The organism is Vibrio parahaemolyticus, from assembly GCF_900460535.1.
GTDB classification, from domain to species: domain Bacteria; phylum Pseudomonadota; class Gammaproteobacteria; order Enterobacterales; family Vibrionaceae; genus Vibrio; species Vibrio parahaemolyticus.
The window spans coordinates 2422196-2537538 of the sequence record NZ_UHIL01000001.1; the positions used below are offsets into that span (position 1 = coordinate 2422196).

106 protein-coding genes and 1 tRNA gene (2 of these 107 running past the window's edge) are annotated in these 115343 nt (G+C 45.3%); 41 read left to right on the top strand and 66 right to left on the bottom strand.

Annotated elements, in window-relative coordinates:
• Positions 1-509, bottom strand: the 5' portion of a protein-coding gene (motY, locus tag DYB02_RS12470) for a flagellar protein MotY (RefSeq protein WP_005494483.1). The gene continues 373 nt to the left of window position 1, outside the view; the window shows 509 of its 882 coding nt (coding positions 1-509); it begins with the start codon at positions 507-509; its stop codon lies off the left edge, out of view.
• A 348-nt stretch (positions 510-857) separates the two neighbouring features.
• On the opposite strand from motY, the gene rnt reads away from it, so the two are divergent.
• Positions 858-1502, top strand: coding sequence for a ribonuclease T (gene rnt, locus DYB02_RS12485; RefSeq protein WP_005490636.1), 645 nt, complete (start codon positions 858-860; stop codon positions 1500-1502).
• A 28-nt stretch (positions 1503-1530) separates the two neighbouring features.
• Positions 1531-2856, top strand: coding sequence for a Na+/H+ antiporter family protein (locus DYB02_RS12490; RefSeq protein WP_005490613.1), 1326 nt, complete (start codon positions 1531-1533; stop codon positions 2854-2856).
• Positions 2857-2950: 94 nt separating this feature from the next.
• On the opposite strand, the gene DYB02_RS12495 is transcribed toward DYB02_RS12490, so the two are convergent.
• Entirely contained in the window at positions 2951-3580 is a 630-nt protein-coding gene (locus DYB02_RS12495) for a DsbA family protein (RefSeq protein WP_005494474.1), read from the bottom strand.
• Positions 3581-3655: 75 nt separating this feature from the next.
• Entirely contained in the window at positions 3656-3991 is a 336-nt protein-coding gene (locus DYB02_RS12500) for a Grx4 family monothiol glutaredoxin (protein WP_005494473.1), read from the bottom strand.
• A gap of 317 nt (positions 3992-4308) precedes the next feature.
• Here DYB02_RS12500 and sodB point away from each other — a divergent pair, with 317 nt between their 5' ends.
• The 3 genes from sodB to DYB02_RS12515 all read left to right on the top strand — a co-directional run bounded on the left by sodB (position 4309) and on the right by DYB02_RS12515 (position 6429).
• Positions 4309-4893 (top strand): superoxide dismutase [Fe], encoded by a 585-nt coding sequence (gene sodB, locus DYB02_RS12505; protein WP_005485383.1) that lies wholly within the window; start codon positions 4309-4311, stop codon positions 4891-4893.
• A 154-nt stretch (positions 4894-5047) separates the two neighbouring features.
• Positions 5048-5551 carry a VC2046/SO_2500 family protein gene (locus DYB02_RS12510; protein ID WP_005494471.1) on the top strand — a complete coding sequence of 168 codons (504 nt, stop codon included), beginning with the start codon at positions 5048-5050 and terminating at the stop codon, positions 5549-5551.
• A gap of 134 nt (positions 5552-5685) precedes the next feature.
• Entirely contained in the window at positions 5686-6429 is a 744-nt protein-coding gene (locus tag DYB02_RS12515; protein WP_025501844.1) for an SDR family oxidoreductase, read from the top strand.
• 149 nt (positions 6430-6578) lie between these two features.
• Here DYB02_RS12515 and adhE read toward each other — a convergent pair whose 3' ends face one another.
• Complete coding sequence (gene adhE / locus DYB02_RS12520) at positions 6579-9281, bottom strand: bifunctional acetaldehyde-CoA/alcohol dehydrogenase (RefSeq protein ID WP_005461748.1); 2703 nt, start codon at positions 9279-9281, stop codon at positions 6579-6581.
• Between the two features lie 803 nt (positions 9282-10084).
• Between adhE and DYB02_RS12525 the strand changes: the two genes are divergently transcribed.
• Entirely contained in the window at positions 10085-10723 is a 639-nt protein-coding gene (locus tag DYB02_RS12525; protein WP_005461786.1) for a YchE family NAAT transporter, read from the top strand.
• 35 nt (positions 10724-10758) lie between these two features.
• Positions 10759-11616 carry an ion transporter gene (locus DYB02_RS12530; RefSeq protein WP_005461750.1) on the top strand — a complete coding sequence of 286 codons (858 nt, stop codon included), beginning with the start codon at positions 10759-10761 and terminating at the stop codon, positions 11614-11616.
• Positions 11617-11678: 62 nt separating this feature from the next.
• Here DYB02_RS12530 and asd read toward each other — a convergent pair whose 3' ends face one another.
• Entirely contained in the window at positions 11679-12794 is a 1116-nt protein-coding gene (gene asd, locus DYB02_RS12535) for an aspartate-semialdehyde dehydrogenase (protein ID WP_021484870.1), read from the bottom strand.
• 434 nt (positions 12795-13228) lie between these two features.
• On the opposite strand from asd, the gene nhaC reads away from it, so the two are divergent.
• Entirely contained in the window at positions 13229-14662 is a 1434-nt protein-coding gene (gene nhaC / locus DYB02_RS12540; protein ID WP_005494466.1) for a Na+/H+ antiporter NhaC, read from the top strand.
• Between the two features lie 87 nt (positions 14663-14749).
• Here the strand turns inward: nhaC and DYB02_RS12545 are convergent, their stop codons facing one another.
• The 3 genes from DYB02_RS12545 to yejK all read right to left on the bottom strand — a co-directional run bounded on the left by DYB02_RS12545 (position 14750) and on the right by yejK (position 18418).
• Positions 14750-15913, bottom strand: coding sequence for a hypothetical protein (locus tag DYB02_RS12545; RefSeq protein WP_025502101.1), 1164 nt, complete (start codon positions 15911-15913; stop codon positions 14750-14752).
• 108 nt (positions 15914-16021) lie between these two features.
• A complete protein-coding gene (locus tag DYB02_RS12550) occupies positions 16022-17212 on the bottom strand; it encodes an Hpt domain-containing protein (protein WP_370446056.1) in 1191 nt (396 codons plus the stop codon).
• Positions 17213-17419: 207 nt separating this feature from the next.
• Positions 17420-18418, bottom strand: coding sequence for a nucleoid-associated protein YejK (yejK, locus tag DYB02_RS12555; RefSeq protein WP_005461746.1), 999 nt, complete (start codon positions 18416-18418; stop codon positions 17420-17422).
• An 85-nt stretch (positions 18419-18503) separates the two neighbouring features.
• Here yejK and DYB02_RS12560 point away from each other — a divergent pair, with 85 nt between their 5' ends.
• From DYB02_RS12560 to DYB02_RS12570, 3 genes are all read left to right on the top strand, one after another.
• On the top strand, positions 18504-18731 hold the full coding sequence (locus DYB02_RS12560) for a YejL family protein (RefSeq protein ID WP_005461743.1): 228 nt from the start codon (positions 18504-18506) through the stop codon (positions 18729-18731).
• 23 nt (positions 18732-18754) lie between these two features.
• Positions 18755-20563 carry a DUF3413 domain-containing protein gene (locus tag DYB02_RS12565; protein WP_015297072.1) on the top strand — a complete coding sequence of 603 codons (1809 nt, stop codon included), beginning with the start codon at positions 18755-18757 and terminating at the stop codon, positions 20561-20563.
• A 153-nt stretch (positions 20564-20716) separates the two neighbouring features.
• Positions 20717-20807 (top strand) — tRNA-Ser (locus DYB02_RS12570).
• Positions 20808-20975: 168 nt separating this feature from the next.
• On the opposite strand, the gene DYB02_RS12575 is transcribed toward DYB02_RS12570, so the two are convergent.
• Positions 20976-21884 (bottom strand): histone deacetylase family protein, encoded by a 909-nt coding sequence (locus DYB02_RS12575; RefSeq protein WP_029806858.1) that lies wholly within the window; start codon positions 21882-21884, stop codon positions 20976-20978.
• 270 nt (positions 21885-22154) lie between these two features.
• On the opposite strand from DYB02_RS12575, the gene DYB02_RS12580 reads away from it, so the two are divergent.
• Positions 22155-22844: an SDR family oxidoreductase gene (locus DYB02_RS12580; protein WP_029806860.1), complete on the top strand. Its 690-nt coding sequence runs from the start codon at positions 22155-22157 to the stop codon at positions 22842-22844.
• A 121-nt stretch (positions 22845-22965) separates the two neighbouring features.
• Positions 22966-23172 carry a hypothetical protein gene (locus DYB02_RS12590; RefSeq protein WP_005461782.1) on the top strand — a complete coding sequence of 69 codons (207 nt, stop codon included), beginning with the start codon at positions 22966-22968 and terminating at the stop codon, positions 23170-23172.
• A 50-nt stretch (positions 23173-23222) separates the two neighbouring features.
• Here DYB02_RS12590 and DYB02_RS12595 read toward each other — a convergent pair whose 3' ends face one another.
• The 3 genes from DYB02_RS12595 to DYB02_RS12605 all read right to left on the bottom strand — a co-directional run bounded on the left by DYB02_RS12595 (position 23223) and on the right by DYB02_RS12605 (position 28033).
• Positions 23223-25187, bottom strand: coding sequence for a DNA topoisomerase III (locus DYB02_RS12595; RefSeq protein ID WP_029805727.1), 1965 nt, complete (start codon positions 25185-25187; stop codon positions 23223-23225).
• A 105-nt stretch (positions 25188-25292) separates the two neighbouring features.
• Positions 25293-25841: an NAD(P)H nitroreductase gene (locus DYB02_RS12600; RefSeq protein ID WP_005461733.1), complete on the bottom strand. Its 549-nt coding sequence runs from the start codon at positions 25839-25841 to the stop codon at positions 25293-25295.
• Positions 25842-26020: 179 nt separating this feature from the next.
• Entirely contained in the window at positions 26021-28033 is a 2013-nt protein-coding gene (locus DYB02_RS12605) for an NADPH-dependent 2,4-dienoyl-CoA reductase (protein ID WP_029805725.1), read from the bottom strand.
• A 225-nt stretch (positions 28034-28258) separates the two neighbouring features.
• On the opposite strand from DYB02_RS12605, the gene sppA reads away from it, so the two are divergent.
• Together sppA and ansA are read left to right on the top strand one after the other, a co-directional pair.
• Positions 28259-30109, top strand: a complete 1851-nt coding sequence (sppA, locus tag DYB02_RS12610; RefSeq protein ID WP_005461788.1) for a signal peptide peptidase SppA — start codon at positions 28259-28261, stop codon at positions 30107-30109.
• A 164-nt stretch (positions 30110-30273) separates the two neighbouring features.
• Complete coding sequence (gene ansA, locus DYB02_RS12615; RefSeq protein WP_005479567.1) at positions 30274-31287, top strand: asparaginase; 1014 nt, start codon at positions 30274-30276, stop codon at positions 31285-31287.
• Positions 31288-31373: 86 nt separating this feature from the next.
• On the opposite strand, the gene DYB02_RS12620 is transcribed toward ansA, so the two are convergent.
• Complete coding sequence (locus tag DYB02_RS12620; protein ID WP_017447818.1) at positions 31374-31658, bottom strand: YeaC family protein; 285 nt, start codon at positions 31656-31658, stop codon at positions 31374-31376.
• Between the two features lie 101 nt (positions 31659-31759).
• Here DYB02_RS12620 and DYB02_RS12625 point away from each other — a divergent pair, with 101 nt between their 5' ends.
• Positions 31760-32581, top strand: coding sequence for a DUF2989 domain-containing protein (locus DYB02_RS12625; protein WP_029805723.1), 822 nt, complete (start codon positions 31760-31762; stop codon positions 32579-32581).
• Positions 32582-32687: 106 nt separating this feature from the next.
• Here the strand turns inward: DYB02_RS12625 and msrB are convergent, their stop codons facing one another.
• The gene (gene msrB / locus DYB02_RS12630; protein WP_011106032.1) at positions 32688-33131 is read right to left on the bottom strand and encodes a peptide-methionine (R)-S-oxide reductase MsrB; all 444 of its coding nucleotides are present in this window, start codon (positions 33129-33131) and stop codon (positions 32688-32690) included.
• 303 nt (positions 33132-33434) lie between these two features.
• On the opposite strand from msrB, the gene gap reads away from it, so the two are divergent.
• The 10 genes from gap (at position 33435) to DYB02_RS12685 (ending at position 43613) form a co-directional block, all read left to right on the top strand.
• Complete coding sequence (gene gap, locus DYB02_RS12635; RefSeq protein WP_005479552.1) at positions 33435-34430, top strand: type I glyceraldehyde-3-phosphate dehydrogenase; 996 nt, start codon at positions 33435-33437, stop codon at positions 34428-34430.
• A 157-nt stretch (positions 34431-34587) separates the two neighbouring features.
• On the top strand, positions 34588-35472 hold the full coding sequence (locus DYB02_RS12640; RefSeq protein WP_029804651.1) for a D-hexose-6-phosphate mutarotase: 885 nt from the start codon (positions 34588-34590) through the stop codon (positions 35470-35472).
• 192 nt (positions 35473-35664) lie between these two features.
• A complete protein-coding gene (locus DYB02_RS12645; protein ID WP_029804650.1) occupies positions 35665-37701 on the top strand; it encodes a methyl-accepting chemotaxis protein in 2037 nt (678 codons plus the stop codon).
• 147 nt (positions 37702-37848) lie between these two features.
• On the top strand, positions 37849-38688 hold the full coding sequence (rlmA, locus tag DYB02_RS12650; RefSeq protein ID WP_015297080.1) for a 23S rRNA (guanine(745)-N(1))-methyltransferase: 840 nt from the start codon (positions 37849-37851) through the stop codon (positions 38686-38688).
• 84 nt (positions 38689-38772) lie between these two features.
• Entirely contained in the window at positions 38773-39720 is a 948-nt protein-coding gene (locus DYB02_RS12655) for a ChaN family lipoprotein (RefSeq protein WP_029804648.1), read from the top strand.
• 242 nt (positions 39721-39962) lie between these two features.
• Entirely contained in the window at positions 39963-40322 is a 360-nt protein-coding gene (locus DYB02_RS12660) for a hypothetical protein (protein ID WP_021449877.1), read from the top strand.
• A 386-nt stretch (positions 40323-40708) separates the two neighbouring features.
• Positions 40709-42286: an alkaline phosphatase gene (locus DYB02_RS12670; protein ID WP_025541071.1), complete on the top strand. Its 1578-nt coding sequence runs from the start codon at positions 40709-40711 to the stop codon at positions 42284-42286.
• 136 nt (positions 42287-42422) lie between these two features.
• A complete protein-coding gene (locus tag DYB02_RS12675) occupies positions 42423-42722 on the top strand; it encodes a ribbon-helix-helix domain-containing protein (RefSeq protein WP_005460130.1) in 300 nt (99 codons plus the stop codon).
• A 152-nt stretch (positions 42723-42874) separates the two neighbouring features.
• Positions 42875-43270 (top strand): VOC family protein, encoded by a 396-nt coding sequence (locus DYB02_RS12680; protein WP_005460098.1) that lies wholly within the window; start codon positions 42875-42877, stop codon positions 43268-43270.
• Between the two features lie 58 nt (positions 43271-43328).
• Positions 43329-43613 carry a putative quinol monooxygenase gene (locus DYB02_RS12685; protein ID WP_005460110.1) on the top strand — a complete coding sequence of 95 codons (285 nt, stop codon included), beginning with the start codon at positions 43329-43331 and terminating at the stop codon, positions 43611-43613.
• Positions 43614-43683: 70 nt separating this feature from the next.
• Here the strand turns inward: DYB02_RS12685 and DYB02_RS12690 are convergent, their stop codons facing one another.
• Positions 43684-45363, bottom strand: a complete 1680-nt coding sequence (locus DYB02_RS12690; protein ID WP_005479510.1) for a mechanosensitive ion channel family protein — start codon at positions 45361-45363, stop codon at positions 43684-43686.
• A gap of 238 nt (positions 45364-45601) precedes the next feature.
• Positions 45602-46042: a YcgN family cysteine cluster protein gene (locus DYB02_RS12695; RefSeq protein ID WP_005460092.1), complete on the bottom strand. Its 441-nt coding sequence runs from the start codon at positions 46040-46042 to the stop codon at positions 45602-45604.
• 187 nt (positions 46043-46229) lie between these two features.
• Between DYB02_RS12695 and DYB02_RS12700 the strand changes: the two genes are divergently transcribed.
• Both DYB02_RS12700 and DYB02_RS12705 read left to right on the top strand, forming a co-directional pair.
• Positions 46230-46478 (top strand): GlsB/YeaQ/YmgE family stress response membrane protein, encoded by a 249-nt coding sequence (locus DYB02_RS12700; RefSeq protein WP_005397239.1) that lies wholly within the window; start codon positions 46230-46232, stop codon positions 46476-46478.
• A gap of 127 nt (positions 46479-46605) precedes the next feature.
• A complete protein-coding gene (locus DYB02_RS12705) occupies positions 46606-46854 on the top strand; it encodes a YkgJ family cysteine cluster protein (RefSeq protein ID WP_017447809.1) in 249 nt (82 codons plus the stop codon).
• An 18-nt stretch (positions 46855-46872) separates the two neighbouring features.
• On the opposite strand, the gene DYB02_RS12710 is transcribed toward DYB02_RS12705, so the two are convergent.
• Genes DYB02_RS12710 through DYB02_RS12720 form a run of 3 tightly spaced genes read right to left on the bottom strand, consistent with a single transcriptional unit; the run spans position 46873 to position 49234 of the window.
• Entirely contained in the window at positions 46873-47532 is a 660-nt protein-coding gene (locus DYB02_RS12710; protein WP_005397228.1) for a helix-turn-helix transcriptional regulator, read from the bottom strand.
• A 28-nt stretch (positions 47533-47560) separates the two neighbouring features.
• Positions 47561-48838 carry an L-cysteine desulfidase family protein gene (locus DYB02_RS12715; protein ID WP_025499567.1) on the bottom strand — a complete coding sequence of 426 codons (1278 nt, stop codon included), beginning with the start codon at positions 48836-48838 and terminating at the stop codon, positions 47561-47563.
• Between the two features lie 15 nt (positions 48839-48853).
• Positions 48854-49234: a RidA family protein gene (locus DYB02_RS12720; protein WP_005479566.1), complete on the bottom strand. Its 381-nt coding sequence runs from the start codon at positions 49232-49234 to the stop codon at positions 48854-48856.
• Positions 49235-49551: 317 nt separating this feature from the next.
• On the opposite strand from DYB02_RS12720, the gene DYB02_RS12725 reads away from it, so the two are divergent.
• Positions 49552-50811, top strand: coding sequence for an SLC5/6 family protein (locus tag DYB02_RS12725; RefSeq protein ID WP_005494432.1), 1260 nt, complete (start codon positions 49552-49554; stop codon positions 50809-50811).
• A gap of 206 nt (positions 50812-51017) precedes the next feature.
• Positions 51018-51716, top strand: a complete 699-nt coding sequence (aqpZ, locus tag DYB02_RS12730) for an aquaporin Z (protein ID WP_005460095.1) — start codon at positions 51018-51020, stop codon at positions 51714-51716.
• 51 nt (positions 51717-51767) lie between these two features.
• Here the strand turns inward: aqpZ and recR are convergent, their stop codons facing one another.
• The 7 genes from recR to DYB02_RS12765 form a co-directional block, all read right to left on the bottom strand.
• On the bottom strand, positions 51768-52367 hold the full coding sequence (recR, locus tag DYB02_RS12735) for a recombination mediator RecR (RefSeq protein WP_005460088.1): 600 nt from the start codon (positions 52365-52367) through the stop codon (positions 51768-51770).
• Between the two features lie 29 nt (positions 52368-52396).
• Positions 52397-52726 (bottom strand): YbaB/EbfC family nucleoid-associated protein, encoded by a 330-nt coding sequence (locus DYB02_RS12740; RefSeq protein ID WP_005460082.1) that lies wholly within the window; start codon positions 52724-52726, stop codon positions 52397-52399.
• 82 nt (positions 52727-52808) lie between these two features.
• Positions 52809-54944 carry a DNA polymerase III subunit gamma/tau gene (gene dnaX / locus DYB02_RS12745; RefSeq protein WP_029806158.1) on the bottom strand — a complete coding sequence of 712 codons (2136 nt, stop codon included), beginning with the start codon at positions 54942-54944 and terminating at the stop codon, positions 52809-52811.
• Between the two features lie 8 nt (positions 54945-54952).
• The gene (gene apt, locus DYB02_RS12750; protein ID WP_005460112.1) at positions 54953-55498 is read right to left on the bottom strand and encodes an adenine phosphoribosyltransferase; all 546 of its coding nucleotides are present in this window, start codon (positions 55496-55498) and stop codon (positions 54953-54955) included.
• 165 nt (positions 55499-55663) lie between these two features.
• A complete protein-coding gene (locus DYB02_RS12755) occupies positions 55664-56068 on the bottom strand; it encodes a YbaN family protein (protein ID WP_005494429.1) in 405 nt (134 codons plus the stop codon).
• A gap of 15 nt (positions 56069-56083) precedes the next feature.
• Positions 56084-56215 carry a hypothetical protein gene (locus tag DYB02_RS25945; protein WP_005380608.1) on the bottom strand — a complete coding sequence of 44 codons (132 nt, stop codon included), beginning with the start codon at positions 56213-56215 and terminating at the stop codon, positions 56084-56086.
• Between the two features lie 242 nt (positions 56216-56457).
• A complete protein-coding gene (locus tag DYB02_RS12765; RefSeq protein WP_029806160.1) occupies positions 56458-57564 on the bottom strand; it encodes a response regulator in 1107 nt (368 codons plus the stop codon).
• Positions 57565-57838: 274 nt separating this feature from the next.
• Between DYB02_RS12765 and DYB02_RS12770 the strand changes: the two genes are divergently transcribed.
• Positions 57839-58714: a LysR family transcriptional regulator gene (locus DYB02_RS12770; protein WP_005460107.1), complete on the top strand. Its 876-nt coding sequence runs from the start codon at positions 57839-57841 to the stop codon at positions 58712-58714.
• A 102-nt stretch (positions 58715-58816) separates the two neighbouring features.
• Positions 58817-60001 carry an ISL3 family transposase gene (locus DYB02_RS12775; protein ID WP_029847389.1) on the top strand — a complete coding sequence of 395 codons (1185 nt, stop codon included), beginning with the start codon at positions 58817-58819 and terminating at the stop codon, positions 59999-60001.
• A gap of 61 nt (positions 60002-60062) precedes the next feature.
• On the opposite strand, the gene purF is transcribed toward DYB02_RS12775, so the two are convergent.
• The 10 genes from purF to fabB all read right to left on the bottom strand — a co-directional run bounded on the left by purF (position 60063) and on the right by fabB (position 74316).
• Positions 60063-61577, bottom strand: coding sequence for an amidophosphoribosyltransferase (purF, locus tag DYB02_RS12780; RefSeq protein WP_005484378.1), 1515 nt, complete (start codon positions 61575-61577; stop codon positions 60063-60065).
• A gap of 36 nt (positions 61578-61613) precedes the next feature.
• The gene (locus tag DYB02_RS12785) at positions 61614-62105 is read right to left on the bottom strand and encodes a CvpA family protein (RefSeq protein WP_005484550.1); all 492 of its coding nucleotides are present in this window, start codon (positions 62103-62105) and stop codon (positions 61614-61616) included.
• A gap of 61 nt (positions 62106-62166) precedes the next feature.
• On the bottom strand, positions 62167-62775 hold the full coding sequence (locus tag DYB02_RS12790; protein ID WP_015297091.1) for an SPOR domain-containing protein: 609 nt from the start codon (positions 62773-62775) through the stop codon (positions 62167-62169).
• A gap of 14 nt (positions 62776-62789) precedes the next feature.
• A complete protein-coding gene (folC, locus tag DYB02_RS12795) occupies positions 62790-64052 on the bottom strand; it encodes a bifunctional tetrahydrofolate synthase/dihydrofolate synthase (protein ID WP_025558284.1) in 1263 nt (420 codons plus the stop codon).
• Between the two features lie 45 nt (positions 64053-64097).
• A complete protein-coding gene (gene accD, locus DYB02_RS12800; RefSeq protein WP_029806101.1) occupies positions 64098-65024 on the bottom strand; it encodes an acetyl-CoA carboxylase, carboxyltransferase subunit beta in 927 nt (308 codons plus the stop codon).
• Between the two features lie 184 nt (positions 65025-65208).
• Entirely contained in the window at positions 65209-66003 is a 795-nt protein-coding gene (truA, locus tag DYB02_RS12805; protein ID WP_005479529.1) for a tRNA pseudouridine(38-40) synthase TruA, read from the bottom strand.
• 89 nt (positions 66004-66092) lie between these two features.
• Positions 66093-70364 carry a FimV/HubP family polar landmark protein gene (locus DYB02_RS12810; RefSeq protein ID WP_047022970.1) on the bottom strand — a complete coding sequence of 1424 codons (4272 nt, stop codon included), beginning with the start codon at positions 70362-70364 and terminating at the stop codon, positions 66093-66095.
• A 198-nt stretch (positions 70365-70562) separates the two neighbouring features.
• Entirely contained in the window at positions 70563-71576 is a 1014-nt protein-coding gene (locus DYB02_RS12815) for an aspartate-semialdehyde dehydrogenase (RefSeq protein ID WP_021453374.1), read from the bottom strand.
• Positions 71573-72706, bottom strand: a complete 1134-nt coding sequence (locus DYB02_RS12820) for a 4-phosphoerythronate dehydrogenase (protein WP_021453433.1) — start codon at positions 72704-72706, stop codon at positions 71573-71575. Before DYB02_RS12820 ends, DYB02_RS12815 begins: the two co-directional genes overlap by 4 nt.
• A 398-nt stretch (positions 72707-73104) precedes the next feature.
• Positions 73105-74316, bottom strand: coding sequence for a beta-ketoacyl-ACP synthase I (fabB, locus tag DYB02_RS12830; protein WP_005460738.1), 1212 nt, complete (start codon positions 74314-74316; stop codon positions 73105-73107).
• A gap of 128 nt (positions 74317-74444) precedes the next feature.
• Here fabB and mnmC point away from each other — a divergent pair, with 128 nt between their 5' ends.
• Positions 74445-76463, top strand: coding sequence for a bifunctional tRNA (5-methylaminomethyl-2-thiouridine)(34)-methyltransferase MnmC2/FAD-dependent 5-carboxymethylaminomethyl-2-thiouridine(34) oxidoreductase MnmC1 (mnmC, locus tag DYB02_RS12835; RefSeq protein WP_029806092.1), 2019 nt, complete (start codon positions 74445-74447; stop codon positions 76461-76463).
• A 103-nt stretch (positions 76464-76566) separates the two neighbouring features.
• Here the strand turns inward: mnmC and DYB02_RS12840 are convergent, their stop codons facing one another.
• The 3 genes from DYB02_RS12840 to DYB02_RS12855 all read right to left on the bottom strand — a co-directional run bounded on the left by DYB02_RS12840 (position 76567) and on the right by DYB02_RS12855 (position 78189).
• Entirely contained in the window at positions 76567-77091 is a 525-nt protein-coding gene (locus tag DYB02_RS12840; RefSeq protein WP_021486928.1) for an NADPH-dependent FMN reductase, read from the bottom strand.
• A gap of 279 nt (positions 77092-77370) precedes the next feature.
• Positions 77371-77634 (bottom strand): YfcL family protein, encoded by a 264-nt coding sequence (locus DYB02_RS12850; protein WP_005479532.1) that lies wholly within the window; start codon positions 77632-77634, stop codon positions 77371-77373.
• Between the two features lie 24 nt (positions 77635-77658).
• On the bottom strand, positions 77659-78189 hold the full coding sequence (locus DYB02_RS12855) for an elongation factor P hydroxylase (RefSeq protein WP_029806090.1): 531 nt from the start codon (positions 78187-78189) through the stop codon (positions 77659-77661).
• A 332-nt stretch (positions 78190-78521) separates the two neighbouring features.
• On the opposite strand from DYB02_RS12855, the gene DYB02_RS12865 reads away from it, so the two are divergent.
• Complete coding sequence (locus DYB02_RS12865; protein ID WP_005494413.1) at positions 78522-79145, top strand: trimeric intracellular cation channel family protein; 624 nt, start codon at positions 78522-78524, stop codon at positions 79143-79145.
• 68 nt (positions 79146-79213) lie between these two features.
• Here the strand turns inward: DYB02_RS12865 and aroC are convergent, their stop codons facing one another.
• A complete protein-coding gene (gene aroC, locus DYB02_RS12870) occupies positions 79214-80299 on the bottom strand; it encodes a chorismate synthase (protein WP_005457714.1) in 1086 nt (361 codons plus the stop codon).
• A gap of 176 nt (positions 80300-80475) precedes the next feature.
• On the bottom strand, positions 80476-81408 hold the full coding sequence (gene prmB, locus DYB02_RS12875; protein ID WP_005457652.1) for a 50S ribosomal protein L3 N(5)-glutamine methyltransferase: 933 nt from the start codon (positions 81406-81408) through the stop codon (positions 80476-80478).
• 62 nt (positions 81409-81470) lie between these two features.
• On the opposite strand from prmB, the gene smrB reads away from it, so the two are divergent.
• The gene (smrB, locus tag DYB02_RS12880) at positions 81471-82001 is read left to right on the top strand and encodes an endonuclease SmrB (RefSeq protein WP_005457721.1); all 531 of its coding nucleotides are present in this window, start codon (positions 81471-81473) and stop codon (positions 81999-82001) included.
• A 135-nt stretch (positions 82002-82136) separates the two neighbouring features.
• Here the strand turns inward: smrB and sixA are convergent, their stop codons facing one another.
• On the bottom strand, positions 82137-82601 hold the full coding sequence (gene sixA, locus DYB02_RS12885) for a phosphohistidine phosphatase SixA (RefSeq protein ID WP_005457775.1): 465 nt from the start codon (positions 82599-82601) through the stop codon (positions 82137-82139).
• A 375-nt stretch (positions 82602-82976) separates the two neighbouring features.
• On the opposite strand from sixA, the gene DYB02_RS12890 reads away from it, so the two are divergent.
• Both DYB02_RS12890 and DYB02_RS12895 read left to right on the top strand, forming a co-directional pair.
• The gene (locus DYB02_RS12890) at positions 82977-85754 is read left to right on the top strand and encodes an insulinase family protein (protein ID WP_029806328.1); all 2778 of its coding nucleotides are present in this window, start codon (positions 82977-82979) and stop codon (positions 85752-85754) included.
• Between the two features lie 165 nt (positions 85755-85919).
• Complete coding sequence (locus DYB02_RS12895; RefSeq protein WP_029806327.1) at positions 85920-86174, top strand: hypothetical protein; 255 nt, start codon at positions 85920-85922, stop codon at positions 86172-86174.
• Positions 86175-86238: 64 nt separating this feature from the next.
• Here DYB02_RS12895 and fadJ read toward each other — a convergent pair whose 3' ends face one another.
• Both fadJ and fadI read right to left on the bottom strand, forming a co-directional pair.
• On the bottom strand, positions 86239-88350 hold the full coding sequence (gene fadJ / locus DYB02_RS12900; RefSeq protein WP_005457741.1) for a fatty acid oxidation complex subunit alpha FadJ: 2112 nt from the start codon (positions 88348-88350) through the stop codon (positions 86239-86241).
• Positions 88350-89657: an acetyl-CoA C-acyltransferase FadI gene (gene fadI / locus DYB02_RS12905; protein WP_029804655.1), complete on the bottom strand. Its 1308-nt coding sequence runs from the start codon at positions 89655-89657 to the stop codon at positions 88350-88352. The genes fadJ and fadI overlap by 1 nt, the downstream gene beginning before the upstream one ends.
• 716 nt (positions 89658-90373) lie before the next feature.
• On the opposite strand from fadI, the gene DYB02_RS12915 reads away from it, so the two are divergent.
• From DYB02_RS12915 to DYB02_RS12930, 4 genes are all read left to right on the top strand, one after another.
• Complete coding sequence (locus DYB02_RS12915) at positions 90374-90949, top strand: sigma-70 family RNA polymerase sigma factor (RefSeq protein WP_005479482.1); 576 nt, start codon at positions 90374-90376, stop codon at positions 90947-90949.
• Positions 90942-91670: a DUF3379 domain-containing protein gene (locus tag DYB02_RS12920; protein WP_025574821.1), complete on the top strand. Its 729-nt coding sequence runs from the start codon at positions 90942-90944 to the stop codon at positions 91668-91670. Before DYB02_RS12915 ends, DYB02_RS12920 begins: the two co-directional genes overlap by 8 nt.
• Before the next feature lie 296 nt (positions 91671-91966).
• Positions 91967-93244 carry an outer membrane protein transport protein gene (locus DYB02_RS12925; protein WP_025589071.1) on the top strand — a complete coding sequence of 426 codons (1278 nt, stop codon included), beginning with the start codon at positions 91967-91969 and terminating at the stop codon, positions 93242-93244.
• Between the two features lie 309 nt (positions 93245-93553).
• Positions 93554-94873, top strand: a complete 1320-nt coding sequence (locus tag DYB02_RS12930; RefSeq protein WP_025559255.1) for an outer membrane protein transport protein — start codon at positions 93554-93556, stop codon at positions 94871-94873.
• Between the two features lie 86 nt (positions 94874-94959).
• Here the strand turns inward: DYB02_RS12930 and DYB02_RS12935 are convergent, their stop codons facing one another.
• From DYB02_RS12935 to flhA, 22 genes are all read right to left on the bottom strand, one after another.
• Positions 94960-95736, bottom strand: a complete 777-nt coding sequence (locus DYB02_RS12935; protein ID WP_011106038.1) for an MlaA family lipoprotein — start codon at positions 95734-95736, stop codon at positions 94960-94962.
• A 250-nt stretch (positions 95737-95986) separates the two neighbouring features.
• Positions 95987-97204 (bottom strand): c-type cytochrome biogenesis protein CcmI, encoded by a 1218-nt coding sequence (gene ccmI / locus DYB02_RS12940; RefSeq protein ID WP_029804654.1) that lies wholly within the window; start codon positions 97202-97204, stop codon positions 95987-95989.
• On the bottom strand, positions 97204-97689 hold the full coding sequence (locus DYB02_RS12945) for a cytochrome c-type biogenesis protein (RefSeq protein ID WP_005457737.1): 486 nt from the start codon (positions 97687-97689) through the stop codon (positions 97204-97206). Before DYB02_RS12945 ends, ccmI begins: the two co-directional genes overlap by 1 nt.
• On the bottom strand, positions 97686-98240 hold the full coding sequence (locus DYB02_RS12950; RefSeq protein WP_005457723.1) for a DsbE family thiol:disulfide interchange protein: 555 nt from the start codon (positions 98238-98240) through the stop codon (positions 97686-97688). Before DYB02_RS12950 ends, DYB02_RS12945 begins: the two co-directional genes overlap by 4 nt.
• A 1-nt stretch (position 98241) precedes the next feature.
• On the bottom strand, positions 98242-100218 hold the full coding sequence (locus tag DYB02_RS12955; RefSeq protein ID WP_029804653.1) for a heme lyase CcmF/NrfE family subunit: 1977 nt from the start codon (positions 100216-100218) through the stop codon (positions 98242-98244).
• On the bottom strand, positions 100215-100700 hold the full coding sequence (gene ccmE, locus DYB02_RS12960) for a cytochrome c maturation protein CcmE (protein WP_005457727.1): 486 nt from the start codon (positions 100698-100700) through the stop codon (positions 100215-100217). Before ccmE ends, DYB02_RS12955 begins: the two co-directional genes overlap by 4 nt.
• Entirely contained in the window at positions 100697-100903 is a 207-nt protein-coding gene (ccmD, locus tag DYB02_RS12965; protein ID WP_005457743.1) for a heme exporter protein CcmD, read from the bottom strand. The genes ccmE and ccmD overlap by 4 nt, the downstream gene beginning before the upstream one ends.
• Before the next feature lie 11 nt (positions 100904-100914).
• Positions 100915-101658, bottom strand: a complete 744-nt coding sequence (locus DYB02_RS12970) for a heme ABC transporter permease (protein WP_005457654.1) — start codon at positions 101656-101658, stop codon at positions 100915-100917.
• Positions 101659-101767: 109 nt separating this feature from the next.
• Positions 101768-102436, bottom strand: coding sequence for a heme exporter protein CcmB (gene ccmB, locus DYB02_RS12975; protein ID WP_005457672.1), 669 nt, complete (start codon positions 102434-102436; stop codon positions 101768-101770).
• Position 102437: 1 nt separating this feature from the next.
• Positions 102438-103055 (bottom strand): cytochrome c biogenesis heme-transporting ATPase CcmA, encoded by a 618-nt coding sequence (gene ccmA / locus DYB02_RS12980; RefSeq protein WP_005457758.1) that lies wholly within the window; start codon positions 103053-103055, stop codon positions 102438-102440.
• Between the two features lie 199 nt (positions 103056-103254).
• Positions 103255-103746, bottom strand: coding sequence for a DUF2802 domain-containing protein (locus tag DYB02_RS12985; protein ID WP_025505995.1), 492 nt, complete (start codon positions 103744-103746; stop codon positions 103255-103257).
• 14 nt (positions 103747-103760) lie between these two features.
• The gene (locus DYB02_RS12990; protein WP_005438733.1) at positions 103761-104255 is read right to left on the bottom strand and encodes a chemotaxis protein CheW; all 495 of its coding nucleotides are present in this window, start codon (positions 104253-104255) and stop codon (positions 103761-103763) included.
• A 35-nt stretch (positions 104256-104290) separates the two neighbouring features.
• Positions 104291-105397: a chemotaxis protein CheW gene (locus tag DYB02_RS12995; protein ID WP_047022971.1), complete on the bottom strand. Its 1107-nt coding sequence runs from the start codon at positions 105395-105397 to the stop codon at positions 104291-104293.
• A complete protein-coding gene (locus DYB02_RS13000) occupies positions 105387-106166 on the bottom strand; it encodes a ParA family protein (RefSeq protein WP_005479466.1) in 780 nt (259 codons plus the stop codon). Before DYB02_RS13000 ends, DYB02_RS12995 begins: the two co-directional genes overlap by 11 nt.
• Before the next feature lie 8 nt (positions 106167-106174).
• Complete coding sequence (locus DYB02_RS13005) at positions 106175-107284, bottom strand: protein-glutamate methylesterase/protein-glutamine glutaminase (RefSeq protein WP_017447791.1); 1110 nt, start codon at positions 107282-107284, stop codon at positions 106175-106177.
• A gap of 24 nt (positions 107285-107308) precedes the next feature.
• A complete protein-coding gene (locus tag DYB02_RS13010) occupies positions 107309-109543 on the bottom strand; it encodes a chemotaxis protein CheA (RefSeq protein WP_005457777.1) in 2235 nt (744 codons plus the stop codon).
• A 9-nt stretch (positions 109544-109552) separates the two neighbouring features.
• On the bottom strand, positions 109553-110293 hold the full coding sequence (locus tag DYB02_RS13015; protein WP_005457755.1) for a protein phosphatase CheZ: 741 nt from the start codon (positions 110291-110293) through the stop codon (positions 109553-109555).
• Between the two features lie 118 nt (positions 110294-110411).
• Positions 110412-110780 carry a chemotaxis response regulator CheY gene (gene cheY, locus DYB02_RS13020; RefSeq protein WP_021451399.1) on the bottom strand — a complete coding sequence of 123 codons (369 nt, stop codon included), beginning with the start codon at positions 110778-110780 and terminating at the stop codon, positions 110412-110414.
• Between the two features lie 45 nt (positions 110781-110825).
• A complete protein-coding gene (locus DYB02_RS13025; protein WP_005457739.1) occupies positions 110826-111560 on the bottom strand; it encodes an RNA polymerase sigma factor FliA in 735 nt (244 codons plus the stop codon).
• Positions 111553-112440 carry a MinD/ParA family protein gene (locus DYB02_RS13030; protein WP_005457698.1) on the bottom strand — a complete coding sequence of 296 codons (888 nt, stop codon included), beginning with the start codon at positions 112438-112440 and terminating at the stop codon, positions 111553-111555. The genes DYB02_RS13025 and DYB02_RS13030 overlap by 8 nt, the downstream gene beginning before the upstream one ends.
• 14 nt (positions 112441-112454) lie before the next feature.
• A complete protein-coding gene (gene flhF / locus DYB02_RS13035) occupies positions 112455-113966 on the bottom strand; it encodes a flagellar biosynthesis GTPase FlhF (protein WP_029803911.1) in 1512 nt (503 codons plus the stop codon).
• Positions 113967-113994: 28 nt separating this feature from the next.
• Positions 113995-115343, bottom strand: the 3' portion of a protein-coding gene (gene flhA / locus DYB02_RS13040; protein WP_005457662.1) for a flagellar biosynthesis protein FlhA. It continues 751 nt past the right edge of the window; 1349 of the gene's 2100 nt are visible here — the last part of the coding sequence; its start codon lies beyond the right edge, outside the window; its stop codon occupies positions 113995-113997.

Below are 115343 nucleotides of genomic sequence, written 5' to 3' on the forward strand. Positions count from 1 at the left end.
GCGATACAATCACTAAACGCATTGTACTTACTTTGGAATAATACGGATGACAACGCGACTTCAATTCGTTGATCGCGACTTTGCCAATCTTGATAGCTGAATGTTGGGTAACGGCCTTTCTCTAATTCAGATAAAATACCCCAAGCAGTTTGCCCACCGACATACCCATCAAACTGTTTGAAAAACTTCAGATTCGTGATGCGGTCGGCGTGCTCACCCGGTCGCCAAGGCGGTGGCATTGAGATCAAGCTGACATTGCGTGTTTCACCCATAGGGCGACGCATCTTAAGTTCAAAATCCAAATTGATTTTTTTACTCGCACGCGACGAAAACACCGCATCACCAAAGCTTGGAATTGGATGCACAAGCTGACATTCCAAAGGAGTATTTACCACCATTTCCCATTGTGATTGCTGCGGAGTAGCGACATAACGCTTGCCCATCACCGCGTAACTGTTTGCGCTAAGCAGTGAAAGCATGACACCACTGGTTATCAGCCATTTATTCATCTAGTACAATCTCTCAAACGGCAGTCTTTTGCCGTTAATTGGAATCATTAAAACTACAACGATTGTCATGCAAAAATCCCGCCAATGCTCTAACTTTCTTGGTGAGAGTATCAAAATGAACGATTCTAGCTCTGATTTCTCCCACAAATGCCGCTAAATCGTATCTATTCCCGAGTTAAATATGCACCTGCGTGATACAAAAATCGGTACTTGTGCTCTTTATCTCAAGCGCCGCGCGAGCTTATTGATTAGATGGAAAATAGAATTCCGTTTTTCTCCGAAATTGCGGTTTTTCTCATCGATATAATCTGCAATAATGCAGCCTTCGTCACACAAAAATAAGCCAACATGACAATAGAAAATGAAGCCCTAACCCTGAAAAAGCGTTTTCGTGGTTATTTCCCTGTGGTTGTTGACGTTGAGACCGCTGGTTTCAATGCTCAAACCGATGCACTTTTAGAAATCTGCGCCGTCACCCTTCGTATGGATGAAGAAGGCGTTCTGCATCCAGCCTCCACTATTCATTTTCATATTGAACCTTTTGAAGGCGCGAATTTAGAGAAAGAAGCGCTTGAGTTTAATGGTATTCGTGACCCTTTCAGCCCGTTACGCGGTGCAGTTTCTGAACAAGAAGCATTAAAAGAAATTTATAAGCTGATTCGTAAAGAACAAAAAGCATCTGATTGCTCACGTGCAATAATGGTTGCACATAACGCCGCTTTCGACTTAAGTTTTGTTAATGCAGCAAACGAACGCTGCAAGTTAAAAAGAGTCCCTTTTCATCCCTTTGCTACTTTTGACACCGCCACATTAAGCGGCCTTGCTTATGGTCAAACTGTTCTCGCTAAAGCATGCAAAACGGCAGGGATGGAATTCGACAATCGTGAAGCGCACTCTGCCCTTTACGATACACAAAAAACTGCAGAGTTATTCTGTGGCATCGTGAACAAATGGAAGGCCCTCGGCGGTTGGCCGCTTGTTAACGAAGAATAATAAGTAAACACAACATATTGGGAATAGTATGAATCCTGTCGTTATCTCAGTTTGCGTCATGCTCGTGTTAGCATTGATGCGTGTAAACGTGGTGGTCGCCCTCACGTTTAGTGCCATTGTTGGTGGCCTTGTTGCGGGAATGAGCTTAGGCGATACCGTAGCGGCTTTCGAAAGTGGCTTAGGTGGCGGTGCAACGATTGCACTTAGCTACGCTATGCTTGGCACATTCGCCGTTGCCATTTCTAAATCTGGTATCACTGACCTGCTCGCAAAAAGCGTGATTAAACGCCTAAACGGCAAAGAAAGTGCGGCATCGACTACTGGCCTTAAATACGCTGTATTAGTGGCGTTAGTGCTCGTAACCATGTCTTCTCAGAACGTAATTCCTGTTCATATCGCCTTTATTCCAATTTTGATTCCACCTCTTTTGGGCGTATTTGCGAAGCTTAAACTGGATCGTCGCTTAATTGCGTGTGTGCTGACTTTTGGTCTGATTACACCTTACATGGTACTTCCTGTTGGTTTTGGCGGCATCTTCTTAAACAACATCTTGCTAAAAAACCTGCATGACAACGGTTTAGAGAACGTTGTCGCAAGCCAAGTACCAACCGCAATGTTGCTTCCTGGCGCAGGCATGATTTTTGGTTTGCTACTGGCAATTTTTGTTAGTTACCGAAAACCTCGTGAGTATAAAGAAACAGAACTGACGGTGGTTCACGAAACCGACCACAGCATTAACAAACAGCACATCCTAGTGGCTGCACTTGGTATTATTGCCGCGCTTGGTGTTCAGCTTTACACCGGCTCAATGATCATCGGTGCTCTTGCTGGTTTTATGGTGTTCACGTTTGGTGGCGTTATCGCGTGGAAGGAAACCCACGACGTATTCACCAAAGGCGTTCACATGATGGCGATGATCGGCTTTATCATGATCGCAGCCGCGGGTTTTGCAGCGGTAATGAAACAAACCGGTGGCGTAGAAACCCTAGTTCAGTCACTGTCTACAAGTATTGGTGACAACAAACCGCTTGCTGCGCTACTTATGCTGGTTGTTGGTCTATTGGTAACCATGGGTATTGGTTCTTCATTCTCGACGATTCCAATTCTTGCAACCATCTACGTCCCGCTTTCTTTGGCATTTGGTTTCTCGCCAATGGCAACGATCGCATTAGTAGGTACAGCTGCAGCGCTAGGTGATGCTGGCTCTCCTGCATCCGACTCAACATTGGGCCCAACTTCTGGCCTAAATGCTGACGGCCAGCACGAACACATTTGGGAAACGGTTGTTCCAACCTTCATCCACTACAATATCCCACTGATCATCTTCGGTTGGATCGCTGCAATGGTGCTTTAGTATCAAGTTTTCTAACAGAAAAGACTGATACCTTTGCTAACAAAAAAACCGCTCGATATGAGCGTTTTTTTTAATTCAATCGAAAACGAAGCCACTATTGCGCTGGCATGTTTTCGATAATACGTTCACGAATCAACTTAAGCGTTGGCTCGGTCGATAGGTAATCCACCTCAATTGGGAAATACGCATCGTTGATTTGCAGCACCAAACTAGGGTAAGAGTTAACACCCAAACTTTTCGCTAAACTCAGTTGGTCTTGGAATACACCTTCCAATAACGTGCCATCCATATCATTTTTAAACTGCTGCACATTCAAGCCAATCTCTTTCGCTAATTGAAGATGCGTTGCTTCTTCATGAGGCGGCATTGCACGTAGATAATAGGCGTGCTGAATCGCTTCGAGCATTTGCTCATACGAATCTTGAAATCCCGCGGCGATAACAGCGCGGCATGATTGATACGTACTTCTCACTGGTGTGCACAGTTTCCAGAAATCGTAATTAAACTTGGTGCCTAGCTGAGTTTCGATTTGCTTCCAAATCCCCTCAAGCTTTTGTTGCATTTCTGGCGGCATTGGCAAATTAGTATCTGGTGCAAGCCCACCCACCACATACTCAAACTGAATCACACCTGGCAGTTGTTGTTTTAGTTTTTCGATGGTTGGTTTGTATCCCCAGCACCAACTGCACATAGGGTCATGTACGTAGTAAAGCTTTATGTTCATTCCACTAACCTAAAAAAGAAAAAGGAGCCAATGCGGCTCCCTCGTATTCTATCGCCAAATGTGAGTATTTACGAATTACTCAGCTTGACCTTCAGCGCGTGCTGCAGCTTCTTTGATTAGAGGCTGAAGTTCACCCTTCTGGAACATTTCCAGAATGATGTCACAACCACCAATTAGCTCACCTTCAACCCATAGTTGTGGGAACGTTGGCCATTGTGCGTATTTTGGTAGCTCAGCGCGGATGTCTGGGTTTTGTAGAATGTCTACGTAAGCGAACTTCTCGCCACATGCCATTAGCGCTTGTGATGCTTGAGAAGAGAAACCACAGCTTGGCAGTTTCGGTGAGCCTTTCATGTACAGCAGGATTGAGTTTTCAGAGATCTGCTGTTTGATTTTGTCGATAGTTTCCATCGCTTCCTCATTCATGGATGTGAACTTGTTTATTTGCCACATTCTACTCAATAACGACAGAATAAAAACCATATAATTGATACGGTTTATACTGAGATGATTTAAAAGCAAAAAGTTTGACCGCTTACTACCACTTCGTTGGTAAGTGGACGAGCATGAACAACACTTAGCATCTCAAAATATTTTCATATCGGGGTTTTAATAAAGTAAAAACTTGCTAAAATACCTAGCAAGTCAGCCGTAAAGGCTACATAGCTATAAAAAAACACTGGAAGCAATCGAAAGGTTAACCTTTCATATCAATGGAGAATCGAGTAATGGCATTTGAACTACCAGCTCTTCCTTACGCGAAAGACGCACTAGAACCACACATCTCAGCAGAGACTCTAGACTACCACCACGGTAAGCACCACAACACTTACGTTGTTAAGCTTAACGGTCTTATCCCTGGTACTGAGTTCGAAGGCAAAACTCTAGAAGAGATCATCAAGACTTCTACTGGTGGCGTATTCAACAACGCAGCGCAAATCTGGAACCACACGTTCTACTGGCACTGTCTTGCTCCAAACGCGGGCGGCGAACCAACTGGCGCAGTTGCAGACGCAATCAACGCAGCATTCGGTTCTTTCGAAGAATTCAAAGCGAAGTTCACTGACGCAGCAATCAACAACTTCGGTTCTTCATGGACTTGGCTAGTTAAGAAAGCTGACGGTTCTCTAGAAATCGTTAACACTTCTAACGCAGCAACGCCACTAACAGAAGAAGGTACTACTCCACTTCTAACTGTTGACCTATGGGAACACGCGTACTACATCGATTACCGCAACGTACGTCCTGATTACATGAACGGCTTCTGGGCTCTTGTAAACTGGGACTTCGTAGCTGAGAACCTAGCGAAGTAATTGACTTCCCCCTAGTTCAATTTAGTCTTATTTTAAAAGCTCGCTGAATCAGCGAGCTTTTTCTTTTCTCGCTTAAAAATACCCATTTAATCTCTTCTTTTTCCTAAAGTTCTTCTTTGATGCGCCGTTATAAAAGCATCTCAAGAGGAACATCATGCAAATTCATACGTTAGACAAAGCAGCAATTATCAACGAAATTCAGTTCGGCAACGGTATCAACCATGCTGTTCACGAAGGTCGTCGTGCCGATTTTTCGCTGATTTTGTCTATGTTCTCAAACGATGTTCGAGATGTCGTACCGGTTGAAGAAATTAAAGAAACGGCCACAAGCGACGAGATTCTTCGTCAACAGTTTGGGCTCTCTCAGCCTCAAGCTTTGCGCTCCGATAGCAGCAGCTACGAGCTCGCCGCATTACAAGCGAAACAATTCCATAATGCGGGTCTGCCATCTGCAAAGTTAAGCCACTACCTAAAACCAGACGCCCTAACCTACTTGCCAGAAGATACGTTCGATCTTCCTGAAGACGTTTATCATAATTTGTCAGGCCACGAGCGCCGAACTTTAGGTGAGCGCAACAAGAGCCTTATCCCTGATGCGGGCCTCTACAATCAGCTAGTGACGGCTCAACGTCAGTATCAGATCCAAGCTCAAGCATAGAGATCAGCTTTTCATCCAACAGCTTGCAGTATCAACACGTCAGAAATGTGACGCCTTACAAATTACCGCACAATAGTCCTTACTCGAAAGCGTTAGTTTGAAGCCTTTCACACTGAGCTCAACGAATTTCAACCATGCTGATAGCACAAACCACTGGTGTATTGTTTTTCACACATGGATACAGTGAAGGTGCTATGGATATTAAAGAATCAATCATTCTCGTCACATCTGCGGGTTCGGTCATCGGAAGAACGTGCTCCAGCCATTTCGCTCATCTCGGAGCGACGTTGATCCTGTGTGACCAAAATTCAAGCGCCCTAAAGGCGAGTTATGATCAGATCCGCGCATTTACCGACAAAGTCTATGCAATGAATGTGTGTAGTGATAACCCCACATCCATAAACCTATTGTTTGATCAGATCGAATCGCAGCTCAGAGCAACGCCAGATGTTATTGTTAATTGTTGGACGAGCTCACCGATGCCAAGCCTAATGGCGCCAGAACCAATGAGTATCTATATCGACCACCTTTCTTCCGCAGCACGTTTTCTCTATACCTACGGGCAAGTCGGCGCAGAACGATTTAGAGCGCGCAATAAAAAAGGCGTGATCGTGAATGTCATTTCGCATGATAACCACGAAGATCTGACTGGTGTTGAAAGCATGGCGGCTTTGGTGTCTGGCTTTACGCACAGCTGGGCAAAAGAGCTCACCCCTTTCAATATCCGCGTCGGCGGCGTGATTCCCTCTGTCAGTCATACACGAGAGGATCTTGACGAAAGGCACTGGGCAGAGATCCAAGACGAACTGGTCCGTAACACAGCGTACATCGTCGCGAATGAATACTTCAGTGGCCGAGTAGTTGCGACCGAAGTGTAAACATACACCATTGCTCTGTGTTTCCCGGCTCCGATGTAAGCAACCTCCGATACCTAAACAAAAAAAGCCCCAGTCATTTGACTGGGGCTTTAACCTTTTCCCGATTAAGGTTTCGTGCTAGCGAAAACCTTACTCAAAGCGACTCTTAATTACGCGTCAGCTTTTTCTTTTTTAGCTTTAGGAGCAGATTTTGCTGCTTCTTGGTCTGCTTTCTTCTTGATTACTGTAGTACCTTCGAAAGTTTCACCTTCAACGAAAGCTTTACCGTAGTAAGAAGCTAGTAGAACGTCTTTTAGCTCGCTAATTAGAGGGTAGCGTGGGTTCGCACCAGTACATTGGTCATCGAACGCTTCAACCGCTAGCTCGTCTAGTTTCGCTACGAAGTCAGCTTCAGCAACACCTGCCGCTTGGATAGACATTGGGATGTCTAGGTTAACTTTTAGTTCATCCAACCATGCTAGTAGACGTTCAATCTTCTGAGCAGTGCGGTCACCAGCTTGGCTTAGGCCTAGGTGGTCTGCAACTTCAGCGTAACGACGACGTGCTTGTGGACGGTCGTATTGAGAGAACGCAGTTTGTTTAGTTGGGTTGTCGTTCGCGTTGTAACGTACCACGTTAGAGATTAGTAGTGCGTTAGCTAGGCCGTGTGGCAAGTGGAACTCTGCACCTAGTTTGTGCGCCATTGAGTGACAAACACCTAGGAATGCGTTCGCAAATGCTACACCAGCGATAGTTGCTGCGTTGTGAACTTTCTCACGAGCGATTGGGTCATTTGCACCATTCGCGTAGCTTGATGGTAGGTATTCTTTTAGCATCTTAAGTGCTTGAAGAGCCTGACCGTCAGAGTATTCGTTCGCAAGAACAGATACGTAAGCTTCTAGAGCGTGAGTTACTGCATCGTAACCACCGAACGCTGTTAGAGACTTAGGCATGTTCATTACTAGGTTCGCATCAACGATAGCCATATTTGGCGTGATTTCGTAGTCAGCTAGTGGGTACTTGGCACCAGTCTTGTCGTCAGTAACAACTGCGAATGGAGTAACTTCTGAACCAGTACCTGAAGTTGTAGTGATACATACAAGCTCAGCTTTTTTACCCATTTTAGGGAACTTGTAGATACGTTTACGGATGTCCATAAAGCGCATTGCTAGTTCTTCAAAGTGAGTTTCTGGGTGCTCGTACATTACCCACATGATTTTCGCTGCATCCATTGGAGAACCACCGCCTAGCGCTAGGATAACGTCAGGTTGGTAGCTAGCCATTTGAGCCGCACCTTTTTCTACTACAGATAGTGTTGGGTCAGCTTCAACATCGAAGAATGTTTGAACTTCCATGCCTTGAGCTTTCAGTAGGCTTACTACGTCATCTGCGTAACCGTTGTTGAATAGGAAACGGTCAGTTACTAGGAATGCGCGTTTCTTACCTTCTAGGTCGCCAAGTGCGATTGGAAGGCTGCCACGACGGAAGTAGATTGACTTAGGTAGTTTATGCCACAACATGTTTTCAGCTCGCTTCGCTACAGTTTTCTTGTTGATTAGGTGCTTAGGACCTACGTTCTCAGAGATAGAGTTACCACCCCATGAACCACAACCTAGAGTTAGAGAAGGTGCAACGTTGAAGTTGTACAAGTCACCGATACCACCGTGTGTAGTCGGGATGTTGATTAGGATACGAGCGGTCTTCATCTTGTCACCGAAGTAACGGATGCGGTCTGCATTCACGTCTTGGTTAGTGTATAGACCAGATGTGTGACCGATACCGCCGATCTCTACCATTGTTACGGCTTGAGCAACTGCATCTTCGAAGTTGTCTGCACGGAACATACCTAGAGTTGGAGATAGTTTCTCGTGAGCAAATGCGTCATCGTAAGATACTTTGCCTAGGCCTTCACCGATAAGCACTTTAGTATCTGCAGGAACTTTAACACCCGCCATTTCAGCGATAGCTGTAGCTGGTTGACCAACGATTTTCGCGTTTAGCGCGCCGTCGATTAGAAGCACTTTACGTACTTTGTCAGCATCTGTTTTAGATAAAACGTGAGCTTTATGAGAAGCAAAACGCTCTTTCACTTCGTCGTAAACTTCATCAACTACGATTACAGCCTGCTCAGAAGCACATACTACGCCGTTATCGAAAGTTTTAGACATTAGTACAGAAGCAACTGCACGTTTGATGTCTGCTGTTTCATCGATAACTACAGGAACGTTACCAGCACCTACACCGATTGCTGGCTTACCAGAAGAGTAAGCTGCTTTAACCATGCCTGGACCACCAGTTGCAAGGATAAGCGCGATGTCATCGTGTTTCATTAGAGCGTTTGATAGCTCAACTGAAGGTTGGTCGATCCAACCGATGATGTCTTTTGGTGCACCTGCTGCTACTGCTGCATCTAGAACAAGTTTCGCTGCATCGTTAGTAGAGTTTTTCGCACGTGGGTGTGGTGAGAAGATGATACCGTTACGAGTCTTCAGAGAGATTAGAGATTTGAAGATCGCTGTAGATGTAGGGTTAGTTGTTGGTACGATACCGCAGATGATACCTACAGGTTCAGCGATAGTCATAGTACCTAGGTTGTCATCCTCTTCTAGGATGCCACACGTTTGTTCGTCTTTGTATTTGTTGTAGATAAACTCAGAAGCGAAGTGGTTCTTGATTACTTTATCTTCAACAATACCCATACCAGATTCTTCTACCGCTTGTTGCGCTAGAGGGATACGAGCTTGGTTAGCTGCAAGAGACGCTGCACGGAAGATTTTGTCTACTTGCTCTTGAGAGTAAGTAGCGAACTCTTCTTGCGCTTTCTTAACGCGAGCAATCATTGCATCTAGTTCAGCCATATTAGTTACAGGCATAGGGATTCTCCTAAAATTAACAAATATTAAAAACTTTTTATTAAGGCAATTGTCTTTCGTTTTTACTGTTTATCAGTCACTTAGAGAACAAACGTCTTAGTAAATTGCTTTCAGGACTGAGTATAATATTTCAGAGTGTGGAAAAAATTGACTTGGATCAGTTCTCACACTCGAAATACCACCAAAGTAGTGGTTAACCACAACAATTTAATGTAACTATTTGATAAACAAATAAATTAAACCAACTTATTTATTGCGTAAAAAACAAGCAAACAGACAAAAAAATAAAAGAAACAACAACAACCTGTAAAAAAGTTTCATTTTTAGCCAACAAAATTACATGTAGGCCTAATTTTTTGTGCTACTGAGAGTATATCGAATCAAATACATCTCTCTACAAACCACCTTTGTTTTTATCAAAAATGTGCGAATGTTAACGTTTGTGTAAAACAGCACAATTTCACAGCAACATCCTACGTAACATTTCACTCTCAGATTAGATACATTTTATTAAAAAATTAGTTTTTCTCACAAATAGTGGGGTCAATACGTTAGTTTTTTTCATTTCTTCCTAATGCACTTTTGCCTTACATTTAGCGCCGAAAACCAATCTGGAATCTGGTAAGTAGATGTTCCAATAATTGCGCAGAAATTCGATAAGAACAAAGGTGCGTATCGCAGTTATCCATCCCTTTCTAACTGTAGTCACCTCCCACGAATTTACTTAGCAACAAAACCCGATAGATTGGTGTAAATTTACCCTTTCCGTTTTTCACTAATGTGAACATTTACGAGTACGCAATATGCAGACTTTAGAGCTAGCCATTTTCCTGCAGTTTTTCTTGGGGTTGGTTGCCGCCGTTAACCCCGTAGGCATCATGCCTGTTTTCGTGTCTTTAAGCGGACATATGACACCAGAAGAAAAGATCAAAACCGCGACAACAGCCAATGTGGCAGTGGCCGTCATCCTGATCATTTCCCTGCTTGCAGGTCAGTTACTGTTGGATATGTTCAGTATTTCACTGGATTCATTCCGAGTGGCAGGTGGCTTGCTGCTGTTAAGCATCGCCTTTTCGATGATGAGCGGTAAGCTCGGTGAGGATAAGCAGAACAAACAAGAAAAATCTGAATACGTTAGCCGCGAACAGATCGGCGTTGTACCACTAGCGATGCCACTAATGGCTGGTCCTGGTGCAATCAGCTCAACAATCGTTTATGGCGCGCGTTACCCAAGTATGTTCGATACCGTGGGCATCGTTATCACGATTGGTCTGTTTTGCCTTTGTTCTTGGTTGCTATTTCGTTCGGCACCTCTGATCGTTCGTTTCTTGGGTCAAACAGGCATCAACGTGATCACACGTATCATGGGTTTGATTCTTGGTGCGCTAGGCATCGAGTTTATTGCAAACGGCTTACGTAACTTGTTCCCTGGATTAGCCTGATTTTATTAATGACGTTATGATAGAGCGATTCAACAATGGATCGCTTTGTCATGACGACTCACTCTCTAAAAAATACACTTTACGTCACTATATTTGGCACCCACACCAAAGCCGGCCGTGCTTTTGATATCGCGCTTATTATTGCCATCATCAGCTCGTTAGCCGTTCTCGTTCTAGATTCCATTCCCTCGGTACGTGCCGAGTGGGCAAAAGAACTGAAGTACCTTGAATACACCTTCACCGGCCTGTTTACCATTGAGTACTTGCTACGTCTGTATTGCTCGCCAAAACCGGTGGCGTACGCAAAAAGTTTCTACGGTATTGTCGACCTGTTGGCGATCATCCCAACTTACTTAGTATTGTTCTTCCCATCCGCCTCTTTCATGGGCGTGATCAGAGCACTACGTGTGATGCGTATTTTTCGTATCTTGAAGTTGGTGAGGTACCTGCAAGAGTCCAACATTTTGTTGCGCTCATTACTAATGGCTCGCAGAAAGATCTTCATCTTCTTCACAACCGTCGCCATTTTGGTCACGATTTTCGGTTCATTGATTTTTATTGTTGAAGGGCCAGAAAACGGGTTTACCAGTATTCCGAAAAGCATTTATTGGGCTATTGTGACCATAACCACCGTAGGATATGGAGATTTGGTTCCGCAAACTAACTTAGGTAAAGCGCTGGCATCTATAACCATGCTCTTGGGTTACTCGATTCTCGCGGTTCCGACAGGGATATTTACAGCTGAGCTACATCAAGAGATGCAATCCCACAAAGTACTGGTGAAGTGCCCTAACTGCTCTCAAGCTGGACATGACTCGGACGCTATCTACTGTAAACATTGTGGAAGCGAGTTGGCCGACCCGGACAAAAGAGTGGTTCGAGGTGAAGGTTAAAATAGAAGGTTAAAAAAAGAGCTCCTACTAAAATAGGAGCTCTTTTTACGAAGTTTTGTCGATTACGCTTTTTCAGAAAGGATAATACGAAGCGTACGACGCAGTGGCTCGGCAGCACCCCAAAGTAATTGGTCACCAACAGTGAACGCGTTTAGGAAGTCATCGCCCATTGCCATCTTGCGCAGACGACCAACAGGAACTGACATAGTGCCGGTGACCTTCGCTGGCGTTAGTTCTTGAGCCGTGATGTCACGATCGTTTGGAATCACCTTCACCCAGTCATTGTGAGTTGCAATGATTTCTTCGATTTCATCCATCGGCACATTTTGCTTAAGCTTGATAGTCAATGCTTGAGAGTGACAACGCATCGCACCGATACGCACACATGTACCATCGATAGGAACTGGAGAACCTTGCGAACCAAGGATCTTGTTCGCTTCAACACCCGCTTTCCACTCTTCTTTGCTCTGACCATTATCGCGCTTCACATCGATCCACGGGATCAACGAGCCAGCTAGTGGTACGCCGAACTTGTCGGTAGGGAATGACGCGCTACGCATTGTGTCTGCAACTTTCTTGTCAATATCAAGAATTGAGCTTGCTGGATTTGCCAGTTCAGAACTTACTGCATCGTTGATAACGCCCATTTGAGAGATCAACTCACGCATGTTTTGCGCGCCAGCGCCAGAAGCCGCTTGGTAAGTCATCGCACTGGTCCATTCCACCAACCCTTTTTCAAACAGGCCGCCAAGACCCATCAGCATCAGGCTAACGGTACAGTTACCACCTACAAAGGTGTTCGTGCCGCCATGAATACCATGTTGAATTTGTTTTAGGTTCACAGGGTCTAGCGTGATGATCGAATCTTCCGCCATACGCAGTGTTGAAGCTGCATCAATCCAGTAACCTTTCCAGCCTGCTTGACGAAGTGCTGGGTACACTTTTTCAGTGTAGCTGCCACCTTGACACGTAATGATCGCATCAAGCTGTTTTAAACTTTCGATATCAAAGGCATCTTGAAGCATACCTGCATCTTTTCCTAGATTAGGCGCAGGGATACCTACTTGAGAAGTGCTGTAGAAAACTGGTTCAATCAAGTCAAAGTCTTTTTCTTCGACCATACGCTGCATTAGAACCGAACCGACCATGCCGCGCCAACCAACTAAACCTACTCTCATCGCATAACTCTCCATGTAATAAATTAAACCTACCCCATAGTTCATTTTTCGCAGAAAAATCTCAAGCCCTAATTTGTAAATGAGGTCAATTTTTACCCTTTTACCGAGAAAATTCACGTTAGCCGTAATTTCGAACTATTTGTGCTGCCTTTACTCCTCGATTAACAAGTAGGGAAATCCCCCACTCCGAGCGTATTGGTCTTACCACTCAGTGAGAAAACAACAACTGAAGCACAATAAATTCACATTACACAACATTTAAATGCATAGATTTTAAAATTAATTGGCAGTTAATTTTACAAGCAAACGTTTTAGCCGACGAACATCAAGATAAAACACCAAATATTCGAAATATAATTTTTGTTAATGTATGTTATGCGCTATTACAACAAGGAGCGCCTTCCTCTATTGCTCCAAGATTGACAGAGGCACATATGAAGCAAGTTACAACACGCCTTCCTAGCTTGATACAGGTATTTATCTCGCTAGGTTTATTTCTACTTCTGGCATTTTCGTTTACTGCCAAGCTAGACCTGCCAATTCAGCTCGCGCTGTACATCGGCTGGTTTATCATCATGCTATTGGGTCTTAAACTTGGTCATCAGTACAAAGACTTAGAAAAAGCCGCGCTAAACGGTATTTCTAATGGTTTGGGTGCAGTATTGATTCTCCTTGCCGTTGGTGCACTTGTCGGCACTTGGATTTCAGGCGGAATCGTACCAACCATCATCTACTACGGTCTTAAAGCCATCCACCCTTCTATCTTTTTGCTAGCAACAATGATCATCTGTTCATTGACTGCGTTGGCAACCGGCACATCTTGGGGTGCAGCAGGTACCGCAGGTATCGCAATGATGGGGATTGGCCAAGGTCTTGGCGTTCCTGCCCCAATTACAGCGGGTGCAGTACTTTCAGGTTGTTACTTCGGTGACAAGATGTCGCCTCTATCAGATTCAGTGATTCTTGCTTCATCAATGTCTAACGTTGAAGTGATGGAGCACATCAAAGGCATGCTGCCTATCGCGCTGATCAGCTACGTGATCACTGGCATTATGTTTACTGCTTTTGGTTTCCACTACGCAGGTCAAGTAGACATGAGCCAAGTGGACTCGGTGATTAAAGCGATGGAACAGCAGTTCTACATCACGCCTTACTCATTTGTTCCTGTGATCATCGTATTGTCACTTCTAGCAATGCGTATGCCTTCATTCCCAGTGATCAGTTTTGGTTCTCTGCTAGGTATTATTTGGGCAGTAATGATTCAAGATGTGGACTTCCTGACTGCGTTCAACACTGCTTGGGCTCCGTTTGCAATCTCATCTGGCGTAGATTTCATCGACTCGATTCTTAACCGTGGCGGCATGTCTTCAATGCTTGGTTCAGTAGCGGTTATCGTGTTTGGCCTTGGTTTTGGCGGCCTGCTAGACAAAGTGGGCGTGCTTGAAACTATCGCGAAATTGTTTGAAAAACGCGTTCAAAGTGCAGGTTCACTGGCAACAAGCACAATCGGTACGGCCTTTATGGGTAACGTGTTTGGTTCGGCGATGTACGTTTCACTTATCCTGACACCAAAAATCTGTGCGAAGAATTACGACCGTCTAGGCTACAAACGTAAGAACTTATCTCGTAACGCAGAATTTGGCGGCACGCTAACATCAGGCATGGTTCCTTGGAGTGACAACGGTATCTACATGGCAAGTATTTTGGGTGTTGCTACGCTGTCTTACGCCCCATTCATGTGGCTAAGCTTTGTATGTATTATTGTGACTATCTTCACGTCTTACATGGGTTGGTTTGTTGATAAATGCGAACCAACAGCAGAAGCAGTTGAACAAGCTGAAGGCGAATTAAAGCAGCAAACGGCTTAACTTCGCAGAGTTAGGAAGAACCTCACTTCCGAATGAAAGACAAAAAAAAGAGCGCATTAGCGCTCTTTTTTGTATCTAAACTACACGTTAGCTTTGTTTAACTTTTGTTTTCACCGCCGCTCGCTTGCCAAGCACATAACCTAAACCAAGCGGAGCGAAGAATATCGCAGCAATGAACAGAATAAAGTAGACAATTGTGCTCTTCACTAACTCTATCAACTTGGTCATGGCGAGATTCACAACCTCTTGAGACACTCTATCCATATCCTGAGCAAACTTCTCACGTTCATGAGTGATGATCAGAGCGATCTCTTGGCGCTCTCTTGCCACCATTTCTTCTAATGCTTGTCGCTCTTCACCTAATTGAGACAAACGCTCTTGGGTTTTTTGGTCAATGTCGTCCACTAAAGGCTGCAGTTCAACCGCCATTTGTTCAGCCAAATAACGCATATACTCAGGGTTGTTATCGATGAAATCTCTCATTGAGTCAGCAGTCACTTGCAGACTGTTCAAAGCGGCATTAACCTTCTCAATACTTGCCGAACTGTTCAACGCTAATAACTGCGCCTTCCAAGTCATGATCTTTGGCGTTTGTTCAGAGACCAAACTCAATCTATCGGATACATCTCCCAATGCTTCCGGCATCGTACCCAACGTTGTTACCGCGTCTTCCTCACTGATTTGATTGGCTTCTAACCAAGCACGGTAAGCTGGCGTTCTAATCATGCTTAAATCAGCGAACGGATACTGTTTAACAAAGTCAGCAACAAAGAGCTTCGTTTTATCGTAAACCTCTTTTTTCAACAGTGATTGAGCGAGCTGGTCTACCTCATTGGCTAAGTGTGCCGAGACTTGTTTGGCTTCATCCGTAGCAAAAATGTCACGGCCAGCGCCCGTCGCATAAAACTGGTTCATTTGATGGGTGAACACCCACGTATCAATCAATGCAGCCATTGGTGATACTTGATATGCTGCAGCTTGCAAGCCTTCTTCTGCATTGATCTTCCACAGCAGGACGTAAGACTGGTTCACTTTATCATTGGGGTCATACTGCTCTTGAAGCACATCGGCGGCTTGCTCAACTTGAGCAAAAAATTGAAGTGCATATTCGCGCGTTAAAATGCGCATATTAAGCTCTTGCTTAGTGAGAGGAACGGTCTGGCTGTCAATTTTCACTTCTAACAGGGAACACCCTGAAAGAGTGGTAACCAACCACAAAACCATTAGTGACGATATTCGACGAATGGACATGAAGCTACCTTTATCAAATTGTATAGAACAGGAATTAAGCGGAACCCAAGTGTAGGTTCGAACGCGCCTTTAATACCTCAACCGCCAACATTTTAAGTCAGAGGAATATCAATCTGTTAGCACTTCTCGTATCTTTTCACTGTTGAGAACTTTCTCTGCGAAAAGTGTTGTTTGTTGTAATACATCCCTTAATTGACAGAGCTTATTATCCGGTACCTCTTTGCCCTGTTTTATCAATAATTCTATCTCACCTGAGATGTAATGCAGGGGCATTGCACCTAAACTTCCTGACACCCCTTTCAGGCTGTGCGCCGCGCGCTGTGCGTTGTCTATATCTTCGTTTAGAAGTTTATGTAATTTAGAACCATCTTCAGCATGATCTTGAATAAAGACCTCGAGCAACATTCGGACAGCGCCTTCATCTCCAGAAAGCGAATCCAGCATTCTGTTTATATCGATAAACGGTTCTTGCGGAGCCAGCAATTCTTGTCGCGAATCAGGGGTTAGCTCTTGCGTTTTATTCGCTTGAGCATCACTTGCCAACTCACGCGCTTTGTTCTCGTGTTCTAAAGAACTGGATGCGTTTTCAGTTTGAGAAACGGCAGGATCTGATGAACTTGAATTCGCCACCTCATTTTTAGAGAAGACAGCCCATGAGACCAACGCCAACAGACAACCGCTCACGACAATAAGCCAAAAGATAAAAGAAACCAGTTTTTGTTCGAGCGTAGCCTTCATCGACACCAACTGATTAGGAAAATCTGGCTTTAATAACTGATTCGCCAAATAACTGCCCTGTGCATTCGCCGCAAGAACACTTGAAGTTTGTGCGAGTCGACGTTGAAATGCAGAACGCTCCCCTGTCGACAGTGAATCCGATTCGATAAACAGTAAATCCAGTTCGCGATAGGTATCCGTATTGGTGTTGGAATCGCTAAAAATCGATTCAAGAACCAAGGCTCCCAAGCGGTAATACATGTTTTCAATTTGCTGCGAGTTGTTTTCCGCACCTCGGCTGGTGTGCAGTTGCTCCGCCAACGATACCAACTCACCATCACTGCCAATAAAAGCGCGTGCACTTTCCAAAAATCGATCAGTTGAATAAAGCAATTGCGTGACGTCTGGCCCATTCGCATCAGAGACTTCACTTTCTAATTGAAGACGAACCGCGTACACAAGCTGAAGTTTGAGTGAGACTTGATCGACATGCTTAACTCGATACGGCAACTCAAAATTAAAGAAGTTACGTACTTCCTCAACTTTACTGCCGAGTTCATTCAATGTGGAAAGCGTTTGCATCGTCTGCTTTGCTTGAAACCAAAGAGTTGCAGAAAATACACACCACAAAATGAATAAGAACCAAATAATCCGCTTAATCCCTGCTCTTAATTGATGCAACGCTCAGTCCTCATATAATCCATTAATTACAAGCATATACCATGTTCTGAGCTCTGGCTGTGCTTGCTTCACATAAAAAAAGAGAGCCTAGGGCTCTCTTCATAAGAATTAGTTACGACTTAACTGATCTTTCAAGTTTGGCGGTGTCCCTTTGATCGTCAGCGTATCTGTTTCTGGATCGTAGAAAATACGCTCGCCCAACAACAAGCTGTCAAAGCTGATATTTAAACCACCACCGGCACCCACATATTTAGTCAGCTTACGAACCGTTGAGCGATCACCAGGGAATGATTCTTCAAGCTCGTAACCTTGCTCTTTGGTGAAGTCCATAAAGCTCGTACCATCTTGGCTTGGCGGTAACTCACCAGAAAGTTCAGAAATTTGAACCTCTTCACCAGATTTGATCTGCTCGTTACAGTAGTTATAGACCTGCTTTTTGTACTCGTTAACTTCTTGCTTTTCCAACTTAGAATCCGCACAGAAGTCATCCACCGCTTGCATCAACACAAGGTTTTGCTGTTTCGTGTCTAAGCCAATATCGGCTTGCAGAAAATCAAGGAAGAAATCAGCGACTTTACGACCAACACGCCCTTTGATGTATTGTAGGTAACGGTTAGATTCTTTATCCGTCTCGTAACTCGAAAGGTCAATGCGCGCCGCAATGTCCATCTTCGTGATATCGAGGTAGTCCGTCGCGCTGATGTCCAAACCCTCAGTCACTTTCAGGCTTTGGTTCATCGGCAAGATACCAATGAAAAGATAATCTGTTGCTAAACTTTGGTACTCAGCAAAAACCAAAATGCCTTCATCCGCAAATGGGTACTTAATCAGTTCTTCTTTCAGGCGATTTGCACTAATTTGTGAGAAGTCGTAAAAATCTCGCTCTCCTTTGCGCATTTCTTGAAGCCAAAATTGAAATTCGCTGTCTGACTGGAAAGAGCCAAAACCTTTACCAGCTTTAGAATGGAATACTCGATGGAGCTCTGCGACGAGATTTTCAGTTGAAGCATCGTTTTCTAGTGATGCTGGACGAAGTTTAACAACCAGTTCGTCCTGATCGTTTTTGCACAGTTGATGCAGAATAACGTTTGAAAGATGAAGGCTCATAGTGATTTTATCTTGCTACAAGGTTTTAGTTGATGGGCATTGTAGGTTATCATAAGCCGCTTTTACTATCATTATTAGAGTCTTTATGCCGATTACATCTAAATATACTGACGAACAAGTAGAGAAAATTCTTGCTGAAGTCGCTTTGGTTCTTGAAAAACATGCCGCTTCTCCTGAATTGACGCTAATGATTGCCGGAAATATCGCAACGAATGTCTTAAATCAACGTGTTGCAGCTTCACAACGCAAACTGATTGCTGAAAAATTTGCTCAGGCGCTGATGTCTTCATTAGAAACACCAAAAACACATTAATAACGGATAAATAGAACACATACATGGTAGACAGCGGAAACTCATACGGCGAACGTGTATCTCGACTGGTTGGTTGGGGTCATTGGTTTGCATTCTTCAATATCGTAGCTTCGATGTTGATAGGCACACGCTACATTGTTCAGTCGCCTTGGCCCGAGACGTTGCTGGGTCAGTTCTATCTTGCGGTTTCGTGGGTTGGCCATTTTGGCTTCCTTGTTTTCGCTCTCTACTTATTGGTTCTGTTCCCGTTGACGTTTGTCCTGCCATCACGGAAGTTATTCCGTTTGGTGGCAGTGATCTTTGCCACTGTTGGACAAACAATCTTATTGATTGATACCCAGGCGTACCAATCCATAAACCTGCACCTAACCCCTGTGGTTTGGGAGCTGTTATTCAGCGATGATAAAAGTGCGTTAAGCTCGGATCTACAACACCTGTTTGTTGTGATGCCGCTGATATTCCTTGTTCAGCTCGCCTTATCAGAATGGGTTTGGCGTAAGCAACGCAAACTTTCTCACAAACACGTTGGTCGTCCACTGGCTGCCGTGTTCTTTTTGAGCTTTATGACCAGCCATTTGGTCTACATTTGGGCTGATGCCTATTTCTATAATCCGATCACGAGCCAACGCTCAAACTTCCCGCTTTCTTACCCAATGACGGCGAAAAGCTTTATGGAAAAACATGGTCTGCTTGACCGTGAAGAGTACCTAAAACGCTTAGCGGAGAATGAAAATAACGTTGAACTGGTGAACTACCCACTAGAAAAACTTGAATTCAACCGCCGTGTAAACAAGTTGAACGTGTTGATGATCAGCGTAAATAACCTGCGTGCAGACGCGCTGAATCAAGAAGAAATGCCAAACCTCTACGAGTTTGCACAACAAAACCAAAACTTCCGTAAACACTACAGCTCAAGCAATGATACATATGGTGCATTTGGCTTGTTCTATGGTTTACCAACGAGCTACGCCTCTAGCATCAAGGCACAAGGTGCCTCGCCTGTACTTCTTGATGTACTTAAAGATCAAGGCTACACCTTCGGTTTGTTTAGCGGCAGCGGTTTTGAAGATGACCTTTATTCAGAAATCGTCTTCCGAGGCGTAAACCTAGCTGAAAAACTGGATGGTACTCAAGCCCATACCGATAAACAATCTATCGCCGATTGGAACATGTGGCTAACGGAAAAAGCGAACCAGCCTTGGTTCAGCTACATCGAAGTTACTACGGTAGATAATTTTGAATCTATCCCGTCGAACTCGAAAGAAGATATGTCGGCGAGTGAACGCTTCAAAAATGCTTATGAGTTTGCCGTGAAATCTGCGGATGACAAAGTCGGCGGTATTATCAAAACACTTGAAGACGCTCAATTATTGGTAAACACCGTTGTTATCGTCACTTCCAACCATGGCAGTGAGTTTAACGAAACCAATACCAATAGCTGGGGCGCAAACAGTAACTACAGTCGTTACCAATTGCAGGTGCCAATGGTAATCCATTGGCCTGGTATGATGGCTGGTGAGTTTAATCACAGCACGAGCCATTTAGACCTTTCAGTTACGCTACTGCAAGATATGCTTGGTGTATCGTCCAATCCATACGATTACAGCAGTGGTCGTAACTTATTTGACGAAAGCCGTCGCCGTTGGATTCTTGCTGGTGATACTCGAGAACTTGCTCTCATCACAAATAACCAAACTACCGTGATCGATAAGTTCGGGAACTACAAGCTATACGATGAGAACTACAAGCGCATGCGTGATGAAACGCCTAAACTGCCGGTTCTTATGCAAGGCTTAACCGAGTTACAGCGTTTTTACTCTAAAAGTGAATAGTTGAACACTCAAAGTTGATAGAAAAGCTCTCCAAATGGAGGGCTTTTTGTTTATTTAAGCAACAAACAACACAAAATCGAACAGGAAACACTCAAACGAATAATTTAGGGGTTTACAAGGTTTTCAAAGCCTTATATTATTCGCGTCAACAACGGAGAGATGGCTGAGTGGTTGAAAGCACCGGTCTTGAAAACCGGCATACGTTAATAGCGTATCTAGGGTTCAAATCCCTATCTCTCCGCCACATTTAGAAAAAGCCCGCTAAGAAATTAGTGGGCTTTTTCGTATATTCAGATTTGAAAGGACTTGGACAAATCCCTCCTTGAATACAAGCCCAACACTCCGCCACATTTAGCAAAAGACCACTAATACGTTAGTGATCTTTGTTCTGCCTAATTACCTTTTTCAACTATCAAGAGGCAAAGACTTCTGTCGCCGCTTTTATTAACTGCATGTGAATAGGTACAAGGTCTGCGTGGTTTGTTCTATATCCACCCCCCACAACGGCGGCAACAGGAATCCCTCTGTTTTTCATCAGTTGAAAAAGAAAACGATCACGCTCAAAAATTGCTTGAGTCGATACGTCAAAGTAACCAAGCTCATCATCTTGATGAATATCTACCCCAGCGTCGTAAATCACCATATCTGGACGATGGAGATTCAACGCCATCTCGACCACCTCTTTAAACGTCATCAAAAATGTTTCATCGTCTGTTCCTTTTGCTAACGGAACATCCAAATCAGACTGTGGTTTTCTGGCAGGAAAGTTTTTATCGCAATGAAAAGAAAGCGTCACGATGTCAGGTTCTTCTTGGCACAAGGTGGCGGTTCCATCACCATGATGAACATCACTATCAATAATTAAAATCTTATCAACGTGCTCGTTATCCAACATGTGTTTAGCCGCAATCACTAAATCGTTGAACAAACAGAATCCGCTACCAAAATCTTTGTGAGCATGGTGGTAACCACCACTTAAGTGCAGTGCGATACCGTGCTCAAGCGCTTTTTCGGCTGTCAGAAGTGTACCAGCCGCTGACGTCAGTGTTCGAGTGATCAGAGCTTCACTCCAAGGAAAGCCGATTCGACGCATTTTAGCGGCGGGCATAATACCTTGTGCCAGTAAGTCAACATACTCCGCATCATGCACGCGCTTGATCGCTTCAATTGACAGAGCTTGTGGTTCAAAAAACTGCACCCACTCAGCTTGCACATCGCGACGTACCTCTTCATAGAGATATTGATACTTCATGATTGGGTAACGGTGCCCTTCAGGCAATTCAAGTTTTGAGTATATAGGGTGGTATATCAGTGGCAACATGAGACATTCTTTTCATACAACGTTGTGAAATATTACCAACTACAAAGGTTGAATAGAAATTAATTTAATTGATAATGATTTTCATTAAAAATTAAATTTCATACTCCAACGATGAAAAAAACGACATTTACGGTCCTAGGCGCTTTGTTTGGTTTCTTCTGTGCTATCTCTGTATTTATATCCCTGTTGTTTAGTGCATGGTGGTTAGTTGATTTTGTCGCACTCAGCTAACACAATAGTTTGATAACGTGTCTTACCAGAGAGTTAAAAATGGCCCATAGTGTTTTTATCACAGGCGCAAATCGTGGTATTGGTTTGAGTCTGACAGAGCTTTATCTTGAACGCGGGTGGAACGTCCACGCTACTAGCCGTAACGTCACAGACAGTGACGAACTACAAGCTTTGAGAGCACGTTACTCCTCTTTGAGCTTGCATGAACTGGATGTTACTGATTACGCAAAAATCGCGTTACTTGCTCAGAGCCTGCCACCTATCGACCTTTTGATTAACAACGCTGGTTACTACGGCCCTAAAGGTTATGGGTTTGGAAACACCGATGTGGATGAATGGCGTAAAGTACTTGAGATTAATACGATAGCGCCACTTAAACTGGTCGAAACGCTCTATCCACAACTGCAACAAGGACAGTTGAAAAAAATCGCCTGCATCTCTTCAAAAGTCGGGAGTATGACGGAGAATACATCGGGTGGCGGCTATATTTATCGCTCGTCAAAGGCGGCACTCAATTCCGTAGTCAAAAGCTTAAGCAATGACTTAACGCCTGACGGTTTTACTGTCCTTGCTTTGCACCCTGGTTGGGTACGCACCACAATGGGTGGGCCAAATGCACTTATAGATGCAGAGACATCAGCTCAAGGGCTGGCACAAGTTATTGACCAAAGCACCGTTGGACACTCTGGTCAATTCATCAATTACGACGGAACTTCGCTTCCTTGGTAAGTATTTTATAAAAAGATGAGAGGTAGGTTAGCTTTATGCTTTCTACTTCTCTGACAACCTTGAATTTCTGCGTTTCCTTTCCAGACTTAGTAAGGCTATCAAACAAATAAGGAGAGTGAGCATGGCTGCGGATAGAGATCTGGTGAATTTTAGTGAAGATCACGAACTCAACTACTGCTTAAGAAGCGCAGGGAAACGTCAGACACAAGCGAATCGCGATGCGTTGGTCGATTTAGGTAAGCAAGTCAAACAAGTCTCGGGCAAACGAGTTCTTACGCAAGATGATGTAAGAGGTGCCATTCAAAATCACGGAGATCTGTTTGAGTAACACCACCACAAACAACAAGCAAAAGCGGCGCTATCATGCGCCGCTTTTGTTTAAGAGCTCTTTCGCTTTGTGGCTCCCGCTTTCGATGCCCCACTCTTTGGGTAGCTTCGCTTTTTACGCTTGAACGCCGGACGTTCGACTTTAGGTAAGTGGCGCAGAGAATCCGGTATAGGCCCTGATTTTACTTGGCTCATCAATCCATCAATACGCTGTTCAAGTGCCTGCATGAAAGGTTGATAAGCTTGATTTCTTTCTGCCATCCCCTGAAGCTGGTGCTCCCAATGAGCGGTCATGTCAGGATACGTCGCATCTTGTGGTAATGCGTTGATTAACCCTCGTCCAGCTTGCGAGCTGAGTATGGATTTACCTTGCCTTGTCAATAACTGACGCTTAAAGAGCGCATCCAAAATACCCGCACGAGTCGCTTCCGTACCTAATCCATCTGTGTCGCGCAGAATTTTTTTCAACTCTTTATCGGCAACATAACGAGCAATTCCCGTCATCGCTTGCAGCAGAGTGGCTTCAGTAAAGTGTTTTGGTGGCTCAGTTTTTCGGTCTTTAATTTCACCTTCACGACATGTTAACACCGTGCCTTCACTTAACGGTGGCACCGCATCAATACCTTCGTCTTCTTTATCCGTTTTTCCCATCAGTGCTTTCCACCCCGGCGAAACAAGTTGACGGCCTTTAGCGATGAAAATGCCACCAGCGATGTCGAATACCAATTTCGCTTCGGCATAGACAGCCGCAGGATAAAACTGCATTAAATATTGGCGCGCAATGAGCTGATACACTTTCATTTCGTTGCCAGACAGTGCATTAACGTTGGCTTGCTTAGGCGTTGGAATGATGGCGTGGTGAGCATCGACTTTTTTGTCATTCCACGCTTTCGACTTAATCGATAAATCGGCACCCTTCACTGCGCTTTGCAGTTCTTTGGCGTTGTTTGCAATAGCGGATGTAACCGTTTCAGCTTGAGAATAATGCTCCAACGGCAAGTAGCGACAATCAGAACGCGGATAAGTGATCAGTTTGTGCTTTTCGTATAGTGCCTGACAAGTATCTAGCACTTGCTGCGCACTCATGCCATAACGCTTTGCTGCATCAATCTGCAAAGCAGATAATGAATATGGCAATGGTGCAGATTGCTTGGTTTGCTTCTGCTCTGATTCCTTCACTATCGCTGGCTGGTTCGCGATCCGATTAGCGACGTTTTCGACTAACTTGCGATTTAATACTCGCCCTTCTTCATCCTGCCATGGTTTGCAAGCCTCACTGGGTTTCCAGCGTGCGCGAATATCAAACGCCCCATTTGGGTCTTGATACGGGATCAATGCGTGCAGCGTGAAGTAATCTTTCGGAACAAAGTTTTCAATTTCTTCATCTCGACGGACGACAAGCCCTAGAACCGGAGTTTGCACACGCCCAACCGAGAGCACACCTTGGTAGCCAGCCTTTTGTCCCAGCAAGGTATAAGCGCGAGACATATTCATTCCGTACAACCAATCCGCTCGCGAGCGCGCAAGAGCAGAAACAGACAGAGGAATAAAATCACGATTGCTGCGCATTGAGCTTAGTGCGCGCTTCACTGCAGGTAAGTTCAAGTCAGAAATCAGCAAACGCTGTGTCGCTTCTTTCTTAGTTTTGGAAAGCTTGCAGTAGTCGAGAACCTCATCAACTAATAACTGCCCTTCACGGTCTGGGTCTCCCGCATGAATCACTTCGGTTGCTTCTTTGAGCAATTTACGAATCACGGTTAACTGCTTACTGGCACTTTTTCTCGGTCTAAGTTGCCATTGTTGAGGAACAATCGGCAGATCGGCCATGTTCCATTTTTTGTAGCGTTCATCGTAAGCGTCTGGCTCAACTTGCTCTAGCAAATGACCAATACACCACGTCACCACATCACCATTTCCACAACGGATAAAGCCTTGGTCTTTCTTTTGGGGATTAGGTAAAGCAGCCGCAATAGCACGACCTAGACTGGGTTTTTCAGCAATAAACAGACGAGACATAAGGATTTGGAAATCAAAATAATTAGGGCCACATTATCGAATGTAGCCCTAAGAAATCAAGGAAAAACTGTATAAATGAACAGTAAGCGTTATCTAGGTATGTATTTATTGAAATTCAACAAACTTAGACAAATCGCGCTCTGGCACTTTCATTGGAGTACAACCTGGTGTACCAAGGTATAGAAATCCAACAATTTCATCTTCACCTTCTAGGCCAAATGCTTGATGTACCTCAGGGTGGAACATCCATTTACCTGAACGCCAAAAACCTTGGAAACCTTGCGCAACCGCCGCCATTTGCATTGCTTGAACAGCGCAGCCTGCAGAAAGATATTGTTCCAATGCAGGGACTTTTTCATGCTCGGTTACTTTCGCGATCACGGTAATGACCATTGGGGCACGAAACGGCGCATTTTTCACTTTTTCGATCACGGCCTCATCACTATGGTCTGCAATCGCGGCTTTCACCAAAATATCTGATAGCTTCTTCAAACCATCACCTTGAGCAATCACAAAACGCCAAGGGGTTAAGCCCGCATGGTCAGGAGCACGAAGACCTGCACGAATAATATTCTCCAACGCTTTGCCCTCTGGTGCTGGCGCAGATAATTTGGCGATAGAGCGACGGTTAAGCAAAAGATCGAGAGCTTCCATGAGCGAGTCCTTATTGAATCTAACTGTTATTTTCTTTGCTGCTCACTTTAGCATAATCCTCTCACTCGAATAACAATCTGTTTTTTAGGGATTATCGTGATGATTCACACAAACCGAGAGCAACAGAAACAAAAAAGCTGCGCATCACACGCAGCTCTTGAGTCATACAAAGCTCGATGTTATAGCTTCACAGCAAGTTTTACGCCTTGGCGAATTGCGCGCACTGCATCCAACTCACCGGCATAATCAGCGCCACCGATGATATGCAGTTTTTCACCAAGTTCAGACCACTTGTCTTCAAAAGGACGTACTGATTCCTGTCCCGCACAAATAACAACTTTATCAGCCTCTAAAAGTTGCTCCTTACCATCTACATGAATGTGTAAACCGTTGTCATCAATTTTGTCATAAGACACGCCACCAAGCAGATGCACTCCGCGTTTTTCTAATGTGCGTTTATGGATCCAACCTGTCGTTTTACCCGGTCCTTTACCAACACGACCTTTGCGACGTTGAAGCACCCACACTTCTTTGTCACTCACCGCGTCTGGGTAAGGGTACAGTCCACCTGGTTGCGACATTTCTTTATCAATGCCCCATTCATGCAGCCAATCATCCAACGTTTGCCCAGCAGGCTCGGTAATCATTGTCGCAACATCAACACCAATACCACCAGCACCAACAATGGCGACTTTTTCACCGACAGGCGTTTTGTCACGAATCAGCGTTTGGTAATCCACCACTTTTTCTGCATTATCAATACCTTCGATATTGACCTTACGCGGTTCAACACCAGAAGCCATCACAACCTCATCGTACTCTGTCAGCAAATCGTAGTTCGCTTCCGTAGACAAATGCAGATTTACACCCGTTTCATCAATTCGGTTGGCAAAGTATCGAATCGTTTCTCTGAATTCCTCTTTACCCGGGATTTGCATCGCTAAGCGGAATTGCCCACCAATTCGGTCGTTCTTTTCAAACAGATCAACTTGATGACCACGTTCAGCTAAAGTCGTCGCACAAGCTAAACCAGCAGGGCCTGCGCCTACAACGGCAATATTTTTCTTCTTGAACGTTGGTTCAACCACAATTTCTGTTTCGTAACAGGCAAGTGGATTGACGAGACAACTAGCGCGCTTACCTTTAAATACGTTGTCCAGACACGCTTGGTTGCAGCCGATACACGTATTAATAAACTGCGCTTTCTCTTGTTCTGCCTTCGCGACAAAGTATGGATCCGCCAAGAACGGGCGAGCCATTGACACCATATCCGCCTGACCAGAAGCAAGGATTCGCTCTGCTTCATCAGGAGTGTTAATTCGATTACAGGTGACAATTGGCACAGAAACGTGCGGTTTCACCTTCTCGGTTACCCATGTAAATGCACCGCGAGGTACTTGCGTTGCAATGGTCGGAATACGTGCTTCATGCCAACCAATACCAGTGTTGATAATGGTGACGCCCGCGTCTTCCAATCCTTTGGCTAATTCAATCACATCTTCGAACGTGCTGCCCTGCTCGACGAGATCCAGCATCGAAAGACGGAAAATGATGATGAACTTCTCACCCACCGCTTTACGTACAGCTTTCACTATCTCCAACGGGAAGCGCATGCGTTTTTTGTAACTGCCGCCCCAATCGTCATATCGCATATTGGTGCGCTTACAAAGGAATTGATTGATTAAATAACCTTCTGAGCCCATTAATTCCACGCCGTCATAACCGGCAAGTTGAGCGAGTTCAGCGCTGTTGGCAAATGCATCGATGGTCTTTTTGATCTGACGCTCGCTCATTTCACTCGGCGCAAACTTCGCGATCGGCGCTTTAATGCCAGAGGCGCTCTGCGCAAACGGGTGCATCGCGTAACGCCCAGCATGTAAAATCTGTAGTGCAATTTTGCCACCATGCTTGTGCACGGCATCGGTAACTACTCGGTGCGCCTTTGCGTGTTTTGGCTTACTAAACTCCGCACTTAACGGGTGCAAACGACCGCGTAAATTCGGTGAAAAACCGCCGGTCACGATAAGCCCGACGCCACCTTTCGCGCGCTCTTCATAAAACGCGGCGAGCTTTTGCAATCCTTCCTTGTGCTCTTCTAGACCTGTGTGCATTGATCCCATCAGGACTCGGTTTCGTAATTGTGTAAAACCTAAGTCCAGTGGTTTTAATAAATTAGGGTACATGGCAGACATCACTAAACATCCATTTTTATTATCATGGTCTGACCAGACTACGTCCGGAAAACCAAAAAATCAAACAAGCGTTTACATTTTTGTAACACCGATCAATCTCGCGCGAAAATATGCCAATTGTTGAGTGAGCGTGATAAGCTAAAAAAATGTTATCTTTTGAGATCTTAGAGATAAGAACCCATACTTTGTAAGATTAGGGAAAGACTATCTCGTTATGGAGACAAGATGAAAAAACTCTTCAAATTTATTGGTTTGATATTTAAGGGAATATGGAAAAGCATCACCTTTATCAGACTCGCGTTGGCAAACCTGATCTTCCTTTTGATGATTGCCGTGTTTTACTTTGCGTTTACCTACACTGGCGAAGGACGACCTGTTATCGAGAAAGAATCCGCTTTGGTTATGAACCTTTCTGGTCCCATCGTGGAACAGCGTCGTTATGTCAATCCAATGGATTCAGTCGCAGGCTCTCTTTTAGGTAACGAGATGCCAAAAGAGAACGTTTTGTTCGATATCGTGGACACCATTCGCTACGCAAAAGACGATGCCAAAGTCTCTGGCTTGGTATTGGCACTGCGCGATCTGCCAGAAACGAACTTAACTAAACTTCGTTACATTGCTAAAGCGTTAAACGAGTTTAAGGCATCAGGTAAGCCAGTTTACGCGGTGGGTGACTTCTACAATCAAAGCCAATATTACTTAGCAAGCTACGCCGATAAAGTGTACATGGCGCCTGATGGTGGCGTACTGATTAAGGGCTACAGCGCTTACTCTATGTACTACAAAACTCTGCTAGAGAAGTTAGACGTTTCCACTCACGTTTTCCGAGTCGGTACTTACAAATCGGCTATCGAGCCGTTTATTCGTGACGACATGTCGGATGCGGCAAAAGAGTCTGCCACTCGCTGGGTCACTCAGTTGTGGAGCGCGTTTGTCGATGACGTGACGACTAACCGCAACATCAACGCCAAAGTGCTAAACCCAACGATGGAAGAACTGCTTGCCGAGATGAAATCTGTGGATGGTGATTTGGCGCAATTGGCCGTCAAAATGGGGTTAGTTGATGAATTGGCGACACGCCAAGATATTCGTACCTTATTCGCCAAAGAATTTGGTAGCGATGGTAAAGACAGCTACAACGCCATCAGTTATTACGACTACCTAGCGACGATTCGCCCAGACTACACACTCGCAAACCATGATATTGCCGTTGTTGTTGCAAGTGGCGCCATCATGGATGGTCAACAACCTCGTGGAACAGTAGGCGGTGACACGGTTGCAAGTCTACTGCGTCAAGCGCGTAACGATGAGAAGGTAAAAGCAGTCGTGCTTCGCGTAGACAGCCCTGGTGGCAGTGCGTTTGCGTCAGAAGTGATTCGCAACGAAGTGGAAGCGCTAAAAAAAGCAGGTAAACCCGTTGTAGTTTCGATGTCGAGCTTAGCGGCCTCTGGCGGTTACTGGATTTCAATGAGCGCAGATAAAATCGTCGCACAACCAACAACACTGACAGGTTCTATTGGTATCTTCAGCGTTATTACGACGTTCGAAAAAGGCTTCAGCAAACTTGGTATCAACACCGACGGCGTTGGCACCTCACCGTTTTCTGGCGACGGCATTACGACTGGCTTGTCTGAAGGCGCGTCTCAAGCGTTCCAACTAGGCATTGAGCATGGCTACAAACGCTTTATCTCTTTGGTTGGTTCAAACCGAGATATGACGGTAGAAGAGGTAGACAAAGTCGCGCAAGGCCGAGTTTGGACAGGTCAAGATGCCTTATCATTCGGTCTTGTTGACCAAATGGGTGACTTCGATGATGCCGTTGAGTTAGCTGCGAAGCTGGCGAACGTGACAGATTACGGTATTTACTGGGTTGAAGAGCCATTGTCACCAACAGAACTATTCCTACAAGAATTCATGAATCAGGTGAAAGTATCCCTTGGTGTTGACGCAACAAGCCTTCTGCCAAAGAGTCTTCAACCTGTGGCTCAACAGTTCGAACAAGATGCAAGTCTGCTTCAAAGCTTTAACGATCCGAAAGGACAATACGCTTTCTGTTTGAACTGCCAAGTACAGTAGATTTTCAGTAAGAAATACAAAGGGCATCTCTACGTGAGATGCCCTTTTTTATTGAGCTCAACATCTCCTCAGATGACTTTCATATGCTGTGCGCCGAGCCTCGCATCTCAAGGTTATTTAGGTATATAATCCCGCCTCTGTTCCCCTACATGAAAGAAAAAACGATGACTAGAAAACACATCTACATCGCTTACACCGGTGGCACCATCGGTATGCTAAAATCGGATCACGGTTACGTTCCTATCGCTGGCTTTATGGAAAAACAGCTTGCCAGCATGCCGGAATTTCACCGTCCAGAGATGCCGGAATACACTATCCACGAATATGATCCTCTTATCGACTCATCAGATATGACACCAGCAGACTGGCAACAAATCGCTGATGACATTCGTGACAACTACGACAAGTACGATGGTTTCGTTATTCTGCACGGCACTGACACGATGGCTTACACCGCGTCGGCTTTGTCTTTCATGCTAGAAAACCTGGGTAAGCCAGTTATCGTTACTGGTTCTCAAATTCCTTTGGCTGAACTGCGCTCTGATGGTCAAGCAAACTTACTAAATGCTCTGCACATCGCAGCAAACTACCCAATCAACGAAGTCACCTTATTCTTCAACAATCAGTTGATGCGTGGCAACCGCAGCACAAAATCTCATGCTGACGGCTTTAATGCATTTACGTCACCAAACTTGCCGCCATTGTTGGAAGCGGGCATCAACATTCAGATTAGCAACAGCATCAAGGTGAACGCGCAACCTGAAGGTGAGTTCAAAGTTCACAACATTACTCCTCAACCAATCGGAGTGATCACAATGTATCCGGGTATTTCGCATGAAGTTATCCGCAATACCTTGCTTCAGCCAGTGAATGCAATGATTTTGCTAACCTTTGGTGTGGGTAACGCTCCGCAAAACCCAGAACTACTAGGCCATCTTAAAGAAGCCTCTGAGCGTGGTGTTATTGTGGTCAACCTGACTCAATGTTTGGCTGGTAAAGTCAACATGGGCGGTTATGCGACAGGCTGTGCGTTGGCAGATGCAGGCGTAATTAGCGGTTACGATATGACGCCAGAAGCGGCGCTCGCAAAACTGCACTTCTTATTGAGCCAAAACCTGTCTTACGAAGAAGTAAAAGAGAAAATGCAGGAAGTACTGCGTGGCGAAATGAGCCTGTAAGCGCTTCTTCGAATCTCTAACAATGCTTAGATATTAAAAAAGCCCAATATTGATTGGGCTTTTTACTTTGGCATGAAGTGACAGAATCAATCGAGATTCGGGTTTACACGAACAATGTCACTTTCATCGGTATTGAACTGTTTTTTCAGTTCCTGTTTAGACTTAAAACTGATTTCACCACCAGCCGCAACCGTCATATGTTGCGCCTCGGTATTGTGTTTTGATTGATACAACATCACAGCTTGCATACACGAATCTCGCTGCTCTTTAGAAAGTGTTGTACCCTCAGGCCATCTTCCCGTTTCTACTGCATAAACCAAACGATCATAAACTTCTGGAGTTATCGCTTTTAATAGTTGTTCTGCGTCCATAATGTACCTTCTTATTACATTCTATTTACAGAACATAACGGGTTAAGAAACTGAGTCAAGAACACGAAAATGAATTGGTGTAACGGATCACAAGCAAAACCATGAAAAAAACATACTGGTTACTCGCCAGCCTCACTACCCTTACTTTGACGGGCTGTTTTGAAGGCAACGTTACAACAGAAGAGTTGTGTCAAAAAACGCCAGAGCTCCGTTGTGAAAACCTCAATATGGATGACGGCCAATGTCGAATTCCTAGAACCAAGTTAATTTGGCACCGTTTTGAGCTACTGAAAAACCCATCAGAAGCAAACCAAATTACCGAATACAGCATCGTTGCTGATTATCGCAAATGTTTGGAGCTCGCGTCTCAGATCACCCCTATCGATCAAAGTGAGCTAAAAAGACAACGCTTTAATGCCTTGGTACATAGCATAGATGAACTCAAGCGTATCGTCGAAGAACTGAAAGGTTCTCAACAACCAGAGACGCTCTATTTTCTTTGGTCACAAACGGGCGATACACAAGCACGTCGCCAATTTTTACAAATGGAAGGCACACCCCAGTTAAATACTGCAGAAATGCAGTATGCCTTAGCCACTTTCTATACCAATAGAGACGCAAAAAAAACGTTAGTCTTGCTCAATAATGCTTTGGCTCTGTCAAACAAAGACAACCTAAACCCTGTGATACTTAAATCACTGGCAAGTATTAACCAAGGTTTAGGCGAGAAAAAGCAGGCGTACTTATGGGCGATGGTTGCCAAACGATTTGATGTGCCTTTAGCAGATGAAAAGCAGTTGCAGCGTATGTACCACTTCGAGGATCCGAACCAACACGAAAAGTTGGATAAGTTGGCCGATACGATTGCAAAGGCAATACGCAAAGGCAGTTACTCGCCCGATATGATCCCTAAAGACATGTAAACAAAAAACTCCCGCTTAGCCGGGAGTTTTTTTCCTATTGCTGGTGATTATGAGTGGTCTAACGGTACGATGAAAGGATAAAACACTCTTAACAGCAAAAATGTCATTATTCGTCAGATTTGTTGAAAATTAACGACACCGAATTTACACAATAACGCTCGCCAGTGGTCTTCGGACCGTCTTCAAAAACGTGACCCAAATGGCTATCACAGCTCGCACAACGAATCTCCGTGCGAACCATTCCGTGACTTAGATCTTCCAAATAGCGTATTGCTTCATTATTAAGAGGTGCATCAAAACTCGGCCATCCACAACCAGAGTCATACTTGTTATCCGAGATAAATAGAGGGGCATTACAGCACGTACAAGCGTAAACGCCCGTCTCTTTATTATGCAGTAACTTACCACTGAACGGCGGCTCTGTACCTTGCTCTCGACAGACACGGAACTCTTCGTCAGATAACTGCTCACGCCACTGTTCATCAGACTTCGTTACTTTTTTTCCGCTTTGTTCCACGAATTTCGGTTCCTTCTTTACTATTTTTGGCATTGACTTTTTTAGCAAAAAACTTGCTTCTCGTAACAGTTGTAGCACATACTTTCTCACCAGGACACCATGTGTAATGAATTTGATACGAGTACTTATCTCGGAAGTTATATTACGCCAACTGGACTACAGAAGATTCAGTAAAAGTTTAAAAAACGAACATTTGCGAAGAATTGTTAAAAAAAGCGTCGCTTTTTTTTGACTTTAAACAAGTTAAGTCCGATTATCTGTTGCAGATGTTTACTGGATTCTGTAATTTTACTACCAGTTATCTTTAATCAGAAATTAAGTTGTGGAGCAACTATAATGACTATCAAAGTAGGTATTAACGGTTTTGGCCGTATCGGTCGTTTCGTATTCCGTGCAGCGCAAGAGCGCGCAGACATCGAAGTTGTAGGTATTAACGACCTTATCGACGTAGAATACATGGCATACATGCTTAAGTACGACTCAACTCACGGCCGTTTCAACGGTACTGTTGAAGTTGAAGGCGGTAACCTAATCGTTAACGGTAAAACTGTACGTGTTACTGCAGAGCGCAACCCAGCTGACCTTAAATGGGACGAAATCGGTGTTGACGTTGTAGCAGAAGCAACTGGTCTTTTCCTAACTGACGAGACTGCACGTAAGCACATCGAAGCTGGTGCGAAGAAAGTTGTTCTAACTGGTCCTTCAAAAGACGCTACTCCAATGTTCGTAATGGGCGTTAACCACGCTACTTACGCTGGTCAAGACATCGTTTCTAACGCTTCTTGTACTACTAACTGTCTAGCGCCTATCGCTAAAGTTCTTAACGACAAGTTCGGTATCGAATCTGGTCTTATGACTACAGTTCACGCTACTACAGCAACTCAAAAAACTGTAGACGGTCCTTCTGCTAAAGACTGGCGCGGTGGTCGTGGTGCTTCTCAAAACATCATCCCATCTTCAACTGGTGCTGCTAAAGCTGTAGGCGTTGTTCTTCCAGAACTAAACGGCAAACTAACTGGTATGGCTTTCCGCGTACCAACAGCTAACGTTTCTGTAGTTGACCTAACAGTTAACCTAAAAGAAGGCGCATCTTACGAAGCTATCTGTGCAGCAATGAAAGAAGCTTCTGAAGGCGAACTAAAAGGCGTTCTAGGCTACACTGAAGACCAAGTTGTTTCTCAAGACTTCATCGGTGAAGTTCAAACTTCAGTATTCGATGCTAAAGCTGGTATCGCTCTAACTGATAACTTCGTTAAAGTTGTATCTTGGTACGACAACGAAATCGGTTACTCAAACAAAGTTCTAGACCTAATCGCACACATCTCTAAGTAATTAGAAATCGTGATTAGCTCTTAACTGAGTTGAAAAAGAGGCGGCTTGATAGTCGCCTTTTTTGTATCTGGAATTTGAGAAAAATCTCAGACGTACTTTCATAAATACTGAGAAGTGCGCCGAAATCTACCTCTTCCCCAGTGTAGGAAACAAGCACATGGATTTAAAAACTCTTCCTCCTCTAACCGTTCTTTCAGACAACGTAACTGTTGTCGAAATCGATAACGTAAAGATCGTTCGTATTATTCATGACAAAGCGACAGCAGGTATTGCTTTACACGGCGGTCATGTAGTCTCGTACGCACCACAAGGTCAAGAAGACTTGATCTGGATGAGCGAAAAAGCCATTTTTGATGGCAAAGCAGCATTACGTGGTGGCATTCCTGTTTGTTGGCCTTGGTTTGGCCGTATTGCTGCACCAGCTCATGGCTTTGCGCGTACATCCGAATGGGAATTAGTTGAGCACCGCGAAAATGAAAATGGTGTCATCGTCGAGTTGGCACTGTTCCCAACCGAAGAAACACATCAAATTTGGCCACACATGTTTGATGCGCGTCTTCTTGTCGAAGTGGGTGACGAACTCAAAGTAACGCTGAAAGTTCTTAATATCGATGATGAAGCTTGGACGTTCTCAGGCGCATTACATACTTACCTAAACGTGGGCGATATCAAACAAGCGCAAACAACAGGTATGGGCAATGAGTACATCGACAGCTTGAAAAATAGCGAAGTGTGTCAGGGTGGTGAGGTTCTTCAACTGACTGACACCATCGATCGCGTATACACGCAACCAGAAGCTCAAATTTTAGTGAAAGACCCTGTTCTTAACCGCACGTTGAGCGTAGCGAACCGCGGCCATAACTCCGCAGTACTATGGAACCCGTGGGCGGAAGGTGCACAAGGGATGGGAGATATGGCTGACAATGGCTATGAAACCATGCTGTGTGTGGAATCTGCCCTTCATGCACCAAGTATTGAAGAAGGCAAGACTCTTGAGCCAGGCGAGAACTACGAGCTCGTGACAGTGATTGCTGCACAATAATCTTCCTAGGCCGGCTCATCCGGCCTTTTTTTGAAATCATTTCCGTTCTTCCTCGGTCACTTTCTAACTAACTCATTGGTTATCTGAGTTTTTTGACAATTTAATTAATAGATATCAAAAAAATTATTCATATAAACCGATAGCATGCCGATACAAAACTCATAAGTTATAAATATATCAGGAAGACATTCCATGTTAGAAAAGTACAGAAATCAAAGTGTTGGCTTTCAACTAAAGTTAGTCATCACTTTGTGCCTAGTAATTGCCTTTTCCAGCATTGCTGCGCTCGTTTATCGAAACGCATCTGGCGTGCTGCTAGAAAGTACGTTGAGAGAACATCAATCCAAAGTCGAGTCGATGGCAAAAACCATTGCCGGTCAGTTCGATGCTTACCTTCATACTGCTCAAGTACTCGAATCAACTTTTCGCAATGGTTACCTTGCAGGCGTTTATGTAGAAAACTACACGGTAGACTTCATGGGCCATGAAGTACCAAATATCACGCAATACAGCGAAAGTTTGATTAACGACACAAAGCTGGTCGACAGCTTCACACGTGATACCGGAGCAATCGCAACGTTATTTGCACCACTTGGTGATGACTTCATTCGCGTTTCAACATCATTAAAAGATCCGCAAGGTAAGCGTGCAGTAGGCACGACTCTTGGACGCAACCATCCTGGTTACCAACTCTTAAAGAGCGGAAAACCTTACTACGCGCAAATCAAACTATATGGCGAACGCTACATTACCTATTACGCGCCAATCAAAGACGCTAACGGTAACGTATCTGGCTTGTCATTTATCGGTTTGCCAGTAGACCAAGCCACACAAACTCTGTTTGATGCACTAGAAGATATTAAGTGGGGTGACACAGGCTACACCATCATTGTCGATAACGACAAAAACAATCTTGGTAAGTACTTACTCCACCCAACCAAGAGCGCTACCGATCCTTCAATCGTAGAAGTTCGTGATTACGATGGTAACAAGCCTTTCCATAAGATTTTCGAACAAAAGAGTGGTCTGATCCGCTACCCATTCCAATACGGATCAACCGTCGGTGAAAAATACTTAGTGTTCACCGAAGTACCCGGCTGGAACTGGAAACTACTGGGCGGTACATTCATCAAAGAAGTGACCAAAGGCAGCGACACGCTACTTAAACTGATAGCCATCATTTCTTCGGTAGCAGCGAGCATCACTTTTGTTGTGCTCACTCTGTTCTTAAATCGCAGCTTACAGCCTCTAACGGTGTTGAACTCTTACATGACGCGCCTAGCTAATGGTGAAGTCAGCTTACAAATTCCGTCGTCTCGTAAACGTTCTAAAAATGAGATTGTGAATTTGAATAACGGCGTTGCAAGCATGGCAAATCAACTGAATGAGTTAGTTGGCCAGATTCGTTCTACCAGCGATTTAGTCGAAAGTAACTCGACCAGTGTAGCAAGCGATGCTCATAGCAACTTAACCCAAGCGGATCGTCAGCAAGAAGAAGTTGAGCAAGTCGTAACAGCAATCGAAGAGATGGCCTCTTCCGCTCAATCGGTGGCGCAGCAAGTAGAAAGCATTGCTGAGAATGTCCGCTCAGCGAACTTAGATAGCCAATCTGGTTTGACGATTGTTGAAGGCGTATGTGTCGACGTGGCGCAGTTGAATAATCAATTGGATCAATCAGCCGAAGCCATCGAACAAGTCAACCGTGACAGTGAAAGTATCCAAACCGTCACAAGAATGATCGACGAAATTGCCGAGCAAACCAACCTACTCGCTCTCAACGCAGCAATTGAAGCGGCACGTGCCGGTGAGCAAGGCCGTGGGTTTGCTGTGGTCGCGGATGAAGTTCGCACATTAGCGCACCGTACGCAAAGCTCAGTGCAAGACGTAGTTGGGATTATCGAGAAGCTAAAAGGCTCAACACAAAATGCCGTAACCATGATGACTGACAGCCAACGCAGTGCGAATCAGGTGCTAGACAAAGCGCAAGACGCAGGCACCGCACTCGAAGCGATTGCCGTTCAGGTACAATCTATCGCCTCTCAAGCTGATGCCATTGCCGCGACCTCGGAAGAACAAGCTCAAGTTTCACAAGAAATTGCAGCCAACGCGCATTCAATCAGTGAGCTAAACCGAGAGAGCCGTAACACCAGCGCGAAAACATCACAAAGTGCTATCGAGTTACAGCAACAAGCGAGAAATTTAAAAGAGCAAGTGGACTTCTTCCATTAATCCCCAGCCCTTCTCCTCTTATCATTGTTCAAAACGTGTAAGAGGCACTCAAGAACCTAAAGAGCCGAAGATCTCGGCTCTTTTTGTTTCACTTAAAGCCACGCTTTTTGATAGAATTTGCCGCCCTACTTTCTGTTCGAGATCGTCATGAACTATCAATGCCCTCTATGTCACCAACCACTTTCGCTGACTGAAAAGACGTTTAAGTGTGAAAACAATCATCAGTTCGACCTAGCAAAAGAAGGTTATGTGAATCTGATGCCAGCACACCACAAACGTTCGAAAGATCCAGGTGACAACAAAGAAATGATGCAAGCTCGCCGCCGTTTTCTCGAAGGAAACCACTACGATCCAATGCGTCAAGAAGTGGCTCGACTATGTGCGAAATACACAGAAGGTACGACACACCAATTACTGGATATCGGTTGTGGTGAAGGTTATTACACCGATCAAGTGCAGCAATCTCTCTTCGAACAAGATCCACAAGCCACTGTTTTTGGTTTGGATATTTCTAAAGTGGCCATTCGTTACGCTTCTAAGCGCTACCCAAACTGCCAATTTAGTGTCGCGTCTAGCCATCGCTTACCGTTTGCAGATCAATCACTGGATGCGATTTTGCGTATTTATGCACCATGTAAAGCAGAAGAGTTGCAACGCGTCATCAAAGACAACGGCGTAGTGATCACGGTAACGCCCGCAGGTCGTCACCTTTACCAGTTCCGCGAACGCATCTATCAAGAAGTTCGCTTACACAATGAAGAACCAGAGAACATTGAAGGCTTTGAGCTAGAGCACCAACAAAAGCTGAACTACACCATGGACTTAGAAAATGGTGTTGCATTTGATTTATTACAAATGACTCCATTTGCTTGGAAGGCGACGGATGAACTTCGTGAAGAGCTAAAGTCCGCTACACTTTTCCAGTGTGAGGCCGACTTCATGCTACGCGTTTACCGCAAGAAGCCAGTTCAACAAGAGAATCAATAGAGAATAACGAAAATCATTCTCATTTATATTGATTCATTGCTCAGCCTCCATTAATATCACTCGGACATTTTTGGAGGCTTTTCAATGCGCTTTTCTATTTTAGGCCTTGCATTTGCAAGCGTACTTTCAGGGTGTGTTTCTACCACGCCAACCACATCGGCCCTTTCTTCAACAGACGTCACCACCTTTTACGATTACCAACTGCATTCTCCTTCTGGCAACGCCCTTGCTTTGCAGAACCTGCCAGATAAGTTAAAAAACGCTGACGTGATCTTGGTTGGAGAGTGGCACACTCATGCTGGTATTCATCGCTTCCAAACCGATCTACTGAGGCAGCTTTCTTCTGGCGAACGCCGTATTGCCTTATCTATGGAGCAAGTCACGCGTGACAAGCAATCGGTGCTAGACGCTTATCTAAAAGGCGAAATCGGTGAACAATACTTCATGTCACAAAGCAATGCGTGGCCAAACTATGAAAGCGATTACCGCCCACTCGTTGAGTTCGCCAAGCAAGCCAACTTACCTGTTATCGCCGCAAATGCACCCAAATACATCGTCCGATGCATTGGTCGTCAAGGTGTTGATTACCTGAATAAATTAGATGATGAAGAACGCAGCTTTGTGGCTGAAAACGTCAATACCGCGAACAGTCCATATAAAGAAAAGTTCATGGCATCCATGCATCATGGCAAGCCAGAGCAAACTGAAAAGCAATACGCCGCACAAGTAACGTGGGACGAAACCATGGCGGAGTCGATTGTGAAATACCTCGCTCAAAACCCAAATGCTCAAGTTGTTCATGTCGCAGGGAAATTTCATACAGAAGCAGGTTTAGGTACCGCAGCATCCATTTTACAACGCAACCCTGAGCTTAAAGTGGTGGTGGTTAATCCAACGTCGGAAATCAGTACAAACAGCCCAGATTATCAGTTAGAAGTACTCGAACCGCCAGTTCGCTTCGTTCAAGACGTGAACCGAATGGCGGCGTATAAGCACCTATCTACACGTAATGACGATCTTCAATGTAAATAACGCGGCCTATCCTACATTTTAATCTAGTTATACGGTCTGTTTTTTGCTTTGCTATTTAAGAAACAATCTTGGCGGCAAAAACAGGCCCGTTTTCTCCTATCATGAGTTCCAACTTTTGATTCAGAATATCTGCGTCAAATTGGTACAAATTGATTCAAGAAATACCCTATGCCGTCGATATAGAGATAACTGCTTTTTACCCGCACTCAGTGAAAGAGTGTCGATGTTCCAAGGAGTGTTCGATGAATCCAGTAGGAAGCAACCCCGTAAACTCTTATGCTAAGCAACCGGCAGTAGTGGTACAAAATCAAGACAATCACGTTGATACGGTTGCCGCGCCACTCAAAGTTGAGCAAAACAAAGTGACACTTTCTACGGAAGGTAAGGCACTGCTAGCGGCGTTGCAGCAAATTGACCATGAGAGTAAAAAGGTAGAAGCAGAAAACAAAACAATGGGTGAAAAAGTAGAATCTTTCACTCACGGTGCACTTGGCATGGATCATCCCGACAAGATTGAAGAAGAGGAAGACGGCTCATATTCTGCAGGGCAGTATCTTTCCGCGGCGCTCACTGTTGGTGGTATCATTTTAGCTCTCGTCTAGCCGCAAAATTCCTACTCGACACGATAACAAACCGTGTTTGAATCCGTACTGAAAAGCAGACCATAATTCCTTTCGCTTAAGAACAAGCCATCATACAACATGGATGAATCTTTCATCTATAAGGCATGGTTCTTACTGCATTCACTCGTTTATTGCTCCCTCAATCAGGTTTCTTATGAAGGCACTAAATGGATGACTTTAGTCCATGCTTTCAACTCCTAAGCGTAATCCAAGCCCACTTCTGTGGGCTTTTTTATACCCCAACATCTGCGACCGAGTTGGCTAGCAACCCAAAATGACAATGCCGTGAATCTTTTATTACCGCCACAAAAGCGTCATAAACCGCTGCTTTAATTTCTGCGCTTTCAATAAACAAGGAAAATATAATGAAGCGTTTAGTTTCTCCGATTATTACTGCAGTGGCTGCATCTACACTTTCATTCAATGCGCTATCCGCTGAAATCAAAAACGTTATTCTGATGATTGGTGATGGTATGGGTCCTCAGCAAGTCGGCTTGCTAGAAACCTACGCGAACCACGCACCAAACTCGATTTACAAAGGCCAAACCACCGCGCTCTACAAGTTAGCGCAAGAAGGTGTGATTGGCTCATCTTTAACGAACCCAGAAGATGCGATCGTTGTCGACTCTGCATGTTCGGCAACAATGCTCGCAACAGGTATCCCAACCGCATCAGAAGTGATTGGTATTGACAGCCAAGGCAATCACGTTGAGACCATTTTGGAAAAAGCCAAGAGCAAAGGCAAAGCAACGGGTCTTGTTTCAGATACGCGTATGACTCATGCAACACCAGCCGCGTTTGCTGCGCATCAACCTCATCGCTCGCTAGAAAACAACATCGCTTCCGATATGCTAGAAAGCGGTGTCGACGTGTTGTTATCTGGTGGTCTTCGTCACTGGATTCCAAAATCGACTAACGACAAAGGTGAAACTTACCAAGCGCTAGAAAAGCTTACGCAAGGCAGTGTTTACCTGAAATCTAAGCGTAAAGACGAACGCAATCTGCTTACCGAAGCGCAAGACCAAGGCTACAGCCTAGCTTTCAGCCGAGACATGTTGGCACAAGCAAAAGGCGACAAACTACTTGGCCTGTTCGCTTACTCAGGTATGGATGATGGTATTGTTTATAGCAACAGCAAAAACGATCCAAAACGCACACAACCATCGTTGAAAGAGATGACGGTCAAAGCGCTTGATGTTCTTTCTAAAGACAAAGACGGCTTCTTCTTGATGGTTGAAGGTGGTCAAATCGACTGGGCTGGCCACAGTAACGATGCTGGTACCATGCTACATGAGTTGATTAAGTTCGACGAAGCGGTGAACTCTGTTTACGAGTGGGCGAAAGGTCGTGACGACACACTGATCATTGTTACCGCAGACCACGAAACAGGTTCTTTTGGCTTTAGCTACTCATCAGCAAATCTACCTAAACCAGAAAAACGCAAAGGTGAAGCCTTTGAAAAACGCGATTACGCGCCAAACTTCAACTTCGGTAAGTTTGAAATCCTAGATGGTTTATACAACCAGAAGAAAAGCTACTATGGCATGATCAGCGAGTTTGAAGCGCTAGATAAAGCACAACAAACACCAGAAAAGCTAGCTGAAGTGGTGAATGCCAACAGCGATTTTTCTATCACACCTGAGCAAGCAGCTCATGTACTAGCAAGCAAACCAAACCCATACCGAGTTGCTGGCCACTCGTACCTAGAAGTAGAAACGGTACCAACAATTAACGACTTTGATGCGTTCTTCCCATACAACGACCGCGGTAACTTGCTCGCTCGCGAACAAGCGACCAAACAAAACACGGTATGGGGAACAGGCACGCACACTCATACACCAGTGAACGTATTCGCTTGGGGGCCTGCAGAAACCATTCTTCCAGTTTCAAAAATCATGCACCACTCCGAGCTTGGTGAGTTCCTAAAGCAACAAATCAAATAATCATCTTGCACTTACTTCACGTCTTGTGATGTTCCAACGCTCTCTCACGAGAGCGTTTTTTTATCCGCAAAAACAGTTGACGTTTTAAGCAACAATACTCAATATTTGCACGTCTTAAATCATATCTACGAATACCATGTGCGAAATATTTGCTAAACAACCACAGGATAATTATCAGTTTATCACTCGTTCCATCCGCATTGACGGCCATGCCACCAGCGTAAAATTAGAGTCGAGTTTTTGGACGATTCTTGAAGAAATTGCCAGTGCGCAAGACATGACCGTTCCAAAGTTTATCAGCACGGTGTATCAAGAAGCACTGGAATACAATGGTGAAGTGAACAACTTTGCATCCTTACTGCGCTGCGCATGTCTCACGTATGCTCGCCAACCGGAAAACACGCTCCATCAAGCGCTTGCTCAACTTAACGCCTAACACCTAACTATTCTTACCAAAATATTCAATGGCATCGATGAGGCTTTACGCCTCAATCGTAAGCTATTGAGCGTATTCTTATTTGTCGTACTCTAGTACTACCCAAACTCCTTTTGTACTCGCTAACCTATGCGGACAATTAAGGAGTACTCATGACAAAAATGATACACACCATGATCCGAGTACGCGATCTGGACCGTTCCCTACAATTTTACCGCGACGCACTTGAGCTAGAGATCAAAGACCAATACGTTTTTGATGGTTTCTCCCTAACCTATCTAGCAAATGAAGAAACGGGCTTTGAATTAGAACTTACACACAACCACGACCAAAGCGAACCTTATACTCACGGTTCTGGTTACGGCCACCTTGCCGTTAGCGTGGACGACATCGAACAAGCTCACAAACGAATTAAATCTCTAGGTATTGAAGCAGGTGACATCAAAGCGTTTGACCACCAGCAAAAACACCTAGCGACCTTCTTTTTTGTCACCGATCCTGACGGTTACAAAATTGAGTTCCTGCAACGACAGGGACGCTACCTATAACTAAAACCGACAATTAAAACCGACAATTAAAACCGATAGTTAAAAAAGAGTAAAAATTATGATTCACTTGACTGCTACCTTTCACGCACAACCGGGGAAAGAACAACAACTGAAAGAAGTGCTAACTCAAGCGCTTGAGCCAACTCGCAATGAAGACGGTTGTGTTCGTTATCAGTTGTTCCAAGATAAAGACAACGCGAGCCACTTCGTTTTTCAAGAACAATTTAAAGACCAAGAAGCGTTCGAATTTCACGGTAAAACTGTGCACTTTGCACGTTTGATCAACCAGATTGAAAACTTGCTTGAATGCGAACCGAAGTTAGCGTTCTTTAACGAACTGTAAGACACAAAACTTACCGCAAATAAAAAGGCACTCTTTATCGAGTGCCTTTTCGTATTTGGATAACACGCGATTACGCGTCTTTTTTCTCCACCATGTGCAAATGCACATCTTGTTGTGGGAAAGGAATCGAAATGCCTTCGCGATCAAAGCGTAACTTCACTTCTTTCGTTACATCCCAATATACCTCCCAGTAGTCATCCGTTTTTACCCAAGGGCGAACGATGAAATCTACCGACGAAGTATTCAAAGTGTGCACTTTAATCATTGGCTCAGGCGCGCGAAGTACCGCAGGGTGTGAAGTCACGATATCCGTTAGTACCGATTCCGCTTTCAATAAATCGTCTGCGTAGCCAATACCAAACACCATATCCACACGGCGAATACGCTCATGGGTCACGTTCTTGATCACATCTCCCCAAATCTTACTGTTCGGCACAATGATGATCTGGTTATCGAAGGTGCGAATCGTGGTGTTCACTAAGCTCATGTGACTTACCTTGCCATCCACACCACCGGCGTAGACAAAATCACCCACATCAAACGGACGGTAAATCAAAAGCATCATACCCGCTGCGAAGTTCGACAACGTATCTTGCAACGCGAAACCAATGATCACACCGGCAATACCGAAACCAGTCAGGATTGGCGCTAAGTTCAAGCCAATCTGCGACAGGCCAACCATAATACCAATCACCCACACCACTTTGCCGGACATGGAGATAAAGAAGTCCTGCATTAGGTGGGAAAGTTTCAAGTTCTTAGAAGACACCGCTTTGCTCACCACTTTGCGCGTGAGTTTAGCCAGTGCACGAGCAATCAATAAGATCAGCGCAAACACGAACAGCTGGAAGATATGCTGTGGTGCGTTTTCCGCAAACCAATCCACCGCGGAGTTTGACCAGTGACTGATGATGGACCACACCACTTTGGTGTCTAGCAAGTCGTGCGTGATGCTGCCTGTGATTTCAAAGATCTGACGCTTGTACTCCGACGTCTCAATACCCATTTTGTCGCCGATCGACATCAGGTTACGCAAACTTTCCGTTGCGATATTCAGTCTCTGCTTCACGATCAGTTGGCTAAGTTGCAAAGACGCTTTTTCTGATTCAGGGCTGGATGAAAGCTGCGTACCGATGATTTCTGCTTGTTGACGCAGATACGCCATCGATGCCGATAGCAAACGCATGCGTTTATCTAACTTATCTTGCAATTCCGCTTCTGCACGTTCATTTTGAACGCCTAATTGCTTGAGCCATGCCAAATTCTGCCAGCTCGAATCAAAGCTCACATCCAAGTAATGTTGAAGCTCGCGGTAGTCGTTAATAAGCGCGAGCTTTTCTTCGTCTTTCGCTTTGTTTAACTCTTCAATGACTTCTTTGGTTTTGGTCGTCAGATAATCGGTCGCGTCTTTTGAATACTTTTCTTGCGTTTTGACGAGCTTAATCAGCTTGTCACGAGGGATGGACTCACGCTCAATCGCGGATGCTAATTGATTTCTCAACTCTTCATTTTTTTGGAAAAGTTGTAGCTGAAGCGCATCACGCTCGTCACCTGCCGTTTGAGATAGGCTTTGCGATAAATCGACAATGTCGATGTTCAAGCTATCTATAGAAGCTTCTGCTTCAGAGATAATAGGAGGCTCTGTGCTTTCTGTGGCTTGCACAAAAATAGGGGTCATCATCGTGATGAATAAAGCGAATATCGCTACCCAAGGTGTCTGGCGATTTTTCAGGGGGAAATGAAACGTCATTTTTACCTCGTAGGAAACGAATCCCGATCGGAGCGATCAAGAATCGGAATGTAAAGCCTTGAAATGATATGCCCTAAGTTTACATCACTAAATTGCAAACCGAGCAGCATTTAGTTAATTAAGCGTCAGAGTTCAACAATGACCGTCGTTTTGTCATCACTTATGAGAATCCGGTCTTTTATTGACCCTAAAAGCAAACAAGCCTTTCACTGTTGGTAAAAGGCTTGTTTCAATTTGGCTATGGGCGATTTGGGTGATTCAAAATGTGGTCTTCCCAATCCACCACATCAATTTCGTACACCACTTTGTTGCGGACACTTTCGCCCGCCGCGTGCATTGCGGATTTCGAGCCCGTAATCAACGGGTGCCATTCTGGTAATGGCTGATTTTCGGCTAACAGACGGTAAGCACACGTGTGCGGTAACCAAGTGAAATCGTCGATGTCTTCGCGTGTCAGCTTGGTGCACTCTTCGCCAGAGGTAAAGCGATTTGGGTAGTCCTTACATGAACATGTTTTGCTGTTCAGCCAGCTACACGCCACATTGGTGTAGTAGATTTCATCGGTATCTTCATCCATTAGCTTGTGCAGACAACACTTGCCACACCCATCACAAAGAGATTCCCATTCCTCTTCGCTCATGTGTTCTAACGATTTACTTTGCCAAAATGGAGTGCTCATACTTCAGGTCTCACCAAGGGAATTAGGGGCCGATTTATACTCTTCTCGCCGCAAAAGTTCAAGTTTTGAGACGATCTCCAATCGGCATCAAGTATCTAATACGATATTCAACCATTTTCAATTAACTGTTCTATCCTTATACGAGTTCGCATTATTTCATTGATCACGAAGGAATTAAGGAGTTTTCATGGGTATCATTTCTTGGATTATTTTGGGCTTGATCGCCGGAGCCTTAGCGAAATGGTTGATGCCAGGAAAAGATGGTGGAGGCTGGATCGCAACCATGTTGCTCGGGATTGCCGGTGCCTTTGTTGGTGGTTTCCTTGGCGGCATTCTTGGATTTGGTGGCGCGACAGGTGTAAACATCGGCAGCATCATTACCGCAACGCTGGGCGCGTTTATTCTGCTGTTTGTTTACAATCGCTTCTTGAGATGATCACAACGGTTTAAAAGCAAAAAGGAGCACTCTATTGGGTGCTCCTTTTTATTTTTTCTTAAGCGACTCTTCCAATCCACGTCAAAATGACCATAATTGCCCCCTCAATTTTTAAGAGGTTTACATTATGGATTGTCGATTAGGATGCGGAGCTTGCTGTATTGCGCCAAGTATCTCTTCACCGATACCTGGAATGCCCATGGGCAAACCAGCAGGTGTTCGTTGCGTGCAACTCAACGATGACAATTTGTGTAAGCTGTTTGGTAAGCCTGAGCGCCCTAAAGTTTGTCACGATTTTAAGCCGTGTCCGGTTGTGTGTGGCAAAACCAACCAAGAAGCGCTCGACAACATCACTGAGCTAGAGCAACTTACTTAATCTATTCAGCGCACCCGTTTAGTCGTTCCCAAGCTCTCGCAAATACAAGTAGATGGTATCGCGCGATATACCAAGATGGTTTGCAACCATTAAAACAGCATCTTTGTATTTAAAAATGCCTAGCCCATGCAGTCGCGTCACCAGTTCACGGTTGCGTTTAGAAGGCGCAATGGCTTCATTTTCCCACACTTCTGTTTGCACGGTTTCTATCGTACTGATGATGGTTTCATCAATATTACGCGCAAACGTTTCTGGTGAGCGAGCACCACCAACACAACACTCGGTGTGTTGCTGAGGCAACATTGCCTTTAAAAACGCCTGCATCGGTGCATCCATATCCACGTTGATACACAGCAAACCAATCGGTTTGTTTTTTGGATTTCTGACAATTGTCGTAATGGAGTGCAAGGTCTTTCCGTTCGACGTTTTCGTCAGGTACGAATCAGAAACGTCCTTGCCCTCTCTTAACTTCATTCTCGCTAAGTTGGTAATTGGGGCACCTTCACTGCGTTCCGTCACGTGCCCATTTGCGATTTTGATGATTTCCGGCGCTTCGGCATCTAAGCTGTGGAGAACCACTTCAGTGTGTTCACCATACATACGTGCAATGCCATCCACGACGTTTTTCATAGAGTTCAAAATATCGAGATCACTCTTGGTGAGTTTCTTTAGTAGCAATGTTACTTCCCTTAGCAAAAACTGGAGGTTAGGCCGACATAATATCGATAATAGATTTGTCAGTATACGGCATACCGAAACGAACCATTGAGCCAACATTTCTTATCGTTTGCTCAACTTCTTCGCCTACTATACCTTGATTCTTAACACTGTGGTTACCCATCGCCATCAAATATGAGCGCACCGCCGTTGTCGACGAAGTACACACTTTCATCGCACAAGAGGACTTCGCACCATCACACACCATACCTGAACTATCGCTGATGACGTTTTGAATGGCGTAGCATGATTGCTCGAATGTACCACCAGCTAAATATACCAGCGCCATAGACGCCGCCGCACTGGTTACAGTGTTGCCACAAAATGCGGATAACGGTGGGTAATAAGATTTGATGTAAATAGCCCCTAAATGGCTCATGATCAACGCGCGAGCCAGCTGTTCTTCGTCGTTTTGGAATGCTTCAGCCGCAACTACGACTGGCATTGTAGCGGCAATACCTTGGTTCCCACTGCCGAAATTGCTCATGGCTGGCAACGTCGCCCCTCCCATGCGAGCATCAGACGCCGCGGATGTCATCATCTGTATACGACTCATTAAGTCATTACCCAATAAGCCTTGCTCGATGTTGCCTTTTAGCGTGCGTCCAATTTCGAGGCCGTAACCTCGGTCGATACCTTCTTGAGCCAGCAAGGTATTGAGCTCTGCAGCTTGGAGAATGAATTTGATCTCTTCAAAAGGCGCTTGAGTGGCAAACTCATAGATTTGTTTGATCGAAATATCCACACCTTCACAAACAGAAGCGGTTGCAACGCGTTGCTGCGGTGGAGCATCAAAAATCACGTCGCCATTGCGCATGATCTGGATAATGTTGGTGTGACCGCCACTGATCGTGACCGAAACAACATCGTCACCAGAAGTGAGCGTTACGCTGCAATAAATGAATTCTTGCGTATCCATGCGCGCTACAGTTACCCGCTCTTCATCTATCAATTGTTGCGCAGCAGCGACATCCTGCTCATTAATCCGAGCCAACACTTCCAGTTCTGCTGTTGGGTCACCGGCTAATGCACCAACTGAGGCGGCAATTTTGAGGCCTATCTTGCCCGTTCCGGGTACGAAAACACCCATCGAGTTTTTAAATAGGTTGTCTGAAACACGCACCTCTATCGCATCAATATCGGATGTGCCTAACTCTTTTCTAGCAACTGCTGCCGCGTACGCAGCAGCAATGGGTTCTGTACATCCTAATGCAGGTTTCACAACTTGCTTAATGATTTGGATATATTGTGTCCATTGCTGGTTCATGCTCTGTTCTCCGTATTACTTTTTATGAGCAATCGCTTCGACTTCAATTAACACGCCAAGAGGCAAATCTTTCACTGCGAAGCAACTGCGTGCCGGACAATCTTGTTGGAAAAACTCTGCGTAGACCTTGTTAAACTCGGCAAAGTCATTAATATTCGATAGGTAACACGTTGTTTTTAAAACAGTATCGACACTGCCACCACCAGCCTCTAAAACGTGCTTCAAGTTAGTAAGAGATTGATGACTTTGTGCACTGATGCCGCCTTCAACTACTTTTCCTGTTGCCTTATCAACGGGTAATTGACCAGATGTAAAAATCAAATCGCCATAGCTAGTGCCATGTGAATAAGGTCCGATAGCAGCAGGCGCGTGTTCAGATGAAATCAATTCTTTCATTTTTAAATCCTCACATAAATTTTATTTTTTATTAAGAAGCTTCTAATTTAACTTCCGTATTAGCGTTATTTTTTCAATTAAATATGAATTAAACAACTAGAACAGATCACAAAATTCGTCAAAAAATCCAATTTATTTGAACTTTTTCGCCAAGATCTCAAATTTATCTGAATTTTCCACAAAAAAATTGGTGATATATGTTTTCTCAATTAAATTTGAGAAAAATTCATACTAACAAGAGAAACAATAAAATGAGCGTGACAGCACCTACACAAACCTTACCTATCGGTAAAGAGCCACCGCACGTAAAAGCAGGCATGGCCCTAGACGAGTGGAAAGCCGCGACCAAGTTTGATAGCACAGACTGGGGATGGGTGATCATGAGTATCGGCATGGCAATCGGTGCCGGTATTGTCTTTTTACCAGTAAAAGTAGGCGTATTGGGCCTTTGGGTATTCTTGGCCTCTGCCGTGATCGGCTACCCAGCGATGTACTTGTTCCAACGCCTTTTCATCAACACTCTCTCAAGTTCACCAAAGTGCCAAGATTACGCTGGCGTCATTTCCGGTTACCTTGGTAACAAATGGGGGGCGTTATTAGGTGTGCTCTACTTCATCATGTTGGTGATTTGGGTCTTTGTTTACTCAACAGCCATCAACAATGACTCGGCATCTTTCCTACATAGTTTTGGCATCACGGAAGGTTTACTGTCTGAAAACCCGCTATATGGTCTGGCTTTAGTGTGCGCGCTGGTCGCTATTGCATCTCGTGGCGAAAAGATTTTGTTTAAGGTCAGTACTGGTCTTGTGCTGATTAAACTTTGTACCGTTGCATTACTTGGCGTCATGATGATCGAAAAATGGGATGTAGCGAATGTCGGTGCGATTCCAGAAACAGGCGCTGGTTTGAAAGATGCAATTGAGCTACTGCCGTTTACTCTAACGTCTATTCTCTTTATTCAAAGCTTGAGCCCAATGGTGATCTCATACCGATCAAAAGAAAAATCGATTGAGGTTGCTCGCTTTAAAGCCATGCGCGCAATGAAAATTGCTTTCGGTATCTTGTTTGTGACGGTCTTCTTCTATGCGATTTCCTTTACGCTTGCGATGTCACATGAACAAGCGGTTAAAGCAGCAGAAGAGAACATCTCTGCTCTTGCGATGGTTGCGCAAGGTATGGACGGCACGACGCTAAAACTAATGAGTTTAATGCTGAATATTTTCTCAGTAATGACTGCGTTTTTTGGTGTGTACTTGGGTTTCCGCGATTCTTGCCAAGGTCTAGCGATGCTGGCTCTAAAAAAGGTCATGCCTGAAGAGAAAATCAATAAAGACTTGGTCACTAAAGGAATCATTCTCTTTGCGATTCTCATGGCGTGGGGTGCAATTGTATTGAATCTACCAGTTCTGAGCTTCACATCAGTATGTAGCCCTATCTTTGGTTTGATTGGCTGTTTGATTCCAGCTTACCTTGTCTATCAAGTGCCTTCTTTACACAAATACAAAGGCGCGTCGCTTTACTTGATTATTGCTACTGGTATTTTGCTGTGCGTATCGCCTTTCGTCGCATTTAGTTAAAACCTACGTTGCCTTGGCTGTTACTCAGTTAGTGATGGCCAAGGCAAACTGAAGATTCAGCCTCTCTTCTCCCTGCTTTTATCTCATCCTTGAGAACTCTTGCCACATACCGTCCTAATTGCAGTTTTTACGCGATCTCCCTCACACTTTATTGACAATTCTCGACTATGTTCAGCGGGTCATTTAATTAGAAATTAGGAAATAACATGAACAAGTATTTGGCTGAGGCTTTTGGTACGTTCTGGCTAGTATTGGGCGGCTGCGGCAGCGCAGTGTTAGCTGCAGGTTTTCCAGATGTTGGTATTGGCCTGCTGGGTGTCGCTCTGGCCTTTGGTTTAACCGTTTTAACCATGGCATTTGCAATCGGTCATATTTCAGGTTGCCATTTGAACCCTGCAGTGACGGTTGGCCTTTGGGCTGGCGGTCGTTTTGATACAAAAGACGTTGCGCCTTACATCATCGCACAAGTGATCGGCGGGCTGATCGCTGGTGGTATTCTTTATGTCATCGCGACAGGACAAGCTGGATTTGATGTTGTTGGTTCTGGCTTTGCCGCCAACGGTTATGGTGAACACTCACCAGGTCAGTACTCAATGCTTGCTGCGTTAGTTTCTGAAATCGTGATGACGATGATGTTCCTTATCGTTATCATGGGGGCGACAGACAAACGTGCACCTCAAGGTTTTGCGCCTATTGCAATTGGTTTGTGTCTGACTCTTATTCACCTGATCAGCATTCCTGTGACTAATACCTCAGTAAACCCAGCTCGTAGTACAGCAGTCGCAATGTATGTAGGTGACTGGGCAGTTTCTCAGTTATGGCTGTTCTGGGTTGCGCCTATTGTGGGTGGCGTACTTGGTGCGGTTATCTACAAAAACCTGCTTGGTAAAGAATCAAACGATTAATCGTTCCCAACTCCCAAGATCAAAAAAGCCGCTGAATTCAGCGGCTTTTTATTAAATCTTATGTCGACCCAATAATGAGTGTGACAAGGTCGTGCCATCTACGAGCTCAAGCTCCCCACCTACAGGCACACCGTGCGCGATACGGCTAGCTTCGACTTGGTGCTCTCTGCACAACTCCGCAATATAGTGAGCAGTAGCTTCTCCCTCAACCGTTGGGTTGGTTGCAAGGATCACTTCAGAAATATCACCTCGACGTAGACGATAATCAAGCACGTCTAAACCAATATCACTTGGACCGATGCCATCAAGCGGAGACAAATGCCCCATAAGCACAAAGTATCGACCGGAGTATTGACCCGTCGCTTCGACTGCTGCGATATCTGCCGGGCTTTCTACTACACAAATTTGGCCGTTTTCTTGGCGTTTTGGGTTAGTACAAATGTGGCAAACTTCTTCTTCAGTAAAAGTTCGACATTCAGCACAGTGACCAATTTCGGTCATTGACTGACTCAGCGCATCTGCCAGTTGCAGACCACCTTTTCTATCACGCTGTAACAAATGAAAGGCCATACGTTGGGCCGACTTGGGGCCTACCCCAGGTAGACAACGTAAGGCCTCCATCAATTGTTCCAGCATATGACTGGTACGCATGAAAATCCGCTTAATTAGATGTCAGCAGATTAGAATGGCATTTTCATACCTGGTGGTAGTTGCATACCGCCAGTTACAGAAGCCATTTTCTCTTTTTGAGTTTCTTCAACGCGACGTGCTGCATCGTTGAATGCCGCAGCGATAAGATCTTCAAGCATTTCTTTGTCGTCTTCCATCAAGCTTTCATCGATGTCAACACGACGCACACTGTGGCTACCAGTGATTGTTACTTTAACTAGACCAGCACCAGACTCGCCAGTTACTTCCATATTCGCGATTTCTTCTTGAAGCTTTTGCATGCGCTCTTGCATTTGCTGGGCTTGCTTCATTAGGTTGCCCATACCGCCTTTACCAAACATGTTTATCTCTCTGGTTTAATTGGGTGTTGCATCAGTTAATGGGGTTATCACTTGACGTTTTCAACCCCATTCCGTTTGTTAGTTAGATAGGGCGCACACTATCTTTATCAAGCTCTGCAGCAAAACGACGCTCGATAAAGTCGACATTCGGGTCGTTCTCCAAGCTGTTCAGCGCTTGTTGTAACTTCTCTTGATAGAGCCTGTCTCTCAGTTCAAGTGGTGTTTCGCCACTCTCTCCTACTTCGATACTCAAGTGACACTCTTCACCTAAAACCGTGTTTAGTGCGTTGAGCAGCTCACTTTGAGCTCTATCTGTATTTAAGTGTGCTTGGCTGCTTCTCAACTGTAAAGAAACGGTCGAGCCTTCTTTACTATAGTCAGAGTTTAGCGCAAGTTGTTCCACCAGCTTAGGCAGGTTCATCAAACTGATCATTTTCGCCCACTCGTTTTGTTCAAGTGACTCATCAATCAGCTTTTGTGCCATTTCTGGTGTTTTTTCATGCTCAAGCGCTTGCTTGAGCTGCGTAGGTGTCAGCTTGGTATTAACTTTCGTCTCAACAGGCTTACTTGGACGCCAGCGATACGCTTCTTCAACTTCTGGTTCAGTAGGCTTTGGCGTTGAGTTTGGCGACACCTGCGCGGAATTGCCATGCAATTGCGCTACTCGGTCGATGACCGATTCTGGTTTTGCAGATGCCGCTTTAGGCTTTTTTGTGCCACCATTTTGCGTTGTGTTTTGCTGTAAACCCTGCTTACGCTGTGAACGTAATTGATGACGTAAGCCTGCCGCACCCATTCTTGATGGCGCAGGTGCGCTTTCTTGCTGAGGTTGAGCCTCTGACGCTGGGTTTTCGCTCATTGGCGGAGCCATGTCGTACTGAGGAGGCGACATATCATAACCACCAGTCTGATAATCTGGCTGATATTGTGGCTCTTCATTCATTGACGCAGGCTGATTCACTGACGGACGAACGGGCTGCGAAACAGATTGTTGTGCTTGCACTGGATTTGGGCGCGACTGCTGTTGTGCTACCGGAGCCTGCTGTGCTGGCGCTGAATTCGTTAGACTCGCATTTGGCATCTGACTCAACTGAGGTTGAGATCCTGCGGTAACGATATTTGCACCGTTATTCGCTGATGGACGAAAAGCCAACATACGTAAGACGATCATCTCCATACCAACACGGCCATTTGGAGACAGCGTCAGATCGTCACGACCTTTTAGCGCAATTTGATAGTAAAGCTGCACATCTTGTGGGCTGAGCGCTTTACTTAATAATTCGATTTTTTCTGCATCAGGCTGTGCTCGGTCTAGTGACGCAGGCAGTGCTTGATACATAGCGATGCGATGTAACTGCGTCGCGATTTGTTGCAATAAACCGTCCCACTCAACACCATTCGCCGCCAATTGGTGGATTTTATCCATGGCTTGTTGAGGTTGTTTACTGCTGATCGACTCAAGCAAGTGAATCGCTTGATCCGTATCGATGGTTCCCAGCATGTGGCTAACGATGTCGGTTTGCACCGCACCATTGCCTAAAGCAATCGCTTGGTCGGTCAAACTCAGCGCATCACGCATACTCCCATCAGCTGCATGGGAGATCATACCGAGCGCTTTGGACTCTGCTGAAACCTGCTCTTGACCCAAAATGTAGTCAAGTTGCTGATGAATATCATCAACACTGATTGGCTTGAGATGGAACTGCAGACAACGAGATAAAATGGTAACTGGCAGCTTCTGTGGATCGGTTGTTGCGAGCAAAAACTTCACATACTCTGGCGGCTCTTCCAAGGTTTTTAATAACGCATTGAAAGAGTGACGCGACAGCATGTGCACCTCATCGATGAGGTACACTTTAAAACGTCCACGAGCGGGTTTGTATTGAACGTTGTCTAGCAGTTCGCGAGTATCTTCAACTTTAGTACGTGATGCCGCGTCAATCTCAAGCAAGTCAACAAAGCGACCTTCATCAATCTCTCGGCAGGTAGCACATTCACCACATGGTGTGGCGGTGATACCAGTCTCACAGTTCAACCCTTTGGCAAACAAACGGCCGATACTGGTTTTACCCACACCACGCGTCCCACTGAATAGGTAAGCATGATGTAAACGGTTTTGCGCCAATGCGTTTTCCAGTGCCGTTAGAACATGTTTTTGCCCTACGACTTGGTCAAACTTATTAGGACGCCATTTTCGCGCTAAAGCTAAATAACTCATTGAATGTATTAATGTCCTTCAAAATCGCAAATGCTGAATACGTTTAGGCCTAATGCTTCTAAACGCTTATCACCACCGATTTCTGGTAGGTTGATAACGAACGCTGCGTGTTCAACTTCACCACCAAGTTGGCGAATTAACTTTGTCGTTGCCTCAATCGTGCCACCTGTCGCCAGCAAGTCATCCACAACCAATACTTTATCGCCTTCTACGATAGCGTCTGTGTGAATTTCTAACGTATCAATGCCGTATTCTAGTTCATAAGATTGAGCAATGGTCGGGCGAGGTAGTTTGCCTGGCTTACGCACTGGAACAAAACCAACACCTAGCTCAAGCGCTAGTGGCGCACCAAATAGGAAACCACGTGCTTCTGTACCCACAACCTTTGTAAAGCCCATGTCTTTGTAGCGTTCAACCAGCAGACCGATGGTTGCTTGATACGCTTTTGCGTCTTCTAATAGGCTTGTTACGTCGCGGAAAAGAATGCCTGGTTTTGGGTAATCTTGGATGCTTTTGATGCTAGATTTGATCAGCGAAATTGTTTCTGTAGTCATAATACCGATTTACTTAGATTGGCTCATCACCCTCTATTCTAATCACAGTATCACGAGGGCAACGAACAATAGGTTTTCACCGCTATGTGCCTATTTTCTTAAAAGTCACAGGCGCTGAAAATACAAACGCCCACTCGAAGAGCGGGCACACTATTCTCTACAATCTTAGTGATTTTCTTCTCTGTCAGCAACCAACTCAATCACAGGTAGGCGCATAAACCAACTGAGTAAAACGATTAGCATCACTAAAAGAGCAATTTTTACCCAGATGATGGGGGCTACGATGATAGAAACGGTAAAACTAAGAATGATAAAAACCGCACCACGCTGTTTGACTTTAGGGCTCACCGCTCGATGACGATGCCAATTGTCTAAAATAGGGCCGAAGGTTTTGTGATTGTGTAACCAATGATGAAATGCAGGGCTGCCGCGCATAAAACAAGCGCTTGCTAGCAAGATAAAAGGAGTGGTCGGTAAGAGAGGAAGGGCGATGCCGGCAATGCCAAGCGCTATACAGAGTCCACCAACAATATTGAAGAAGTAACGCTTAATACGAATGGTGAACTCCAATACACAATAGCTAGATTAAAAGCCTGCGTAACCGTTCATTACACGAAGCCAGGTTAGCGTTGCAGGTAGAGTTGGGATCAAAAGTACTGCAATGAAACCTAAAAAGTAAAAAATATTATAAGGCTCTTTAAAATCTTTGTCTGCCATGATGTTTCTTCTCACTAGTTGACTTTGCTTCTCCCAACACGCAGCGTTAAATTAACGTTGCATAAATGGGTCATTATTGTTTTAGGCGCTGACTATACCTTAAACAATTCCATCTAAACACCAACAAAAAGTAAGGTTATAAAATCATCAGTTATAGAACGACAGATTCAGGAAAGAAGAAAGCAGCACATTACATGCTGCTTTCGCCATATTAATTAAAGATAAGATCCGAGTTTGGCTTTCTAAACGAGTCTATTAACTCGAGTAATATTCAGGCTGAAACTGGATGCACCTAAACAACCTATCGACAACTGACCTGTTGTCTTCAGCGGTAAATCTCGGGTGATGAAGTTTTTCATGCTGCCATCACCCAGTCGATTGCCTGCCGCAATATGTTGATTTTCATGTCCATCCGACCATTGGCTGTCCAAACCAGCAGGTAAAAGTGACACGGTTGAAGAAACTAAATCCGCCACACCAAATACCGCCTTCACCGCACCAGCACAATCTGAGCACTCAATGCCCTTCTCCATGATGTTTACCATGTCTTTCAGATCCGCACTGAAACTTTTTAAGTTTCTTAGGTAATCATCAAACAAAGCTCTCACCAGTAGCGTTGTCGCTACACCTCCATTTTCTTGGGAAGCAGAGTCCACTAAGTAGAAAGCAAACTGTCCATTCATCAACCAGCGATAATCAAACACCAAAGGCATCAAATCTGCCGACTGTAGTAACCGATAAGAACAACGCCAGTCACCTTGAGAGGCGTCTTTGTCTGGCAGCAACGCGTGCAGCAGATCTCTCGCTGCATTTGGGTTTTGTTGCAAGTACTCTAAATGCCAGTGCAGCTCTTGCTCATCTGGTATTTCTCCACCGTCATCTACGCGGAACCATTGGCTTGAAAAGTCACGCTGTTCGGCAAAATGACAATCTGAGTCTTCAAGCGTATTGTCAATCGCTTGCGACAAATGTTCATAATTCCCTATCGGTTTTGGAAGAAAGTCTTTAATACCAAAACGCAACGCTTTCGCGACATCAGACATTTCATCTGTGCCAGACACCACAATAAGCGGTAGCGATGGATACTCAAGACTGACTTCTTCTACGAATTCTATGCCATCTAATACGGGCATAGACAAATCACACAAGACGAGATCGGGTTGGCATTCCCTAAGTTGATGAAGAGCCTCTAGGCCATTTTCAGCTTCTACTACTTTGAAACCCTGACTTTCTAAATAAGCATTGGTTACGTTACGAAATATCGGATCATCGTCCACTAACATGATCAGTTTCCGATTAACCACTTCCTGTGCCGAGACCATTGCCGTTTGACTGTGAGTCTTGAACATACCTTTACACCTCACAAAGCTTAGTCAAAAAACAAAATTATTTAAGTTATTATTTTTGTTGTGTTTGCATAGGCAAAACGTTGCGCAGCAAGACTTGAAGCGGTTTCGCCTTGTTATAAAACGTAGCTTGAAAAAGTCATTTATACAAATTGTCAGTATTTACTCCAAGGCTCTTGCTGTGTTCAAATGATGCAACATGTTGACTTAAAGCAAGCTTTAATCACAAAGTTAATTATAAATTAGCCACAATTGGTAATTTAATGTGTCTGGAAATATGAAATTAGATGATTTGAACCTGTTTCGACTGGTTGTCGAAAATGGGAGCTATACCGCAACTTCGCGAAAAACCATGATCCCGGTGGCAACCATCACCCGACGCATTCAAGCGCTAGAAGACTCTGTCAATCTTCGACTATTGAACCGTCACGCACGTAAGCTTTCTCTGACTGAAGCCGGAGAACGCTTTTACCATGAATGCTCTCCCCTACTTCAAAGGCTGACATCAACCGCGGAAGAAATCACTGATGACTGCCGCGGTGCATCAGGCAAAATTAAAATTTCTGCGCCTTACAATCTGACCAAGCGCATGATGATGCCGATGTTTAATGACTTCATGAAGAAGTATCCGGATATCAATATCGAGCTGACGACAGAGAACAACGCTGATCAATTAGACCCAACGGAATGGGATGTTATTTTCCGTGTAGGTCCGCAACGAGATTCCAGCCTAATTGCTCGTAAAATTGGCGAAGTAAAAGATATTTTGGTTGCCAGCCAAGACTATCTAGCAGCCAACCCTGCGCCAAACCACGCAGAAGAGCTCTCAAACCACTCTTTGCTAAAAGGCTACCCACTTATCAAGTGGACACTGATCAACAGCAAAGGTGAGTCTGTGGTGAACGTAGAGCGTGGTCGTTTCCAAGCCAACGCACTCAATGTTGTTCGCAGTGCTTGTTCAGAAGGTCTAGGTATTACATTAATGCCTGATGTGATGATTAAGGAATACATCGAAAGTGGTGAATTGTTGCGAGTATTGCCAGATTGGAGCGCAAACCCGCGCGACATCTACATGCTGTACAACCACAAAGATCACTTGCCAGAGAAAGTGCGTCTGTTCATCGACTTTGTGATTGCCTACAACATTCACTAAAAAATAAAAGGTTCATCGCGGATAAGCGGGAACTAAAAACAAAAACGGTAGTAAGTGATAGAGTTTTATCGCCAAACAAAACCTACACAAACTACCGTTTTCATGTCGAATCATACTTTCCTATCTTCATTCTGGGAAGGCTTTCATATAGTAAAGTCTCATCAGACTGCATCATTAATAAAGCTCACTCTCAAACCTAATTCTATCGCTAAGTGTCCGTGCGGGCTTAAAGCTCAAGCCATACATGAGTATCAGTGGCGTAACGTGAAGGAAGCTACACTGTTAGGAGCTCCCGTTGAACTGTCCATTCAAACCCGACGCAGTAATTGCGGCATTAAAACAGAGCGGCTATCTTGGTTGGAACCTTATGCTCGTATCACTAACCGCCTACGAAGCTATATAGAACAGTTGTTACCTCTGCTACCAATTAAACATATAGCCCAAGTGACAGGCGTTCATTGGCAAACAATCAAAGAGATAGATAAGCGTCGGCTTCAACAAGTAGTGCCGCAAGTTAAATGGGGTGAATTAAGGCAACTCGTCATGGACGAGTTCGCCATTTTTAAAGGGCACCGCTATGCGACGGTCATTGCTGACGCGAAAAGCCATCAGGTTATCTGGATAGGACTAGGTCGTAGCCGCAAGGATATTCGACCGTTCTTTGAACAGCTAGGTGAGCATGGTAAAAATATCGAAGCTGTAGCAATGGATATGAATACGGCTTTTGACCTTGAAGTCCAAGAGCATTGCCCAAATGCTCGCATCGTTTACGACTTGTTCCACGTCGTTGCTAAGTTTGGTCGTGAAGTGATGGATAAAGTCAGAGTCGACCAAGCCAATAAGCTAAAACAAGATAAAAAAGCAAGGCAATGGGTCAAGCGTTCGCGCTGGGTGTTATTGAAAAATAGGGATAATTTGAATGCACAACAGGAAAGCTACCTCACAGAAATATTGAATATGAATCAGGACTTGATGACAACTTACTTGCTGGGTGCGCAATTAAAGGAACTATGGCGTTGTGGCTCTGAACTTCAGGCTAAAAACTTATGGCAGGTATGGTGGGAGCAAGTGAATGAGAGTGGAATTAAGCCACTTAAAGAGTTCGCTCGAAAGCTCCGTCCATATCTTCATGGGATTACTGCTTCAGCAAGTTACCCGCTGAATACCTGTACGCTTGAAGGGATAAATAACAAGATAAAGTTAATCAAGCGGATGGGATATGGCTATCGAGACACTGATTACTTCTTCTTAAAGATAAAAGCGGCTTTCCCCGGAAAGCCGAGATGAACCAAATAAAAACCAGAGCCTAGGCTCTGGTTTTTTTAATCCCGATAATGATGGCGCAGATTTACGCGCCTTCGTTGTGCAACTCTAGGTTCGCTAGATCTTGCTGAATTTCACGTTGCGTTTTTGCATCGTCATTACGCAAACCATCTAGGAAGTCGAGGTATTGTTGATCGATATCGCCAGTTACGTATTCACCATTAAATACTGATGTATCGAACTGCGTGATATCTTGGTTACCTAAGCCTACCGCTTCAACTAAGTCATCTAGACGTTGGTAAATAAGCGCATCCGCACCAATCTGCTTACAAATGGTTTCGTTGTCACGACCATGAGCAATCAGCTCTGTCGCGCTCGGCATATCGATACCGTAAACGTTAGGGAAGCGAACTTCTGGTGCAGCAGACACCATGTACACTTTCTTCGCGCCGGAGTCGCGAGCCATCTCAATGATCTGTTCTGATGTCGTACCGCGAACGATAGAGTCATCCACCAGCAACACGTTCTTATCTTTGAACTCAGAGCGGATAGCGTTTAGCTTGCGACGCACTGATTTCTTACGTTGTTGCTGACCAGGCATGATAAACGTGCGGCCAACGTAACGATTTTTGACAAAGCCTTGGCGGTAAGGAATATCGATCGCTTGAGCAATTTGTAGTGCGATATCGCAAGAGGTTTCAGGAATAGGGATTACGACGTCGATATCAAGATCGGCGTAATCTTCACGAATTCGCTCACCCAGCTTTTTGCCCATTTCAACGCGAGCACTGTACACAGAGATTTTATCGATGAAAGAATCAGGACGCGCAAAGTAAACAAATTCAAAAATACAAGGATTTAGCTTTGGATTGTCTGCACATTGCTTAGTGAACAGCTCACCTTCAAATGTCGCATACACCGCTTCACCCGGAGCTACGTCACGCACAAAGTCAAAACCGACCGCATCCAACGCAACAGACTCTGATGCAACCATGTATTCCGTGCGACCAGCGACTTCACGCTTGCCTAAACAAAGAGGGCGAATACCATGCGGGTCACGAAACGCAATCATACCGTGGCCGATGATCATCGCAGTTACTGCATAAGCGCCGCGAATAGTACGGTGCACATTGGTAACAGCGCGAAATACATCTTCAGCAGTCACATTGCCTTTTACTGTGTCAATTTCGTGTGCAAGTACGTTGAGCAGCACTTCTGAATCTGAAGTGGTGTTGATGTGGCGGCGATCTTTTTCAAACAGTTTCTGACGAACTTCGTGAGCGTTGGTCAAGTTACCGTTGTGGGCAAGTGTAATACCGAAAGGAGAGTTTACGTAGAAAGGCTGGGCTTCTGAGGCGCTTGAACTACCCGCAGTTGGGTAACGAACGTGGCCGATACCGACCTCACCTTGCAAGCGCTGCATGTGTCTTGCTTCGAATACATCCTTGACTAAACCGTTCGCCTTACGCAGACGAAAACGATTGCTTTCTATGGTACAAATACCAGCGGCATCTTGGCCACGATGCTGTAACACCGTTAACGCGTCATAAATAGACTGGTTTACAGGCGTTGTGCCCACGATTCCAACAATACCACACATGTCCTAATCCTCGATTTGCGACAGTAGCTGGCACTACTAGATAGTGCCAGACAGAAAACTTGATGTTGCTTGTAAATGCTCGAAGAATGGGGCGATGATACGGCTGAACTCAGGGATCAACTGTGACTCTTTCCACCAATCCGAGCTTGGGAATGCAGTAAACGCATCCATAAAAAACAGCACCGCAGAAACAATTAAGACTCCGCGTAAACCACCAAATACAATTCCTAGAATTCGGTCAGTACCTGATAGCCCTGTTTTTTGTACCAGTTGACCAATGACGTAATTCACCACTGCACCAACTACCAAGGTTGCGACGAATAACGCCGCAATTGCGGCTCCGTTGCGAAACATATCATCTTTGATATTGGTGAAGTACACCGCCAATTTGGCGTAGTAGTTACTGGAGATAAAAAACGCTCCGAACCAAATAACCAAAGACAAAGCTTCTTTAGCAAAACCGCGAACTAAACTGATCAGAGCTGAAAATCCGATCACACCTAAAATGATAAAATCTATCCAATTCATGTTTTCTTCATCTTAAGTTGGCGCGCATTTTAACAGAAAAAATGCTGACGCAAACGTTTTCTTATGGATTTAATGGCTTAAATTTAAGCAATTGACCTTTTGAGCCGGTAATTTTTTGTAATTCTTGAACTTGTCGTTCAAGTTTACTTTTTGACACATCAGGGCCAACAATTACTCGAGTAAAGTCGTTCTCTTTTTTCGTATGAGCCTGGTAACCACGCTTCTGCAAATCCGCAACAAGCGCCTCTGCATTTTCGTGATTCTTCAGCGCCATCAACTGAATGATCCACGCAGAATCTTCATATTGATTTTTTTCTTCAACTGGACGAACAGCAATTTCAACCTGCTCTGGCTGTTTTGGTTGCTTTACTTCGACGGGTTGTGGCGTAGGTTCAGGTTTCTGCTCCGGCTGAGAGGCGTTAACCTGACGCTCTTCTGACTCTTGCACGACCGCCTCTACTGGTGATTCTGGTAGCGCAATGTCATCTTCTACTGGCTCTAAGATCTCGAAGTTTTCCACATCACTATCAAGTTCAGGTTTGATAGGAATGCTGGCAAATTCTTCTTTGTAGTGCAGTTTTTTACCATCTAGAACATCAGGGAGAACAATGACTCCCACTGCGACTAGAATGATGGTGCCGACTAAACGACTTTGGAATTTACTTGCCATCAAGTTACCTTTGATTACTTATTCTTTGATTGCCAATACTCCAATACCTCACCTACGGTATGGAATGAGCCCGCGACCAACACAAGATCGTTTGAAGCAGCGCTGCTTAATGCACTCTCAAACGCTTCAACCGGTGTTTGGAACTGAACTTGCCCTTGCGGTAGGTACTGGCATAATTCATCCGCCGTTGCAGCCCGTGGCCCAGTCAACGATGCTGGATACCAATGCGTCGCGATGGGCTTAAGCGCGGCCAATGTCGCTTTGATGTCTTTATCATGCAGCATTGCAATTACAACGTGGATAGTTTTCCCTGCGTACTGAGTTTTTACCTTTTCAACTAAATACTCAGCAGAATGAGGGTTGTGCGCCACGTCCAACACAATTTCTGGCTCGTGTTGAAGTACCTGCATTCGACCCGCGAGTCGAGCATTATTCAAGCCATTCACGATGTTTATGTCAGTGATTTGCAATTCCGACGCGCCTAGAGCCATTAAAGCAGTGGCAGCATTTGGAAGAGGTAGCGAAGGCAGAGGAAGATCCTCAAGCGCAAAAGCACCACTACTCCACTTCCAACCTTTCTCAGTTAGAGCGTAGTCAAACTGGATGCCGACTTGGAAGAATTCAGCACAGATATCATCAGCATGGGCTGCAACCGTCGCTGGAGGCAGTGGTTGACCACAAATCGCGGGTTTACCTGCACGGTAAATGCCCGCTTTTTCAAAGCCGATAACATTGATGTCGTCACCAAGCCAATCTACATGGTCGATCGCCAGGCTGGTGATCACTGACACATCGTGATCAACGACGTTTGTTGCATCTAGTCGCCCACCTAAGCCAACTTCAAGAAGCACTACATCGACGTTTTCGACTTGGAAAATACGCAGCGCTGCAAGCGTGCCGAACTCGAACAGACTTAAACTGATGTCACCACGTTGTTTTTCTACATAGTCAAACGCTTCACAGTGCTTAGCATCTTCCACGTCTACACCATTAATGCGCACACGCTCGTTATAACGAATCAGATGAGGAGAACTGTAAACGCCTACCGAATAGCCAGCGTCGAGTAAGATTGCTTCCATTAGCGCACACGTTGAGCCTTTGCCATTGGTTCCGGCAACAGTGATTACGGTGGGAGCAGGTTTGGTGAGATTGGCTTTTGTCGCTACCGCTTGAACGCGGTCTAAGCCTAAATCGATAGCTGAGGAATGAATATTTGATAAATAATCAAGCCACATCGCTAGAGGAGATGTGGCTTGAGGAATTGGGTTTTGGGTCATCTAACTTTAACCATTAATTTCTTTGGCTTTATGTTAGTTGTTACTTTACCCTTTTTCGTCCACTTCTGGTACAGAATATGGTTCTTCATTTGGAGATTCGTTAACCGAAATCACCAATGGAGACTTGTGGTTAGTCATCTTAGCGATAAGACCACCCACACGTTGACGCATTTCACGACGGTCAACGATCATATCAATCGCACCGTGCTCAAGCAGGAACTCGCTACGTTGGAAACCTTCAGGAAGATCTTCACGTACCGTTTGCTCGATTACACGACGACCTGCAAATCCGATCAACGCTTTAGGCTCACCAATGTTGATGTCGCCCAGCATCGCCAAACTTGCCGATACACCGCCCATGGTTGGGTCAGTAAGAACCGAAACAAATGGCAGGCCTTTTTCTGACAGACGCTCAAGTGCCGCACTGGTTTTCGCCATTTGCATTAGAGACATCAGCGCCTCTTGCATGCGAGCGCCGCCACTTGCAGAGAAACATACAAGCGCGCAGTTGTTCTCGATTGCTGCTTCTACTGCTTTAACAAAGCGAGCACCAACCACAGAGCCCATTGAACCGCCCATGAAAGAGAATTCAAACGCACACGCTACTAGAGGCATGCCTAATAGCTCACCTTGCATAACGATCAGCGCATCTTTCTCGCCACTGCTCTTTTGTGCTGCAGAGATACGTTCTTTGTATCGCTTAGAATCTTTAAACTTCAGTTTGTCTTGAGGCTCAAGCTCAGTGCCTAGCTCAACACGGTTACCTTCGTCCAAGAATGTTTCCAAACGACGACGCGCTTTCATACGCATGTGATGGTTACACTTAGGACAAACTTCTAGGTTACGCTCAAGTTCAGCATGGTAAAGAACCTGCTCACAAGAGGTACATTTCGTCCACACACCTTCTGGGATAGAAGCTTTACGTGAACTAACTAGGTTACTTTTCTCTAAAATCTTTTCAAGCCAACTCATGGAAGACCTTTTCTCTCAACTCTTCCGCTTCATTGCGAAAGATATAAATTCGAAATAATACCGACGGATTAAACCATATCTTGCGACGAGTGTAGATAAAAAACTGGTTGTACCTATTTTCGATATCGTTAATTACTGATGTTATGCGGCTACACTACCGATATTTTGAAGCAAGTTTGTGAATTTAGTTCAAATTATCTGGCAAAAACAGCGGACCGATCGGCACGCAAGGCAATTCAAATTCTTCTGGATAATCGACATCGACTAAGTACAAACCTTCAGCCTTCGCTGTTGCACCTGCAAGTTTGCGATCTTTTGCCTCAAGCAACCACTTGATCCACTCTGGTTTTTCTTCACCACGACCGACTTTAATCAGGCTACCTGTGATGTTTCGAACCATGTGGTGAACGAACGCGTTCGCTTTAATGTCGATAACAACATAATCACCATGACGAGTGACGTTTAGGTGCATCAAATTACGGCACGGACTCAACGACTGACAATGCGCTGCACGGAATGATGAAAAGTCATTTTCACCTAACAAATATTGCCCGGCTTCATGCATTTTTTTTTCATCTAGCTCGCCGTGATAATGGCTCACACCCGAGTTCAAAATGCCTGGGCGCAATGCGTGATTAAAAATGATGTAGCGGTAACGACGCGCTGTTGCCGAGAATCGCGCGTGGAAGTCATCAGGAACTTCTTTTGCCCAGCGAACAGCGATGTCACTTGGCATGTTCGCATTTGCGCCCATCGTCCAAGCCACCATTTTTCGATTAACGTTGGTATCAAAGTGAACAACTTGTCCCGTACCATGTACACCCGCATCAGTACGACCTGCACACTGCACTTCGACAGGGTGGTTCGCAACGATGGACAACGCTTTCTCTAGTTCTTCTTGAACACTTTTCACTTCTCTTTGGCGTTGCCAACCAAAATAATTTGTACCGTTGTATTCGATACCTAATGCGATTCTCATCTTAACCTTCGAACTCTAAAATGGGGCGGGAAGTATATACTCAAGTCCCTTCAGATACAAAAAGGGCAGCTCTCGCTACCCTTTTTGATTTATCGACCGTTTATGGTATCGATGAGGTTTTTCGCTTCTCGGCGAATGTCATCTTCACCGTAAACTATCGCCTCTTCTAACAGTTTGATCGCACCTTGAGGATCGTTCATTTCAAGATAGATTTTAGCAAGGTCCAACTTACCTGCTGCTTCTGCATTGGTATCTACATCAACGTCACCGATATCACCAATCACATCAGGGAACTCATTCAAACCGACATCGAGCATCAGTTCTTGCTCTTCAAACTCACCACCTTCTTTGTCCACTTGAGCCATCAGTTCATCAATAGTCATAAACTGATTTTTCTTAGGGTCAAAGTCATCAAGATCTTCCTGCTCGGCCCAGTTCTCTTGCGCGATTTCAGGTTGAGTCAGCGCTTCGCTCGAACTCCACACTTCTTGCTGGTCTTCAGGGACTTCTTCCATAACCGATGGTTCAGCCATGTCTGATGCTGGCTTAAAACCATCCCAGTCATCACCGACATCCAACATGGTTTCGAAATCCATGCCTGCACTTGCAATGGTGTCGCTGTCGAGCTTGCCATCAAACGCTTCAGCACTTGGCTCATCTGCAAGCAAGTTAGCCATCGTTGATTCATCAAAATCGTCTAACTCAGATGGAGATTCAATAACAGTTGGCTGCTCTACCTCTTTATCAAAACTGTTTTGAGCGAAGACTTCAAAAAGCGCATCATGGTCATTATCTGCCTGGAGAATTGGCTTAGGCGCAACTTCTGATTCAGATGAAGGTGATGCTTCAGCCATAGCCGCTATAGCATCTTCTTCACTGAACTCTGGCAGTTCAGTATCATCGAAGTTGAACTCTTCTTCCGCTTCGGCTGCTGGTGCTGCCGCTTCACGTTCAGATTCTGGTAGCTCAGGTTCATCAGCCATAGATGCTAATGCATCTTCTTCGTCGAACTCTGGCAGTTCCAGTTCGTCGAAGTTGAATTCTTCTTCCGCGTCGGCCGTTGGTGCTGCGGCTTGAACTTCAGATTCTGGTAGCTCAGGCTCGGCAGCCATGGATGCCAATGCATCTTCTTCGTCGAACTCTGGCAGTTCCAGTTTGTCGAAGTTGAAATCTTCTTCCGCGTCAACGGTTGGCGCTGCGGCTTGAATTTCAGATTCTGGCAACTTCGGCTCATCGGCCATAGATGCCAATGCATCTTCTTCATCAAACTCTGGCAGTTCCAGTTCGTCGAAGTTGAACTCTTCTTCCGCTTCGGCGGTCGGCTCTGCAGTTTGAACTTCAGCTTCTGGTAGCTCAGGTTCAGCCGTCATGGATGCCAATGCATCTTCTTCATCAAACTCTGGCAGTTCCAGCTCGTCGAAGTTGAATTCTTCTTCCGCGTCAGCGGTCGGCTCTGCAGTTTGAACTTCAGCTTCTGGTAGCTCAGGCTCACCGGCCATTGAAGCTAATGCATCGTCTTCGTCAAACTCTGGCAGTTCCAGTTCGTCGAAGTTGAATTCTTCTTCCGCTTCGGCCGCTGGTGCTGCCGCTTCACGTTCAGATTCTGGTAGATCAAGTTCATCGGCCATAGATGCTAATGCATCTTCTTCATCAAACTCTGGCAGTTCCAGTTCGTCGAAGTTGAACTCGTCTTCATCAACGTCAGTGGACGTTGCCGCGACAGGTTCTTGTTCAAGTTTGTTTTCAGCTTCAGGCTCAACGTCGTCTAGCAACCAGTCTTCTTCTTGAGGAACGCCAAATTCATTCTCAACAGTATTCGGCGTTGGCGTGAATGCAGGTTCTTCCTCTTTACTGGTAATTTCTGGTTCAGTCTGTTCCTCGCGAAGTTGATACTCACCATTTTCAGAGGGCAGCTCTTCAGCCGATGGCATCAAATTCTCTTTGACAGATGAGTTTTCTAACTCTTCAGCAAAACCGTCTTTGCCTTCCAGAAGTGCATCTAGCTCGGCGGCAAAGTCTGCACTTTCTTGCTCAGTTTCTTCAAGAACGATGTTATCAGATTCAAACAGTTCATCCAGCTCAGTCATCAGAGGATCATGCTCTGGTGACATTTCCTCAAGATCACCTAAGAAGTCATTGCTATTAAACGGGACGCTTTCTTCTTGTAATGATTCCGTTGGTTCTGGAGCTACAGGTTGTTGCTGCGCCTCACTCAGCAGAGCGTCGATATCTAAGCCAGATTCAAATTCTAACTCTGAGGCGTCTTCTTCAACCTGCGCGGTTAGCGGCTTTTCTTCCTCTGGCTCAAGCGCTTTATTTTGTTCCGTTTGAGGCTCGATCTCTTCAAAACCAAAATCAGCCACCAAGTCATCGTCTAACTGACTCTCATCAGCAGTGACTGCCTCATCCTCACGAATCAAATCATCGAATGGGTCGAGCTCGGTCGTGCTCTCGTCTTCTAAAACGGGCTTTTCATCGTCGTCTTGCAGTAACTCATCGAGTAATTCAACGCTGTTTTCGTCGAGTTCCTCAATTGCTTCTTCAGCCTCAAAATCAGATAGCGCTTCCAATTCGTTGAGCGGATCGAACTCTTCCTCGGTTTCGTCTTCATCGAAATCGATCAATTCGTCGAGTAGCTCAGTGCTGTTTTCATCGATATCGGTGTCATCAGTCAAACCCGCCAGACTTTCGAGTTCCTCAAGTGGGTCAAGCTCACTTGATGTTTCTTCTGCTGGTTGATCGTATTGAGCTAATAGCTTATCAATATCGTCATCCGACGCCTCTCCTGCCGAGAAATCCTCGTCTGAGACTTGCGGCTCTGGCTTGGTATCTTCAACGTCAAGATCTAAATCATCGTCGCCAAGTTCTGCGAATAAGTCGTCCAACATCGCTTGATCAACGCTGCCACTTGAAAGGTCTTCCGATGGTTCATCATCAGCAAGAAGTTTGGCAAATTCATCATCAGAAATAGCGTTATCGTCGTCGGACAAGTCGAAGCCTGTTTCGTCTTCGTCGAGCACTTCTAGTTCTGGCGTCACTTCATCAAGCGCACGTTCCATCTCTTCAAGACCCAGCGCTTTCTCGTCGCCATTGACTTGAATGCCGCTCGTTGAAGAATCAAACTCGTCAAATCCAACGTCTAAATCACCATCATCGCCGATACCGGCAAATGGATCTTCGCCGTCATCGCCTTCTAAGTTGAAGTCTAGTTCTTCGTCATCTAGGTTTGCGAAGACATCTTCTTCAAGCTCAGCTTTCTCATCCTGCTCTAATAGCGGTTCAGAGTCATCATCACCAAACAAGTCATCGTCTAGGCTGAGCTCATCATCAAGTTGGTCAGCTGCGGCTAAACCAATTGGAGCCGCAAGCGGATCGATATCTTGTGTCTGCTGCTGCGCTGCTTCCTCTTCTTTCGATTTCGAGCGACGACCAAGTAGCATGACAACCAACAACGCTAGCAGTGCCCCGGGAATCAGAGCTGCAAGTCCGACTAGCCAACCATTGGATAGAATCTTATCCATCGTACTTGGCTGCATGCGTTGCTGCTCAGCAACACGTTGGCGCTCTTCTGCCAACAGCTTTTCCACTTCCGAACGAATGCGCTCTTCGTCGTTAAGCTCGCTTTTGAGTGTTTCAACTTCGCTCTGAACTTGAGACAACATGAGGCGCAGACGATGGTTTTTCTCTTCTAGTGATTCAAGCTCACTTTGCGAGCCCTGCAGCTTGTCTTTTAGATCACTAACCTGCTTTTCACCTTGTGGTGACGTCGAAACTGGTGGCACGTTTGCTGTCGTTTCAACAGGTTTAACTGGTTCAGGTTTTGGTGGAGTAACAACTGGCGTTTTTGGCGCAGTAGGCTCTGCAACAGGTTTAGGTTTAACCTCTATCTGTTTAACTGGAGCTGGCTTTTCTGGCTTAGGTTGTTTTAGTCGTAACTCATGCGCCTTCATAATGGCAACAGCTTGCTCAGTCGTCGCACTGCGAACTTGCTCTAATGAAGGAACACGAAGACGGCTGCCTGGGATCAGCTCGTGGATGTTTTGATTGTCAAACGCTTGAGGGTTGATTCGATAAATGGCGAGAAGCGTTTGTTGTACCGAGACATTACGTGACGGTCTTAGCTCAGAAGCAATCGACCACAGTGTTTGGTTTTCACCTGTAGGGCCGAAAAAGCGCGAAGGCTGAGTATTCTCAGGTGGAGTAGGTAATGCTCGTTCGATCTCTTCAGCATAGCTCGGAGATGATTGCACTTCACCAGACGGCCCAACGAGACGAATTCCTTCGGCTTGAACCACTGACGATGTCTGAGTCGCGCTCATCAACACAAGGGCTGCTAACAAACGCTTATAATTTTGACGCATAGAAGGCTCAGTTTTGTGCTAGAAACAATTTGAAATGGTGATCAGTTAAATATATCGGATATACCACGCAAAACTATAGCTTTGGGGGTAAAAAATGTGTGGCTCTCGCCATATTCGTACTAATCTCACACAAATTTACATCGTTCGAACAAAAAAGCCTCGCTTAGTGCGAGGCTTTACGTTTCTTATACCACTAACTTAGTAGTAATCGCGGATCAGTACTTCGGCGATTTGTACAGCGTTCGTTGCTGCACCTTTGCGCACGTTGTCAGCCACAACCCATAGGTTTACACCACTGTGGTGGCTAATATCGTTGCGAATGCGGCCAACCATTACGTGATCTTTACCGCCCGCATCACGAACTTGTGTTGGGAAATCGTCACCGTGGAATACTTCTACACCTTCGGTTTGCTCAAGAAGGTTAATTACTTCTTGTGCGTCGATTGGTGAACGAGTTTCAACGTGAACCGCTTCTGCGTGGCCGTAGAACACCGGCACACGAACACACGTTGGGTTTACGGTGATTGAAGGATCGTTAAAGATTTTCTGAGTTTCCCACACCATTTTCATTTCTTCTTTGGTGTAGCCGTTTTCCATCATCTGATCGATTTGTGGAATACAGTTAAACGCGATCTGTTGAGAGAACTGCTTCTTGTCAGCTGGCAGACCATTTAGCAACTTAGCGGTTTGACCAGCCAACTCATCAATGCCCGCTTTACCCGCACCTGATACCGATTGGTAAGTTGAAACGTTGATACGCTCAATACCGACTGCATCATGGATTGGTTTAAGTGCAACTAACATTTGGATAGTCGAACAGTTTGGGTTGGCGATGATGTTACGGTTACGGAACTCAGCAATCGCCTCAGGGTTTACTTCAGGCACAACAAGAGGAATGTCGTACTCGTAACGGAAGTGTGACGTGTTGTCGATAACAATCACACCTTCATCAGCTGCGATTGGCGCCCATTTTGCAGATAGATCGCCACCAGCCGAGAACAGAGCGATGTGCACTTGAGACCAATCAAACTCTTCTACGTTTTGTACGCGTACGGTTTTACCATTGAAACGGTAAGTCTTGCCTTCGCTACGCTCACTTGCCAATAGGAACAGTTCACCGACTGGGAACTTGCGCTCTTGAAGCACTTCTAAAATTGTTTCACCGACCGCACCGGTCGCACCCAAAATGGCAACATTGTATTGCTGGCTCATTGACTTACCTCAATCTGAAAACCTAGTTCTGCTAGTGGTGCAAGGTTGCATGTTTCATTTCCCACTAGCGTGACAGCGCTGTATTCGCGGCGATCCCAGTAGTTTTTACGCATCAGGTCAAACGCACCCGGCTTACTGATTTCACGACGGAAAAGAGCGTCATCTTTACGCACATCATAGATTAACTGTGTGATGTTATGCAGTGTTGCTTCATCCCATGCTCTATCCAACATCATCGTTGGAACAGGCGCAGTTGGCAGTAAATCGCTGGCATGCGCACGTAATTCGTTATTTAAGAACTCGCAGTAGCTATTGAAAATCATTGTCGTACCGCGAGCTTTCCCTTCCAGACCATAGCCTGCAACGTGAGGGGTTGCGAATGCTAGCAGAGGCAGAAGCTCCATATCAACCTCTGGTTCAAATTCGAAGACATCCAATGCCGCAGTGAAACCATCTTGTTTCATTAAACGTTGCTTCAATGCTTGGTTATCAACCACAGGGCCACGCGCTGCATTGATAAGAATTTGATCACCACGAAGACCGTTCAGTACTTTCTCGTCAATCAAATGATGGGTTGGGTACGGCCCGTCTTTAGTGATTGGCGTGTGTAGTGTGATGATGTCTGATTGTTCGATAAGCTCAGCTAACGGAGTAAAGCTGCGAGGGTCACCCGCCTCTTGCTTGAATGGGTCGTTGATAAGAACGTTGATGCCCATGCCTTTCAAGCACTTTTCAAGGTAGCTACCCACTTGACCTGCACCAATAATACCTACGGTTTTATCAAAGACCGAAAAACCTTGTTGCTGTGCTAGTACCATCATGACGCTAAATGCGTACTCTGCAACGCCAACTTTGTTACACCCCGGTGCTGCAGTAAAGAAAATACCCTTTTCTTTCAAAAGAGCTTGGTCAACGTGATCCATACCCGCTGTCGCCGTACCAACAAACTTGAGCTTGTTCGCTTTGCTGATCAGTTCAGCGTTTACTTTGGTTACCGATCGAATCATCAGAGCATCGATATCAATAAGGTCATCAGCAGTCAGGGTACGACCCGGTTTTAGAATCACTTCACCAAGTTGGCTGAATAGCTCTTCAGCGTACGGCATGTTTTCATCAACAATAATTTTCATAGCGCCAGCGTTTTTAAGATCCATTTTATGAGTTTGTTTATTCGCAAAAAGCGAAGCTATGGCGATTGTGCCCTTTTCGGGAAAAATCTCAAGATATAAACCCAATAAACCTCAAAGCGGAGAATAGCTTGGTTTGTCGAGGTAGCAACAATCGGCATCACGGACTTCCCTACAGGGAAAGTACATGAGTAACACGAAAAAACGGAATGATGAGAAAAGAAAAAGCCCGGCTAAATTAGCCGGGCAAAGTTCCAGAACAAAAGGATCCTATCCCGCTCTCCTTGGGATAGAGTCTGCGTCTGTTCGATCAGTTTGACTGATCAAGCTCTGGAAACTGGTTTGTTGGCGTTCAAATCACAATGAACAATACCAACAAATTCAGTTAGCTTTGGTGTTGATTACGCTTGGTATTTTTTGATAACCAATGTTGCGTTGGTACCACCGAAGCCAAAGCTGTTTGACATGACTGTCGTTAGCTCTGCGTCGCGAGCTTCTGTCACGATATCCAGACCTTTTGCCGCTTCATCCAAGTTTTCAATATTGATGCTTGGCGCGATGAAGTTGTTGTCTAGCATTAGAGTCGAGTAAATCGCTTCGTGAACACCAGCCGCACCTAGAGCGTGACCTGTCATCGCTTTTGTTGCAGAGATTGCTGGGCTGTTGTCGCCAAATAGCTCTTGGATTGCGCCTAGCTCTTTCACGTCGCCAACTGGAGTAGACGTACCGTGAGTGTTAACGTAATCAATGCTGTCAACGTCTTGCATTGCCATCTTCATACAACGCACAGCGCCTTCACCTGAAGGTGCTACCATGTCGTAGCCATCAGAAGTCGCACCGTAGCCTACGATTTCGCCGTAGATTTTCGCGCCACGTGCTAGAGCGTGCTCAAGTTCTTCGATAACCAGCATGCCGCCGCCGCCAGAGATAACAAAACCGTCACGGTCTGCATCGTAAGTACGAGACGCTTTTTCTGGCGTATCGTTGTATTTAGTTGATAGTGCGCCCATCGCATCAAACATCATCGTTTGAGACCAATCTAGCTCTTCACCACCACCAGCAAACACGATGTCTTGTTTGCCAAGTTGGATAAGCTCCATTGCGTGGCCGATACAGTGTGCAGATGTCGCACAAGCTGAACTCATTGAGTAGTTCACACCACGAATTTTAAATGGTGTCGCAAGACATGCTGATACGGTAGAAGACATAGTACGAGGAACCATGTAAGGACCTACGCGTTTTACGCCTTTCTCGCGCATAATATCGGTTGCTACTGTTTGGTTTAATGCAGAAGCACCACCAGAACCAGCAACGATACCTGTACGATCGTTTGAAACTTGTTCTTCAGTTAGACCAGCGTCTTCAATCGCCTGCTGCATTGATAGGTATGCATAAGCAGCCGCATCACCCATAAAGCGCATCTGTTTACGGTCAATATGCTCCGCAGGGTTGATCTTTAGATCACCCCAAACTTGCGAACGAAGACCGTGTTCTTTGAACTGCTCAGACGCAGTGATGCCAGATTTGCCCGCTTTAAGAGACGCTAGAACTTCTTCGACGTTGTTACCGATACTTGAAACAATACCCATACCGGTGATTACGACTCGTTTCATTATGACATTCCTATAATTCAAAAATCCGCTAGATGATAACTAAGATAGTCAACAAAAGTGGTCAGCTTTCCCATAAATTCGTACAATCGCCCCATTCTTACCGCGCCAAATCACAAATTTGCACCATTATGACTTCAATTAAAAATGCTGAACTTGGTTGGAACGAAGCTGGCACGCCGGTTTCTGACCAATTTGATGATGTTTACTTTTCTAACGTAAACGGTCTTGAAGAGACACGCTACGTTTTCCTCAAACAAAATCATCTCCCAGAAAGATGGCAGGAATTTGACCAAAGACGCTTTGTTATCGGTGAAACCGGATTTGGCACGGGACTGAACTTTCTTGCTGTATGGCAATGGTTTAATGAATTTCGTCGCAACCACCCAGATGCAGCGCTAAAAGAGCTGCACTTCATTAGTTTTGAAAAATACCCGCTAAGCCTAGCGGATTTGAAAAAAGCACATGAAGCGTGGCCGGAGTTGGCTGAGTATGCAGAAAAGCTGCAAAAGCACTACCCTGCTGCCGTACCTGAGTGTCACCGCATTGTGCTTGAAGATGGCGCAATTACACTCGACCTTTGGTTTGGCGACATCAAAGACTGCATGCCGCAAGTCCCATACAACGAACAAGGTTTGATTGACGCTTGGTTTTTAGATGGATTCGCACCAAGTAAAAACCCAGAAATGTGGAACCAAAATCTGTTCAACAACATGGCTAAGTTAGCCAAGCAAGACTGTACAGTTGCCACTTTTACCGCGGCGGGTTTTGTGCGTCGAGGATTGAACGAAGCTGGCTTTGCAATGAAAAAAGTCAAAGGCTTTGGCACCAAGCGTGAAATGATCGCAGGCTCGATGGAACAACGCGAAAAGCAATCGAACCATCTTGCGTGGTTCAATCGCACGGCGTCCAGCAATCTTGATTCGATTGCCATAATCGGAGGCGGTATTGCCAGCGCGGCGTTAGCGAAAACGTTGGTTCGTCGTGGCCAAAACGTCACGCTTTACTGCAAAGACACTCAACCAGCCGAAGGGGCTTCTGGCAACCGTCAAGGTGCCGTTTATCCTCTGCTTAATGGCCCGCATACAGGTGTATCTCGTGTGTTTGCGCCAGCATTTTTGTTCGCACGTCAATTTGTCGAGCAAGCAGCGCAAGAAATTGATTTTGACCATGATTGGTGTGGTGTAACTCAATTGATGTGGGATGACAAATCCACAGACAAACTAGAGAAAATGCTTGAGGGAAACTTCACTCCAGCGCTCATTCGTAAATTGTCTGCGGAAGAAACGGCGGAGACAATCGGCTTATCCATTGATATGGCATCGGTTCATTACCCAATGGGCGGTTGGTTGTGCCCTGCGGAATTAACTCGCGGGCTGATTACTCAACTAGAAAAAACCGAACTTTTTGAAGCGAAGTTCGAGCATCAAGTCGAGTCACTAACTTGGGACGAAGAGCGTGAGCTTTGGACATTAAAAGCGAACGGCCAGAACTTTGAACATTCAACCGTTGTAGTTGCTAACGGCAACGAGTTCCAAACACTAAGCCAAACTGAAGCCTTGCCGATGGGGCAAGTAAAAGGACAAGTGAGTCACGCGCCAGCAACGAAAACCCTATCTAAACTCAAAACTGTACTGTGTTACGACGGTTACATGACGCCTGTTAACCCAAATAACCAACACCTTTGCATTGGTGCCAGTTACGATCGCAGTCATTTAGACTATGAGTTTGATGAAAACGCACAACGAGATAACGTAGAAAAGTTGGTCAAATGCATTCCAAATCAGGAATGGACCAAAGAAGTGGATACATCGGGCAATTTGTCACGCCAAGGTATTCGTTGCGTGAGTCGAGACCATCTGCCATTTGTTGGGAACGTAGGTGATTTCGAAACAATCAAAACGCAATATGCAGATTTGCAAAATAAACCAGAAGAAGAGGTTGAAGCGATTCACCAATTCCCTAACCTTTTCTGCTTCTTAGGTTTAGGCTCTCGAGGTCTAAGCTCTGCGCCTCTGTTGGCAGAAGTGTTGGCCTCGCAAATCTGTGGGGACCCGCTGCCACTCCCTGTCGATGTGCTGACAGAACTTCACCCAAGCCGTATGTGGGTACGCAAATTACGTAAAGGTAAAGCGATTACCGAGCTTTAAATTGGCACCAAACAGACAACTACATGGATATTAAGTAGATAACGAATAAGAGATTCCCAAGCCCGCGAAATCACGCATCAGGAATCTCTTTTTTAATGGCGTATTACTTGAGCAACGCGACGGCTTGTTTCACTTGCTCTGCAATTTCTTGATTTACAATCTCACCCGACTCCAAGTCAAAGTTCTCGTAAAAACTTGGTACCGAAACCGACGCTTTAACGTCCGCTCCAAAAAATGGCGCTGAACCCGTTGCCGCCGCTAGTACGCTTTGTGCACCACCAGGTCCCGGTGACGTCGCAAGGTAAACGACCGGTTTATTTTGGAACACATTGCGCTCGATACGCGTTGCCCAATCGAACAAGTTTTTGTAAGCCGCTGCGTAAGAACCATTGTGCTCTGCAAATGATACAACGATGGCATCAGCTTGCTCTAGCTCGCGTAAAAAAGCGATTGCGCCTTCCGCTTGGCCGATTTCTTTCTCTTTGTCTTCACTAAACATTGGAACGTTGTAGTTGTTTAAATCCAACACGCTCACTTGTGCGCCTTCTACTTGTTGAGCTGCGTAAGTAGCAAGCGTTTTGTTGATTGAGGTTGAGCTGGTAGAAGCACCGAATGCGACAATTTTCATGGTTATATTCCTTTGTTCACGTTTTATGCTTTGCAGAATAAAAGTTAAACAGGCTGGCAACAACCACAAAAATCTTAAGGAGAGATTCGAATATTTCGAAGGAGTTGATTTCAACTAAAAGGCGGGATAACGATAGAAAAGATATGCTCAGAAATAGCCAAGAAGCACGCCTAGAATAAGGTGACGTTTGATATAACCCGTTGAAAAAAATAGTCACAACAAGGTTAACAGGCTTTCATTCAGCTACACTGAGCACTCATTTACTGCAATTCGTAGATATTATGCTTGTGATTGCAGTTCTTGCCATAGATCACTAACAATCACGCGATCCGCAGGCGTCAGTTCTGCACGTGCTTCTTCTAGGCTGTTCGCGATACGAGATTTTAGCTCTTCAACATCGTTGATGCCGTCTTCTTCACACGATGCGGCAGACAGAGAGATGTGACCACGTAGATAACCACCAGCAAACAGTTCATCATCAGATGCGTTTTCAATACGAGCATCAATCAGTTCTAGTAGTTTTTCTTCAAATTCAATAATCATGGAGTTTCTCTGAGGTTATTTGGGTTACTTAACGCTAAAATCAGACGCTTCCAGCGGCTTAGTTTGGTAAAACGCACGTAAGGCGTCCGAAAGCATTTTCACTCGCGGTGGCAAACCTGCTTCCAAAATACCTAATACTTCTTTATGCACTTTTTGCATAAAGCCAAGCCTATCTGGTTCAAAATCGCCGTGTAGATTGTCACAACTGACCGTAAAAGGGAAGCCAGCACTCGTGGCAAGAATCCATTCGTAAGCTTGAGGGCGAATTTCTACTTTTTCGAACTCAGCTTGTACGGCTTCGGTGCGTCCATCCGGCTCATACCAGTAGCCAAAATCTTCCATTAAACGACGTTCAGGACCAGCGACACACCAGTGCGCGATTTCGTGCAGAGCAGAAGCGTAAAAACCTCGAGCAAAAATAATACGATGGTGAGGATGCTCATCATCAGCTGGCAGATAAATAGGCTCATCACCACCAAGCCCTAGCGTGGTGTTGAATTGCTCAAGAAAAGTGTCATTGAAAATGGTGATTAGATCTTGGTATTCGTGGGTCATCGTCGAGTCTGTACTTCAAATTGACATGCGCTGCGCATTGTCGCTGTTTTTGCAAATAAGGTAAAGGCATCCCACAGTTTTGGTTATTAGTTGAATTTATCTGAACCGACCTTTCTCAATACAATTTCTCATTCGTCAGCGTACTCATTTACTAATACACTCTCGCCTTATTTTGGTGCCACTCAAATTGCTGTTTTTCAAGCAGTTTGATTATGAGCATGTTGCTGGTTTTAATCACTTTTTAAGACTGATTAAGCCGTTTGTAAGTGTTGTTACTGCCCTAACCATTTTGTAATGGATAAACGGTAACTTTTTACTTTGAGTGTTCCCCTATGTTGCTAAGTGTGTTGTATATCATTGGTATCACGGCTGAAGCCATGACAGGTGCGTTAAGCGCTGGTAGAAGAAAAATGGACTGGTTTGGCGTTATGTTGGTAGCGAGTGCGACAGCCATTGGCGGCGGCACAGTGCGTGACATTTTATTGGGCCACTACCCTCTTGGTTGGGTCAAAAACCCTGAATTTCTGGCTATCACCTGTGTTGCTGGCGTACTAACGACTGGCCTCGCGAAATGGGTGATCAAACTAAAAGGCTTGTTCATTCGTCTTGATGCACTGGGTTTGATTGTATTTAGCATCATCGGTACCAAGATTGCGATGGGCATGGGCTTGCACCCAGGCATCTGTATGGTGTCTGCATTGGTGACTGGCGTATTTGGTGGCTTACTTCGCGATTTGATCTGTCGCCAAACTCCGTTGGTACTGCATGAGGAGCTATACGCTTCTATCGCGTTGATTGCATCCGGCCTTTACCTGGCGTTACTAGAATTCAACGTGCCAGACGTAACAGCAACCATTGTTACCCTTGTTGTGGGTTACGTACTTCGTATGGCAGCGGTTCGATTTAAGTGGCGTTTGCCTTCTTTCCAGTTGGAAACCGAAAGCTCGCTCCACTAAGTAAGAAAAAAGAACAAAAAAGAAAAGGTTGCTCCATTAGCAACCTTTTTTGTATTTGGAGTACCAAACTAAATCTTTGGTGTTTCTGTCGTTACGCCGTGGTTTTGCCCACGATGACGCAGTAAGTGATCCATCACAACAATCGCAAGCATGGCTTCAGCAATAGGTACAGCACGAATGCCGACACATGGGTCGTGACGACCTTTCGTAATGAGCTGAGTAGGTTCACCTTCTTTAGTGATCGTGTCACCCGGAACCGTGATGCTTGATGTTGGCTTAAGTGCAATATTCGCAACGATGTCTTGACCTGTTGAGATACCACCAAGGATGCCACCAGCATGGTTGCTACCAAAACCTTGCGGAGAAAGTGGGTCACGGTGCTGACTGCCTTTTTGGTTTACGACATCGAAACCATCACCGATTTCGACACCCTTCACCGCGTTGATGCTCATTAGCGCGTGCGCAATGTCTGCATCCAAGCGGTCAAACACTGGTTCACCAAGGCCAACAGGTACGTTGGTTGCAACAACCTGAATTTTCGCACCAATTGAGTCGCCTTCTTTTTTTAGGTCGCGGATCAGTTGATCAAACGCTTCCACTTTGTCTGTATCTGGGCAGAAGAACGCGTTGTTTTCAATTTCGTCCCAGTCGACTTTATCAATAGAAACATCGCCCATTTGTGACAAGTAAGCGCGGATTTCTACGCCAAATTCATCTTTCAGATATTTCTTCGCGATTGCACCTGCAGCCACACGCATCGCAGTTTCACGGGCTGACGAACGGCCGCCGCCACGATAGTCACGAATGCCATATTTTTGGTGGTAAGTGTAATCAGCATGTCCCGGGCGGAACTTATCTTTGATGTCTGAGTAATCTTTTGAACGTTGATCGGTATTTTCGATCAACAGGCCGATTGAAGTGCCTGTGGTTTTGCCTTCAAACACGCCAGAAAGAATTTTAACTTCGTCCGGTTCACGACGCTGTGTGGTGTAACGTGATGTGCCAGGACGACGACGGTCGAGATCCGTTTGCAGATCTGCTTCTGTAATTTCTAATCCCGGAGGACATCCGTCTACGATACATCCCAGTGCGATACCGTGACTTTCTCCGAATGTTGTCACTCGAAAATGTTGTCCGATACTGTTTCCTGCCATTACTTCCTCAAGTTATTGTCGCCACGCTCTCTGATTGAGCGCAACTGCTTTCCAATTCTTCGTGGATTCATAGTGGCTTTATTACGTTTTGATGTAAAGAGTTAATATCGATGAGTTATGCATAAAAAAACACCGAGCATCAGGCTCGGTGTTTTGAGGTTTTTGGGAAAGACGGATTAGTCTTTGTACAGTTTGAACTCTTCTGCACAATCAACCAGTTGCGCACGAGTCAGCATAAATACGCCGTGGCCACCGTTTTCAAATTCAATCCAAGTGAATGGAATTTGTGGGTACTGGTCCATCATATGGATCATTGAGTTGCCCACTTCACAGATCAAGATACCGTCATCAGTTAGGTAGTCTGGCGCGTTCGCAAGAATACGGCGAACCAATTTCAGGCCATCGGTACCCGCAGCCAAACCTAGCTCAGGTTCATGTGTGAACTCTTGTGGCAGGCTGTTCATGTCTTCTTCATCCACATAAGGTGGGTTAGACACGATGAGGTTGTATTTTTCTTTTGGCAGATCGCGGAACAGATCCGAACGGATTGGGAACACTTGTTGTTCCATGCCGTGATCTTGAATGTTTTGTTCTGCGACTTGAAGCGCGTCCGCTGAGATATCAATCGCGTCAACTTCTGCTTCAGGGAATGCGTGCGCACATGCAATCGCAATACAGCCACTGCCCGTACATAGATCCATGATTCGAGTTGGCTCTTCTACCAGCCAAGGTTGGAATTCCGCTTGAATCAATTCACCAATTGGAGAACGTGGCACAAGAACACGTTCGTCAACGAAAAACTCAAGACCACAGAACCACGCTTTGTTTGTTAAGTAAGCCGTTGGCGTACGCTCGTTAATGCGTTTTACTACTCGCTCAACAATGCGTAGACGCTCGCTTGTAGTTAGGCGAGAGTTCAATACATGCGGAGGCACATCGATCGGCAAGTATAAGGTTGGCAGGATAAGCTGAACGGCTTCATCCCACGCGTTATCAGTACCATGACCGTAAAACAGGTTCGCTGCATTAAAGCGGCTAACCGTCCAACGAATCATATCTTGAAGGGTATGCAGTTCCGATACCGCCTCTTCTACAAAAATCTTATCCAAAATTGCCTCCGAAAAGCGCTACAATACTGCCAATAAAGTTTATTAATGAAATTGTTTACCTAATGAGCAAAAAAGACACCGAACATGATGACGATTTCGCCTTGTTTAAGGAAGCAGTACAGGGCGTAAAAAAGTTGCGACAGGATACCATAATCCAGCAACCAAAAAAAAATACTAAGCAAAAAGAAATCAAACGCTCAAACCGAGAAGCGAGTGATTCTGAGTTTTACTTTTCCGATGAGTTTGTGCCTCGATTAAACGAAGAAGGCCCAACTCGCTATGCTCGTGATGATGTTTCTACTTATGAAGTGAAACGTCTGCGTCGCGGTGTCTACGTGCCTGACGTTTTCCTCGATATGCACGGCATGACACAGCAAGAAGCTAAACGCGAACTTGGTGCCATGATCGCCTATTGCGTAAAAAACGAAATTCACTGTGCGTGTGTTCAACACGGTATTGGTAAACACATTCTGAAGCAAAAAGCCCCACTTTGGCTGGCTCAGCACCCTGATGTGATGGCCTTCCACCAAGCACCGTTAGAATTTGGCGGTGACGGCGCGCTGCTGGTTTTGCTCTCTATTCCAGAGAAGTAACACATACATTCTAAGAATAAGAAAGGCAGGATATTCCTGCCTTTTGTTTATCTATATCTAATTTTTAAATGCTTATTTTAGATGTCTGTCTATTTAAGAGATCGATTTATCTTTAAATAACGATGACTTAGACGCTTAAGGCGTAATATGCCAAAGCACCTCACCACGCTGTGTTTGTGGTTCGTATTCGATGCACACTAAACCAGAGGTTGGGAACATCGGAGGCGTCATCTCTTTCACAAACTCAGACGTCAAATAACCAACTAACGGTAAATGAGAAACAAACAATAGAGATTCTAGTTTCTCGACTTCAATGAGCGCGTTCGCAAAATCAAATACGCAATCCGACTGACCGTATGGTGTGATGTCGTCACTGGTCTCGATGCTTTTTGTCGAGAAAAACGTACTGATTTCTTGCCAGGTTTGCTGAGCACGGATGTAGGGGCTCACCAACACTTTGTCAAATTGAGCAAAACCTTGCTCAGCACAAGCTCGTGCAACAGCCTCTGACTCGGTTCTGCCTCTTTGGGTCAGTTCTCTTGCTGCGTCTGAATCTGCGAAATGCTCAGCTTCGCCATGACGCATGATGAATATTTTCATGTTATTTCCTAGGGATAGCTAACGCTACCAAAAGGTTGACTGCTATCTTTATAGATAACCGGGGCTAATTTTAATAATGACGAAACAAAAATACTGATATAATTATCTGTTCATTATACCAATTCGCTTGCTAAAGATAGCGACTTTCTTAACAATCTATTAAAAAGAATATACTCAGTTCATCACATTCTACGATGAAGTCATGAACTCAGTGCATTCCTTCAAACAGCTCTACCCCATACGCAAAAGCGATGGGCCCAATGCAGTACTCTTACGAATAACAAAAATGCGGCAAGCAGTATTTGTCGAACGCAACATTTGCGCTACCCCCTTTGGGGTTCATAATTAATGTAATGCGAAATCTGGAGACGCATCGTGCACCTAAGTCCAAACGATTCAAACCAATACCGCTACCTTACTTTGAGTAATGGCTTGCGCGTATTGCTGATTCATTCTGATACAGCTCAACAGTCGGCAGCCGCCCTAGCTGTGAACGTTGGACACTTCGACGACCCAGTTGATCGTCAAGGTCTGGCTCACTATCTAGAACACATGCTTTTTTTGGGTACGGAAAAATACCCTAAAGTGGGCGAGTTTCAAAGTTATATTAGCCAACATGGTGGAACGAATAACGCGTGGACAGGAACGGAGCACACCTGCTTCTTTTTTGATGTCACTCCAAGTGCATTTGAAAACGCACTGGATCGCTTTAGCCAATTCTTTACCGCGCCACTGTTTAACGAAGAAGCATTAGATAAAGAGCGCCAAGCGGTCGACTCTGAGTACAAGCTGAAATTGAATGACGACTCGCGTCGCTTGTATCAAGTCAACAAAGAAGTCATCAATCCAGAACATCCATTTTCAAAATTCTCTGTCGGCAATTTAGATACGCTTGGCGACCGAGATGGTCAGTCTATTCGTGATGAAATTGTCGAGTTTCATCATTCTCAATATTCAGCCGATCTTATGACGCTGACGTTGTTTGGGCCTCAATCTCTTGATGAGCAGCAAGCTTGGGTAGAAGCCATGTTCGCCGACATCCCTAATCATCAATTAAGTGGCAAATCGATTGATGTACCGATTGGGACTGAAGACAGCACCGGAATTTTGGTTCAAATTGAGCCCATCAAAGAGTTTCGCAAACTCATTCTCACCTTCCCTATGCCGGGAATGGATAAACACTACGGCGTGAAGCCTCTCTCTTATTTCGCTCATTTGTTAGGTTACGAAGGCGAAGGGAGCTTGATGCTGCAACTGAAAAGCAAAGGCTGGATCACTTCCCTATCAGCCGGGGGCGGGGCAAGTGGTAGCAACTATCGTGATTTTACGGTCAGTTGTACACTCACAACAGAAGGGGTAGACCACGTTGATGACATCATTCAAGCTGTCTTTCAATATCTAACCATGATCAAACAAGACGGAATGAATGAGTGGCGCTACCTAGAGAAGCAAGCAGTATTGGAGTCTGCGTTCCGCTTTCAAGAACCTTCACGCCCTCTCGATTTAGTTAGCCATTTAGTCATCAATATGCAGCATTATCAGCCGCACGATATTATCTATGGCGACTACAAAATGTCGGGCTATGATGAAGATCTGCAACGTTCTCTACTGCAATATTTATCTGTCGACAATGTCCGCGTTACGCTGATCGCCAAAGGACTGGAGTACAATCGCACTGCGGAGTGGTATTTCACCCCCTACTCCGTCACTCCATTCAGTAGCGAGCAAAAACGCTTCTTCCAACAAATTGATCCGCGTTGGCAGTTTGTTCTGCCAGAGAAGAACCCGTACATTTGTTACGACCTCGACCCAATGCCCTTTGAAAACGGGGGCTCACTACCGGAGTTGATTGAAGATCTCGAAGGTTTTCGCCTGTGGCATTTGCAAGATGATGAGTTCCGAGTGCCGAAAGGCGTAGTGTACGTTGCGATCGACAGTTCTCACGCGGTCGCGTCGCCTAAGAATATTGTGAAAACACGTCTTTGTGTCGAAATGTTTTTGGACTCACTAGCCAAAGAAACCTACCAAGCTGAAATCGCGGGCATGGGCTACAACATGTATGCGCACCAAGGCGGTGTAACTTTGACGTTGTCGGGCTTCAGCCAAAAACTGCCACAACTGCTTGAGATGATTTTACGCCGTTTCGCCGCGAGAGAGTTTAACCCGACTCGGTTTGAAACCATCAAACAACAATTATTACGTAATTGGCGAAATTCATCTCAAGATCGCCCAATTTCTCAACTGTTCAACGCATTAACAGGTTTGTTGCAGCCCAACAATCCTCCTTTCGCGACGCTTGCAGAAGCGCTGGAAGAGATTGAAGTCGATGAACTGTCGACATTCGTCGAGTCGATTTTGGCGGAACTCCACGTAGAAATGTTCGTTTATGGCGACTGGCAACGTCAACAAGCGCATGATATGGCAACAACCTTGAAAGATGCCTTGCGCGTAAAAGAACAGCGCTACGAAGAAGCACTGCGTCCGTTAATTATGCTCGGTCAAAATGGCAGTTTTCAGCGCGAAGTGCATTGTAATCAACAAGATTCTGCTGTGGTAATTTACCACCAGTGTGAAGACATCGAACCGCGCAGCATCGCACTTTATTCTTTGGCCAATCACCTCATGTCGGCAACCTTCTTTCATGAGATTCGCACCAAGCAGCAACTCGGCTACATGGTCGGCACTGGTAACATGCCACTGAACCGTCATCCGGGGATTGTGCTTTATGTGCAATCACCAAACGCAGCTCCTGCGGAATTGGTCACCTCTATCGACGAATTTTTAAATGCATTTTACATGGTGCTTTTGGAGCTCAACGACTACCAATGGCACAGCAGTAAGCGTGGCCTTTGGAACCAAATCGCAACCCCAGACACGACTTTACGTGGACGAGCGCAACGCTTGTGGGTAGCCATAGGCAACAAAGATACCGAGTTTAATCAACGCGAAAAAGTACTAGCCGAGCTCAAAAAGCTAACAAGAGCAGACATGATTCGCTTTGTCGTTAACGAACTGAAACCGAGAACAGCAAACCGGTTGGTCATGCACTCGCAAGGCCAAGCACATGTCGATGCTCCTCGAATTCACTTAGGACAAGAAATTGGCTCTATCGAAGAATTTCAGTTACGACCAAAAGATTGTGGTCTGGGCTAAGACCAGCACCGTAATGGATAAAATGGGCGGAAGTCGAGCTGTAAAATATGTGAGAACCCCATCAATTTACTAATACGACTTGGATAGTCTTAACAGAAAATTGAAATTACGCGATTGCCGCTTATGCTCTAATTACCGCACAAAAAACATGTAGATGAGGCACTCATGAAGAAACTATTACTACTTGCTGCAGTATTATTACCATTCGCATCCGCTCATGCAGAAATCACAGTAAAAGGTGACGATTTTGAGTTGAGCAAAGATTGTGTTCGCCTAAGCGGTGACAATATTTCCGTCAAATCCGACGATTGCTCTTCTAAAAACTGGGATGATAAAGACAAAAAAGGAAACGCTAGCGTGCGTGGCGATGACAACCCAGGTAAAGGGCATAACAAAGATAAAAAAGACAAGAAGAAATAAACACTTCTGTTCGAAAAAAGGCTTGCGCGATGCAAGCCTTTTTAATGTTCAGAGTTTCAAGCACTTAGTAGAAGGTACGACCTTCACCCGCTCTAGTCAGAAGTCCGTCGCATGGCGCATAACGATCGCCATATTTCGATGCAAATTCGTTCATTTTCTCAACCAGTTCTTTCAAACCGAACTGATCCATATAACGGAATGGCCCGCCAAGGAATGGAGGGAAGCCAATACCAAAAATCGCACCAATATCGCCATCGCGCGGAGAGCGAATAATACCGTCGTCCAAGCATCGTACTGCTTCATTAAGCATTGGCAGTACACAGCGCAACGCAATATCGTTATCGCTGAGCTTCGATTCTGGCGTCAGTTTGAGTAGCTTGTAGATGGATTTATCGACTTCTTTCTTCTTACCTTTGTAAGTGTAGAAACCTTTCCCGCTCTTGCGTCCTTTGCGACCGTCATTCAATAAGATATCGAATACATCAGGACCTTTGAATCGCTCGCCCAACTCATTGACCAGAATCGGCATGATCTTCGCGCCAATATCAACACCAACTTCATCAAGTAACGTGATTGGCCCAACAGGGAAGCCGAAATCCAACAGCGCACCATCTAACTTCTCAATCGGCTCATTTGCCAGCAAGATATGCGCAGCTTCATTCATGTAAGGCGCAAGAATGCGGTTTACGTAAAAGCCAGCTTTGTCCTTCACAACGATTGGGGTTTTACCCTGCTTCTTAGCCAATGCGACAACTGTCGAAATGGTTTCATCAGACGTTGTTTCATGCGGAATCACTTCCACCAGCGGCATTTTTTCTACTGGGCTAAAGTAATGTAAACCGACGATGTTTTCTGGTCGCTCTGCCTTTTCTGCAATCTTGTGGATTGGTAACGAAGACGTGTTCGTAGCAAAAATAGTTTCAGATTTTGCGTTTGCTTCAATGTCCGCAACCATCTGTTGTTTTAGATCCAAGTCTTCGAAAACCGCTTCGATCACAACATCAATGTGGTTGTAACTTGTAAAGTCTACGCCACCTGACAGTTGCAACATCTTTGCCTGTAAATCGGCTTTCGACAGGATGCGACGTTTGCGCTGCTTCTCAAACAACTTGTAGTTGTAGTTAAGTGCATTCAACACACCGTCATTGCTCACATCTTTGATTCGAACAGGCACTTTTGCTTTTGCAACCGTTACATGACTGATCCCAGCGCCCATTAAGCCGCCACCAAGAACACCCACTTTTTTCACCGCTGCAGGCTGTGCATCCGTGCCGTGTTCCTTCTTCATTTCAGTAGTCGCGAAGAAGATAGAGCGCAATGCTTTCGATTCGGAGCTCATCACAAGCTCACCAAATCGTTTCGCTTCAAGCTCTTGCCCTTGTGCAAAGCCTTTTTCCAGACCGTGTTGAATCACTTCAAGAATCGCGACCGTTGCTGGATAGTTGCCACGGGTCTTCTGGTTGGTTTTCTTCGCAGCTTGTTCGAAAACAAGCTTACGACCTAACCCACTGCCCGACATCAACTTCTCTTTCGTCGATTGCTTTTTCTTGCCCTTGTTCTTGCCTTTGTCGATAAACTGTTTTGCTACGTCGAGCAAAATTGTGTCAGGGACACACGCGTCCACAACGCCCAGTTTTTTGGCTTTCTTCGCGCGAAGCTGTTTACCCGTCAGGATCAAGTCCAATGACGGTAACAGACCAATCAAACGAGGCAAACGCTGAGTACCGCCAGAACCCGGCAATAGACCGAGTTGAACTTCTGGTAAGCCTAAGCGTGTCTTATCGGAATCCGTACAAACACGGTAATCACATGCAAGCGCAAGTTCTAAACCGCCACCCAAACATGGGCCGTGAATAGCCGCAACCACAGGGTAAGGTAAGTCAGACAGTTGTTGGAACAACTCTTGACCTTGTTTTGCCAATGCTTGTGCTTCATTCGCTGTGGTGCATGCCTCCAACATACGAACATCGGCACCTGCCACAAAATTATCCGGTTTTAAGGAGTGAATGATCATCCCTTTGATGCCACTGGAGTCTTTTAGCTGAGCAAAAATTTCTTTCATTTCATCAGCAAAAGCTGCCTGTAGCGTGTTCATCTTTTCATTTGGTACGTCGATCGCTAACCATGCAATGTTCTGCTCATCAACGTTAAGACTAAATGCTTTTTGCTCGCTCATTACTCAACCTCCAGAATCATTGCAGCGCCAAGACCACCCGCAGCACAAGCGGTATTCAATGCAATACCACCACCACGACGTTTCAGTTCACGTAGAGTTTGCGTCATCATACGCGCACCCGTCGCCGCGAATGGGTGACCGTAAGCAATTGAGCCACCGAGCACGTTGAATTTATCCATGTCGATTTCACCGATCGCTTTCGAACGACCTAGGTTTTCTTGAGCAAACTTATCTGAGGCAAACATTTTCACGTTTGCCAATGCTTGAGCAGCAAACGCTTCATGCATATCGATCAGAGTCAGATCCGACAGTTCCAAGCCTGTGTTTTCGAGCACTTTCGCAGTCGCGTAAGACGGTCCCATCAGCATGTCTTTTTCCACACCAATCGCTGAGAATGCGTAGCCACGGATGTAGCCAAGAATTTCCATGCCCAACTCATTCGCTTTACCTTCGCGCATCAGCATCACTGCCGCGCCGCCATCAGTCAGCGGCGTACTGTTTGCTGCGGTAACACTGCCGTACTGGCGGTCAAATGCAGGACGTAACTTTGCATAGCCCTCTAACGTCGAGTCGTGACGAACGTTGTTGTCTTCAGAAATCCACTTTTTGTAAGGTTCAGGGAAAGCGGTCATCACCTCACCTTGGATTTTGCCTTCTTTCCAAGCTTGGGATGCCAATGTATGAGAGCGATGAGCTAGCGCATCTTGTTCTGCGCGTGAGATACCGTGCGTCTTCGCCATTTGCTCTGCCGTTTGTCCCATCGACAAACCCGTCGAGTATTCCGCGACGGCTGGCGGAACAGGCATGAGGTCTTTAAAACTCAGACTCTTGAGAATATTGAGCTTCTGACCCAATGTTTTGGTTTTGCTTAGAGCCAACAGGTTAGCAGCAAGTTTTTTGGACACACCGATAGGAAGTACAGAAGATGAATCCGCACCACCAGCGATACCAATTTCAATGGTGCCCGCCATGATGCTCTCTGCTACGTTTACCGCCGCTTGGAAGCTCGTCGCACAAGCACGCGTCACGCTGTAAGCGTCGGTATGGATGTTCATCCCCGTGCCCAATACGATTTCTCGTGCGATGTTTGGTGCTTCAGGCATTTGAACCACTTGTCCAAACACCACTTGTTCAATTAATTTCGGATCAATATCTGTTCGAGCAAGCATTTCGCTTACTACCATTTTCCCTAAATCGACCGCTGGCACTTGGCTAAATTCCGTGCTTTGACGAGCAAAGGGAGTTCGAAGCCCCGCGACAATAGCAACACGCTCACCATTGCGTGTTTTTACTTCCTGCTTGCCCATTGTTTCTCCTTAAATACAAGAGGTCTGACCTGATGCATTGTAATCAATTTGTTAAATTTATCAAACATGCGTTTAAATAAACGTGAAGCAAGTAGATCAATTGCTCTAGTTCATTGATTATATTGAATAACTATAGAAGCTAAAAACGGCAGAAAGTGTGTGGCAGGTAAAATTGAAGCAAAAAAAAACCACACATAACTGTGTGGTCGGAATATCTATAAAACAATTAACTTACGCCAATTGAAAATTAATCAGTTTCCTGATTAGGAGAAAGTAAAGTCAGCCTTCAAAAGGAAGTGTCATCTTGCTCAACATGTTAGTCACAAGGACTAACGAGATGACAAGATGTACTATAACCCCTTCACTGCTTGAGATTTTGAAATAGATCAATTTTATGGTGATTTTACGATCTTTGAACGCATCTAAATGCCTCATCTATTCAAGTCCATTCACAAGCTTGCTACTCAAAATACGCATCAGATACATAAATCCAATGCATTTAACCAAGTCATTGATAACTAAATGATGATATTGTTAACAAGCAAAGCTGCATCACTAAAGATAATATCGGTTATTTGTGTATACACTTTTATATACCGACTTAGCTTGTAACGAATGGATTTATCACTCGATGCTGGCTTAGATTGGCTTAGCCATAAGTGATGGAATAGAAGTAAAGTCATGCTCAAAACGTATAAGAAATACACAGAGCGAGGATGGAGGCTCCTGTGGCCATATTAAAAATGTTTGGAAAGAAAAATTCCAACAGTCCGGTCAACTCTGATATGGACAAACAAAGAAAATATGAAGCGCTCGTCCGGGGCTATCACCGCGATTTGTACCGCTATGCATACTGGTTGTGTAAGGACAAAGCAATTGCGGAAGACTTAGTGCAAGAGACCTGCTTACGTGCATGGAAGTCTCTCGATAGCCTTCAAGATGAAAAAGCTGCGAAATCTTGGCTTATTACTATATTAAGGCGAGAAAACGCACGTCGCTTCGAACGCAAACAATTTGATTTAGTTGATATCGATGACTACGGCAACGATGCTAAGGTCAGCGACGATCCTCATCATCAACAAGAATGGCTTCAAGCACAGATCATGAGGTTGGATGTGGAATATCGTGAACCTCTGTTTCTTCAGGTTATTGGTGGTTTCAGTGGAGAAGAAATCGGCGACATTCTTGATTTAAATAAGAACACAGTAATGACTCGACTTTTCCGAGCTCGAAATCAACTTAAAGAGATGTTGGATTCTCAAGATACTAAGAGAGGACAAAAAAATGGATGATTTAGAATTTCGTCGTCGTATTTTGTCGGATCCAAAACAGAAGGATGAAGAGATTCTGCAAGCGTTGGCTGCTAGCGATGCCAACAGTAAGTTTGTTGATGACGTTTTGGATCTCGACGCGAAAATTAAGCAGGCCATGAATGTGGATGTGCCAGAGGATCTTGCTGATAAAATCTTGTTTAGCCAAACCTCTAGCGCGCTTGACGAAAAAGTCGTCAAACCCAACTTTGTCCGCAAAGCTATGGCGCTTGCAGCTTCTGTTGCCTTTACCGCAGGTTTGCTGGTGGGGCAAATCAACTGGGGTAACATTCTGGTGCCTCCTGCGCAAGCCAGTCTCGCAGATACGGCTATTAAACATGTCATTCATGAAGAGTCGTTTGTACGCCATTTAGATGAAAACGTGCCGAGTTCCCAGATCAATGCGAAGATGTCGCCATTTCATTATCAGTTTAGTGACAACTTCCCTTACCACGTTTACTACCTAAACCACTGTGGATTTGGTGAAGCTAATGCTTTACACATGGTTTTTCAGGGTGTAAAGGGCAAAGTAACGCTCTTTATTACGGGAATTTCTAGCCAACAAACGGCAGATTTTGAAAAGGATGGTATGACAGGTATCGTCCAACCCGTTGGTTCAACCAGCATGATTTTAGTCGGCGAACAAGGTGAAGACATTGACGCTATCGCCACTAAACTGGCGCCTATGCTAAAACCAATGTAACAACTTCACCAACTTTCGCTTAGAAACATTGAAATGCCGTCAAATACTCTCATTTGGCGGCATTTTTGTATTAATCGCTCACAAAACATTCACCACGCCGATTGCATTTAGAGCTTAAACTCTAAACTATGCAATTTAAGCGCAATTTCCCGTCTTTTAGACATCATTTCCGCAATTTTTATTCAATTTTATCTAATGGTCGGATTTGTCTAGCCCACTCTTGATACTACTATCTGCGCCACTGAGCAAAAGCTCAATTTATCGTCCAGAGAGACGAATCTAATAAGGAAAAACAAATGACTCAGAATACGCGTCTGTTTAAAAAGACTCTCCTAGCAGTAACGGTAGCTTTTGCCTCAGGTCAATCGATGGCAGCAGGTTTCCAAATTAACGCTCAATCAGCAACTGGCATCGGCCGTGCGTTTGCTGGTGATGCAGTAATCGCCGATAACGCGTCAGTAATGGCTCGTAACCCAGCGGCAATGGCTCTTTTTGATAAAATGGAGCTGTCACTTGGTTTTGAAAGCATTACTTCAATGATTGAAGTGAAAGATGCGAAGTATTGTGATGCAAAATGCCAAGTAGCACCAACATTGTTCAAGCCTGTTGACTCTAACTATGACGACGCTGGCGATACTTCTATTGCACCGAACATTCATCTAATCGTTCCTGTAAATGACAAGTTTGCATGGGGCGTAAATGCGTACTCCAACTTCGGCACTAAAACAGAGTTCGACAACAGCTTTGCAGCAAAAGAATACGGCGGCCTCACTGACGTTAAAAGTGCAAACTTTGGCCTTGCAGGCTCTTACCGCTTAAATGAACAATGGAGCTTTGGTGCCGGTTTAGACCTAATCTACGGTCAAGGCACTATGAAGCGTGAACATGCTTTGTTAGGCACTCTCGTTGACGTTGATGAAGCAGATGGTTGGGCAGTTGGCTTTAATGTTGGTACTGTGTTTGAACTAGACGAAAACAACCGCTTTGGACTTGCATACCGCCACAGCCCAGAAATGGAAGCGAAAGACGACAAAGGTCAAAAAATCACGCTACCTCTACCAGATATGGCTGAGTTTTCTGGCTACCACAAAATCCAAGACACTAAATTTGCCGTACACTACAGTATTCAATACATCGGCTGGGAAACCTTCGATCAAATTGAATTCACTAATCTAAGTGGTTCACCGTTGGGCTCATCCTACGATAAGCAGTACCAATGGCAAGATGGTTGGCACTACTCGATCGGCGGTACTTACTACCTAAACAACAATTGGACTCTACGTGCTGGCTACATGTACGACACCAGTGCTCAAGCTGACTTAACGTCTGTTTCTGTTCCAGATTCAGATCGTCAGTGGCTATCTACTGGTTTCACATACCATATCGACAGCAAATCTAATGTTGACTTTGGTTTTACATACTTAATGGGTAAAGATGTTGATGTAAATGAGTCTACACCAAACCCAATGTACGACCCAACAAACCCTCAAAGCCCTAAGAATATTTCGAGCTTGTCAGCAACGACACGCGCAGACGCTATCCTGTTTGGCTTACAATACAGCCGTAGCTTCTAAGAAAATTCCTTATATTTAATGTAAGTAAACTCTATATAAAAGGCTGGATTTCCAGCCTTTTTTCTTATCTAACACTTATCGTCCGCTCAATTTGAGTGAACACGTGTATCTAAAAATCACAATTAGACCTCACAGGTGTTCGCTGAGTTTTTTTCATTCCACTATCATGGTTAGATTATAAAACCATAAACAAACAACAAATTAGAACAAAACACCAAATACATTCATGTTCCGGATTTTCATTTCTAAAGTAATAACTCTACCTTTAGACTTTTGCCCCACGTTATAATTAATTCAGCGAACATTAGAATGAAAACCAACAAGACTTTCCTATCAACTGCAGTAGCACTTAGCCTACTTGGCACTTCAGGCATGGCAAATGCAGCAGGCTTCCAATTAGCTGAATATTCTGCAACAGGTCTAGGTCGTGCTTACGCTGGTGAAGCAGCAATGGCTGACAACGCAAGTTCTCAATGGCGTAACCCAGCAATGCTTACTTACCTAGAGGGCACTCAAGTGTCTGTTGGTGCCATCTATGTAAATCCAAACATTGATATCAATGGTCAAACCACACTTAAGCATCCAGTAAATCAGAGTGTAATTAACTCCTCTTCAACCTCTTCAGATGACTTCGCACATGATGCGATCATTCCAAACTTCTACCTATCACATCAATACAACGAACAATTCGCAATCGGCCTAGCGTTCGGTACGAACTACGGTATGGAAACGGATCTAGGCAAAGGCTTTGCCGCCTCTCATTTTGGTAACGAAGCAAGCGTAACCACAATGGAAGCAAACCTAAACGCAGCATACAAAATTAATGATGCGGTAAGTATTGGTGGTGGTATTCGTTACATCATCGGTGAAGGAAGTTTTGGCGCCACGACTCCTAAAGTAAACGTATTACAAAAACCTCAAGGTACGACTCTGAAGTACATGGAAGGTGACGATACGGCTTGGGGTTGGCAATTGGGTACAGCGTGGCAGATCAATGAAAACAACCGCATCGGTTTCACGTACAAATCTGAGGTTGAGCTAAAGCTTGAAGGTCATGCTGAGGGCCTTGGTTTTGGCTTCGGTACTCCTATGCTTCCACAGCTGCGTGACAATGGCTACATGTACCTAAACCTACCAGCAACGGCTGAACTAGCGAGCTTCCACCAAGTAACAGACCAACTTGCGCTACACGCAAGTTTCAACTGGACTGACTGGAGTTCTTTCGAGAAGCTAGAAGCTCACCTAGAAACCGCTGGTACACACATGGTGAAAGTGGAAAACTGGGAAGATAACTACCGCTTTGCAGTTGGTGCGACTTACCAACTTCAACCTAAGGTAGCCCTACGTACTGGTATTGCATACGATACGTCTGCTGTAAGTGATAAGAACCGCACGATCACTATTCCAGAAACAGACCGTACTTGGTTAAGCATCGGTGCAACTTATGACTGGACGAAAGACTTCAGCCTAGACGCTGGCTTCACTTACATTATCGCGAAAGACGCACCAATCGTTGAGTCTCGTGGCTACAAGTCAGACGATTCAGCTGAAGTAGTTGGCGGTCAATTCGTTGGTGAAACAACGGGTAACGTTTGGCTAATCGGTGTTCAAGCGAACTACCGTTTCTAATTACTCGTTAAAAATCGAGAGACAAAAAAGGCTTAGCACTTGCTAAGCCTTTTTTATTGCGTTCATTTTATTTGAAACATCAACGATTAGAATTCATCTAGATATTCGTCTAACAACGCTTCTTCTTCCGGATTCACTTCTTCTACCGTGTCGATTTCTGCTTTAAAGTTTTGACGCTGAATGTAGACATCTCGAGTCAGTACATAAGGATCTGGAGAACTATCAAGCTGTGCTTCTTGCGGTACAAGCAACGCTCGTTTTTCCAAACCTTCTAATGCCCACTTCCCTAAACCAGCCCAAATATTCAAGTAAGATAATGGGAGATACATACCATCGACGGTATCTGTCACTTCTCGCAAAGTATAAGGACCATAACCAGGTATCATAAAGTATGGGCCATTCCCTACGCCATAATGACCAACAGCACTGCTGAACTCTTTATTGTCGTACTTGGTGATACCCGCCGCAGTTGCGATGTCAAATACACCGAGAATACCGAACGTAGAGTTAATCCAAAAACGGTTAAAGTGATCCACCGCTTTGCTACCGTTACCCATCAAAAGGTTGTTCACCATGCTTGATGGTTCATCAAGGTTTGACAAGAAGTTGGCGATACCGGAACGAATAGGCACAGGTGTGTATTCAACGTACGCGATCGACACAGGACGAACCAAATACGGATCTAAGTACTCGTAGTTGATTTCCCACATCGTGCGGTTAAAGCCTTCTAACGGATCATACACATCAGAAGTCGTTTGATTTGTCTCTCCTTCACTTGTTACTGCCTCCTCAGGCGCACTCGAACAGCCAACAAGACCAAGTGCTAACAGTAACATTAGGTAGGATTTACCCTTGTTATACATTCTATGTTCCATAACGACTATTAATATACTTAAGTAACCTCATTTAAAAATGTATGACCTACGCCAAAAAGCAAATGCAGGAACAACCAACGAGCTCAATGTTAGCGATAAATACATTTTAGACGTCACTTGAGTATATAAACAAAGGCCAGCAAATGCTGGCCTTGGTCATTTTACTTGATAGTTTAGAGTCATACCACTAAATGGGCCCGACATTGACTAAGTGTCATATATCAGAGACAACAACTAACTATTGATACTGTTTATCGATGGTCACTGCAACCGGCTGACCGAATTCAACCACATCGCTTTCGCCATGCCAATCTTGGTCACGCGTTGCAACATTGCCATCAGAATCAGCACGTACACGCACGATAAGTTTTTCTAACGATGATAGCTTCTGTCCTTGCATCATCGCATTACCGTCATCTAGCACCACTGTTCGTGGGAACGAACCAAGTGGATAGCGAGCGGCTGCAACCGGCATTGGTGAACCATCAGCACGATGAATTGAGACAATTAATACCGCGTTAGGATCAAGTTGTGCTTCAGGTGCGACATTAATCGTTACTGCCACGCTTTTATCCGGAGAAACCACTTCACCCATTTGTTTGCGTGCATGGTCGATACTGCGTGAAAGGCTTTCGTAACGGCTATCGTCAGGACCGATCATCTGCTGCATGATGCCCCAGTATTTAATTGCTGCTGGGTAATCTTTACGTTCAAATGCATCAAATGCGAGCAATGAGAACACGCGCAAATCCACATAATCTTGTTGCATGAGCTTACCAAGTAAAGAACGAGCCGTTGCTTGGTCCATCTCGTCTTGAGAAAGCATTAGCGCCTGAGCGTAACCTAGCATGACGTCAGGATCTTTTGGCTCAAGAGCATACGACTTTTTCATAGAATCGATGGCTGTCGTCACATCGCGGTTCGCTAATGCAATACGACCGAGTAGCAACCAACCGGTTGAATCTTCTGGTTGATAATGCAGGCGCGTGCGCAGTGCCAACGTTAAATCAGCCATTTCATCATCGCTCAGAGGTTCAGAAGACGACGACATCAGCTTCTTAGAAAGCTCTGGCAAGTTAGACGTAACCTCTTGCCATTTCACAACATCTTGAGATGCGCCAAACTTGTAATAAAGCCCGTAACTTAACGCAACCGTAAGAATCACAGAAGGAATAAGCACTGCCATCGGCGAGACTTTGGTTTCCTGACTCATTTTCTGTGCAGGAATATCATCCAAAAGTGACTGCTTAAGATCAGAAATCAGATCTTCTTGACTCTCGACAAGACCTTCTTCTGTTTCTTCTTGAAGCTCAGAAAGACGATCTTTATAAAAAGCTTTGTTCAACTCATCACGTAAGATGTCGTCGTTGTTTACTTTCTGCTTCAGAAGAGGCAGCGCAACTAACGCACAAGCAATCAACGTAAGAATAACGGTGGAAATCCAAAATAGAGTCATTACTTATTATCTCCGTTATTCTCTTCTTCAAGCAGTGCCTTTAAACGCGCTTCTTTTTGCTCGTCCCATTTCTCGTCGTTGTTTGCCGTGACTTTTGCTTTTGACTTTCGGCTACGAAGCACGATCAAACCAAAACCGCCCAAAACCACAGCCAGTGGACCAAGCCATAAAATCGCTGTCGACATAGTGAATGGCGGATTGTAAGTCACGAAGTTGCCGTAGCGCGCGATCATGTAATCGACGATCTCTTCTTTTGACTTGCCCTCTTTCGTCATTTCGTAGACCTTGTGGCGCAAGTCTTGAGCAAGTTCGGCATTCGAATCAGAGATGGTGTTGTTCTGACATTTAGGGCAGCGCAATGTGTGTCCTAGCTCTTTGAACTGTTGCTCCTGCTCTAAGTTGTCAAACTCATACACTTCAATTGCAGCATGTGCCGCCAACGAGAATGTTAGGGCTGCAAACACTGCTAAAATCACTTTTCTCATTGCTTCGCCTCCTCAACCAGCTGGTTGTACATTGGTGCTAACGTGTCAGCCCAATTTCGAGGGTTAACATCACCTACATGACGGTAACGAATGACACCATTCGCATCGATAATGAAGGTTTCCGGTGCGCCGTACACACCAAGATCCAGACCCAACATACCGCTGCCATCGAACAGACTAATTAGGTATGGGTTACCTAAATCGTTCAACCAACCGATCGCTTTGTTTCGATCATCTTTGTAGTTCATACCGATGATCTTCACGCCTTTACCAGCAAGTTCGTTGAGATATTTATGCTCTGCGTAGCAAGTAGGACACCATGTAGCCCACACATTTAACAGCAGAGGCTCACCTTTAAAAATCGACTGATCGTACTGTTTACCCGGTTCGGCCAAGTCTTCTAAGTGAAATTTAGGAACAGGTTTGCCAACTAAAACAGATTCCAGCTTTGTTGGGTCGTCCCCATCTTGGTTACGAACCAACTGTGTTGCGAAGATCCCCGCCAGAACTAAGAAAGCAACCAACGGGATAAACAAGATTTTCTTATTCATTTTATGCTACCTGCTTGTTTGACTTTGCGTTCTTTTTCGATGACTTACGGAAGCGGTAACGCTTATCAGAAATCGCTAGTGCGCCACCTAATGCCATGATCAAAGAGCCAGCCCAGATCCAACGTACGAACGGCTTGTAGTAAATGCGCACCGCCCAAGAACGGTTATCTTCCAAACGCTCCCCCATCGCGATGTAAAGGTCGCGAGTGATGCCACGATCAATGGCCGCTTCTGTCATCATCGACTTCGCGGTGCGGTAGAAACGCTTCTCGGCATGAAGTGTATTGATGTACTTACCATCGTGTGTGATTTCGAAATCAGCGATGTAACCATCGTAGTTCGGACCGTCTTTATCGCGAAGACCCGAGAAGTAGAAATCATAACCTTCGATTTGGAAGTGTTCACCTGGCGCTAAACGCACATCACGCTCAATGCTGTAGTTTTGTACCATAGCGATACCAATGATCGTCACAGCAAGACCGATATGACCAAACATCATCGCCCAGTGGCTACGTTGAAGCTTACGAACACCTTCAGCAAAACTGTGACGGTGCGTCGCACGCTCATGCAATTCGAACGCATGCATTGCCACGATCCAAATCGACATAACCCAGCCGATGTACGCCATCACTGAGAAGAAATCAGCAAATAGGAATACACAAACCGCCGCCAACGCCAGAGACACAGTGCCCGACACAAGCATAGGCTTCACAATCGAAGATAACTGGTCACGCTTCCAACGGATAAGAGGACCGATACCTAGCAAGAAGGCAAACGGCATCATCAGCCATGCAAATAGCATATCGAAGAATGGGGCACCGATAGAAACCGAGCCCAAACCAAGCTGCTTGTGAACTAATGGCAACAGCGTACCAACTAAGACAACCACAAGAGCTGCAATTAGCAAGACGTTATTGGCAAGAAGTGCATTTTCGCGCGACACTAAATCAAAGTTACCACGAACACGTACCGCCGCACCTTTCACCGCGAATAGCAGTAAAGAGCCACCGATAACGAAGACAAGGAAACCAAGGATAAACATACCGCGAGAAGGATCGGACGCAAACGCGTGTACCGACACCAAAATGCCCGAACGAACTAAGAAAGTACCTAACAAACTCAACGAGAATGCAGAGATCGCTAGCAATACTGTCCAAGCTTTAAATGTACCGCGTTTTTCCGTTACTGCTAACGAGTGCATGAGTGCAGTGCCTGCTAGCCAAGGCATAAAGGATGCGTTTTCTACTGGATCCCAGAACCACCAGCCGCCCCAGCCAAGTTCGTAATAAGCCCACCAAGAACCTAGTGCGATACCCAAAGTTAGGAATACCCAAGCCGCCGTTGTCCAAGGACGAGACCAGCGCGCCCATGCTGTATCAAGACGACCTGTCATTAGAGAGGCAATCGCGAACGAAAACGCAACAGAGAAACCGACGTAACCCATGTACAGCATAGGTGGATGCACAATCAGCCCTGGGTCTTGCAGAAGCGGGTTCAAATCTCGACCATCAACAGGGAAGAACGGTAACGTACGTAGGAATGGGTTTGACGTTAAGATGATAAACAGTAGGAAACCTACTGAGATCATACCCATTACGGCAAGTACACGTGCAACCGACTCTTGTGGCATACCGCGGCTGAATGTAGCAACCGCGACGGTCCAACCTGCTTGGATAAGCACCCAAAGCAATAGGGAACCTTCGTGTGCACCCCATACCGCTGTCAAACGGTAGTACCAAGGCAGTTGGCTGTTTGAGTTACTTGCTACGTATTGCAGAGTGAAGTCGTTAGTATAAAAACCCCAACACAAAATCACGAACGAGAAAAACAGCATGATGAACATCGACCAAGACAGCGGTCGAGCGGTATTCATCAGCATCGTATTATTGTTTGATGCGCCCCATAGCGGCAGTACAGAAAGCAGCACCGCCATCGCTAAAGATAAAATGAGGGCAAAATGGCCGATTTCAGCAATCATTCGCCGCTTCCTTGTTTTTGTTCACTGCTGTATTGCAATGGTTCATGCGTTTTCTTCATGGCTTCTGCAATTTCAGGTGGCATATATTCTTCGTCGTGTTTAGCGAGAACTTCAAACGCTTCAACTGTCGTTGCGTCTTTTAGAACACCTTGCGCAACGATGCCCTGCCCTTCACGGAACAAATCAGGAAGAATACCTTCGTAAGTGATCGTTACTTTTGGACCCACATCATGCAGATCAAAGCTCACTTTAAGAGAGTTAGGATCACGACGAACCGAGCCTACAACCACCATGCCACCAATACGAAGACGCTGACCAACCTCAGGTTTAGTACCATCTGGCTTACCGTTGACCAGTTCAGTCGGCGTGTAGAAAAGGTCCATATTTTGGTTAAGCGCATATAACATCAAACCGATGGTGGCACTGATACCGATAAAGATCGCCAGAACAATACCTAGCCTCTTTTTACGTCTCGGGTTCATAAGGTGTTCTCCATATTCTTCGCTGCGTCAATACGCGCTTGACGGTCAATTTTCGCTTTCACTTCTTTCATTAATGCATCACCGCGACGTAGGCTGGTGATTAGAAGGATAAGCATTGATAAAAAAGTAATGCCGAACGCGCTCCATACGTATGACGCATAGCCACCCATGGCAAAAAAGTCGCTCAGAGATTCAAAGTGCATCGTTAATTACCTCACTGAGTTTTGTCTGTTGCGAGATCGCGAACCCAAGGGCGATGACTTTCTTTACTGATGATTTCGTTACGGAAACGCACCATAGTCACAGCACCAAAGAAGAACGCAAAACCAAAGATATTCAGCAACAGTGGCCAAAGCATGTCGGATGAAATTGAAGGTTGTTCGAATTTCGTAATTGTTGCGCCTTGGTGAAGCGTGTTCCACCACTCAACAGAGAAGTGGATGATTGGCAGGTTCACTACGCCAACAATCGCCAAAATACCCGCTGCTTTTGCAGCCGTTTTTTGGTCATCAAACGCGTGGTAAAGTGCTATCACACCAAGGTAAAGGAATAGAAGAATAAGTTCAGAAGTAAGACGAGCATCCCATACCCACCAAGTGCCCCACATCGGTTTACCCCAAACAGCACCAGTCAGAAGAGCAATAAAGGTGAATACTGCGCCGATCGGTGCCATCGCAAGAGCGGCCATATCTGATAAGCGAACTTGCCAAACCAAACCGATAAAGGCAGCAATCGCCATCGACATGTACACGCCCATAGACCAAATAGCAGATGGAACATGAATATAAATAATTCGGAAACTGTCACCTTGTTGGTAATCAGAAGGCGCAAACGCCAGTCCCCAAACGGTACCTACCGCTAGGCATACGAGGGCCAATACAGAAAACCAAGGTAAGAACTTACCACTCAAACGGTAAGCTGCTTCTGGCTTGGCATAAGGATGTAGCCATTTCCACATGTTTAGTTCTCACTCTTACTTCAGGGACACTGTCTAAGGGGTCGAGACCGTAGCAGTGCTTTAATAATAATTCTTTGATCAAGCGTCGTGTTAATGACACTTTATTGAGTTAGTTAACACTAACTCGCAACGCGGCGCTGATTGCAAATGGCGTGAGAGTTATCGCGCCCATTAACATTGCACCTAAAATCGCCAATTGACCGTTATACGCCATACCTAACGCAGCAGCATCAATCGCCGATGTTGCGAAAATCAGAATTGGGATATAGAGCGGAAGAATAAGCAAACTCAAAAGAACGCCGCCCTTTTGTAACCCAACTGTCAGCGCCACACCAATAGCACCGATAAAACTCAGTGTCGGGGTGCCAATCATTAACGTGAGCACCACAGACAACCAAGTGTTGAAATCCAGAGAAAGTAATACTGCCAATAGCGGGCTGATCAAAATCAGCGGTAATCCCGTTAGCACCCAATGAGCTATGACCTTAGATATCACCACAAGTTGCAAGGGAATTGGCATGAGCATCATTTGCTCTAACGCACCATCTTGAAAATCATCACGAAATAGACGTTCTAATGATAATAATGCCGATAGCAATGCAGCAACCCAAACAATGCCCGCTGCAATACGTGCTAACAAATTAGGTTCAGGCCCAATACTCAATGGAAACAAAGTAATAACAATAATAAAGAACCAAAGCGGGTTCAAAATGTCGGCTTGGCGACGAAATGCAATCAAGAGTTCGCGGCGAATAATAGTTGTCATGGCCGAAATCATATCAATCACCCAATTTTATTTTTCTAAGTTTAGGGCTGTCAGCAAACATATCTTGGTGCGTCGTTAACATCACAATGCCACCGTTATCGGCATGCTGAGCAAACAGAGCTTCAAGCACTTTGACACCTTGTTTGTCGATTGCTGTTAGTGGTTCATCCAAAATCCACAAAATCTGCTTACTTAGCCAAAGTCTAGCCAAAGCAACGCGACGCTGCTGACCCGCAGAAAGTTGTGCTACAGGTACATCTTCTCGCCCCGCAAGCCCCACTTGGGTTAAAGCAGTAAAGATTTCTTCATCGGAAGTGCTGTTATTTTGAATAGATTGGTAAAAACGTAAGTTTTCAAATGCGGTGAGTTCGCGCTTTACGCCAGTTTGATGGCCGAGAAATAGCAAGTCTTGGTGGAAGACATCACGAGATTTTTCAACCTCTTCACCTTTCCACTTGATCATTCCTTCTTCTCTATCGCCTAACCCTGTAATAATGCGCAGTAGCGTCGTTTTACCTGTGCCATTACGCCCTTCGATCTGGACTAACTCACCAGGCTTAATTTCAAATTGCAGGTTTTCAAACAGGACCCTTTCATCACGGATCGCAGTCAGGTTAGACACTTCTAACATAGGGCTTCAACTTCATAAGGAACGAAGGGCTATATTAACACAGCTTACTTGTGACAAAACAGGATAAGAAAGCAGGGATGTATGTAAGTTCATGTATTTTTGTTAACTTACTGTCACACTTTGATAAAATTAACCATAAGTGGCTATAAGTTTTTATTTTAGATATAAAAAAAGAAGCCGAAGCTTCTTTTTATTCTCTTTATCGTCGACGCCCACGTGGTGGGTAATTCGAATCATCGGAAGGTTGACTGCTTAATGGCGGGATCTTCTCTTTTCCAGCCAGTTTTTTCTGCAAAGAGAGCATCAACTCTGCTTCTGCTTTTGGCAGTTCACACTCTTCGATTAGCTCGTTGATATCAGCCCCTAACTGCACCATTTTGGTTGCTCTACTGTATAAGCGACCATCAGTATCAGCGTGTTCTAGTTCGCGAATTCGCTCATTAAGATGTTGGATGATATCTTGCTGCTCAGTTACTTTTTGGCCAAGGCCAACTACAACCGAACGTACCTCTAGTAGCTGTTTGTTCAGCTTCTGCACTTCTTTATCCGCGTGTCGTGCCTGCGCTCGCTGTTGGTCCATTTGCTTTTGCAAACCAGCACGAATGCGCAGCTGCAACACAACCAACACCAATACAATAAACGCAACGCCACCCGCGAGGAATGGTACAGATAAAAAAGTCTCTTCAGCCATCATCATTCAGCCAATTATAGGTGAGCCATCTCGTCCCATTCGTCGTCAGTTAGCAGCTTGTTCAAATCAACAAGGATCAGAAGCTTACCGTCACGGTTGCTTACACCTTGGATGAATTTCGCGCTTTCGTCTGTACCTACAGAAGGCGTAGTGTCGATCTCAGAAGAACGTAGGTAAACCACTTCAGCAACGCTATCTACCAAGATGCCGATAACTTGACGCTCTGATTCGATCACGATGATACGTGTGTTATCAGTTACTTCGCCTTCCATCAAACCGAAGCGTGAACGTGTATCGATAACCGTTACAACGTTACCACGTAGGTTGATGATACCTAGTACGTAATCTGGCGCACCTGGAACTGGAGCAATTTCAGTGTAACGAAGAACTTCACGAACTTGCATTACATTGATGCCGTACGTTTCTTCTTCTAGTTGGAACGTCACCCACTGAAGAACTTCGTCATTCGATGTATCTTTCTTCACTTCTACTTCAAAAGCTTGAGACATAGTTAATCCTCGTTAATGTCGTTCCCGACTTAAATCTAATTCAGTGATTTTACATCTAAACCGGCGTTTAGCATGTCTATAAGTGCTTGGACATGAATTAAAGCACACATTTTTTCTTTCACCATGCCCGCTAGCCAAGGGCGTTTACCCGCTTGTTCTCGCCAACGAACATTGTCGCCATTTAGGGTTTCAGTACCCAATAGTTGGTTACTGGCCAAACCCCACATGCTTTCACCAAGCATGACAACGTATTGGTAGTTATCTTTGTATTCATCCCCACGGAGTTTGTCTGCCATCACCCACTTTGCAGTGTCGACGACATCAAACTGCTGTTCGCGGTTCGTCTGTAAACCTAAGTACCAGGCTGGTCGACCAATAAGGTGGTTGAGCTCGGTAATGCGATGAATGCCACCCAATTCATCGAGCGGTACGGCAAATGTCACTTCGTTGACATCAAAGTAAAGCACTTGAAAATCTTCACTTCTTTGCGTGCCTTCCCACGTATTGGGGATCGCAGGGCTCGCCTCGGTTTCCAGTTGCGTTTCGGTTTGCTGCTCTATCGCGATGTCTTGTTCTATCTCAGGAACAACTTCTACCGCTTCGACTTGAGCCAACTCAGTTTGAATGACTTCAGAAACAGGCTCTTCTATCACCCATTCTTGAATTTCTTCAACCACTTCTATTGGTGACTCAACAGCTACTTCAACGTCTGGTTGTATCGACTTTGCGTGAATCGCAATGTCGATGGTGTTCTGTTCCAAAATGTCGTCAATATCTAACTCGTCCACGACATTGGTCGATTCGAGTTGACTCAATAACCTTTGAACGTCTTCTAAATTCGGCGCTTCCAGTTGCGGTGCGTAGTTTTCGCGAAACTGGTAAGAGTCTGACTCTGCGTATTGCATCTGGAGCTCTGGCTCTGGCTCTGGCTCTGGCTCTGGCTCTGGCTCTGGCTCTGGCTCTGGCTCTGGCTCTGGCTCTGGCTCTGGCTCTGGCTCTGGCTCTGGCTCTGCAGAGGATAGTTCCTGAGCGAGCAAGTCAAGCTCATGTTCGAGATCAGTCACCTCAACTTCTTCACCGAGTAATGCACTGAAGTAATCATCAAGCGCCTGCTCGCTGGAAAGTACGCTGTTACTGCTCATCGAACGCTAACCTCTCCAAGTAAATCAATAGCTGTTTGTACGCAAACACACCACGGCTACCGGATGCAAAGTGCGACGCTGGTAAGTGTTTCAAACTTGCGTCTCGGAACTTGGTGTCAATCGGTACTGCGGAAGTCCACACTTGGTTCGGGTAGTCTTTTTTCAGTTGCGTCAAAGTCTGCAACGAAGCGCGAGTTCGCTTGTCGTACATGGTTGGTACGATGGTGACTTTGAACCCATCTGGACGTGATTTCTGCATGATCGTCAACGTACGAATCATACGTTCCAAGCCTTTCATCGCGAGGAACTCAGTCTGTACTGGGATCAAGATACGATCACTCGCCGCGAGTGCATTAACCATCATCACACCAAGGATTGGCGGACAATCGATCAACACGTAGTCGTAATCTTGCGAAACCGCTTGAAGTGCGCGCTTCAAAATCAGCCCCATGCCACTGCGGTTACCCATTACGCGGTCTAGCGTAGCCAATGACATGTGCGCAGGAATGATGTCCATTCCTTCCAACTCGGTTTCTAAGATCAACGGCTTAACCGTATCGCGAGTGAACGTCTTTAGCTGAAACAGATCAAACAAGCTTGATGACACGGTATCTGAGTCATAACCAAGATAAGTCGTCAGTGACGCATGAGGATCGGTGTCGACCATCAATACACGATGACCTTTCTGGCTCAACAAACCTGCTAGTGTCACTGTTGATGTGGTTTTACCTACCCCACCTTTTTGGTTAGCTACACTCCAAACGATCATGATTTATCCTACGCTAAACCCACTTCCACCAGCATGCGTTCTGCAATTCGGTCAAGAGGTAAATCTTCAGAAGAAATGCCCGCTTTAGCAACAGCTTGAGGCATACCGTAAACCACACAGCTTTCTTCGTCTTGTGCCCAAATGGTTGAACCTGCCGATTTCAGCATACGTGCACCTTCTCGGCCATCTGCACCCATTCCGGTGAGCACCATAGAAAGCACTTTGTCGCCGTAAACTTTCGCCGCCGAGCCAAAGGTCACATCCACACACGGTTTGTAGTTCATGCGATCACCGCCATCAATGATGCGAAGGCGAGCAGCACCTGCACGACCATCAATCATCATTTGCTTGCCGCCTGGCGCTAGGTAAGCCACGCCAGCTTGTAACACATCACCGTCTTGTGCTTCTTTCACTTGAATCTTACACAACGTGTTCAATCGACTTGCAAATGCCGCCGTAAATGTCGCAGGCATATGCTGAATCAGCACGATTGGATGTGGGTAGTTCATCGGCAGACGAGTAAGAATTTTTTGTAAAGCAACTGGGCCACCAGTGGATGTGCCAATCGCAGTTAACTGGTATTTCTTACCCGATGCGCGGAACTTGGTTGCTGCCGGTCGAGCCGGAGCCGATGCGGCAGGCGCAGCGGTTCTTGAAGCCAGTGGGCGCGCAGCACTAGTTGCAGCAGCTGGACGCGCTACAGGACGGCGCATGAAAGCACGCTTGGAGGCAATTTGAATGACACGTTGCTGAAGCAGCGAAACCGCTTCATCGCGGTTACGTGCAATATCTTCAAACTTCTTCGGTAAGAAGTCCAGAGCACCAGCGTCCAACGCATCAAGAGTTGCTTTCGCCCCATCATGAGTCAGGGACGAAAACATCAGAATTGGCGTTGGAGATGCGGCCATGATTTCACGCACAGCCGTAATGCCATCCATAACTGGCATTTCAATATCCATGGTGATGACGTCCGGCTTGAGAGCTTTGGCTTTTTCGACCGCTTCTCTGCCATTTACCGCAACGTCAATCACTTCTAGGCGCGATTCTGAGTTGATGATTTCGCTTACGCGACGACGGAAAAAACTCGAATCATCAACGACTAGTACTTTAATCGCCATTTTGTTCCTTTTCTTTACGTCAGCTTAGATGCGCGAAGCTGCTGCGTATTGCTTCAATAGATCTGGCACATCAAGAATCAATGCAATGTGACCATCACTGGTAATCGTCGCACCAGCCATACCTGGTGTACCTTGCAATAAGTTATCTAATGGCTTGATAACCACTTCTTCTTGACCGATAAGCGTGTCGACGACAAAACCAACGCGTTGGCTGCCGATCTGCACAATCACAACATGACCATGACCGATGCGTTGCTCCACGCGAGGAGACTTAGACGCCAACCAGTTTTGTAGGTAGAACAGTGGAATAGACTTATCGCGAACGATGATGGTTAACTGACCATCTACCACGTTGGTGCGGCTTAAATCTAAGTGGAAAATCTCATTTACTGACGCAAGTGGTAGTGCAAACGGATGACCGCCAACACCCACCATTAAGGTCGGCAAAATCGCAAGAGTCAGTGGCACTTTGATGGTGATCTTCGTGCCCTTGCCTAGCTCTGAATCGATGTCGATAGAGCCGTTTAAGGTGTTGATCGCCGTCTTAACTACGTCCATACCTACACCGCGGCCTGAAATATCAGAGATTTTCTCTTTACTTGAGAAGCCAGGGGCGAAGATAAGGTTGAAACACTCTTTGTCCGATAGACGCGCTGCTGCATCTTCGTCCATCATGCCGCGTTTTACCGCAATGCCACGAAGTTTATTAGGATCCATACCGCCACCGTCATCAACGATAGCCAATTCGATATGGTCACCTTCTTGTGAAGCAGATAGGATGACTTTACCAGTGCGCGATTTACCCGCTTTTACGCGGTCTTCTGGCATTTCAATGCCGTGGTCAACCGAGTTGCGCACCAAGTGGATCAATGGATCCGCTAGCGCTTCTACTAGGTTTTTATCGAGATCGGTTTCTTCACCGCGCATTTCCAGCACGATGTCTTTATTTAGGTTACGCGCCAAGTCACGTACAACGCGAGGGAAACGGCCAAATACTTTCTTAATTGGCTGCATGCGCGTTTTCATTACTGCACCTTGAAGGTCTGCAGTAACAACGTCTAGGTTTGCCACAGCTTTCGACATTTCTTCATTGTCGCTGTTCAAACCAAGACTTAATAAGCGGTTACGTACCAACACGAGCTCACCCACCATGTTCATGATGGTATCTAGCGTTGATGTATCAACACGTACCGTCGCTTCTGCTTGTGGCTTTTTCACCGCTGGTGCAGACGCTTTTGGCTCCTCTTTCACCGCCACAGGTTTTGCTGCTGGCTTAGGAGCAGAGGCTGGCGTTGAAACCGGAGCCGGCTGCGCAACAGGTGCTGGTTTTGGCGCTTCTGGAGCTAAAGCGGAAGCAGGCTTAGTTGCCATATCAAGCTCTTCAAGCGTTGGGCCTTTGCCCGCACCGTGTAGCTCGTCAAGCAGCTTCTCAAACTCTTCATCGGTCATCAGGTCGCTATCGCCTGAAGCAGCTGAAACCGCAGGAGCAGCAGGTTCTGGTGCTTTAGGCGTCTCTACAGGAGCGGCAGTTGCTGCTGAAGGGCTCTGACCAACACCATGCAATTCATCGAGAAGACGTTCGAATTCGTCATCGGTGATATCGCCATTGTCCAGAACAGGCGCACTTGCTTGAACAGGTGCAGCCGCTGTTGGAGCTGATGTCGATGCGCCTGGTGCAGCACCTTTACCGTGCAGCTCATCAAGAAGCTTTTCAAACTCGTCTTGAGTAATTTCGTCGACAGAACCTATAGAACCCGCCTCCGTTATGTCGGCTGCAGGGGCAGCTGGCACTTCGTTAGCAGGTTCTGGGATAACTGGTTCTGGAGTAACGATAGGTTCTTCAACCACTGTAGCTACTTCGTCTTCAGACTCAGGCTTACATAGACGGTGCAGTTCATCCAGCAATGCAGGGTCTGCAGCTTCTAACGCTTCTCGATCTTGCACAGCTTGGAACTGGGTATTTACCGTATCCAACGCCTTCAACATGGTATCCATGAGGCTTGGCGTTACAGAACGTTGGCCATTTCGCAACACGTCGAACACGTTCTCTGCACCGTGGCAGGTGTCGACCAGTTCTGCTAAGGATAGGAAACCGGCACCACCTTTCACGGTATGAAAACCGCGGAAGATAGCATTAAGTAAGTCTTTGTCTTCTGGATTGTTTTCTAACTCAACCAGCTGCTCAGAAAGCAGCTCTAGGATTTCTCCGGCCTCAATTAGAAAGTCCTGAAGGATATCTTCGTCTAAATCGTAGCTCATACGTTACCTTTAAAATCCAAGACTGGACAACAAGTCATCGACTTCGTCCTGCGATGAAACCGCATCTTCTCTCAGTTCTGGATGAAGAATAGGGCCTTCGGCTTCGCTTGATTGTTTAATCTTTTTATCTGCCGGTTCTGACAAAACTTGAACCTGTTCTGCTGGTTTTTGGCCAGAGAATACGGTGAGGATTTCCACCAAACGGCCTTCTACTTCGTTTACCAGCGTAATTACGCGACGAATAATTTGACCCGTTAAGTCTTGGAAGTCTTGCGCCATAAGAATTTCGGTCAACTGACCGCGCAATTCAGTGCTATCACCTTCGACCTGAACAAGCAGTTTGTCGATACGGTGACACAGAGCTTTGAATTCGCTTAATTCAATGCGCCCGTACATGAGTTCATTCCATTGAGGACGAACTTGTTGAAGGCAATCATGCAGGTTATCGGCGATTGGAAGGCAGCAATCTACTGCATCCATCGTCTTGTTTGCTGCCAGTTCCGTTTTCTCGATCACATAGTGCAGACGATCCCGAGCATTCGGGATTTCATCTTTAGCTATTTCGGTCATGCGTTGATCGAGGTTGAACTGCTTTAGTGAATCATGAAGGTCTCGAGTCAGTGTTCCGATTTCTTGCAAAACCGGATTCTCTGTACCTTCATATAGCGAGGCAACAAGCATGTTCGCTTGATCTTGTTCCCCGTTTTCTAGCATTTGAACGAGCGACTTCGCCTGCTCTAGTGAGATCATTCTGAATAGACCCTTTTACGTTTAGTTCTTCTTATCGCTTCGAAAACGTCAAACGAGTCATTTTATGTGTATGTATTATTTGGAATAAACGACTCGAATAACAAAGAGAAAGAGAGAGTTATAAACGTTCGAAAATTTTCTCTAATTTTTCTTTTAGTGTTGCAGCAGTAAATGGCTTAACAATGTAGCCGTTTACACCTGCTTGAGCAGCTTCGATGATCTGCTCACGCTTCGCTTCAGCCGTGATCATAAGTACAGGAAGGTGCTTAAGCTCTGCATCGGCACGGATGTGTTTAAGCAGATCGATACCTTGCATTCCTGGCATATTCCAGTCGGTTACAACAAAATCGAAGTCACCTTTTTTCAGCATTGGTAATGCAGTTAAACCGTCGTCGGCTTCTTGAGTGTTATTGAAACCCAAGTCACGAAGCAGGTTTTTAACAATACGGCGCATTGTTGAGAAATCGTCAACAATAAGGATCTTCATGTTTTTATTCAAAATTGCCTCCACTGAATCGTAAAATCAGTGTTTTTAGTCATTTTGTGTCCACGCACTGAGCTTGGTGCGTAAACGTTGCATCGCTTGGCTTAGTATTTGGCTTACACGAGATTCGCTTACACCTAATACATCACCAATTTCTTTCAAATTGAGTTCTTCGTCATAATAAAGCGAAAGTACTAAAGCTTCACGCTCTGGAAGCTGTTTTATTGATTCAACCAGTGCTTTTCTGAACGATTCATCTGCTACACCCTTAAATGGGTTGCTGTCATCAGTTTCATCTGCTGGTGAAATCACATCATCAGAAACGCCTAAATCTTCAATACCAACTAATCTTGAGCAGTTTATATCGGTCAGAGCACTATGATATTGATCCAGTGACATCCCGAGATGTGCTGCTACTTCAGAATCTGTCGGATCACGATTTAACACGCCTTCCAGCTCTGCGACCGCTTGATTAATTTCGCGATTATTCTTATGAACAGAACGCGGTACCCAGTCACCTTTGCGCATGTCATCTAACATGGCGCCACGAATACGGATACCAGCATAAGTTTCAAAGCTCGCACCTTTAGAACCATCATAATTCTGCTGAGCTTCGATAAGACCGATCATGCCGGCCTGAATTAAATCCTCTACCTGAACACTCGGCGGTAAACGGCCTAACAGGTGGTGAGCAATACGCTTAACCAACACAGAGTAGCGTTCAATGAACGCTTGCTGACTATTAAACTTGCCATGCTGGTCATAGGTTATCGCTTTATTCACCAAAAGGGTCCTCTGCGAATTCGGTACGATTTAGCAACCTTTCCACAAAAAATTCCAAGTGTCCACTTGGTGTTTTCGGCAGTGGCCACATCAGCGCTTTGTTTGCCAATGAGCTGATAGCTAAAGCCGCAGGAGAGCGAGGGAACGCATCAACGACAATTTTTTGTCTTTTTACGGCTTGTCGTACTTTATCATCTAATGGAATACATGCTACGAGCTCAAGGCTTACATTCAAGAACCGCTCTGTGACTAGCGTCAACTTTGCAAACAATTCTCGACCTTCTCGGTAGCTTCTGACCATATTTGCAACAACTTTAAAGCGTTGGACTTGGTGTTCTTTGCTCAAAAGCTTAATTAGTGCATAAGCATCAGTGATAGAAGTCGGTTCGTCACAGACTACTACAACTACATCTTGAGCTGCACGAGAAAAACTAATAACCATATCAGAAATGCCAGCTGCTGTATCAATTAGCAGGATGTCCATTTCATCTTCAAGACTACCAAATGCGCGGATGAGTCCAGCATGTTGAGCATGAGAAAGCTCTGTCATGCTTTGTGTGCCAGAAGTTGCAGGGATTATCTTTATACCATAAGGGCCTTCAACAATCGCATCTTTTAGCTCACATTCACCCGCTAGCACATGTCCCAGGTTACGTTTTGAACGAATTCCGAGCATTACGTCAACATTAGCCAGACCTAGGTCAGCGTCGAGAACCATCACCTTTTTGCCTTGGCGAGCCATGCAGATCGCCAGACCCAGCGTTACGTTAGATTTCCCCACACCACCTTTGCCGCCAGTAACAGCAATCACTTTTGTCAACGATGGTTGTGTTAAGCGACGGAGGCCGCTTGCTTGATCGTGTATCATATTCTCAGTCATAGTAGTCCGCCGCCCTAGAGTCCTTCGTTGTCACTGTTCCAAAAGTGAGGTTCGTTCTCTGTCGACTTCTCTAACAGTTCGTTTGCTTTCGCAAGCATGTATTTTGGTTGTGCTATCACAATGTCTTCAGGCACGCGTTGACCATTTGCTATGTAAGCCACTGGCATTGCGTTTTGAATCACCACACTAATGAATTCACCTAAACTTAATGACTCATCAAGCTTAGTGAGAATACAACCCGACAGCGGAATGCGTCGGAAGTGATCAAGAGTTTCTTGTAGAACTCGACGTTGTGCGGTAGCTGGCAAAACAAGGTAGCTATGAATCACTTCACCACTCTCTTGCATTAGGGTATCGAGCTGCTCGGAAAGCCTAACATCTCTTTGTCCCATCCCTGCCGTATCGACCAAAATCAGTCTTCTGTTTCTTAGCTGATATATAACATCGGCTAATTCGTTAGAATCTTTAGCAACTCTTACAGGACAACCCATAATTCTCCCGTAAATGGAGAGTTGCTCATGTGCACCTATGCGATATGTATCTGTTGTCACAAGGGCCACATTGTCGGCACCGTATTCCATGGCTGCGCGTGCAGCAAGCTTCGCGACAGTTGTCGTTTTTCCGACGCCTGTAGGGCCAAGCAATGCAACCACACCACCACGTTTTAAAATATCTTGTTTTGGTATGTTAATTTGATCCGCAACGAGTGACAGCAACGCCTTCCACGCACGTGCAGGCTTGGTGTCTTCTGGGATGTAACATGCCATTTGGTCTGCAAGCTCAGGAGACACGCCCATACGCTCTAAGCGTTTGATAAGCATGGCTCTTAATGGCTCACGACGTTCCACTTCTTGCCACATTAAACCGGAGACTTGATGTTCCAGCAGACGACGAATCGAGGTCATCTCTTCGCGCATATTCTCCAGCTCTTTTGCTGACTCGTCACGCTCTTCAGAGGATGGGCGACGACGGTCATAGCGCGTAGGATCTAACTTCGGCGTTGGTCGCTCAAAACGGTTATCTTGAGCAATCAATTTCGCCAAAGGAGAGTCCGGCTGGTATGGCACGGGCTTTTCTTGGTTGTAGCTTTCGCGGTGCTTATTTTGGCGTTGCAATAGGGCTGATAACGAATCTTCGTTTTCCGCAACATGATCGTCAGACTCTGCTGCGCCACCACTGTATTGCTTCAGCATGTTCGCGAATCGCTGTGTCATCGAGCCTGATTTTTCTTTGCTGTTTTGTAGGCTAATTTTATCTTCATCTAAACTGCGATCTTGAAAACGATCGGCCGCTGATGACGACATTTGACGATGTTCGTTATAGCGATTCGATTGAGAAGCACCACGATTTGATTGCGAAGAAGCACTGGATGAAGGCGGATTGGATTCATTATCCACTGCAGCAACAATCGCTACACCGCCTGCCACTTTCTTGTTTGACATGATCACCGCATCTGCACCCAACTCCTCTTTCACTTGGAGCAGCGCTGATCGCATGTCTTTGGCAAAAAATCGCTTTATTTTCAAACTATGAATCCATTAATGATGCGTGAGATTAATTACCCACGGCTTGCACAATTCTGATCTGTTTTTCATCCGGTATTTCTTGATAAGACAGTACCCGGAGATTAGGTATTGTGTTCTTCACAAACTTAGCCAGTGTGGATCGCAACACGCCAGACGTAAGTAGAACGGCAGGTTCGCCCTTCAACTCTTGCTCTTGCGTTGCATGGCTTAGTGAAGACTGCAAACGTTCAGCGAGTCCTGGCTCAATGCCAGCAGATTCACCTCCCGAGGCTTGCATAGTTTGATGCAATATTTGTTCCAGCTCAGGAATCAAGGTAATCACAGGCAGTTCTGGCTCTATACCATTGATTTCCTGAACAATTAGGCGTTTCAGACTGATTCGAACCGCCGCTGTTAATATGTCAGGTTCTTGACTCTTACTTGAGTACTCAGCCAAGGTTTGTACGATGGTACGAATGTCGCGAATAGGAATGGCTTCATTCAACAAGTTCTGCAACACTTTCACCACCACACCTAATGGGAGTTGATCCGGTACGAAGTTCTCCACCAATTTCGGTGCACTTCGGCCTAGCATCTCCAATAAATTCTGTACTTCTTCATGACCAATCAACTGCGATGCGTTGTTGGTTAATAACTGACTTAGATGCGTTGCCAATACCGTCGATGAATCCACCACGGTATAACCGAGAGCCTGAGCGTGCTCGCGCTGCTCTTCACGAATCCACACGGCTTCTAGGCCGAATGCCGGGTCCATGGTCGGTTCGCCATCAATCATGCCGTAAACCTGACCAGGGTTAATCGCCAATTCTTGGTCTGGGCGAATTTCCGCTTCACCCACCGCAACGCCCATCAGGGTAATTCTGTAGCTGTTTGGCGTCAGCTCAAGGTTGTCGCGAATGTGTACAGCTGGGATCAAGAAACCAAAATCTTGTGAGAGCTTTTTACGAACGCCTTTCACGCGCTCTAATAACTCTCCGCCTTGGTCACGATCCACCAGCGGGATTAATCGATACCCCACTTCTAAACCAATAATATCAACAGGTTGAACGTCATCCCACGACAACTCACGTTGAGAAATGGGCTCGCTGCCATCTTCTGCTTTCGCAGGTAATGCTGGTTCTTTTGCTTTTTGCTTCTGACGCTTGTCAATTAAGTAAGCACCCGCGCCAGCAGCAACGGCCAACGTTAAGAAAGCAAAATGCGGCATGCCCGGTACGATACCCATCACGCCCAAAATTGCCGCCGTGATCATCAACGCTTTCGGGTTGTCGAACATTTGGAAAACCAACTGCTCGCCCATGTCTTCATCGGTGTTTTGGCGCGTTACCATCATCGCCGCTGCAATTGACAGCAATAGAGATGGAATTTGAGCAACCA

Coding starts and splice junctions, on each gene's coding strand:
- rnt (WP_005490636.1), top strand. CDS start 858: ATGACAATAGAAAATGAAGCCCTAACCCTGAAAAAGCGTTTTCGTGGT.
- DYB02_RS12490 (WP_005490613.1), top strand. CDS start 1,531: ATGAATCCTGTCGTTATCTCAGTTTGCGTCATGCTCGTGTTAGCATTG.
- DYB02_RS12495 (WP_005494474.1), bottom strand. CDS start 3,580: ATGAACATAAAGCTTTACTACGTACATGACCCTATGTGCAGTTGGTGC.
- DYB02_RS12500 (WP_005494473.1), bottom strand. CDS start 3,991: ATGGAAACTATCGACAAAATCAAACAGCAGATCTCTGAAAACTCAATC.
- sodB (WP_005485383.1), top strand. CDS start 4,309: ATGGCATTTGAACTACCAGCTCTTCCTTACGCGAAAGACGCACTAGAA.
- DYB02_RS12510 (WP_005494471.1), top strand. CDS start 5,048: ATGCAAATTCATACGTTAGACAAAGCAGCAATTATCAACGAAATTCAG.
- DYB02_RS12515 (WP_025501844.1), top strand. CDS start 5,686: ATGCTGATAGCACAAACCACTGGTGTATTGTTTTTCACACATGGATAC.
- adhE (WP_005461748.1), bottom strand. CDS start 9,281: ATGCCTGTAACTAATATGGCTGAACTAGATGCAATGATTGCTCGCGTT.
- DYB02_RS12525 (WP_005461786.1), top strand. CDS start 10,085: ATGCAGACTTTAGAGCTAGCCATTTTCCTGCAGTTTTTCTTGGGGTTG.
- DYB02_RS12530 (WP_005461750.1), top strand. CDS start 10,759: ATGGATCGCTTTGTCATGACGACTCACTCTCTAAAAAATACACTTTAC.
- asd (WP_021484870.1), bottom strand. CDS start 12,794: ATGAGAGTAGGTTTAGTTGGTTGGCGCGGCATGGTCGGTTCGGTTCTA.
- nhaC (WP_005494466.1), top strand. CDS start 13,229: ATGAAGCAAGTTACAACACGCCTTCCTAGCTTGATACAGGTATTTATC.
- DYB02_RS12545 (WP_025502101.1), bottom strand. CDS start 15,913: ATGTCCATTCGTCGAATATCGTCACTAATGGTTTTGTGGTTGGTTACC.
- DYB02_RS12550 (WP_370446056.1), bottom strand. CDS start 17,212: ATGCAAACGCTTTCCACATTGAATGAACTCGGCAGTAAAGTTGAGGAA.
- yejK (WP_005461746.1), bottom strand. CDS start 18,418: ATGAGCCTTCATCTTTCAAACGTTATTCTGCATCAACTGTGCAAAAAC.
- DYB02_RS12560 (WP_005461743.1), top strand. CDS start 18,504: ATGCCGATTACATCTAAATATACTGACGAACAAGTAGAGAAAATTCTT.
- DYB02_RS12565 (WP_015297072.1), top strand. CDS start 18,755: ATGGTAGACAGCGGAAACTCATACGGCGAACGTGTATCTCGACTGGTT.
- DYB02_RS12575 (WP_029806858.1), bottom strand. CDS start 21,884: ATGTTGCCACTGATATACCACCCTATATACTCAAAACTTGAATTGCCT.
- DYB02_RS12580 (WP_029806860.1), top strand. CDS start 22,155: ATGGCCCATAGTGTTTTTATCACAGGCGCAAATCGTGGTATTGGTTTG.
- DYB02_RS12590 (WP_005461782.1), top strand. CDS start 22,966: ATGGCTGCGGATAGAGATCTGGTGAATTTTAGTGAAGATCACGAACTC.
- DYB02_RS12595 (WP_029805727.1), bottom strand. CDS start 25,187: ATGTCTCGTCTGTTTATTGCTGAAAAACCCAGTCTAGGTCGTGCTATT.
- DYB02_RS12600 (WP_005461733.1), bottom strand. CDS start 25,841: ATGGAAGCTCTCGATCTTTTGCTTAACCGTCGCTCTATCGCCAAATTA.
- DYB02_RS12605 (WP_029805725.1), bottom strand. CDS start 28,033: ATGTCTGCCATGTACCCTAATTTATTAAAACCACTGGACTTAGGTTTT.
- sppA (WP_005461788.1), top strand. CDS start 28,259: ATGAAAAAACTCTTCAAATTTATTGGTTTGATATTTAAGGGAATATGG.
- ansA (WP_005479567.1), top strand. CDS start 30,274: ATGACTAGAAAACACATCTACATCGCTTACACCGGTGGCACCATCGGT.
- DYB02_RS12620 (WP_017447818.1), bottom strand. CDS start 31,658: ATGGACGCAGAACAACTATTAAAAGCGATAACTCCAGAAGTTTATGAT.
- DYB02_RS12625 (WP_029805723.1), top strand. CDS start 31,760: ATGAAAAAAACATACTGGTTACTCGCCAGCCTCACTACCCTTACTTTG.
- msrB (WP_011106032.1), bottom strand. CDS start 33,131: ATGCCAAAAATAGTAAAGAAGGAACCGAAATTCGTGGAACAAAGCGGA.
- gap (WP_005479552.1), top strand. CDS start 33,435: ATGACTATCAAAGTAGGTATTAACGGTTTTGGCCGTATCGGTCGTTTC.
- DYB02_RS12640 (WP_029804651.1), top strand. CDS start 34,588: ATGGATTTAAAAACTCTTCCTCCTCTAACCGTTCTTTCAGACAACGTA.
- DYB02_RS12645 (WP_029804650.1), top strand. CDS start 35,665: ATGTTAGAAAAGTACAGAAATCAAAGTGTTGGCTTTCAACTAAAGTTA.
- rlmA (WP_015297080.1), top strand. CDS start 37,849: ATGAACTATCAATGCCCTCTATGTCACCAACCACTTTCGCTGACTGAA.
- DYB02_RS12655 (WP_029804648.1), top strand. CDS start 38,773: ATGCGCTTTTCTATTTTAGGCCTTGCATTTGCAAGCGTACTTTCAGGG.
- DYB02_RS12660 (WP_021449877.1), top strand. CDS start 39,963: ATGAATCCAGTAGGAAGCAACCCCGTAAACTCTTATGCTAAGCAACCG.
- DYB02_RS12670 (WP_025541071.1), top strand. CDS start 40,709: ATGAAGCGTTTAGTTTCTCCGATTATTACTGCAGTGGCTGCATCTACA.
- DYB02_RS12675 (WP_005460130.1), top strand. CDS start 42,423: ATGTGCGAAATATTTGCTAAACAACCACAGGATAATTATCAGTTTATC.
- DYB02_RS12680 (WP_005460098.1), top strand. CDS start 42,875: ATGACAAAAATGATACACACCATGATCCGAGTACGCGATCTGGACCGT.
- DYB02_RS12685 (WP_005460110.1), top strand. CDS start 43,329: ATGATTCACTTGACTGCTACCTTTCACGCACAACCGGGGAAAGAACAA.
- DYB02_RS12690 (WP_005479510.1), bottom strand. CDS start 45,363: ATGACGTTTCATTTCCCCCTGAAAAATCGCCAGACACCTTGGGTAGCG.
- DYB02_RS12695 (WP_005460092.1), bottom strand. CDS start 46,042: ATGAGCACTCCATTTTGGCAAAGTAAATCGTTAGAACACATGAGCGAA.
- DYB02_RS12700 (WP_005397239.1), top strand. CDS start 46,230: ATGGGTATCATTTCTTGGATTATTTTGGGCTTGATCGCCGGAGCCTTA.
- DYB02_RS12705 (WP_017447809.1), top strand. CDS start 46,606: ATGGATTGTCGATTAGGATGCGGAGCTTGCTGTATTGCGCCAAGTATC.
- DYB02_RS12715 (WP_025499567.1), bottom strand. CDS start 48,838: ATGAACCAGCAATGGACACAATATATCCAAATCATTAAGCAAGTTGTG.
- DYB02_RS12720 (WP_005479566.1), bottom strand. CDS start 49,234: ATGAAAGAATTGATTTCATCTGAACACGCGCCTGCTGCTATCGGACCT.
- DYB02_RS12725 (WP_005494432.1), top strand. CDS start 49,552: ATGGCCCTAGACGAGTGGAAAGCCGCGACCAAGTTTGATAGCACAGAC.
- aqpZ (WP_005460095.1), top strand. CDS start 51,018: ATGAACAAGTATTTGGCTGAGGCTTTTGGTACGTTCTGGCTAGTATTG.
- recR (WP_005460088.1), bottom strand. CDS start 52,367: ATGCGTACCAGTCATATGCTGGAACAATTGATGGAGGCCTTACGTTGT.
- DYB02_RS12740 (WP_005460082.1), bottom strand. CDS start 52,726: ATGTTTGGTAAAGGCGGTATGGGCAACCTAATGAAGCAAGCCCAGCAA.
- dnaX (WP_029806158.1), bottom strand. CDS start 54,944: ATGAGTTATTTAGCTTTAGCGCGAAAATGGCGTCCTAATAAGTTTGAC.
- apt (WP_005460112.1), bottom strand. CDS start 55,498: ATGACTACAGAAACAATTTCGCTGATCAAATCTAGCATCAAAAGCATC.
- DYB02_RS25945 (WP_005380608.1), bottom strand. CDS start 56,215: ATGGCAGACAAAGATTTTAAAGAGCCTTATAATATTTTTTACTTTTTA.
- DYB02_RS12765 (WP_029806160.1), bottom strand. CDS start 57,564: ATGTTCAAGACTCACAGTCAAACGGCAATGGTCTCGGCACAGGAAGTG.
- DYB02_RS12770 (WP_005460107.1), top strand. CDS start 57,839: ATGAAATTAGATGATTTGAACCTGTTTCGACTGGTTGTCGAAAATGGG.
- DYB02_RS12775 (WP_029847389.1), top strand. CDS start 58,817: ATGTCGAATCATACTTTCCTATCTTCATTCTGGGAAGGCTTTCATATA.
- purF (WP_005484378.1), bottom strand. CDS start 61,577: ATGTGTGGTATTGTTGGAATCGTGGGCACAACGCCTGTAAACCAGTCT.
- DYB02_RS12785 (WP_005484550.1), bottom strand. CDS start 62,105: ATGAATTGGATAGATTTTATCATTTTAGGTGTGATCGGATTTTCAGCT.
- DYB02_RS12790 (WP_015297091.1), bottom strand. CDS start 62,775: ATGGCAAGTAAATTCCAAAGTCGTTTAGTCGGCACCATCATTCTAGTC.
- folC (WP_025558284.1), bottom strand. CDS start 64,052: ATGACCCAAAACCCAATTCCTCAAGCCACATCTCCTCTAGCGATGTGG.
- accD (WP_029806101.1), bottom strand. CDS start 65,024: ATGAGTTGGCTTGAAAAGATTTTAGAGAAAAGTAACCTAGTTAGTTCA.
- truA (WP_005479529.1), bottom strand. CDS start 66,003: ATGAGAATCGCATTAGGTATCGAATACAACGGTACAAATTATTTTGGT.
- DYB02_RS12810 (WP_047022970.1), bottom strand. CDS start 70,364: ATGCGTCAAAATTATAAGCGTTTGTTAGCAGCCCTTGTGTTGATGAGC.
- DYB02_RS12815 (WP_021453374.1), bottom strand. CDS start 71,576: ATGAGCCAGCAATACAATGTTGCCATTTTGGGTGCGACCGGTGCGGTC.
- DYB02_RS12820 (WP_021453433.1), bottom strand. CDS start 72,706: ATGAAAATTATTGTTGATGAAAACATGCCGTACGCTGAAGAGCTATTC.
- fabB (WP_005460738.1), bottom strand. CDS start 74,316: ATGAAACGAGTCGTAATCACCGGTATGGGTATTGTTTCAAGTATCGGT.
- mnmC (WP_029806092.1), top strand. CDS start 74,445: ATGACTTCAATTAAAAATGCTGAACTTGGTTGGAACGAAGCTGGCACG.
- DYB02_RS12840 (WP_021486928.1), bottom strand. CDS start 77,091: ATGAAAATTGTCGCATTCGGTGCTTCTACCAGCTCAACCTCAATCAAC.
- DYB02_RS12850 (WP_005479532.1), bottom strand. CDS start 77,634: ATGATTATTGAATTTGAAGAAAAACTACTAGAACTGATTGATGCTCGT.
- DYB02_RS12855 (WP_029806090.1), bottom strand. CDS start 78,189: ATGACCCACGAATACCAAGATCTAATCACCATTTTCAATGACACTTTT.
- DYB02_RS12865 (WP_005494413.1), top strand. CDS start 78,522: ATGTTGCTAAGTGTGTTGTATATCATTGGTATCACGGCTGAAGCCATG.
- aroC (WP_005457714.1), bottom strand. CDS start 80,299: ATGGCAGGAAACAGTATCGGACAACATTTTCGAGTGACAACATTCGGA.
- smrB (WP_005457721.1), top strand. CDS start 81,471: ATGAGCAAAAAAGACACCGAACATGATGACGATTTCGCCTTGTTTAAG.
- sixA (WP_005457775.1), bottom strand. CDS start 82,601: ATGAAAATATTCATCATGCGTCATGGCGAAGCTGAGCATTTCGCAGAT.
- DYB02_RS12895 (WP_029806327.1), top strand. CDS start 85,920: ATGAAGAAACTATTACTACTTGCTGCAGTATTATTACCATTCGCATCC.
- fadJ (WP_005457741.1), bottom strand. CDS start 88,350: ATGAGCGAGCAAAAAGCATTTAGTCTTAACGTTGATGAGCAGAACATT.
- fadI (WP_029804655.1), bottom strand. CDS start 89,657: ATGGGCAAGCAGGAAGTAAAAACACGCAATGGTGAGCGTGTTGCTATT.
- DYB02_RS12915 (WP_005479482.1), top strand. CDS start 90,374: ATGGAGGCTCCTGTGGCCATATTAAAAATGTTTGGAAAGAAAAATTCC.
- DYB02_RS12920 (WP_025574821.1), top strand. CDS start 90,942: ATGGATGATTTAGAATTTCGTCGTCGTATTTTGTCGGATCCAAAACAG.
- DYB02_RS12925 (WP_025589071.1), top strand. CDS start 91,967: ATGACTCAGAATACGCGTCTGTTTAAAAAGACTCTCCTAGCAGTAACG.
- DYB02_RS12930 (WP_025559255.1), top strand. CDS start 93,554: ATGAAAACCAACAAGACTTTCCTATCAACTGCAGTAGCACTTAGCCTA.
- DYB02_RS12935 (WP_011106038.1), bottom strand. CDS start 95,736: ATGTATAACAAGGGTAAATCCTACCTAATGTTACTGTTAGCACTTGGT.
- ccmI (WP_029804654.1), bottom strand. CDS start 97,204: ATGACTCTATTTTGGATTTCCACCGTTATTCTTACGTTGATTGCTTGT.
- DYB02_RS12945 (WP_005457737.1), bottom strand. CDS start 97,689: ATGAGAAAAGTGATTTTAGCAGTGTTTGCAGCCCTAACATTCTCGTTG.
- DYB02_RS12950 (WP_005457723.1), bottom strand. CDS start 98,240: ATGAATAAGAAAATCTTGTTTATCCCGTTGGTTGCTTTCTTAGTTCTG.
- DYB02_RS12955 (WP_029804653.1), bottom strand. CDS start 100,218: ATGATTGCTGAAATCGGCCATTTTGCCCTCATTTTATCTTTAGCGATG.
- ccmE (WP_005457727.1), bottom strand. CDS start 100,700: ATGAACCCGAGACGTAAAAAGAGGCTAGGTATTGTTCTGGCGATCTTT.
- ccmD (WP_005457743.1), bottom strand. CDS start 100,903: ATGCACTTTGAATCTCTGAGCGACTTTTTTGCCATGGGTGGCTATGCG.
- DYB02_RS12970 (WP_005457654.1), bottom strand. CDS start 101,658: ATGTGGAAATGGCTACATCCTTATGCCAAGCCAGAAGCAGCTTACCGT.
- ccmB (WP_005457672.1), bottom strand. CDS start 102,436: ATGATTTCGGCCATGACAACTATTATTCGCCGCGAACTCTTGATTGCA.
- ccmA (WP_005457758.1), bottom strand. CDS start 103,055: ATGTTAGAAGTGTCTAACCTGACTGCGATCCGTGATGAAAGGGTCCTG.
- DYB02_RS12985 (WP_025505995.1), bottom strand. CDS start 103,746: ATGGCTGAAGAGACTTTTTTATCTGTACCATTCCTCGCGGGTGGCGTT.
- DYB02_RS12990 (WP_005438733.1), bottom strand. CDS start 104,255: ATGTCTCAAGCTTTTGAAGTAGAAGTGAAGAAAGATACATCGAATGAC.
- DYB02_RS12995 (WP_047022971.1), bottom strand. CDS start 105,397: ATGAGCAGTAACAGCGTACTTTCCAGCGAGCAGGCGCTTGATGATTAC.
- DYB02_RS13000 (WP_005479466.1), bottom strand. CDS start 106,166: ATGATCGTTTGGAGTGTAGCTAACCAAAAAGGTGGGGTAGGTAAAACC.
- DYB02_RS13005 (WP_017447791.1), bottom strand. CDS start 107,284: ATGGCGATTAAAGTACTAGTCGTTGATGATTCGAGTTTTTTCCGTCGT.
- DYB02_RS13010 (WP_005457777.1), bottom strand. CDS start 109,543: ATGAGCTACGATTTAGACGAAGATATCCTTCAGGACTTTCTAATTGAG.
- DYB02_RS13015 (WP_005457755.1), bottom strand. CDS start 110,293: ATGATCTCACTAGAGCAGGCGAAGTCGCTCGTTCAAATGCTAGAAAAC.
- cheY (WP_021451399.1), bottom strand. CDS start 110,780: ATGAAGATCCTTATTGTTGACGATTTCTCAACAATGCGCCGTATTGTT.
- DYB02_RS13030 (WP_005457698.1), bottom strand. CDS start 112,440: ATGACTGAGAATATGATACACGATCAAGCAAGCGGCCTCCGTCGCTTA.